Source organism: Nocardioides marmoribigeumensis (assembly GCF_031458325.1).
Classification (GTDB): domain Bacteria; phylum Actinomycetota; class Actinomycetes; order Propionibacteriales; family Nocardioidaceae; genus Marmoricola_A; species Marmoricola_A marmoribigeumensis.
On sequence record NZ_JAVDYG010000001.1, the window covers coordinates 4,286,441 to 4,398,078 of the forward strand.

Annotated in this window: 109 protein-coding genes (2 of these 109 running past the window's edge); 52 read left to right on the plus strand and 57 right to left on the minus strand. The window is 72.2% G+C overall.

Going from position 1 to position 111,638, the window contains the following annotated elements; translation table 11 throughout:
* The 4 genes from J2S63_RS20510 to J2S63_RS20525 all read left to right on the plus strand — a co-directional run.
* A protein-coding gene (locus tag J2S63_RS20510; RefSeq protein WP_310306248.1) for an acyl-CoA dehydrogenase family protein crosses the window boundary here: on the plus strand, positions 1-183 show its 3' portion. 924 nt of this gene lie to the left of the window's left edge; 183 of the gene's 1,107 nt are visible here — the last part of the coding sequence; its start codon lies off the left edge, out of view; the stop codon is at positions 181-183.
* Between the two features lie 3 nt (positions 184-186).
* Positions 187-1,755 carry a long-chain-fatty-acid--CoA ligase gene (locus J2S63_RS20515; RefSeq protein ID WP_310306250.1) on the plus strand — a complete coding sequence of 523 codons (1,569 nt, stop codon included), beginning with the start codon at positions 187-189 and terminating at the stop codon, positions 1,753-1,755.
* A 103-nt stretch (positions 1,756-1,858) separates the two neighbouring features.
* Positions 1,859-2,041, plus strand: coding sequence for a DUF5999 family protein (locus J2S63_RS20520; RefSeq protein WP_310306252.1), 183 nt, complete (start codon positions 1,859-1,861; stop codon positions 2,039-2,041).
* Positions 2,042-2,381: 340 nt separating this feature from the next.
* Positions 2,382-2,597 (plus strand): hypothetical protein, encoded by a 216-nt coding sequence (locus tag J2S63_RS20525; RefSeq protein ID WP_310306254.1) that lies wholly within the window; start codon positions 2,382-2,384, stop codon positions 2,595-2,597.
* Positions 2,598-2,648: 51 nt separating this feature from the next.
* Here the strand turns inward: J2S63_RS20525 and J2S63_RS20530 are convergent, their stop codons facing one another.
* Positions 2,649-3,797 carry a glutamate--cysteine ligase gene (locus J2S63_RS20530; protein WP_310306256.1) on the minus strand — a complete coding sequence of 383 codons (1,149 nt, stop codon included), beginning with the start codon at positions 3,795-3,797 and terminating at the stop codon, positions 2,649-2,651.
* A gap of 38 nt (positions 3,798-3,835) precedes the next feature.
* Here J2S63_RS20530 and J2S63_RS20535 point away from each other — a divergent pair, with 38 nt between their 5' ends.
* Positions 3,836-4,489, plus strand: coding sequence for a hypothetical protein (locus J2S63_RS20535; RefSeq protein ID WP_310306258.1), 654 nt, complete (start codon positions 3,836-3,838; stop codon positions 4,487-4,489).
* 4 nt (positions 4,490-4,493) lie between these two features.
* Here J2S63_RS20535 and J2S63_RS20540 read toward each other — a convergent pair whose 3' ends face one another.
* Positions 4,494-5,267, minus strand: coding sequence for a GNAT family N-acetyltransferase (locus J2S63_RS20540; RefSeq protein WP_310306260.1), 774 nt, complete (start codon positions 5,265-5,267; stop codon positions 4,494-4,496).
* Positions 5,268-5,393: 126 nt separating this feature from the next.
* Here J2S63_RS20540 and J2S63_RS20545 point away from each other — a divergent pair, with 126 nt between their 5' ends.
* A complete protein-coding gene (locus J2S63_RS20545; RefSeq protein WP_310306261.1) occupies positions 5,394-5,711 on the plus strand; it encodes a hypothetical protein in 318 nt (105 codons plus the stop codon).
* A gap of 45 nt (positions 5,712-5,756) precedes the next feature.
* Positions 5,757-6,281 carry a gamma carbonic anhydrase family protein gene (locus J2S63_RS20550; RefSeq protein WP_310306263.1) on the plus strand — a complete coding sequence of 175 codons (525 nt, stop codon included), beginning with the start codon at positions 5,757-5,759 and terminating at the stop codon, positions 6,279-6,281.
* A 12-nt stretch (positions 6,282-6,293) separates the two neighbouring features.
* On the opposite strand, the gene J2S63_RS20555 is transcribed toward J2S63_RS20550, so the two are convergent.
* From J2S63_RS20555 to J2S63_RS20565, 3 genes are read right to left on the minus strand one after another with little or no spacing between them, the layout of a single operon-like run.
* Complete coding sequence (locus J2S63_RS20555) at positions 6,294-6,707, minus strand: response regulator (protein ID WP_310306264.1); 414 nt, start codon at positions 6,705-6,707, stop codon at positions 6,294-6,296.
* Between the two features lie 20 nt (positions 6,708-6,727).
* Positions 6,728-7,831 (minus strand): NAD(P)H-dependent flavin oxidoreductase, encoded by a 1,104-nt coding sequence (locus J2S63_RS20560; protein ID WP_310306267.1) that lies wholly within the window; start codon positions 7,829-7,831, stop codon positions 6,728-6,730.
* A 2-nt stretch (positions 7,832-7,833) separates the two neighbouring features.
* Positions 7,834-9,486, minus strand: coding sequence for an acyl-CoA synthetase (locus J2S63_RS20565; protein WP_310306269.1), 1,653 nt, complete (start codon positions 9,484-9,486; stop codon positions 7,834-7,836).
* Between the two features lie 47 nt (positions 9,487-9,533).
* On the opposite strand from J2S63_RS20565, the gene J2S63_RS20570 reads away from it, so the two are divergent.
* Entirely contained in the window at positions 9,534-10,331 is a 798-nt protein-coding gene (locus tag J2S63_RS20570; protein ID WP_310306271.1) for a crotonase/enoyl-CoA hydratase family protein, read from the plus strand.
* A 1-nt stretch (position 10,332) separates the two neighbouring features.
* Here J2S63_RS20570 and J2S63_RS20575 read toward each other — a convergent pair whose 3' ends face one another.
* From J2S63_RS20575 to serA, 4 genes are all read right to left on the minus strand, one after another.
* Complete coding sequence (locus J2S63_RS20575) at positions 10,333-10,707, minus strand: YccF domain-containing protein (protein WP_310306273.1); 375 nt, start codon at positions 10,705-10,707, stop codon at positions 10,333-10,335.
* Between the two features lie 70 nt (positions 10,708-10,777).
* Entirely contained in the window at positions 10,778-10,978 is a 201-nt protein-coding gene (locus J2S63_RS20580) for a 2TM domain-containing protein (RefSeq protein ID WP_310306275.1), read from the minus strand.
* Positions 10,979-11,275: 297 nt separating this feature from the next.
* Positions 11,276-11,554 carry an HU family DNA-binding protein gene (locus J2S63_RS20585; protein ID WP_310306277.1) on the minus strand — a complete coding sequence of 93 codons (279 nt, stop codon included), beginning with the start codon at positions 11,552-11,554 and terminating at the stop codon, positions 11,276-11,278.
* A gap of 114 nt (positions 11,555-11,668) precedes the next feature.
* Complete coding sequence (gene serA, locus J2S63_RS20590) at positions 11,669-12,868, minus strand: phosphoglycerate dehydrogenase (RefSeq protein ID WP_310306762.1); 1,200 nt, start codon at positions 12,866-12,868, stop codon at positions 11,669-11,671.
* Positions 12,869-12,964: 96 nt separating this feature from the next.
* Between serA and J2S63_RS20595 the strand changes: the two genes are divergently transcribed.
* Positions 12,965-14,803 carry a CocE/NonD family hydrolase gene (locus J2S63_RS20595; protein ID WP_310306278.1) on the plus strand — a complete coding sequence of 613 codons (1,839 nt, stop codon included), beginning with the start codon at positions 12,965-12,967 and terminating at the stop codon, positions 14,801-14,803.
* A gap of 67 nt (positions 14,804-14,870) precedes the next feature.
* Here J2S63_RS20595 and J2S63_RS20600 read toward each other — a convergent pair whose 3' ends face one another.
* Positions 14,871-15,224 (minus strand): MGMT family protein, encoded by a 354-nt coding sequence (locus tag J2S63_RS20600; protein WP_310306280.1) that lies wholly within the window; start codon positions 15,222-15,224, stop codon positions 14,871-14,873.
* A gap of 75 nt (positions 15,225-15,299) precedes the next feature.
* A complete protein-coding gene (locus tag J2S63_RS20605) occupies positions 15,300-16,241 on the minus strand; it encodes a L,D-transpeptidase family protein (RefSeq protein ID WP_310306282.1) in 942 nt (313 codons plus the stop codon).
* Positions 16,242-16,371: 130 nt separating this feature from the next.
* On the opposite strand from J2S63_RS20605, the gene J2S63_RS20610 reads away from it, so the two are divergent.
* A complete protein-coding gene (locus J2S63_RS20610; RefSeq protein ID WP_310306284.1) occupies positions 16,372-16,614 on the plus strand; it encodes a hypothetical protein in 243 nt (80 codons plus the stop codon).
* 43 nt (positions 16,615-16,657) lie between these two features.
* Here J2S63_RS20610 and fadD8 read toward each other — a convergent pair whose 3' ends face one another.
* Entirely contained in the window at positions 16,658-18,259 is a 1,602-nt protein-coding gene (gene fadD8 / locus J2S63_RS20615; RefSeq protein WP_310306286.1) for a fatty-acid--CoA ligase FadD8, read from the minus strand.
* Positions 18,260-18,280: 21 nt separating this feature from the next.
* Positions 18,281-18,940, minus strand: a complete 660-nt coding sequence (locus J2S63_RS20620) for a TetR/AcrR family transcriptional regulator (protein ID WP_310306289.1) — start codon at positions 18,938-18,940, stop codon at positions 18,281-18,283.
* A gap of 58 nt (positions 18,941-18,998) precedes the next feature.
* On the opposite strand from J2S63_RS20620, the gene J2S63_RS20625 reads away from it, so the two are divergent.
* Positions 18,999-19,490 carry a cupin domain-containing protein gene (locus J2S63_RS20625; protein ID WP_310306292.1) on the plus strand — a complete coding sequence of 164 codons (492 nt, stop codon included), beginning with the start codon at positions 18,999-19,001 and terminating at the stop codon, positions 19,488-19,490.
* 15 nt (positions 19,491-19,505) lie between these two features.
* Here the strand turns inward: J2S63_RS20625 and J2S63_RS20630 are convergent, their stop codons facing one another.
* The 3 genes from J2S63_RS20630 to J2S63_RS20640 are packed head-to-tail and all read right to left on the minus strand — an operon-like array spanning position 19,506 to position 22,402.
* Positions 19,506-20,543 (minus strand): LLM class F420-dependent oxidoreductase, encoded by a 1,038-nt coding sequence (locus J2S63_RS20630; RefSeq protein WP_310306295.1) that lies wholly within the window; start codon positions 20,541-20,543, stop codon positions 19,506-19,508.
* A gap of 30 nt (positions 20,544-20,573) precedes the next feature.
* The gene (locus J2S63_RS20635; protein WP_310306297.1) at positions 20,574-21,242 is read right to left on the minus strand and encodes a response regulator; all 669 of its coding nucleotides are present in this window, start codon (positions 21,240-21,242) and stop codon (positions 20,574-20,576) included.
* Complete coding sequence (locus J2S63_RS20640; RefSeq protein ID WP_310306299.1) at positions 21,239-22,402, minus strand: sensor histidine kinase; 1,164 nt, start codon at positions 22,400-22,402, stop codon at positions 21,239-21,241. Before J2S63_RS20640 ends, J2S63_RS20635 begins: the two co-directional genes overlap by 4 nt.
* Positions 22,403-22,578: 176 nt before the next feature.
* On the opposite strand from J2S63_RS20640, the gene J2S63_RS20645 reads away from it, so the two are divergent.
* The 6 genes from J2S63_RS20645 to map all read left to right on the plus strand — a co-directional run bounded on the left by J2S63_RS20645 (position 22,579) and on the right by map (position 28,130).
* Positions 22,579-23,208: a hypothetical protein gene (locus tag J2S63_RS20645; protein ID WP_310306301.1), complete on the plus strand. Its 630-nt coding sequence runs from the start codon at positions 22,579-22,581 to the stop codon at positions 23,206-23,208.
* A gap of 89 nt (positions 23,209-23,297) precedes the next feature.
* On the plus strand, positions 23,298-24,260 hold the full coding sequence (locus J2S63_RS20650; RefSeq protein WP_310306303.1) for a Zn-ribbon domain-containing OB-fold protein: 963 nt from the start codon (positions 23,298-23,300) through the stop codon (positions 24,258-24,260).
* Positions 24,261-24,288: 28 nt separating this feature from the next.
* Entirely contained in the window at positions 24,289-25,356 is a 1,068-nt protein-coding gene (locus J2S63_RS20655; protein ID WP_310306305.1) for a thiolase family protein, read from the plus strand.
* A 1-nt stretch (position 25,357) separates the two neighbouring features.
* Positions 25,358-26,521, plus strand: coding sequence for a thiolase family protein (locus J2S63_RS20660; RefSeq protein ID WP_310306307.1), 1,164 nt, complete (start codon positions 25,358-25,360; stop codon positions 26,519-26,521).
* Positions 26,518-27,339, plus strand: a complete 822-nt coding sequence (locus J2S63_RS20665) for an enoyl-CoA hydratase (protein WP_310306309.1) — start codon at positions 26,518-26,520, stop codon at positions 27,337-27,339. Before J2S63_RS20660 ends, J2S63_RS20665 begins: the two co-directional genes overlap by 4 nt.
* Positions 27,340-27,362: 23 nt before the next feature.
* Entirely contained in the window at positions 27,363-28,130 is a 768-nt protein-coding gene (map, locus tag J2S63_RS20670) for a type I methionyl aminopeptidase (protein ID WP_310306311.1), read from the plus strand.
* A gap of 140 nt (positions 28,131-28,270) precedes the next feature.
* On the opposite strand, the gene J2S63_RS20675 is transcribed toward map, so the two are convergent.
* On the minus strand, positions 28,271-29,530 hold the full coding sequence (locus J2S63_RS20675; protein WP_310306313.1) for a cytochrome P450: 1,260 nt from the start codon (positions 29,528-29,530) through the stop codon (positions 28,271-28,273).
* Positions 29,531-29,733: 203 nt separating this feature from the next.
* Between J2S63_RS20675 and J2S63_RS20680 the strand changes: the two genes are divergently transcribed.
* A complete protein-coding gene (locus tag J2S63_RS20680) occupies positions 29,734-30,906 on the plus strand; it encodes a steroid 3-ketoacyl-CoA thiolase (RefSeq protein ID WP_310306315.1) in 1,173 nt (390 codons plus the stop codon).
* Positions 30,907-30,915: 9 nt separating this feature from the next.
* Here the strand turns inward: J2S63_RS20680 and J2S63_RS20685 are convergent, their stop codons facing one another.
* Positions 30,916-32,397 carry a hypothetical protein gene (locus J2S63_RS20685; RefSeq protein ID WP_310306317.1) on the minus strand — a complete coding sequence of 494 codons (1,482 nt, stop codon included), beginning with the start codon at positions 32,395-32,397 and terminating at the stop codon, positions 30,916-30,918.
* Positions 32,394-32,870, minus strand: coding sequence for an RNA polymerase sigma factor (locus J2S63_RS20690; protein ID WP_310306318.1), 477 nt, complete (start codon positions 32,868-32,870; stop codon positions 32,394-32,396). The genes J2S63_RS20685 and J2S63_RS20690 overlap by 4 nt, the downstream gene beginning before the upstream one ends.
* Positions 32,871-33,040: 170 nt before the next feature.
* On the opposite strand from J2S63_RS20690, the gene J2S63_RS20695 reads away from it, so the two are divergent.
* Both J2S63_RS20695 and J2S63_RS20700 read left to right on the plus strand, forming a co-directional pair.
* Complete coding sequence (locus J2S63_RS20695) at positions 33,041-34,315, plus strand: DUF2157 domain-containing protein (protein WP_310306319.1); 1,275 nt, start codon at positions 33,041-33,043, stop codon at positions 34,313-34,315.
* On the plus strand, positions 34,312-34,851 hold the full coding sequence (locus J2S63_RS20700) for a GDYXXLXY domain-containing protein (protein ID WP_310306321.1): 540 nt from the start codon (positions 34,312-34,314) through the stop codon (positions 34,849-34,851). The genes J2S63_RS20695 and J2S63_RS20700 overlap by 4 nt, the downstream gene beginning before the upstream one ends.
* Before the next feature lie 10 nt (positions 34,852-34,861).
* On the opposite strand, the gene J2S63_RS20705 is transcribed toward J2S63_RS20700, so the two are convergent.
* The gene (locus tag J2S63_RS20705) at positions 34,862-37,045 is read right to left on the minus strand and encodes a molybdopterin-containing oxidoreductase family protein (protein WP_310306323.1); all 2,184 of its coding nucleotides are present in this window, start codon (positions 37,043-37,045) and stop codon (positions 34,862-34,864) included.
* Positions 37,046-37,100: 55 nt separating this feature from the next.
* Between J2S63_RS20705 and J2S63_RS20710 the strand changes: the two genes are divergently transcribed.
* Genes J2S63_RS20710 through J2S63_RS20720 form a run of 3 tightly spaced genes read left to right on the plus strand, consistent with a single transcriptional unit; the run spans position 37,101 to position 39,351 of the window.
* The gene (locus J2S63_RS20710; protein WP_310306325.1) at positions 37,101-37,727 is read left to right on the plus strand and encodes a dihydrofolate reductase family protein; all 627 of its coding nucleotides are present in this window, start codon (positions 37,101-37,103) and stop codon (positions 37,725-37,727) included.
* Between the two features lie 32 nt (positions 37,728-37,759).
* Positions 37,760-38,788: a sigma-70 family RNA polymerase sigma factor gene (locus J2S63_RS20715; RefSeq protein ID WP_310306327.1), complete on the plus strand. Its 1,029-nt coding sequence runs from the start codon at positions 37,760-37,762 to the stop codon at positions 38,786-38,788.
* Entirely contained in the window at positions 38,785-39,351 is a 567-nt protein-coding gene (locus J2S63_RS20720) for a maleylpyruvate isomerase family mycothiol-dependent enzyme (RefSeq protein WP_310306329.1), read from the plus strand. Before J2S63_RS20715 ends, J2S63_RS20720 begins: the two co-directional genes overlap by 4 nt.
* Positions 39,352-39,504: 153 nt before the next feature.
* Here the strand turns inward: J2S63_RS20720 and J2S63_RS20725 are convergent, their stop codons facing one another.
* Together J2S63_RS20725 and J2S63_RS20730 are read right to left on the minus strand one after the other, a co-directional pair.
* Complete coding sequence (locus tag J2S63_RS20725; RefSeq protein WP_310306331.1) at positions 39,505-40,410, minus strand: SDR family oxidoreductase; 906 nt, start codon at positions 40,408-40,410, stop codon at positions 39,505-39,507.
* A gap of 9 nt (positions 40,411-40,419) precedes the next feature.
* Positions 40,420-41,193: an SDR family oxidoreductase gene (locus J2S63_RS20730; RefSeq protein ID WP_310306333.1), complete on the minus strand. Its 774-nt coding sequence runs from the start codon at positions 41,191-41,193 to the stop codon at positions 40,420-40,422.
* Between the two features lie 83 nt (positions 41,194-41,276).
* Between J2S63_RS20730 and J2S63_RS20735 the strand changes: the two genes are divergently transcribed.
* The 4 genes from J2S63_RS20735 to J2S63_RS20750 are packed head-to-tail and all read left to right on the plus strand — an operon-like array spanning position 41,277 to position 44,756.
* On the plus strand, positions 41,277-42,035 hold the full coding sequence (locus tag J2S63_RS20735) for an enoyl-CoA hydratase family protein (protein WP_310306335.1): 759 nt from the start codon (positions 41,277-41,279) through the stop codon (positions 42,033-42,035).
* Positions 42,032-42,928, plus strand: a complete 897-nt coding sequence (locus J2S63_RS20740; protein WP_310306337.1) for a CoA transferase subunit A — start codon at positions 42,032-42,034, stop codon at positions 42,926-42,928. The genes J2S63_RS20735 and J2S63_RS20740 overlap by 4 nt, the downstream gene beginning before the upstream one ends.
* A complete protein-coding gene (locus tag J2S63_RS20745; RefSeq protein ID WP_310306339.1) occupies positions 42,925-43,692 on the plus strand; it encodes a CoA-transferase subunit beta in 768 nt (255 codons plus the stop codon). Before J2S63_RS20740 ends, J2S63_RS20745 begins: the two co-directional genes overlap by 4 nt.
* Positions 43,689-44,756 (plus strand): NAD(P)H-dependent flavin oxidoreductase, encoded by a 1,068-nt coding sequence (locus J2S63_RS20750; RefSeq protein ID WP_310306341.1) that lies wholly within the window; start codon positions 43,689-43,691, stop codon positions 44,754-44,756. Before J2S63_RS20745 ends, J2S63_RS20750 begins: the two co-directional genes overlap by 4 nt.
* A 1,096-nt stretch (positions 44,757-45,852) precedes the next feature.
* Here the strand turns inward: J2S63_RS20750 and J2S63_RS20755 are convergent.
* On the minus strand, positions 45,853-46,710 hold the full coding sequence (locus tag J2S63_RS20755) for an alpha/beta fold hydrolase (protein WP_310306343.1): 858 nt from the start codon (positions 46,708-46,710) through the stop codon (positions 45,853-45,855).
* A 44-nt stretch (positions 46,711-46,754) separates the two neighbouring features.
* Here J2S63_RS20755 and J2S63_RS20760 point away from each other — a divergent pair, with 44 nt between their 5' ends.
* The 3 genes from J2S63_RS20760 to J2S63_RS20770 are packed head-to-tail and all read left to right on the plus strand — an operon-like array spanning position 46,755 to position 49,559.
* Positions 46,755-48,836: a prolyl oligopeptidase family serine peptidase gene (locus J2S63_RS20760; protein WP_310306345.1), complete on the plus strand. Its 2,082-nt coding sequence runs from the start codon at positions 46,755-46,757 to the stop codon at positions 48,834-48,836.
* Between the two features lies 1 nt (position 48,837).
* Complete coding sequence (locus J2S63_RS20765; RefSeq protein ID WP_310306347.1) at positions 48,838-49,212, plus strand: hypothetical protein; 375 nt, start codon at positions 48,838-48,840, stop codon at positions 49,210-49,212.
* A complete protein-coding gene (locus J2S63_RS20770; protein WP_310306349.1) occupies positions 49,209-49,559 on the plus strand; it encodes an MmcQ/YjbR family DNA-binding protein in 351 nt (116 codons plus the stop codon). Before J2S63_RS20765 ends, J2S63_RS20770 begins: the two co-directional genes overlap by 4 nt.
* A 15-nt stretch (positions 49,560-49,574) precedes the next feature.
* On the opposite strand, the gene J2S63_RS20775 is transcribed toward J2S63_RS20770, so the two are convergent.
* From J2S63_RS20775 to J2S63_RS20820, 10 genes are all read right to left on the minus strand, one after another.
* Positions 49,575-51,593, minus strand: a complete 2,019-nt coding sequence (locus J2S63_RS20775; RefSeq protein ID WP_310306351.1) for a hypothetical protein — start codon at positions 51,591-51,593, stop codon at positions 49,575-49,577.
* On the minus strand, positions 51,593-52,402 hold the full coding sequence (locus J2S63_RS20780; protein WP_310306353.1) for a glycosyltransferase family 2 protein: 810 nt from the start codon (positions 52,400-52,402) through the stop codon (positions 51,593-51,595). Before J2S63_RS20780 ends, J2S63_RS20775 begins: the two co-directional genes overlap by 1 nt.
* A complete protein-coding gene (locus J2S63_RS20785; protein WP_310306356.1) occupies positions 52,399-53,340 on the minus strand; it encodes an NAD-dependent epimerase/dehydratase family protein in 942 nt (313 codons plus the stop codon). The genes J2S63_RS20780 and J2S63_RS20785 overlap by 4 nt, the downstream gene beginning before the upstream one ends.
* Complete coding sequence (locus tag J2S63_RS20790) at positions 53,337-54,485, minus strand: NAD-dependent epimerase/dehydratase family protein (protein ID WP_310306357.1); 1,149 nt, start codon at positions 54,483-54,485, stop codon at positions 53,337-53,339. The genes J2S63_RS20785 and J2S63_RS20790 overlap by 4 nt, the downstream gene beginning before the upstream one ends.
* A 171-nt stretch (positions 54,486-54,656) precedes the next feature.
* The gene (locus J2S63_RS20795) at positions 54,657-55,781 is read right to left on the minus strand and encodes a YihY/virulence factor BrkB family protein (RefSeq protein WP_310306359.1); all 1,125 of its coding nucleotides are present in this window, start codon (positions 55,779-55,781) and stop codon (positions 54,657-54,659) included.
* Positions 55,782-55,790: 9 nt separating this feature from the next.
* Positions 55,791-56,807: a GNAT family N-acetyltransferase gene (locus J2S63_RS20800; RefSeq protein ID WP_310306361.1), complete on the minus strand. Its 1,017-nt coding sequence runs from the start codon at positions 56,805-56,807 to the stop codon at positions 55,791-55,793.
* A gap of 39 nt (positions 56,808-56,846) precedes the next feature.
* Positions 56,847-58,001 (minus strand): acetyl-CoA C-acetyltransferase, encoded by a 1,155-nt coding sequence (locus J2S63_RS20805; RefSeq protein ID WP_310306363.1) that lies wholly within the window; start codon positions 57,999-58,001, stop codon positions 56,847-56,849.
* Positions 57,994-58,596, minus strand: coding sequence for a TetR/AcrR family transcriptional regulator (locus J2S63_RS20810; RefSeq protein WP_310306365.1), 603 nt, complete (start codon positions 58,594-58,596; stop codon positions 57,994-57,996). The genes J2S63_RS20805 and J2S63_RS20810 overlap by 8 nt, the downstream gene beginning before the upstream one ends.
* An 8-nt stretch (positions 58,597-58,604) precedes the next feature.
* Positions 58,605-59,408, minus strand: coding sequence for an SDR family oxidoreductase (locus J2S63_RS20815; protein ID WP_310306368.1), 804 nt, complete (start codon positions 59,406-59,408; stop codon positions 58,605-58,607).
* Entirely contained in the window at positions 59,405-60,601 is a 1,197-nt protein-coding gene (locus J2S63_RS20820) for an acyl-CoA dehydrogenase family protein (RefSeq protein ID WP_310306371.1), read from the minus strand. Before J2S63_RS20820 ends, J2S63_RS20815 begins: the two co-directional genes overlap by 4 nt.
* Before the next feature lie 57 nt (positions 60,602-60,658).
* On the opposite strand from J2S63_RS20820, the gene J2S63_RS20825 reads away from it, so the two are divergent.
* The 5 genes from J2S63_RS20825 to J2S63_RS20845 all read left to right on the plus strand — a co-directional run bounded on the left by J2S63_RS20825 (position 60,659) and on the right by J2S63_RS20845 (position 66,833).
* Complete coding sequence (locus J2S63_RS20825; RefSeq protein WP_310306373.1) at positions 60,659-62,206, plus strand: FadD3 family acyl-CoA ligase; 1,548 nt, start codon at positions 60,659-60,661, stop codon at positions 62,204-62,206.
* Positions 62,206-63,360, plus strand: a complete 1,155-nt coding sequence (locus J2S63_RS20830; RefSeq protein WP_310306375.1) for an acyl-CoA dehydrogenase family protein — start codon at positions 62,206-62,208, stop codon at positions 63,358-63,360. The genes J2S63_RS20825 and J2S63_RS20830 overlap by 1 nt, the downstream gene beginning before the upstream one ends.
* Entirely contained in the window at positions 63,357-64,322 is a 966-nt protein-coding gene (locus J2S63_RS20835; protein ID WP_310306377.1) for an acyl-CoA dehydrogenase family protein, read from the plus strand. The genes J2S63_RS20830 and J2S63_RS20835 overlap by 4 nt, the downstream gene beginning before the upstream one ends.
* Positions 64,315-65,421: an acyl-CoA dehydrogenase family protein gene (locus J2S63_RS20840; RefSeq protein ID WP_310306379.1), complete on the plus strand. Its 1,107-nt coding sequence runs from the start codon at positions 64,315-64,317 to the stop codon at positions 65,419-65,421. The genes J2S63_RS20835 and J2S63_RS20840 overlap by 8 nt, the downstream gene beginning before the upstream one ends.
* A gap of 83 nt (positions 65,422-65,504) precedes the next feature.
* Positions 65,505-66,833, plus strand: coding sequence for an HNH endonuclease (locus tag J2S63_RS20845; protein WP_310306381.1), 1,329 nt, complete (start codon positions 65,505-65,507; stop codon positions 66,831-66,833).
* Between the two features lie 76 nt (positions 66,834-66,909).
* On the opposite strand, the gene J2S63_RS20850 is transcribed toward J2S63_RS20845, so the two are convergent.
* The 7 genes from J2S63_RS20850 to J2S63_RS20880 all read right to left on the minus strand — a co-directional run bounded on the left by J2S63_RS20850 (position 66,910) and on the right by J2S63_RS20880 (position 75,918).
* Entirely contained in the window at positions 66,910-67,215 is a 306-nt protein-coding gene (locus J2S63_RS20850; RefSeq protein WP_310306383.1) for a hypothetical protein, read from the minus strand.
* Complete coding sequence (locus J2S63_RS20855) at positions 67,212-68,621, minus strand: MFS transporter (RefSeq protein WP_310306385.1); 1,410 nt, start codon at positions 68,619-68,621, stop codon at positions 67,212-67,214. Before J2S63_RS20855 ends, J2S63_RS20850 begins: the two co-directional genes overlap by 4 nt.
* On the minus strand, positions 68,614-69,432 hold the full coding sequence (locus J2S63_RS20860) for a PEP/pyruvate-binding domain-containing protein (RefSeq protein ID WP_310306387.1): 819 nt from the start codon (positions 69,430-69,432) through the stop codon (positions 68,614-68,616). The genes J2S63_RS20855 and J2S63_RS20860 overlap by 8 nt, the downstream gene beginning before the upstream one ends.
* Positions 69,429-70,826 carry a PEP-utilizing enzyme gene (locus tag J2S63_RS20865; protein ID WP_310306389.1) on the minus strand — a complete coding sequence of 466 codons (1,398 nt, stop codon included), beginning with the start codon at positions 70,824-70,826 and terminating at the stop codon, positions 69,429-69,431. Before J2S63_RS20865 ends, J2S63_RS20860 begins: the two co-directional genes overlap by 4 nt.
* A gap of 141 nt (positions 70,827-70,967) precedes the next feature.
* On the minus strand, positions 70,968-71,129 hold the full coding sequence (locus J2S63_RS20870) for a hypothetical protein (protein WP_310306391.1): 162 nt from the start codon (positions 71,127-71,129) through the stop codon (positions 70,968-70,970).
* A gap of 119 nt (positions 71,130-71,248) precedes the next feature.
* The gene (locus J2S63_RS20875) at positions 71,249-73,255 is read right to left on the minus strand and encodes a YhgE/Pip domain-containing protein (protein ID WP_310306393.1); all 2,007 of its coding nucleotides are present in this window, start codon (positions 73,253-73,255) and stop codon (positions 71,249-71,251) included.
* Positions 73,252-75,918 (minus strand): MMPL family transporter, encoded by a 2,667-nt coding sequence (locus J2S63_RS20880; RefSeq protein ID WP_310306395.1) that lies wholly within the window; start codon positions 75,916-75,918, stop codon positions 73,252-73,254. The genes J2S63_RS20875 and J2S63_RS20880 overlap by 4 nt, the downstream gene beginning before the upstream one ends.
* A 93-nt stretch (positions 75,919-76,011) precedes the next feature.
* Here J2S63_RS20880 and J2S63_RS20885 point away from each other — a divergent pair, with 93 nt between their 5' ends.
* Positions 76,012-76,644 (plus strand): TetR/AcrR family transcriptional regulator, encoded by a 633-nt coding sequence (locus J2S63_RS20885; protein ID WP_310306397.1) that lies wholly within the window; start codon positions 76,012-76,014, stop codon positions 76,642-76,644.
* Between the two features lie 58 nt (positions 76,645-76,702).
* On the opposite strand, the gene J2S63_RS20890 is transcribed toward J2S63_RS20885, so the two are convergent.
* Positions 76,703-78,448 carry a BCCT family transporter gene (locus J2S63_RS20890; protein WP_310306399.1) on the minus strand — a complete coding sequence of 582 codons (1,746 nt, stop codon included), beginning with the start codon at positions 78,446-78,448 and terminating at the stop codon, positions 76,703-76,705.
* A 204-nt stretch (positions 78,449-78,652) separates the two neighbouring features.
* Here J2S63_RS20890 and J2S63_RS20895 point away from each other — a divergent pair, with 204 nt between their 5' ends.
* Positions 78,653-79,714, plus strand: a complete 1,062-nt coding sequence (locus J2S63_RS20895) for an HpcH/HpaI aldolase/citrate lyase family protein (RefSeq protein WP_310306401.1) — start codon at positions 78,653-78,655, stop codon at positions 79,712-79,714.
* Between the two features lie 11 nt (positions 79,715-79,725).
* The gene (locus J2S63_RS20900; RefSeq protein WP_310306403.1) at positions 79,726-80,610 is read left to right on the plus strand and encodes an HpcH/HpaI aldolase/citrate lyase family protein; all 885 of its coding nucleotides are present in this window, start codon (positions 79,726-79,728) and stop codon (positions 80,608-80,610) included.
* Positions 80,611-80,625: 15 nt separating this feature from the next.
* Here the strand turns inward: J2S63_RS20900 and J2S63_RS20905 are convergent, their stop codons facing one another.
* Positions 80,626-81,768: an ROK family protein gene (locus J2S63_RS20905; RefSeq protein ID WP_310306405.1), complete on the minus strand. Its 1,143-nt coding sequence runs from the start codon at positions 81,766-81,768 to the stop codon at positions 80,626-80,628.
* A 73-nt stretch (positions 81,769-81,841) separates the two neighbouring features.
* Here J2S63_RS20905 and J2S63_RS20910 point away from each other — a divergent pair, with 73 nt between their 5' ends.
* Positions 81,842-83,101 (plus strand): multidrug effflux MFS transporter, encoded by a 1,260-nt coding sequence (locus tag J2S63_RS20910; RefSeq protein ID WP_310306407.1) that lies wholly within the window; start codon positions 81,842-81,844, stop codon positions 83,099-83,101.
* Positions 83,102-83,282: 181 nt separating this feature from the next.
* Here the strand turns inward: J2S63_RS20910 and J2S63_RS20915 are convergent, their stop codons facing one another.
* The gene (locus tag J2S63_RS20915; RefSeq protein ID WP_310306409.1) at positions 83,283-83,447 is read right to left on the minus strand and encodes a hypothetical protein; all 165 of its coding nucleotides are present in this window, start codon (positions 83,445-83,447) and stop codon (positions 83,283-83,285) included.
* A gap of 16 nt (positions 83,448-83,463) precedes the next feature.
* On the opposite strand from J2S63_RS20915, the gene J2S63_RS20920 reads away from it, so the two are divergent.
* Entirely contained in the window at positions 83,464-84,096 is a 633-nt protein-coding gene (locus tag J2S63_RS20920; RefSeq protein WP_310306411.1) for a hypothetical protein, read from the plus strand.
* On the opposite strand, the gene J2S63_RS20925 is transcribed toward J2S63_RS20920, so the two are convergent.
* The 4 genes from J2S63_RS20925 to hsaA are packed head-to-tail and all read right to left on the minus strand — an operon-like array spanning position 84,093 to position 87,696.
* Positions 84,093-84,749, minus strand: coding sequence for a flavin reductase family protein (locus J2S63_RS20925; protein ID WP_310306413.1), 657 nt, complete (start codon positions 84,747-84,749; stop codon positions 84,093-84,095). The genes J2S63_RS20920 and J2S63_RS20925 overlap by 4 nt on opposite strands.
* 1 nt (position 84,750) lies before the next feature.
* Positions 84,751-85,647 (minus strand): iron-dependent extradiol dioxygenase HsaC, encoded by an 897-nt coding sequence (hsaC, locus tag J2S63_RS20930; RefSeq protein WP_310306415.1) that lies wholly within the window; start codon positions 85,645-85,647, stop codon positions 84,751-84,753.
* Positions 85,644-86,528 carry a 4,5:9,10-diseco-3-hydroxy-5,9,17-trioxoandrosta-1(10),2-diene-4-oate hydrolase gene (gene hsaD / locus J2S63_RS20935; protein ID WP_310306417.1) on the minus strand — a complete coding sequence of 295 codons (885 nt, stop codon included), beginning with the start codon at positions 86,526-86,528 and terminating at the stop codon, positions 85,644-85,646. Before hsaD ends, hsaC begins: the two co-directional genes overlap by 4 nt.
* Before the next feature lies 1 nt (position 86,529).
* Entirely contained in the window at positions 86,530-87,696 is a 1,167-nt protein-coding gene (gene hsaA, locus J2S63_RS20940) for a 3-hydroxy-9,10-secoandrosta-1,3,5(10)-triene-9,17-dione monooxygenase oxygenase subunit (RefSeq protein ID WP_310306418.1), read from the minus strand.
* Positions 87,697-87,804: 108 nt separating this feature from the next.
* On the opposite strand from hsaA, the gene kstD reads away from it, so the two are divergent.
* The 6 genes from kstD to J2S63_RS20970 all read left to right on the plus strand — a co-directional run bounded on the left by kstD (position 87,805) and on the right by J2S63_RS20970 (position 93,196).
* The gene (gene kstD, locus J2S63_RS20945; RefSeq protein ID WP_310306420.1) at positions 87,805-89,463 is read left to right on the plus strand and encodes a 3-oxosteroid 1-dehydrogenase; all 1,659 of its coding nucleotides are present in this window, start codon (positions 87,805-87,807) and stop codon (positions 89,461-89,463) included.
* A 43-nt stretch (positions 89,464-89,506) separates the two neighbouring features.
* Positions 89,507-90,391: an enoyl-CoA hydratase ChsH3 gene (gene chsH3 / locus J2S63_RS20950; RefSeq protein WP_310306422.1), complete on the plus strand. Its 885-nt coding sequence runs from the start codon at positions 89,507-89,509 to the stop codon at positions 90,389-90,391.
* 57 nt (positions 90,392-90,448) lie between these two features.
* Positions 90,449-90,847: a low affinity iron permease family protein gene (locus J2S63_RS20955; RefSeq protein WP_310306424.1), complete on the plus strand. Its 399-nt coding sequence runs from the start codon at positions 90,449-90,451 to the stop codon at positions 90,845-90,847.
* A gap of 63 nt (positions 90,848-90,910) precedes the next feature.
* The gene (locus J2S63_RS20960) at positions 90,911-91,750 is read left to right on the plus strand and encodes an amino acid ABC transporter substrate-binding protein (RefSeq protein ID WP_310306426.1); all 840 of its coding nucleotides are present in this window, start codon (positions 90,911-90,913) and stop codon (positions 91,748-91,750) included.
* Positions 91,751-91,773: 23 nt separating this feature from the next.
* Positions 91,774-92,439 carry an amino acid ABC transporter permease gene (locus J2S63_RS20965; RefSeq protein ID WP_310306429.1) on the plus strand — a complete coding sequence of 222 codons (666 nt, stop codon included), beginning with the start codon at positions 91,774-91,776 and terminating at the stop codon, positions 92,437-92,439.
* Positions 92,426-93,196, plus strand: a complete 771-nt coding sequence (locus J2S63_RS20970) for an amino acid ABC transporter ATP-binding protein (protein ID WP_310306431.1) — start codon at positions 92,426-92,428, stop codon at positions 93,194-93,196. The genes J2S63_RS20965 and J2S63_RS20970 overlap by 14 nt, the downstream gene beginning before the upstream one ends.
* Positions 93,197-93,202: 6 nt before the next feature.
* On the opposite strand, the gene J2S63_RS20975 is transcribed toward J2S63_RS20970, so the two are convergent.
* The 5 genes from J2S63_RS20975 to J2S63_RS20995 all read right to left on the minus strand — a co-directional run bounded on the left by J2S63_RS20975 (position 93,203) and on the right by J2S63_RS20995 (position 100,289).
* Positions 93,203-93,823: an L-threonylcarbamoyladenylate synthase gene (locus J2S63_RS20975; protein ID WP_310306433.1), complete on the minus strand. Its 621-nt coding sequence runs from the start codon at positions 93,821-93,823 to the stop codon at positions 93,203-93,205.
* Positions 93,824-93,832: 9 nt separating this feature from the next.
* The gene (locus J2S63_RS20980) at positions 93,833-95,014 is read right to left on the minus strand and encodes a lipid-transfer protein (RefSeq protein WP_310306435.1); all 1,182 of its coding nucleotides are present in this window, start codon (positions 95,012-95,014) and stop codon (positions 93,833-93,835) included.
* Entirely contained in the window at positions 95,011-96,555 is a 1,545-nt protein-coding gene (locus J2S63_RS20985) for an OB-fold domain-containing protein (protein WP_310306437.1), read from the minus strand. The genes J2S63_RS20980 and J2S63_RS20985 overlap by 4 nt, the downstream gene beginning before the upstream one ends.
* Positions 96,552-98,819: an acyl-CoA dehydrogenase family protein gene (locus J2S63_RS20990; RefSeq protein ID WP_310306439.1), complete on the minus strand. Its 2,268-nt coding sequence runs from the start codon at positions 98,817-98,819 to the stop codon at positions 96,552-96,554. Before J2S63_RS20990 ends, J2S63_RS20985 begins: the two co-directional genes overlap by 4 nt.
* A gap of 90 nt (positions 98,820-98,909) precedes the next feature.
* Positions 98,910-100,289, minus strand: a complete 1,380-nt coding sequence (locus J2S63_RS20995; RefSeq protein ID WP_310306440.1) for a WS/DGAT/MGAT family O-acyltransferase — start codon at positions 100,287-100,289, stop codon at positions 98,910-98,912.
* Positions 100,290-100,358: 69 nt separating this feature from the next.
* On the opposite strand from J2S63_RS20995, the gene J2S63_RS21000 reads away from it, so the two are divergent.
* Positions 100,359-101,636 (plus strand): alpha/beta hydrolase, encoded by a 1,278-nt coding sequence (locus J2S63_RS21000; protein ID WP_310306442.1) that lies wholly within the window; start codon positions 100,359-100,361, stop codon positions 101,634-101,636.
* A gap of 451 nt (positions 101,637-102,087) precedes the next feature.
* On the opposite strand, the gene J2S63_RS21005 is transcribed toward J2S63_RS21000, so the two are convergent.
* The gene (locus J2S63_RS21005) at positions 102,088-104,160 is read right to left on the minus strand and encodes an acyl-CoA dehydrogenase family protein (RefSeq protein ID WP_310306444.1); all 2,073 of its coding nucleotides are present in this window, start codon (positions 104,158-104,160) and stop codon (positions 102,088-102,090) included.
* 88 nt (positions 104,161-104,248) lie between these two features.
* On the opposite strand from J2S63_RS21005, the gene J2S63_RS21010 reads away from it, so the two are divergent.
* Positions 104,249-104,896: a class I SAM-dependent methyltransferase gene (locus tag J2S63_RS21010; protein ID WP_310306446.1), complete on the plus strand. Its 648-nt coding sequence runs from the start codon at positions 104,249-104,251 to the stop codon at positions 104,894-104,896.
* Here the strand turns inward: J2S63_RS21010 and J2S63_RS21015 are convergent.
* Genes J2S63_RS21015 through J2S63_RS21025 form a run of 3 tightly spaced genes read right to left on the minus strand, consistent with a single transcriptional unit; the run spans position 104,883 to position 107,933 of the window.
* Positions 104,883-105,971 (minus strand): prenyltransferase, encoded by a 1,089-nt coding sequence (locus J2S63_RS21015; RefSeq protein ID WP_310306448.1) that lies wholly within the window; start codon positions 105,969-105,971, stop codon positions 104,883-104,885. The genes J2S63_RS21010 and J2S63_RS21015 overlap by 14 nt on opposite strands.
* Positions 105,972-105,973: 2 nt before the next feature.
* Complete coding sequence (locus tag J2S63_RS21020; RefSeq protein WP_310306450.1) at positions 105,974-106,702, minus strand: class I SAM-dependent methyltransferase; 729 nt, start codon at positions 106,700-106,702, stop codon at positions 105,974-105,976.
* Positions 106,695-107,933 carry a glycosyltransferase family 4 protein gene (locus tag J2S63_RS21025; protein ID WP_310306452.1) on the minus strand — a complete coding sequence of 413 codons (1,239 nt, stop codon included), beginning with the start codon at positions 107,931-107,933 and terminating at the stop codon, positions 106,695-106,697. The genes J2S63_RS21020 and J2S63_RS21025 overlap by 8 nt, the downstream gene beginning before the upstream one ends.
* A 151-nt stretch (positions 107,934-108,084) precedes the next feature.
* Here J2S63_RS21025 and kstR point away from each other — a divergent pair, with 151 nt between their 5' ends.
* The 4 genes from kstR to J2S63_RS21045 all read left to right on the plus strand — a co-directional run bounded on the left by kstR (position 108,085) and on the right by J2S63_RS21045 (position 111,120).
* Positions 108,085-108,690, plus strand: coding sequence for a cholesterol catabolism transcriptional regulator KstR (gene kstR / locus J2S63_RS21030; RefSeq protein WP_310306454.1), 606 nt, complete (start codon positions 108,085-108,087; stop codon positions 108,688-108,690).
* Between the two features lie 28 nt (positions 108,691-108,718).
* The gene (locus J2S63_RS21035; RefSeq protein WP_310306456.1) at positions 108,719-109,825 is read left to right on the plus strand and encodes an ATP-dependent DNA ligase; all 1,107 of its coding nucleotides are present in this window, start codon (positions 108,719-108,721) and stop codon (positions 109,823-109,825) included.
* Between the two features lie 16 nt (positions 109,826-109,841).
* On the plus strand, positions 109,842-110,387 hold the full coding sequence (locus tag J2S63_RS21040; protein WP_310306458.1) for a putative universal stress family protein: 546 nt from the start codon (positions 109,842-109,844) through the stop codon (positions 110,385-110,387).
* Positions 110,388-110,496: 109 nt separating this feature from the next.
* On the plus strand, positions 110,497-111,120 hold the full coding sequence (locus J2S63_RS21045; RefSeq protein WP_310306460.1) for a hypothetical protein: 624 nt from the start codon (positions 110,497-110,499) through the stop codon (positions 111,118-111,120).
* A gap of 166 nt (positions 111,121-111,286) precedes the next feature.
* Here J2S63_RS21045 and J2S63_RS21050 read toward each other — a convergent pair whose 3' ends face one another.
* A protein-coding gene (locus J2S63_RS21050) for a DNA polymerase domain-containing protein (RefSeq protein ID WP_310306462.1) crosses the window boundary here: on the minus strand, positions 111,287-111,638 show its end. The gene runs 740 nt beyond the window's last position; only the last 352 of its 1,092 coding nucleotides appear in the window; its start codon lies off the right edge, out of view; it ends in the stop codon at positions 111,287-111,289.

Consider the following 111,638-nt stretch of genomic DNA (forward strand, 5'->3'; position numbering starts at 1 on the left):
GCGGCCGACGCCGGGCACAAGCTGGCACACACGACGGTCCACGTCCATGGCGGCGTCGGCATCGACCTCGACGGCGAGGCGCACCGCTTCTTCACCGCGGCCAAGCGCGCCGAGCTCGCCTACGGCGGCACCACGCTCCAGGCGCGCACCGTCGGGCGCGCGCTGGCCGCCGAGCCGGTCTGACGGGTGACGGTCCGGGACCTGCTGCTGGCCCGCGCCGAGGACGACCGGCCGGGACTGCTGTTCGAGGACCGGTCGTGGTCCTGGCGCGACCACGTCGCGGTGTGCGCGGGGCTCGCCGCGGGACTGACCGCCAGGCTCGACCCGGCCCGCCCACCCCACGTCGGTGCGCTGCTGGACAACACCCCCGAGATGGCGGCCCTCGTCGGCGCAGCCGGTCTGGGCGGTCCGGTGCTCGTCGGGCTCAACACCACGCGTCGTGGGGACGCTCTCGCTGCTGACGTCGACCGCACGGACGTGCAGATCGTGGTCACCGAGCCCCGGCACGCGCCTGCGCTCGAGGGCCTCGACCTCGATGTGCCGGTCCTGGTGGTCGGCTCGCCGGAGTGGGACGCGATGGCGGCCGAGGCGGACCCGGCCGCCATCGGCCCGGGCACCGCGGCGGACGATCTGATGATGCTGATCCTCACCTCGGGCACGAGCGGCGACCCCAAGGCCGTGCGCGTCACCCAGGAGAAGGTCGCCCACCCGGGGCGGCTGCTCGCGGAGCGGTTCGGGCTCTGCCCTGACGACGTCTGCTACCTCTCGATGCCGTTGTTCCACTCCAACGCGCTCATGGCCGGCTGGGCTCCGGGGCTCGCGGGGGGATCCACCCTCGCGCTCGCCCGCCGGTTCACCGCGAGCGGGTTCCTCGACGACGTGCGGAGGTTCGGGGCGACCTACGCCAACTACGTCGGCAAGCCGCTGACCTACGTCCTCGGCACCCCCGAGCGCGAGGACGACGCGGACAACCCGCTGCGGCTGGTGTTCGGCAACGAGGCGGCCGAGCGTGACATCGAGGCGTTCGGCCGGCGCTTCGGCTGCGTGGTGGTCGACTCCTACTCCTCGACCGAGAACGCCGTGATCGTCCAGCGGGTGCCCGAGATGCCGGCCGGGTCGCTCGGCCGCCCGCTCCCGGGGGTCGCCGTGCTCGACCCGGTGACGCAGCAGGAGGTGCCGGTCGCCCGGTTCGACGGGCACGGCCGGCTGCTCAACGGCGACGAGGCGATCGGCGAGCTGGTCAACACCCAGGGTGCGGGCTTCTTCGCCGGCTACTACAACGACCCGCAGGCCGACGCCGACCGCATGCGCGGCGGGATGTACTGGTCCGGCGACCTCGCCTACCGCGACGCCGACGGCTTCGTCTACTTCGCGGGCCGTACGGCGGACTGGTTGCGCGTCGACGGCGAGAACCTCGCCGCCGCCCCCATCGAGCGGGTGCTCCTGCGCCACCCCGCGGTCCAGCAGGCCGCGGTGTACGCCGCCCCCGACCCGTCGGGCGTCGGCGACCAGGTGATGGCCGCCCTCGTGCTCCGCGACGATGCGGTGCTGGACCCGGCGGGCCTCGAGGTCTTCCTCGCCGGCCAGGCCGACCTGGGGTCGAAGGCGTGGCCGAGGTGGGTGCGGCTCGCCAGGTCGCTGCCCCAGACGCCGACCAACAAGGTGCTCAAACGACGGCTCGCGGAGGAGCGCCTGGAGACCGCCGACCCGGTCTGGGAGAGGGCCGATCGCGGCACGACGTATCACCCTCGATGATTTCTCCTCGTTTTCCGTGTCATGAAGCGGTGTGAGCCCCGTCTCATCCGTGACGAACCCGTCAGACCCCGTCAGACCAGACAGAGGACAGGAGGACACGACGATGTGTACTCACTTCCCCCGGTGCCCCGAGGCCACGAGCCCCGACTGCTGCCACGCGCACATCACCGCCGACCACTCCGAGCAGGGCTGGCTGCGCCTGTGCAACGGCGTGATCCTGTTCGACGACGGGCAGTACCTCACCCCTGACGGGCACCCCGCGCTCGTCCCCCTCGCCGCCGCCTGAGCCTCACGGCTCGTCGGGAACGAGCCCGTCCCAGGACCAGCGCCGGGTCGTCGGGCAGCCGGGCGTCGTCCTTCGCGCCCACGAAGCAGGTCGTGAACCGCTCACCCCAGCCCGGCAGGTCGCCTCCGCAGGCATGGAGCCGCAGGGAGAACGGGTGGTTGAGCTCAGGGTCGGCCAGGCAGCGCGCGTGGTGCGCGGCCCGGTGACGGCTGTCACGTGGGGGGCGTCACGGTCGGAAGTGCTTGTGATCCACATGCTTCGGGGGACGCTGGGAACCAGGAGGCACCACCTCACCCCGCCCGGTCATGGGGACCGGGCACCGCACCGAGGGAGGCACCACGTGTCCACGACCATCACCCCGAGCACCATCAGCAGTCCCACGTTCGCCGAGCGCCTGCGCGCGGCGAGGGAGCGCGAGGAGATCTCTGCCCGCCGCTCCCCGATGCGATGGTTCCGCGGTCCCCGCGCGAACTTCGCCCCCGACGTCGCCGTCGAGCCCACCGACCGTCCGCGCCGGCGCGACGAGTTCGTGGACTCGCTGCGCGACGCCGTCTGAGTCACCCCCAGCGACGCCCTCCGGCTCCGGCCGGGGGGCGTCGTGCTGTGACTAGGAGGCGGCGGCGTCGCCGGTCGACCGGAGCTCACGCACGACCATGTCGACCACCGCGACGAGGTCGCCGCCGGAGTCGGCGGCCAGCGCGCGCTGGCGTTCGTACGACGCCCCGTGGCGCGCGATCTGCTCGACTCCGGCCAGCTCGGCGCTGCAGCCGAGCCGCTCTGCCACGGGGACGAGCCGCTGGACCAGGTCGGCCAGGTCGTCGCGCAGGAGCCGCTCGTTGGACTCGCTGTCGGTGATGATCCAGGCGTCCATGCCGTAGCGGGCGGCCCGCCACTTGTTCTCCTGCACGTGCCAGGGCGGCAGCTCGGGGAGCTTCTCCCCCGCCGCGGCCCGCTCCTCCAGGTCGACGACCAGGCAGTGGTTGAGCGCGACGATGGCCGCCAGGTCGCGCCGCGAGGCGACCGAGTCGCAGAAGCGGGTCTCCAGGGTGCCGTGGTGCGGGCTCGGCCGGATGTCCCACCGGATCTCGTCGACCTGGTCGATCACCCCGGTCTTGACCTGCGAGGCGACGAAGTCCTCGAACTCCGCCCAGGTGGAGAACTGGAAGGGCAGCCCCGCGGTCGGCAGCTGCTGGAACATCATCGCCCGGTTGCTGGCGTAGCCGGTGTCGTCGCCGGCCCACATCGGCGAGCTGGCCGACAGCGCCTGCAGGTGCGGGTGGTAGGTCAGCATCGCCGAGAGCACCGGCATCACGGTCTCGCGGCGCGGCATCCCCACGTGCACGTGCACGCCCCAGATGAGCATCTGCCGGCCCCACCACTGCGTGCGGGCGATCAGCTCGGCGTACCTCTCGCCCTCGCTGAGCTCCTGGTTGAGCCAGGTCGCGAAGGGGTGGGTGCCGGCGGCGAGCAGGTCGACGCCGAGCTCGTCGGTGACCGGAAGGACGCGGGCCAGGGTGGTCTCGAGGTCGGCCATCGCCTCGGGCACCGTCTCGCAGACCCCGGTCACGATCTCGAGGGTGTTGCGCAGCATCTCGCGGTGCAGGGCAGGCCCCCCGCTGCCCCGCCCGGCCTCCTCGTTGAGCCGGTCGAAGATCTCGTCGGCGACGTTGACCAGGTCGCGCGTCTGCTTGTCGACCAGGCAGAACTCCCACTCGACGCCCAGCGTCGGCCGCGACTCGGCGAAGGGGATGTCCACAGACCGAAGCGTGGCACAGCGGCTGCTAGGTTGCCCGCGTGTCCGACCCCCTGCCGGCCCGACGGGCGCTCCTGACCGCCGGCCTCGTCGCGGTCTCGGTCCTCGCGGCCGGCTGCTCGGCCGACGACGCCAGACCGGTGGGGCAGGCCCCCTCGGTCGCGGGCAGCCCGTCGTCCGACGGGACGTCCACCGACGCGTGGGTCCGTGGCCTCGACCGCCCGACCGGCATCGGGTTCGCCCTGCCCGAGGCCGCGCGGCCCGCGCGCTCCACCCGGCCGGCCCAGGGCGGCGCCGAGGTGGTCAGCCGGGAGTACGCCGCGGCCGTCGGCGACGTCCGGCTCTCGGTCAGCGTCCTGACCACGCCGACGCAGCCGGCCGCAGTACGCCGGACGGTGCGCGCGCAGTACCTTCCGTTCCTGGTGGTCGACACCGTGCAGGCCCAGGGCGCGAGCGAGGCGGGCGTGGTGTCCAACAGCCGGCTGAGGGGCGTGGGTCTCCGCGGCTACGACTCCCAGCTGACCTTCGTGCAGAAGGACCGGCGCGCGGTGTGGTTCACCCGCGCGGTGGAGCTGCCGCGCACGGTGGTCGTGGCGCAGGCGGTCGCCTACGTCCGGCCCGACGAGGACGCCGTCGACCGGGTCCGCGCGCAGTTCCGACGGCTGACCGACGGGCTGGACATCCCCACCTCCTGAGGGCTCACGCGGGCAGGTCGTAGGTGACCTCGCGCCCGTGGGGCCGGAACCCGAACCGGCGCAGGATCGGGGCCGAGGTCTCGATGCGTCCCTTGACCAGCGCAAGGGTGGCGCCCCAGCCGAGCGCCACGCGCAGGCGCTCGGCCAGCACGGCGGAGTAGACGCCCCGGCGTCGCGCGTGCGGGAGCGTGGCGCCGCCCCACAGACGCGCCACCTCCCCGGCCATGCTGAGGCCGCCCGTGCCGACGCCCTCGCCGTCGGTCCAGGCGACGAAGCGCGCGCCGACCCGGTCGGAGAGCTCGGCGACGCACTCCTCGACGAGCCCGGGGATCCGGCCCTCCTCCAGCGGCGGGTCCCCGAAGGCCACCTCGTCGACGCGGCCGAGGGCGCGCGCGCCCACCTCGTCGCGCACGGGCAGCACCAGGACGTCGGGCCTCGGGGCTGGGAGCTCCCGCGGCTCCCAGGCGAGACGGTCGAGGGTCTCGAAGACCGTCGCGCCCCGGCGCTCGAGCGCGGCGGCGAACTCGGCGTTCTCCGGACGCTCGCCCACGGCCCACCGCACCGACGGCAGGCCATGCTCCCGCACAAGGGCGAGCGCGGCGTCGACGGCCCGCTCCTCCTGGCCCCGCGGCGGCGTGCCCGTGGTGAACGTGCGGTGGTGGAGGTACGCCGGCCGCACCAGCAGGTGCCCGCCCGGGACCTCGTGCACCTGGGTGCCCTCGGGGATCCACACCCACTCGGCAAAAGCGGCGTCCACCGCCGCGTCGTCCCAGTCCACGAGTGGAAGTCAAGCACGGGAAGGCTTTGCACAATCCTTCTACATACCTTGCGCAACGTTCAGGCCCGTCTCAGGTCCGGATCGGAGGCTCACAGGCACCACAGCCCCTCTGCACAGGAGAAGCCCATGCTCCCCAGCCGCCGTACCGCCCTCGCCGTCGCCGGGCTCGCCGCCCTCGGCGCGACCACGCTCGCCGCCCCCGCCCAGGCCGCCACCAAGCCCGACACCGCCTGCATGCGCAACGGCATCGCGACCCTGAAGTCGGTCGGGCTCTTCTCCGCCGTCGCCAAGGGCGGGCTGCCGATCGCCACGGCCGTCGAGTACGGCGTGGCGCCGCGCGAGGGCACCGACGTGACGTCCCTGCCCGACCCGCTGCCGCTGTCGGTCGTGCTCGCCGACCACCGCGCGGGCGAGAACAGCCTGTTCGACTACCCCTGGTGCTGAGCGCGCTGCCCTGACATCGGCACGGCCCGGCACTAGCGTCGGGCCATGCCGATGTTCTCGTTCGAGGGCAAGTCCCCTCAGGTCCACCCGTCCGCCTTCATCGCCCCGACGGCCACGCTCGTCGGCGACGTCGTGGTGGAGGAGGACGCCTCGGTCTGGTACGGCGCGGTCCTGCGCGGCGACTACAGCCGCATCACCGTGCGTGCGGGCGCCAACGTGCAGGACGGGGCCGTGCTCCACGCGCCGCCGGACCTGCCGTGCGAGGTCGGGCCCGGGGCGACGATCGCCCACCAGTGCGTGGTGCACGGGGCGGTGATCGGCGAGGAGGCTCTGATCGGCAACGGAGCAACGGTGCTCGACGGGGCGAAGGTCGGCGCGCGCTCCATGGTCGCCGCCGGCGCGATGGTGACCCCGGGGACCGAGATCCCCGCGGGCGTCCTCGCCCTCGGCTCACCGGCCAAGGTCAAGGGCCCGATCGCCGGCACCGCCGCGGAGTTCTGGGTGCAGATGAACCCGCCCGCCTACAAGGAGCTCGGCCAGCGCCACCGCGACGGGATCGAGCCCGTCTGAGAGCGACCCCGCTCAGGCGTCGTACGGACGGCCCTGGAGGGCCGCGACGAGCTCGTGCGGCCCGCACGGCTTGATGACGTAGGTCTCCGCGCCCGCAGCCACCAGCTCCTCGACCTCGTGCGCACGCGCGCGGTCGACGAGCAGGATGACGCGCAGGTCGACCAGGGCGGGGTCCTCACGAACCGCGCGAACCACGTCCGCGGCGGGCATGACGAGCGGCGCGATGTCCAGGAGCAGGACGTCGGTGCGGTGCTCCCGGCACAGCTCCAGGGCGTGCTCACCGTCGGCGGACTCGTGGAACGTCACCTCATCCAGGCCGTCGAGCACGATCCTGAGCAGGTCGACCCCGTCGTCGGGTGGGCCGACGTGGACCACCCTGCGGACGACGTGTCCGTGGTCGTCGGTCGCGACAGCCGTTCTGGTCATGGCGAGGAGTGGGCCCGGGCTCAGCCGCGCAGCTTGTCCAGCCGGGCGACCGTCTCCTCGAACTCGGCGACCAGGTCAGCCACGACGTCGGCGACCGGCCGGACCTCGTTCATCGTGCCGACGATCTGGCCGACGGGCATCGAGATGACGTCGGGGTCGCCGTGGGCGTTCATCCGGGAGTGGGCGTCGGCCACGAGCAGGTTCTGCAGCGGCATCGGCAGCGGCTGGGGCGCGCCCTCCTCGGCCCAGGCCTCGGTCCACTTGGTCTTGAGCAGCCGCGCCGGCTTGCCGGTGTAGACGCGGGTCCGGACGGTGTCGGCGCTGGTCGCGCGCGTGAACGCGGTCTCCCAGGCGGCGTTGGAGGAGAGGTTGCGGTACTCCTCGGTGCCGAGCCAGACCGAGCCCATCCACACGCCCTGGGCACCGAGCGCGAGCGAGGCGGCGATCTGGCGTCCGCGACCGATGCCACCCGCGCCGAGCACGGGGACGTCCGGGCCGACCGCGTCGACGATCTCGGGGGTCAGCACCATCGAGGCGATCTCACCGGTGTGGCCGCCGGCCTCGTAGCCCTGCGCGACGATGATGTCGACGCCGTTGGCCACGTGGGACATCGCGTGCTTGGCGGCTCCGGCGAGCGCGGCGACCTTCACCCCGGCCGCGTGGGCCTGCTCGATCACGTCGACCGGCGGCGAGCCGAGCGCGTTGGCGATCAGCACGGGCCGGTGCGACAGCGAGATCTCCACGTGGCTGCGCGCGATCGAGTGCAGCCACCCGAGCACGCCGGCTCGCCCCTCGCCCTCGGGCAGTGGCGGCACGCCGAGCTTGCGCAGGGTGTCGTCGACGAACGCCTTGTGGGCCTCGGGGACCATCGCGCCCAGGTCGACGCTCGTGCCCTCGGTGGGGATCTTCATCGGCATGACCACGTCGACGCCGTAGGGCTTGCCGTCGGTGTTGTCGTCGAGCCAGGTCAGCGTGCGCTCGAGCTCCTCGGCCTCGTTGAACCGCACGCAGCCGAGGACGCCGAGGCCGCCCGCGCGGCTCACCGCGGCGGCAACGTGCTCGCTGGGGGTGAAGGCGAAGATCGGGTACTCGATGCCGAACTGCTCGCAGAGACCGGTGTGCATGCTCAGACTCCTGCGGTCGCGTTGTCGGTGATCGAGCCTGTCGAGACCACGGCGGCGACCGCGATTTCCTTGGCCTTGGGGTAATTGGCCTTGCCGGTCGCGCTGCGCGGGATCTCGGGGACGTAGGTCACCGCGCGCGGCAGCTTGTAGCCCGAGAGCATCGGCCGCAGGAAGTCGCGCAGCTCCGCGACCGAGGGGTGGTCCTCGCCCCGGGGCTGGATCACGGCGGTGACGGCCTGGCCGTACTTGTCGTCGACCACGCCGACCACGAGGGCGTCGTACACGTCGGGGTGGGCCTTGAGCGCCATCTCGACCTCCTCGGGGTAGACCTTCTCCCCGCCGGTGTTGATGCAGTTGGACCCGCGGCCGAGCAGCGTGACCTTGCCGCCCTCCTCGATGCGCGCGAAGTCGCCGGGGACGGAGTAGCGCCGCCCGTCGACCTCGAGGAACGTCCGCGCGGACTTCTCCGGGTCCTTGTAGTAGCCGAGCGGCACGCTCCCCGACCGGGCGACGCGCCCGACCTTGCCGACGTCGGTGGGGTCGATCACCTGGTTGAGCTCGTCGAGGACGACCGTCTCGGCCCCGAGCGTGACCACCGGACCTTCGCCGCGGATGTTGTCGCTGTCCTGCATGCCGGTGCCGGAGAAGCCGGTCTCCGAGGCGCCGATCGAGTCGGTGAACACCGCGTTGGGGAACGCCTTCATCCAGCGCTCCTTGACCGGCCGGCTGAAGATCGCGGCGCTGCTGGCGACCACGAAGAGCGACGAGGCGTCGTAGTCCCCCGCCTCGTACTCCTCGATCAGCGGGCGGGCCATCGCGTCGCCGGTCATGAAGATGCCCTGCACCCCGGCCCGCTCGATGGCGCGCCAGGTGCCGGCCGCGTCGAACTTGGGCTCGAGGACCGTGCGCTGCCCGGCGAACAGGTGCATCAGCAGCGCGGCCTGCGCGCCGCCGTGCATCAGCGGGCTCAGCGGGAACATCACCATCGGGTCGCTGGCCTTGGCCTTCTCGGCCTGGTCGAACTCCTCCAGCCGCTCGCCGGTCATGAAGTCGATGCCGCCGCCCAGCACGCGCCAGAAGTCCTCGTGGCGCCACATCACGCCCTTGGGGAAGCCGGTCGTGCCGCCGGTGTAGACGATGTAGAGGTCGTCGGCGCTGCGCTCACCGAAGTCGCGCTCGGCGCTCTGGTCCTCGAGCGCCTGCTCCCACGTGAGGCCGGCGTACGACGAGAGGTCGGCCTGGTTGTCGGGCTCGGTCGGGTCGGGCATCGCCACGATCGTGGTGAGCCTGGTGTGCTTCGGGGCCGTCGCGGCCACGAGCGGCGCGTAGGGGCGCTCGTGCAGCAGCGCGACGATGTCGGAGTTGTCGAAGAGGTAGTCGAGCTCGCCCTCGACGTAGCGGTAGTTCACGTTGATCGCGACCGCGCGGACCTTGAAGACCGCCAGCAGCGCCACGACGTGCTCGATGGAGTTCTTGGCGTAGATGCCCACGTGGTCGCCGGTGCCGATGCCGCGGGAGGCCAGGAAGTGGGCCAACCGGTTGGCCTCGGCCTCGAGCTCGGCGTAGGTGACGACGCGGTCGCCCATCTGGATCACGCCGCGATCAGGGACCACGTCGACGGCGTGCTCGAACAGGTCTGCGATGTTGAGAGCCACGGCGGCAAGACTAGAACACGTTCTCGTTTCTGACTACCATCGGCCCCATGAGCGAGCCGTCGCAGCCCCACGCCCTCGTCGAGCAGGAGGGCCACACCCTCGTCGTCACGATGAACCGTCCCGAGAAGAAGAACGCCCTCTCCGGCGAGATGCTCGCGATCATGGAGGAGGCCTGGGACCGGGTCAACGCCGACGACGACATCCGGGTCTGCATCCTCACCGGCGCGGGCGGCGCGTTCTGCGCCGGCGCCGACCTCTCGGCGATGAGCCGCAAGAGCCCCAGCGAGAGCTTCGAGGACGGCTCCTACGACCCGTCGCGGATCAAGTCGCTGCTCAAGGGGTTCCGGCTGACCAAGCCGCTGGTCGCGGCCGTCGAGGGCCCGGCCATCGCCGGCGGCACCGAGATCCTCCAGGGCACCGACATCCGCGTCGCCGGGGAGAGCGCCCGCTTCGGCGTCTCGGAGGTGAGGTGGGGGCTCTACCCGCTCGGCGGGTCCGCGGTCCGGCTCGTGCGGCAGATCCCCTACACCGTCGCGGCCGACCTCCTGCTGACCGGACGCCACCTCAAGGCGCCGGAGGCCAAGGAGCTCGGCCTCATCGGCCACGTCGTCCCCGACGGCACCGCGCTCGACAAGGCGCGCGAGATCGCCGATCTGATCAGCGCCAACGGACCGCTGGCCGTCCAGGCCGTCCTCCGCACGATCCGCGACTCGGAGGGCAAGCACGAGGATGACTGCTGGGCCGACGACGCCGAGGTCGGCGCCGCGGTCTTCGCCTCCGAGGACGCCAAGGAGGGCCCGCGGGCCTTCATGGAGAAGCGCGCCCCCCAGTTCGAGGGCCGCTGACTCAGCGGACGGGGACGATCTCCTTGCCCAGCGGGAGGAGCGAGACGGGGACCAGCTTGAAGCTGGCGATGCCCAGGGGGATGCCGATGACGGTGAGGCACAGGGCGATGCCGGAGAGCAGGTGTCCCAGGGCGAGCCACCACCCGGCGAGCACGAGCCACAGCACGTTGCCGATCCCGGAGCCCAGGCCCGCGGTCGGCCGGGCGACCACCCGGCGGCCGAACGGCCACAGCGCATAGGTCCCGATCCGGAAGGCTGCGATGCCGAAGGGGATCCCGACGACCGTCAGGCACATGAGCACCCCGGCGAGCAGGTAGCCCAGGAACATGCCGAACCCGGCCAGCACCAGCCAGATGACGTTGAGGATCAACCGCATGAGCGCATCGTCCCGCACGTCGTCGTACGCACGGTCTGGTGTGCCGTCGGACGGGGCGGTGCGGGGCGACTCAGTGAGAGCGTGCCAGTCGCTCCATCTCGTGACGGATCTGCTCCTCGGTGAAGTCGTCGCCGTGATAGGCGTCCCACCAGTGGGCGATCACGCCGATGCCCCAGCCAGCGATCGGGAAGACCGGCCAGAAGAAGGCGTCCGCCCCAGTGGTCCCTGCCCACAGCACCACCAGGAATGCGTTCACTGCGAGGTAGATCACGACGTCCTCTCCCACTTCCGACGCTACGCCGGTCCGACCGCCCTGGCGGGGTGACATCGGCGACATCGCCCGAGAGCGCCGGCGCCCAGGCCTGTGGAGAGCACTGGCGCAGGTCACCGCCGCGCCCGGAGCGCGGGCCTCGTGGTGGCGTATCTCGACGGGGAGCGGGTCCCTTACGCCGCCTTGGCCGTCGTCGTCAGGCTTGTCGCCGGCTGGGGCGCGCTGACGCTCACCGACTCGCACGTGGTCGACGAGCACGCCTGGGCCGCGCCCGGGACAGGCGCGGCCCAGCCCGCGTCAGCTGCCGGCGACGGCGTTCTTGAACGCCGTGGCGGCCTTGAAGCCCGGCGTCGTCGTCGCCGCGATCTGGATGGTCTCCCCCGTCTGCGGGTTGCGACCCTCGCGCGCGTTGCGCTCCCGGGGCTCGAAGGTCCCGAGACCCGGGACCTGCAGGCGCTCACCCGAGGCGACGGTGCTCGTGATCACCTCGACGACCGCGTCGAGCGCACGGTTGGCATCGGCCTTCTCCAGCCCTGCGGAGTCGGCGATCGCCTGGACCAGCTCGTCCTTCTTCATGTTCTCTCCCTCTTTCCCCGACCCGGTCGGGGGTGTCGTGTCGTGCTCTTGCTCAGTGAGTGGGTGCCCGTTCGGCGCCCACTCACTCCTCGACGCCCCTGACGGGCGCCCGGCTCAGTCCCAGGTGCGCAGCCAGAGGCAGTGCTCGCTGGCGCGCAGCCGGCCCACCGCCTCCTCGCACAGCGGCCCGCTGGCGTCGGTGACGACGTACCCCAGGGAGCCGCGGGTCGCGAGGTGCTGGCCGATCACGTTGCACTCCTCCTCGGCGAACAGCGCGTTGACCTCGGCGAGGATCCCGGGGACGTTGTGGTGCAGGAACCCCAGACGGCTGGTGCCGGGCTCGCGCGGGGGCACCGCGACGTCGGGGAGGTTGACCGACAGCGAGGTGTTGCCCTCGGTGACGAAGCCGTCGAGCTTGCCGGAGACGAACCAGCCGATCTCCTCCTGGGCCTCCTGCGTCGAGCCGCCGACGTGCGGGGTGAGGATCACGTTGTCGAGCCCGCGCAGGACGGACTCGAACTCGTCACCCTGCGCCTTGGGCTCGACCGGGAAGACGTCGAGCGCGGCGCCGGAGAGGTGGCCCGAGACGAGGTGGTCGCGCAGGGCCTGGTCGTCGACGACCATGCCGCGCGAGGCGTTGATGAACATCGCGCGGGGCTTCATGGCGGCGAACTCCTTCTCGCCGAAGAAGCCCGCGTTGCCCGGGCGTCCGTCGACGTGCAGGCTCACCACGTCGGCGACGGCGAGGAGCTCCTCGAGCGAGCCGAGTCGGCGGGCGTTGCCGTGCGCGAGGCGGTCGGCGGTGTCGTAGAAGACCACCCGCATGCCGATCGCCTCGGCCATGTTGGACAGCTGGGTGCCGATGTTGCCGTAGCCCACGATGCCGAGCGTGCGGCCGCGGATCTCGTGACTGCCCTTGGCGGACTTGTCCCAGATGCCGTCGTGCATCCGCAGCGTCTTCTCCGGCAGCCGGCGAGCGAGCGCGATGATCTCGCCGATCACCAGCTCGACCACGCTCCGCGTGTTGGAGTACGGCGCGTTGAAGACCGCGATGCCCCGTGCGGCAGCGGCGGTCAGGTCGATCTGGTTGGTGCCGATGCAGAAGCAGCCCGCCGCGACCAGGTCGGTCGCGGCGTCGATCACCCGCTCGGTGACGTGGGTGTTGGACCGGATGCCGAGGAGGTGCACGCCCGGCAGCGTGTGGACCAGCTCGTCCTCGCTGAGCGAGCCCGTGCGCAGGTCGACGTCGTAGCCCGCAGCCTCGAGGTGCTGCATGGCGACGGGATGGATGCTCTCGGTCAGCAGTGCCTTCATCGGGGCCTTCATGGGGTCAACGTTATGGGCTGGGCGTGACTCCCCCGGACCCCGCCTCGTTGACAAGACGCTGTCCGCTTCCTGGGAGGGAACCCCGTGCCCCCACGCCGTCTCGCCGCCGCCGTCGTGTCCGCGTCCGCCGTCACCGCTCTCGCGGGCCTGCCCGCGCTGGCGCCCGCCGCACAGGCGGCCTCCTCGACCGCTCCCGCGAGCGGCTGGAAGGCCCGCCCCGCGACGTACGGCGTGGCGTCGACCAAGGACGTCCCGGTGCGGATGAGCGACGGGACCGTGCTGCGGGCCGACGTGCTGCGACCTGCCAAGGCCGACGGCACCCCTGCCCCGGGCCGGTTCCCGGTGATCGTGACGCAGACGCCGTACAACAAGAGCGCGCCGGGCCTGAGCTTCGAGAACGACTACCTCGTGCAGCGTGGCTACGTGCAGGTGATCGCCGACGTGCGTGGCACCGGCTCGTCACTCGGCACCTGGGACTCGTTCGGCCCGCGCGAGCAGCTCGACGGCAAGGAGATCGTCGAGTGGGCGCACTCCTCCGCCCGCCCCTGGAGCAACGGCCGGGTCGGGCTCTACGGCATCTCCTACGGCGCGATCAACCAGTTCTTCACTGCCGCGCAGCACCCGGCCGGCCTGCGCGCGATGTTCCCGATCGTCCCGGCGGGCGACGTCTACCGCGACGTCGTGGCCTCCGGCGGCCAGATCGACGCGGGCTTCATCCCGCTGTGGCTGGGACTGGTCACGACCGCGGGACTCGTCCCGCCGGCGTACACCGCGACGGACCCGGCCGGCGGCACCGCGGCCCTGCTCGACCACGTGGTCGGCGCCACCGAGTTCCAGGGGCCGACCATCGGCTCGGCGGTCACCGGCGACGCGCAGGCCTACGACGGCCCGTTCTACCGGACCCGCTCGCCGCTGCGCGTGGTCGACCGGGTCACGGTGCCGACGTTCGTGGTCGGCGGTGAGTACGACCTGTTCCAGCGCGGCGAGCCGATGCTCTACGAGCGGCTGCGCGCCAACGGCGTGCCGACCCGCTTCCTGCTCGGGCCCTGGACCCACCTCCAGGCGAGCTCAGCCGACCTGTCCGGCGCCCACGTGGGGACGATGGACGAGCTCGTCCTGCGCTGGATGGACCGCCACGTGCGTGGGGTCTCCGACCGGGCGCTGGGCAGCGACGTCAAGCAGGTCACCTACCACGAGATCGGCGGCGGCTGGCGCACGGCGCCCGGCTGGATGCCCTCCTCGGTCTCGGCCCGGACGTTCCAGCTCTCCGGGACGGCGACGCCCGGCACGCCCGGCTCGCTGGTGGCCGCCACGCCGACCTCCGGCGCCGACGACGTCCACCCCGTCCCCGTGGCCGGGCTGTGCACCCGCTCCGCGTCGCAGTGGACCGCCGGCGCGCTGGCCGTCCCGCCGTGCGAGGACAACGCCCTCAACGACAGCGTCGGCACCTCGTGGCAGACCGCTCCCCTGGCCTCCGACCTGCACCTCATGGGTCCGATCAACGCCCAGCTGTTCACCTCGTCGTCGCGGCCGGACGCGATGCTCTCGGTGCACATCGAGGACGTCGCCCCCGACGGGCACGTCGAGCGGCTCACCGGCGGCTGGCAGGTGCTCAGCCACCGGGCGCTCGACCTGAGCCGGTCGCGCACCCTCGACGGTCGCCTGATCCAGCCCTACCACCCGTTCACCGAGGCCACCCAGGTGCCGATGGAGACCGGCAAGGTGGCTCGCATCGACGTCGAGGTCTTCCCGACCGGAGCCGTGCTGCGCAAGGGCCACCGGCTGCGGGTCACGGTCCAGCAGTACGACGTCCCGCACCTGCTCGCCCCGCTGCCGCAGGTGGTCGACTCGCTCGGGTCCGTGGTGACGATCCACCACTCGAGGACCTACCCGAGCCGCCTGGTGCTGCCGGTCCGCGGGTGACAGTTTCACTAGGTACCTAGTGACACTGTCACTTCCCGAGCGAAGTTTCGCTCGGGGAGTGCCAGCTTCACCGCGGATCCTCGGGGGACTCGGGCAACGGGGGCAGCGTTTCGAAGGCGTCGGCCAGCTCGGTCAGGTCGGTCCGATAGACGCTGATCCGGCAGCCCAGCCGGTTGGGCTTCCACGTGATGCCCTCCTCGGCCCAGTGGACCGCGGCCTCCTCGCGCAGGTGCGGCGGGAAGTCGCCGGAGTGGTTGGTCACCCGCCACCACGCGACCCCTGAGCCGTGGACCGCCATGATCCGGCCCACGTGGCGGGGCGAGGTGCCGACCAGCTCCGCGAGGTCGCCGTACGACGCGACGCTGCCGGGCGGGATGAGCTCGGCAGCGCGCAGCACCAGCTCGGCCATCCGTTCGTCCACGCGGACATCGTGCCGCACGCCAACGGGGTCGGTCGCGGGCACCCCAGTGCCTGCAAACCGACCCCGCAGGGACCCTCAGCTCCAGTAGACGACCACCTTGTCGCCGAGGCTCACCTGGTCGAACAGCCACGCGACCTTGTCGTGGTCGCGGGTGTTGACGCAGCCGTGCGAGGCGCCGTCGTAGCCGTGGGCGGCGAAGTCGGGCGAGTAGTGCACGGCCTGCCCGCGGCTGAAGAACATCGCGAACGGCATCGAGGTGTCATAGAGCGAGGAGACGTGGTCACGGCTCTTGCGCTCGACGTGGAACAGGCCCTCGCGGGTGCGGTGGCCCTCGCCGCCGAAGCGGGCGTCCATCGTGAGCCTCACCTTGCCGTCGACGACCCAGCGCAGGCTCGAGCTGGACTTGTCGACGCAGATCGCGTGCCCGGTCAGGCAGCGCGGGTCGAGGGCGGCACCGTCGGCCGGGTCCGGCTTCGCGTTGGTCAGCTCGGCCGTGGTCGGCTCGTGCGACATCTCGACCAGGCGGTCCAGGGTGCGCCGGTCGACCGCACCGGTGACGGGGAACCCGCGCTTGGCCTGGAAGCCCCGCACGGCCGCCTCCGTCCGCTCGCCGTAGTGGTCGGTCACGTCGCCGTCGAACCACGCGATCTGGCGCAGCCGTGCCTGCACCTCGCGCACCTGGGGTCCGTCGTCACCGGGTCCGATGATCGTCGGTCCGGGCTCCATGACGGGCTTCGGTGCCGGTCGCGGCGCGGGCCGAGGGGTCGGGGCCGGGGTCAGGGTCGGCGCCACGGTCGGCGTCGGCGCCACGGTCGGCGTCGGCGTCGGCGTCGGCGTCGGCGTCGCGCTCGCCACACGTGGGGTCCGCGGCGGCGCGGGGTCGGGCGACGCGGCGTACGTCGGGGTGGCGACGCGCACGGGGTCGGAGGCCGCTCCGGGGAGGAGCTGCCAGGCGCCGGCACCGGTGACACCGGTCACGACGGTCAGGACGGCGAAGGCACGCAGGCTGGTGTTCATGGTCGTTTCCTCGTCTCAGGAGTTCTTGTCACGAAGACGCCTGGGACGGGGCGGAGGTTGCATCGGACGTGCGACGAGTCCTGCGCCGTTCTCCAGCCCGGCCGCCGTACGCCGGGCGTAGGCTCGTCGCATGGCGACTGCCCGTCGTGCGGTGAGCGAGACCCTGCGTGCCCTGCCCGTGCCGCTCGCCTACGCCCTCGTCGCGGCGACCGTCTCCGGCACCGTCGGCGGCGGGGTCGGGCTGGTCCTCGGGCTGAGGGCCTACGTCCCGACGGCGTGGTTCGCCGTGCTGGAGGTGGGCCTCCCCGCTGCCGTGCTCGGCGCGGTCCTCGGGTTGGTCGCCGGATCGTTGGCGGCGCGGGGCTCGTCCTGACCCCGGACGCGTCGTGCGGCTCGGCCCCGCTGCAGAACGACGACTAGACCGAGCGGGACTGCCCCTCCCAGAACTGCGCGCGCAGCGCCTTCTTGTCGGGCTTGCCCAGAGCCGTGAGCGGCAGCTGCTCGGCCACGACGACCTGCTTGGGCGCCTGCACCGAACCCTTGCGCTCCTTGACCAGGTCCTGGATCTCGCGGGTCAGCGTCTCGTGGTCGACGGAGGCGTCGGAGCGGAGCACGACCACGGCGGTGACGGCCTCACCCCAGCGCTCGTCCGGCGTGCCGATGACGCCCACCTGCGCGACCGCCGGGTGCGTGGCGACGACGTCCTCGACCTCGCGCGGGAACACGTTGAAGCCGCCGGTGACGATCATGTCCTTGGTGCGGTCGATGATGTACCAGAAGCCGTCCTCGTCCTCCCGCGCGACGTCGCCGGTGTGCAGCCACCCCTCGCGGAAGGTCTCGGCGGTCTCGTCGGGCAGGTTCCAGTAGCCGCCCGCGAGCAGGGGCCCCGCGACACAGATCTCGCCGGGTTCGCCTTGTGGCACAGGGTTTCCGTCCTCACCGAGCAGCGCGGCGCGCAGGAAGGCCGACGGGCGGCCGCATGACGACAGCCGCTCGGGGTGCTGGGCGGGGTCGTGGTCGCCGCGCGCGAGATAGCTGATCACCATCGGCGACTCGGACTGGCCGTAGTACTGCGCGAAGATCAGGCCGAACCGCTCGACCGCCTCGGCCAGCCGGACCGGGTTGATCGCGGCGGCGCCGTAGTAGACCGTCTCCAGCGACGACAGGTCGCGGGTGTGGCTGTCGGGGTGGTCCATCAGCGCGTAGAGCATCGACGGCACCAGCATCGTCGCGGTGATCCGCTGCTCCTCGATCGTGCGCAGCACCTCGGCGGGGTCGAACCGCGGGAGCACGTAGAGCGAGCCCCCCTTGAGCACGGTCGGCACGAAGAACGCGGCGCCGGCGTGCGAGAGCGGCGTGCACATGAGGAAGCGCGGCGACTCCGGCCACTCCCACTCGCTCATCTGGATCTGCGTCATCGTCGCCATCGTGCGCGCGGTGCCGATGACGCCCTTGGGCTTGCCGGTCGTGCCGCCGGTGTAGGCGATCGACACGATGTGGTCCGGCGGGAGCACGGCCGCCTCGAGCGGCTGCGGCGCGAAGCCGGCAGCGGTCTCGGCGAGGTCGGTGCCGACGTGGGCCAGCTCGTCCGGGACGGGCCCGATCGTGAGCACCTGCTTGAGGCCGGGGACCTTGTCGAGCAGCCCGAGCGCGCGCTCCACGAACATCGGGACCGGGTCGATGATCAGCGTCGTGATCTCGGCGTCCTGCAGGACGTAGGCGTGGTCGTCGAGCGAGCCGAGCGGGTGCAGCGAGGTGCGCCGGTAGCCCTGGGTCTGGCCGGCGCCGAGGATGAACAGCACCTCGGGCCGGTTGAGCGCGAGCAGCGCGGCGGGCGCGCCCTGGCCGGCGCCGAGGGACTCGAAGGCCTGGACGTACTGGCTGATCCGCTCCGCGGTCTCGCGCCCGGTCAGCGTGGTGTCGCCGAGGAACATCACGGGCTTGTCCGCGTGCCGCTTGAGCGCGGCGACCATCAGGTGGCCGTTGTGGGTCCCCGTCAGCAGGTTCTCGTTGCCCATCGGGCCAGACTAGAACGTGTTCTATTCCTGGGCAACGGGCTGCGCCAGCAGGGTGCGCGTCCACAGGTCGGTCAGTGCCCGGGAGTACGCCGCCGCATCGCGCCCGCGGCTGGTGTAGGCGTCGAACCACTCGGGGCTGTTGGTCGACCACACGAGGTCGGCCACGTCCTGGTCGGTCAGGTCCTCCCGAAGCTCGCCGGTCGCCCGCAGGTCCGCGGCGAACAGCAGCATGTTGGCGGCCCGTCGCTCGTTCACGTGGTCCCACGTGGCGCGGCAGTCCGGGTCCGTCAGCCCGGCGTCGCGCAGCGCGAGGAGCAGGGGTGCGACGGTGGGCATCAGCCGCCCGAGCGCGTCCGCATAGGTCCGGATCTTGTCGCCACCGTCCCGCGCGGCCCGGACGCTCCTCACGTAGTCGCGCTCCTCGGCCGGCTCGGGCCGCGACGAGCTCGCGAGGACCATGTCGACCACGGTCAGGAGCAGCCGCGGCTTGCGTCCCGCGCTCGCGTAGACGGTGTCGACCGAGACCCCGGCCCGCTCCGCGACCTCGGCGACCGACGTGCCGGCGTACCCCTGCGAGACGAAGAGGTTCTTCGCCGCCGCGAGCACGCGGTCGCGGGTCTGCTCGGCGGCCGCCCGACGCGCGGAGGCGTCGTACCTCCGGGTCTTGCTCGGCACGGGCATGAGGCCTACCGTAGCCATATTCATCCGAAGCCGCTTCGGATCAAAGCAGGAGGCCGCCATGGGCGAGCAGCGTGTCGTGATGCACGAGCCGGGCACCGGGCGTGGGACCTGGGCGATGGGGTCGCTCTTCGAGCACCTCCTGGAGGCCGACGACAGCGGTGGGCGCCTCGGGATCGCGGTCGTCACGCAGCCCGGTGGCATCGCCACTCCCCTGCACCGGCACACCCACGAGGCGGAGGCGTTCTACCTCCTCGACGGGTCGCTGACCTACCGCGCGGGTGACGAGACCTACGAGCTCTACGCCGGGTGTTTCATCTACCTGCCGCAGGGGCTCCCCCACGCGTTCCGCACGCGCGGGGACGGCGCGCGCTATCTCGCGCTCACCGAGCCCGGTCGCCTGCTCCACCTGTACGACGAGGTGGGCATCCCCGCGGCCGAGATGCGCCTGCCGGGCGAGGACGGGCAACCGATCGAGGTCGAGATCCCGAGGTGGAACGAGGTGGGCCCGCGCTACGGCCTCGAGGTGGTCGGCCCACCGATCCCGGAGTGATCCAGCAGCGAGGCGTCAGCCGAGGACGACGCGGGAGACGTGGGCGATCTCCTCGGCGCTGCGGCACGAGAGCACGAGCGTGGTGACGCCCGAGGCCTCCCACTCCTTGATCTTGGCCCTCACGTGCTCCTCGTCGCCGATGATGTGGAGCGCGTGCACGAGCTCGTCGGGGATGAGCGCGGCCGCCTCGTCCTTCTGGCCGGACAGGAACAGCCGCTGCACCTCGCCGGTGAGGTCGGCGTAGCCCATCCGGTCGAAGACGTTCTTGTGGAAGTTCTGCTCCTTGGCGCCCATGCCGCCCATGTAGAGCGCGGTGACCGGCTTGAGGAAGTCGACGACCGGCTGCGGGTCGTCGGTGATCTCGAGGTGGCAGGTCGCGGCGATCTCGAAGGTCTCACGGGTGTGGCGAGCGCCGGGGCGGGCGAACCCCTCGTCCAGCCAAGGCTGGTACATCTCCGCGCTGGCCGGCGTGTAGAAGATCGGGATCCAGCCGTCGGCGATCTCGGCGGTCTGCGCGACGTTCTTGGGCCCCTCGGCGCCGAGCCAGATCGGCACGTCGGCGCGCAGCGGGTGGACGATCGGCTTGAGCGGCTTGCCGAGCCCGACCGAACCCTCCCCGTGGAAGGGCAGCGGGTAGTGCGGGCCGTCGTTGGTCACCGGCGCCTCGCGGGCCAGCACCTTGCGGATGATCTCGACGACCTCGCGGGTGCGGGCGAGCGGCTTGCCGAAGGGCTGGCCGTACCACCCCTCCACGACCTGGGGGCCGCTCACGCCCATGCCGAGGATCATGCGGCCCTTCGACAGGTGGTCGAGCGTCATCACGTGCATCGCGATCGAGGTCGGCGTGCGCCCGGACATCTGCACGATCGAGGTCCCGAGCTTCACGCGCGACGTCTCGCGGCCGAACCACGCCAGCGGCGTGAACGCGTCGGAGCCCCACGCCTCGGCGGTGAAGATCGCGTCGAAGCCGTGGGCCTCGGCCGCCTGCACGAGCTCGTCGTGGTTGGTGGGGGGCTGAGCGCCCCAGTAGCCCAGCTGCAGACCAAGTTTCATGCCCGCCACCCTCCCACAACCGGCGCTGGGTCAGCCCGGGGGCGACTGCCGGACGAGGCCACTCTCGTAGGCGAAGATCACGGCCTGCACCCGGTCACGCACCTCCAGCTTCATCAGGACCCTGCCGACGTGCGTCTTCACCGTCGTCTCGGAGACCACGAGCTCCCGAGCGATCTCGGCGTTGGTCAGACCTCGCGCCAGCAGGCTCAACGTCTCCCGCTCGCGCGCCGTCAGGCTGTCGAGCTGCCGCTCCACCTGAGGGCCAGGTGCCTGCGGCCGCCGCACGAACGACTCGATCATGCGTCGGGTGATCGTCGGAGCCAGCAGGGCCTCTCCGGCGTGCACCGCGCGCACGCCGGCGACCATGCGCTCCGGCTCCGCGTCCTTGAGCAGGAACCCGCTGGCACCTGCCTGCAAGGCCTCGTAGACGTACTCGTCCATGTCGAAGGTGGTCAGCATGATCACCTTGGTGTGGTCGCCGGCCTCCTCGGTGATCTGCTGGGTGGCCCGGATGCCGTCCATCCCCGGCATCCGCACGTCCATCAGGACGATGTCCGGCTGCAGCTCCCTGGCCCGGGCGACCGCGTCGACGCCGTCGACCGCCTCCCCCACCACCTCCACGCCCTCCTCGATCTCCAGGATCATCCGGAAGCCGCGGCGCACCAGGGCCTGGTCGTCCGCGATGAGGACGCCGATCACGGCTGCTCCGCGGCGACGTCAGGAGGGGCGGTGGCGCGGTCCAGCGGGATCGTCGCCTCCAGGAGGAACCCACCTGAGGCGCCCGGCCCCACCGTGAGCCGACCGCCGTAGACCGAGACGCGCTCGCGCATGCCGAGCAGGCCGCTGCCCGCCTCGGCCCCGGTGCCCGGGATCGCGCCGTCGTCGCGCACGGCGAGCTCGATGGACGTGTCGCCATAGCTGATGGCCACCTCCACCGTCGTCGGCCGCGCCGCGTGACGCAGCGTGTTGGTGAGGCCTTCCTGGATCAGTCGGTACGCCGTGAGGTCGAGTCCCGGGGCCAGCGGGCGGGCCGTCCCGGTGACGTCCAGCCGCACCGGCAGCCCGGCGACCCGGAACTTCCCCACCAGCCGGTCCAGCTGGTCGAGCCCCGGCGGGGGCTCGCGGTCAGGCTCCTCGCCCTGCCGCAGGACGCCGACCATGCGACGCATCTCGGTCAGCGCCTCCCGCCCGACCGCCTCCACCGTCTCCAGCGCCTGCCGCTCGACGTCCTGCTCGGGAGTCAGCCGGCGACGGACCGCCGACGCCTGCACCGTCATCACGCTGACGCTGTGACCGATCACGTCGTGCAGCTCACGTGCGATCCGGTTGCGCTCCTCCGCGACCGCGCGCGAGGCGCGTTGCTCGCGGGCCAGCCGGCGCTGCTCGGCCACCTGGCGAGTCGCCCTGACCAGGGCTCCCACCAGCCAGGCGATCACGTAGGGGAACAGCCACACCACCGCGAGCCACCTCTTGTCCAACGTGGCGTTCATCGGGTCCAGCGCCGCCCACCCGCCCCAGAGCACTCCCACCAGGACCAGGCCCCACCAGGAACGGCGCAGCTCGATGCGGGACGCCACGGTGTAGGCGGCGATCACCCCCGGCAGCATCACCCCCTGCCCTTCGGGCGAGCCGACGACGGCGAACTCCACGACGCTCACGGCGACGATGGTCGCCAGGCAGGCGAGCGGGCGGACGCGTCGGACGACGAGGAGCAGGCCGGTCACGACGTAGAGCGCCGCCTCGGCCCAGTGCGGGCCCTGCCGGTGCGTGGCCCCCACGCCCCAGGAGGACTCGAGCACCCCGAGGCCGGCGACGGCGGTCGCCACCGTGCCGTCGAGGAGCCAGCTGCGGCGCTTCATGCCTCCGACAGTAGGCGCGTCACCGCCCAGCGACGTCCTCCTTGCGGAGGATCCACGACTCCTGCTGCCGGCGGAGGACAAGTTCGTCGGCCGGCACGACGTGCCGGGCGGCACGTCACGCCTAGCGTCGGGACCGGCCTCCAGGGCGGGGGCCGCACGACCCCCGGGAGGACACCATGCACCCCACCAAGAGCGCGGGCCTGGCCCTGATCGGCTACGGCCTGCTCACCTTCGTCGCGTTCGGCTGGAACGCACCGGGTGGCGAGTACGACGAGCAGACGGTCACCCGCTTCATCTCGTCCGGTCACATGTGGGCGGCCTTCGGCTGGGCCTACCTGGGCATCCTGGGAACCCTGTGCCTCCTGGTCTTCGGGCTGCGGATCCGCGACGAGGTGGGGGCCTCGCGGGACCTCGTCACCGGTCTCACCACCATCGGGACCGCGACGAGCCTCGTGGGCTGGTTCGTCACCGGCGGTCTCGCGGTGTCCGCCGCGGAAGGCGGGGGCCCGGTCAGGGACGACCTCGCGCACTCCGTCGTCTACACCCTGAGCGAGATCGGCAACCTGCTCGCCGTCTGCAGCCCGGCGCTCTGCGCCGGGATCGTCGCGATCGTGCTCGCGCGGACCGGCAGGATGCCGAGGGGGCTGGGGCTCGTCTCGGTCGTCGCGGGCGTCTGCGGGATCCTCGCGCCGTTCTACTTCACCTACTTCGTCTTCCTCCTCTGGACGCTGGTCGCCGGCACCAGCCTGGCCGTCTCACGGCGTCCGGCCGCGCTCCAGCGAGTCGATCAGGTGGTCGCCGCGTAGCTCGGGCACGGCCCCGGGCAGGGCGACTCCTCCGTTCGCGGAGCGAGCCGCCCTTGCGATCCGAAACTAGAACGTGTTTCATTTCTTGTATGTCCAGGGTCCTCAGCGCGCCGCTCCAGGTCGCCTTCCCGTACACCCGCTCCCTCGGCCCCGTGCTCGGCGCCTTCATGACCGGCCTCCGTGAGGGACGTGTGCTCGGCGCACGCCTGTCGGACGGCCGGGTCGTCGTCCCTCCTGTCGAGTTCGACCCGGCGACCCACGAGGCGATCGACGCCGCGTCGCTGGTCGAGGTCGGCACCGAGGGCACCGTGCAGACGTGGTCCTGGGTCTCCGAGCCCGTGGCCGGCCAGCCGCTCGACCGGCCCTTCGCGTTCGCGCTGGTGACCCTCGACGGGGCCGACGCCCCCCTGCTGCACGCGGTCGCTGCCGACGGACCCGAGGCGATGTCGACCGGGATGCGGGTCCGGGTCGTGTGGGCGGAGAGCCCCGAGGGGTCGATCACCGACATCGCGCACTTCGTGCCGGCCGACTCGGCGACGCCGACGGACAGTCGAGCGAGCGCCGGCGGTGAGCCGGTCACCGGGATCGTGGTGCCCGTCGAGCTCGACTACACCTACGAGGCCTCCCCCGAGGAGTCGGCGTTCTTCCGCGGCCTGGCCGAGGGCAAGGTGCTCGGACAGCGCTGCCCGAAGTGCGGCAAGGTCTACGTCCCGCCGCGCAGCGCCTGCCCGGTCGACGGGGTGGCGACGACCGACGAGGTCGAGCTCGCCGACACCGGCACGGTCACGACGTTCTGCGTGGTCAACGTGCCGTTCCTCGGCCAGAAGATCCAGCCGCCGTACGTCTCGGCGTACGTCCTCCTCGACGGCGCCGACATCGCCTTCCTCCACCTGATCCAGGGCATCCCGGCCGACCAGGTCCGGATGGGCATGCGGGTCAGGGCCGTGTGGAAGCCGAGGGACGAGTGGGGCACCACGATCGAGAACATCCAGCACTTCGAGCCCACGGGCGAGCCGGACGCGGACTACGAGTCCTACCGGGCCCACCTCTGACGCCGTCGAGCCACTGAAGGGAAATCGCATGAGAGACGTCGCGGTCGTCGGCTTCGCCCAGCGCCAGATGGCGCACTTCGACGGGTCGCCGAGCATGGTGGAGCTGCTCGTCCCCACGTTCGCCGAGCTGTGGGAGCAGACCGGGTGGACCAAGGACGACATCGGGTTCTTCTGCTCGGGATCCTCCGACTACCTGGCCGGGCGGTCGTTCTCGTTCGTCTCGGCGGTGGACGCGATCGGCACGCTCCCGCCGGTCAACGAGTCCCACGTCGAGATGGACGCCGCGTGGGCGCTCTACGAGGCGTGGGTCAAGATCCAGACCGGCGAGGTCGACACCGCGCTGGTCTACGGCTTCGGCAAGTCCTCGGCCGGGGTGCTGCGCCGGGTGCTCTCGCTGCAGCTCGACCCCTACGTGCTCACGCCCCTGTGGCCCGACACCGTCTCGATCGCGGCGATGCAGGCGCGCGTCGGCCTCGAGGCGGGCCGCTTCACCGAGGAGGAGATGGCCGAGGTCGTCGCGCGCAGCCGCAACGCGGCCCTCGACAACCCCTACGCCGTCCTCTCCGGCGCGGTCTCGGCCGACGCGCTCCTCAAGGAGCCGATGTACGCCGACCCGCTGCGCAAGCACGACTGCGCGCCGGTCACCGACGGGGTCGCCGCCATCGTGATCGCCGCCGGTGACCGTGCGTCCGAGCAGGTCGAGCGCCGAGGTGGGGCTGCCTGGATCACCGGGATCCAGCACCGCATCGATGCCCAGAACCTCTCGCTGCGCTCGCTCGACACCGTCGACTCGCTGGCCGCCGCGGGCGCCGCTCTCGACCTCGGGGGCGTCGACCTCGCCGAGCTGCACGCACCGTTCAGCCACCAGGAGCTGATGTCGCTCACGGCACTGGGCCTGGGTGACGACGTCACCGTCAACCCCTCAGGCGGTCCGCTGGCGGGCAACCCGATGTTCACCGGCGGCCTCAACCGCATCGGCGAGGCCGCCCGGCGGCTGTGGGACGGCTCGGCCGGCAAGGCGGTCGCCACCGCGACCAGCGGGCCGGCGATGCAGCAGAACCTCGTGTGCACCCTTTCCAGCAACGGAGGCAACTGAGATGGGCAAGCAGCTCGCCGCGGTCGTCGGCGTCGGCCAGACCCACTACCGCGCCAAGCGCGAGGACGTCTCGATGCCCGGCCTGTGCCGCGAGGCAGCCGACCGGGCGCTCGCCGATGCGGGGCTGAGCTTCGACGACATCGACGCCGTCGTGATCGGCAAGGCGCCGGACCTGTTCGAGGGCGTGATGATGCCCGAGCTGTTCCTGGCCGAGGCGCTCGGCGCGGCCGGCAAGCCGTTGCTGCGCGTGCACACGGCCGGATCGGTCGGCGGCTCGACCGCGATCGTGGCTGCCTCGCTGGTGCAGTCCGGGGTGCACAAGCGCGTGCTCGCGGTCGCCTTCGAGAAGCAGTCCGAGTCCAACGCGATGTGGGCGCTGTCGGTGCCGGTGCCGTTCATCATGCCGGTGCACGCGGGGGCTGGTGGCTACTTCGCGCCGCACGTGAGGTCCTACATCCGTCGCTCCGGTGCGCCCACCGAGGTCGGCGCGATCGTGGCGGCCAAGGACCGGCAGAACGCGCTGAAGAACCCCTACGCCCACCTCCGCAACCCCGACACGACCGTCGAGTCGGTGCTCGCCTCCCAGATGCTGTGGGACCCGATCCGCTACGACGAGACCTGCCCGTCCTCCGACGGCGCGTGCGCGGTCGTGATCGGCGACGCCGACACCGCGGCGGCGTACTCCAACCCCGCCTGGATCCACGGCACCGTGATGCGCACCGAGCCGACGACCGCCGCCGAGCGCGACCAGGTCAACCCGCAGGCCGGCCGCGAGGCCGCGGCGGCGCTGTGGAAGCAGGGCGGGATCACCAACCCCTACGAGGAGATCGACTGCGCGGAGATCTACGTGCCGTTCTCCTGGTTCGAGCCGATGTGGCTGGAGAACCTCGGCTTCGCCGAGGAGGGCACCGGCTGGGAGCTGACCCAGAAGGGCGTCACTGCCCTCGACGGCGAGCTGCCGGTCAACATGTCCGGCGGCGTGCTGTCCTCCAACCCGATCGGCGCGTCGGGGATGATCCGGTTCGCCGAGGCCGCCCTGCAGGTGCGCGGTGCGGCGGGCGAGCACCAGGTCGACGGGGCGCGCAAGGCGCTCGGGCACGCCTACGGCGGTGGGTCGCAGTTCTTCTCGATGTGGCTGGTGGGGTCCGAGAAGCCGACCTCGTGACCACTGCGCCCCGGGTCGTCGTCGCGCGGCCCGTCCCGGAGGTCGCGGTCGTCACGCTCGACCGGCCGGAGCGGATGAACTCGCTTGCCTTCGACCTCGTCGTGCCGCTGCGCGACGAGCTGCGTCGGCTGCACGACGACACCTCGGTCCGCGCGGTGGTGCTCACCGGAGCCGGGCGCGGGTTCTGCTCCGGCGCCGACCAGAGCGGCGAGCGCGGTCAGGTCCCGCACGTCGAGGGCCTGACCCAGCCGAGCGTGGCCCTGCGGGCGATGGAGGTGCTCGACGAGGTCGTGATCACCCTGCGAGGCCTCCACCAGCCCGTCATCGCGGCGGTCAACGGTCCGGCCATCGGGGGCGGGCTGTGCCTGGCGCTCGCGTGCGACATCCGCGTGGCGGCCGAGCCGGCGTACTTCCGGGCGGCGGGGATCAACAACGGCCTCACCGCCAGCGAGCTCGGGCTGTCCTACCTCCTCCCCCGGGCCGTCGGGTCCTCGCGCGCCTTCGAGATCATGCTCACCGGGCGCGACGTCCCGGCCGCCGAGGCGTCGGCGATCGGGCTCGTGTCGGCCGTCGTACCCCCCGCGGAGCTGCTCGACCACTGCGTGGCCCTCGGGTCGCGGGTCGCCGCCTTCAGCCGGCCCGGGGTCGAGCTCACCAAGCGCACGCTGTGGTCGTCGCTGGACGCCTCGAGCCTGACCTCGCACATGCAGCAGGAGGCGCTCGGCCAGCTCTACGTCCGGCTGCTCACCGCCAACTTCGAGGAGGCGGTCGAGGCTCGCCACGAGGGCCGGGCCCCCGTCTTCCGCGACCGGCGGTGACCCGCCGTTAGGGTGGACGCACCATGATCGAGCTTCGTACCCCCGCCGAGATCGAGCAGTTCCGACCCGCCGGACGCTTCGTCGCCGAGGTCCTCCGGGCCACCGCCGCCGCCGCGGACGTGGGGGTCAACCTCCTCGACCTCGACCACCTGGCGCACCAGATGATCAAGGAGCGGGGCGCGGAGTCCTGCTACATCGACTACCACCCGTCCTTCGGCGCCTCGCCGTTCGGCAAGGTCATCTGCACCTCGGTCAACGACGCGGTGCTCCACGGGCTCCCGCACGACTACGCGCTGCGCGACGGCGACCTGCTGTCCCTCGACTTCGCGGTCTCGGTCGACGGGTGGGTCTGCGACTCCGCGGTCAGCGTGGTCGTCGGCACCCCGCGCGAGGAGGACCTGCGCCTGATCGAGACCACGACCAGGTGCCTCGACGCAGCCATCGAGGTCGCCCGGGCCGGCAACAAGGTCGGCGACATCGGGGCGGCGATCGCGTCGGTCGCCAAGCCCGCGGGCTACTCGATCAACACGCAGTTCGGTGGTCACGGCGTCGGCCGCACCATGCACGGCGACCCCCACATCCCCAACGACGGTCGCCCGGGCCGGGGCTACCCCCTGCGCCCCGGGCTGGTCATCGCGATCGAGCCCTGGCTGCTCGCCACCACCGACCGGATCTACACCGACGCCGACGGCTGGACGCTCAAGTCTGCCGACGGGTCCCGGGGCGCCCACATGGAGCACACGGTCGCGATCACCGACGGCGACCCGATCGTCCTCACCGCCCGCGACTGACGCCGGCCACCCGGACCGGCACGACGGTTCTGACCGGCGCTGCTCCACGCTCAGCCAGAGGCCTCGCCGGCCGATGTGCCGGTCCGCAGGGTCGGCCCTCCGACGTACGCGCGGCGGGGGCTCGGGGCGGCGACGAACGGTCAGCGGTAGGTGACCTGGAGGTCCTTGATCCCGTTGATCCAGCCGTGACGCAGGCGGCGGGGCTCGCCGGCCGCCTTGATGTCCGGCAGGTGGTCGGCGATCGCGTTGAAGATCAGCTCGACCTCCATGCGGGCCAGGTTGGCGCCGATGCAGTAGTGGGCGCCGTGGCCGCCGAACGACAGGTGCGGGTTGGGCGAGCGGGTGATGTCGAAGGTGAACGGGTCCTCGAACACCTCCGGGTCGTGGTTGGCCGAGGCGTAGAACAGGCCCACGCGCTCGCCGGCAGCGACGTCCTGCCCACCGACGGAGGTGTCGTGCAGGGCGGTGCGCTGGAAGACCGTCACCGGCGTCGCCCAGCGGATGATCTCGTCGTACGCCGTCTGGGGGCGCTCGCGCTTGAACAGCTCCCACTGGTCGGGGTGGTCGAAGAAGGCCTTCATGCCGTGGGTGATCGCGTTGCGCGTGGTCTCGTTGCCCGCGACGGTCAGCATGATCGTGAAGTAGCCGAACTCGTCGGGGCCGAGCGCACCGTGACCGTCGACGTCGGCGGTGATCAGCTTGGTGACCAGGTCGTCGCGGGGCTCGGCCTTGCGCTCCTCGGCCATGGCCATCATGTAGCCGAGGATCTCGATCGAGGCGGACTCCGGGTCACCGTCCACGTCGGGGTCGTCGTAGCTCATCATCTGGTTGGACCAGTGGAAGAGCTTGTGGCGGTCCTCCTGCGGGACGCCCAACAGGTCGGCGATCGCCTGCAGGGGCAGCTCGGAGGCGATGTCGTCGACGAAATTGCCGGTGCCCTTCTCCACGGCCTCGGAGACGATGCGCTGCGTGCGCGCCTCGAGGTCGGCCCGGAGGGCGCCGATGCCGCGCGGGGTGAAGCCGCGGCTGATGATCTGGCGGAACTTCGTGTGGTCCGGCGGGTCCTGGTTGATGATCATCACGCTCTGCAGCTCGACCTGCTCGCGCGTCATGTCGGGGGCGAAGCGGATGATGGCGCCGTTGGCCTGCGAGCTCCAGTCCTTGCTGTTCTTGGAGACCGCCGAGACGTCGGCGTGGCGGGTCAGCGCCCAGTAGCCCTTGCTGTCCGGGAAGCCGGCGTGCGCCTCCGGCGTCTGCTCCACCCAGAACACCGGTGAGGTCGCGCGCATGGCGGCGAACTGCTCGAGCGGGATGGCCGCCTGGCAGACGTCGGGATCGGTCGGGTCGAAACCCTCGGGGATCGCGGTGGCAGGTGGGGTGCTGGTCACGGGTGCGGTCACTGGTCCTCCGGTCGACGAATGCGCTTCGGGCGGAAATGAAACACGTTCTAGTAGGACTGTGGCACATCCGAGCGGGCCGTGGGAAGGCGTGTGGTCCGATTCGGTCCGGCGTGTCGTCGGTCACCAGCGGCCCGTCTTGTCGCCCAACGAGAACGTGTTCTACTTTGGGAGTCGTCCGTCGCCGCTCGTGGAAGGGGCTCCCCGTGGGCACTCCGGTCATCGTCTCCGCCGTCCGCACGCCGATCGGCAAGCGGCGCGGCCACCTGGCCGGCCTGCACGCGCAGCAGACCCTCGCGGCGGCGTACCTCGCCCTTCTGGAGCGCAGCGGCCTCGGTCGTGACGGGGCGGCCGAGGTGGAGCAGGTGATCGGCGGCTGCGTGACGCAGGCGGGTGAGCAGTCCAGCGCGTTGGTACGACGGGCGTGGCTGCTCGCCGGTCTCCCCCAGGCCACCGCGGGCACGACGATCGACGCGCAGTGCTCGAGCGCCCAGCAGTCGATGCACCTCGTCGCCGGGCTGATCCACGCCGGCGTGATCGACACCGGCATCGCCTGTGGCGTCGAGATGATGTCGCGGGTGCCGCTGGGCGCCAACATCCCCGAGGGCACCGGCACGCCCCGCGCCCCCGGCTGGGACCTCGACATGCCCAACCAGTTCCTCGGGGCCGACCGCATCGCGGGCAACCGGGGGATCACCCGGGAGGACCTCGACGCGTTCGGCCTGGCCTCGCAGCAGAAGGCACGGGTGGCGGTCGACGAGGGCCGGTTCAAGCGTGAGATCGCCCCGGTCGAGGCGCCCGTGCTCGACGCCGACGGGCAGCCGACCGGCGAGACGCGCACCGTCGACGCCGACCAGGGCCTGCGCGAGACCACCGCCGAGGGCCTGGCCGGGCTGAAGCCCGTGCTCGACAAAGGCCTGCACACCGCCGGCACGTCCTCGCAGATCTCCGACGGCGCCTCGGCCGTCCTGGTCATGGACGAGGACAAGGCGCGGGCGCTCGGCCTGACCCCGCGGGCGCGCATCGTGGAGCAGTGCCTCGTCGGGTCGGACCCCTACTACCACCTCGACGGGCCCGTGCAGGCGACCGAGCGGCTGCTCGCGCGCAGCGGCCGGGCGATGGACAGCTTCGACCTGTTCGAGGTCAACGAGGCGTTCGCCTCCGTGGTCCTGTCCTGGGCGCAGGTGCACGGCGCCGACCTGGACAAGGTCAACGTCAACGGCGGCGCGATCGCCCTCGGTCACCCGGTCGGCTCGACCGGCACGCGGCTGGTCACGACCGCCCTGCACGAGCTGGAGCGCCGTGACGCCTCCTCGGCGCTGGTCACCATGTGCGCCGGCGGCGCGATGGCGAGCGGGACGATCCTCGAGCGCGTCTGACCCGGACTCTCAGGCCCAGGCGATCGGGTGGTCCTGGAACATCCAGTCCAGGACGTCCTGCTGGCCCTTCTTCTCGCCGGTCCAGAACAGCGCCGAGGCCCAGCGGTCCCCGCGTGCGGGCACCGTGATCGTCCTCTCCAACCGCGCACCCGTGTCGCTGGTGACCACCACCTGGTGCTCACCTGCCGCCACGGCGAAGTGGAACTGGACGAAGTTGTGCTGGCCCGCGACCTTCAGCTCCTCGTCGAGCAGCTGGGTGCCGTCGATCGACACGGTCAGCCCGACCTCCGGGTCCTCGAACGACTGGTTGGACAGCCACAGGTGCAGGTTGGCGTCCCGCTCGGGCACCTGACGCGTCTCGCCGGTCGGCGCCTCGGGTCCCTTCGTCAGGGGCACGGTCACCGGCCCGTCGGGCGTGGTGAGGCGCCAGGTCAGCGCGGCGTCGGTGCCGCCGTACGCCACCCAGATCGCGAAGCGGACCGGCTCGCCGGCGGGGAGGTACGGCGTGCCGTCGGCGCGCCTGGTCTGCACCCCCGCGCAGTTGAGCCGCCACGACGCCGACTCCTCGGCGCCCTGCCGGACCTCCCAGGAGGGGCAGGTGTCCAGCGGGACGTCACGGCCCTGGGCGGTCAGCTCGACCACCCAGGTCGGGAGGCCGCGGGGACCCTCGACCGTGTCGACCAGACGGGCCTCGACCGGCATCGACGCGACCGGCCGGAAGGTGAAGCCCTCGGGCTCCCAGCCGCGGTAGCGCATCGTGTCGTCGACGGTCAGCGGGCACGACTGCGTGGTCGTCGGGACCGCGATGTCCTGGCGCGAATTGTCCTCGAAGAACAGCTGGAGGGTGTCGAAGGGCGCGTCGCACCAGGCGTACTGCGTCTCGAGGACCGCGCGTCGGTCGCCCGTCACGAGCACCGAGGCGGGCCAGTCGCCGGGCTCGGGGTCGGCGTAGTCCGTCGGCACCTCGACGTTGCGCTCTCCTGCGGCGAACTGCAGGAACGGCATGCGTCCCACCGAGCACCGCACGTCGGGGCGCGCGGCGGTGAGGGTCAGCCGCTCGGCGACGGGCGACGACGGCTCGATGTTGAACCGTACGTCTGCGGCCGTGCACGGGCGAGCGCCCGCCGCCTCGGACGGTGCGGGGTCGTAGCGGCCCGCCGCCTCCGCCCGGGGCGCCTCGACGACCTGGTTGACCGGCGGGACGGCGCCCGGCACCTCGGCGGGCAGCAGGCCCGGTGGCAGGTCGGGGTCCCAGCGCCGCTGGCCCGTGTCGGCGGGAGGCGCGCTCCCGTCGCGGTGACCCCGGGTGGCCTCGACCGCGACGGTCGCGCCGCCTGCCAGCAGGGCGACCGCGGCGGCCGCCGCGAGTGGTGCCACCCAGGCCGGACGGGGCCGGCGGCCGGGAAGCTGCACGTCGGGGAGAGGGTGCGCCGCGCGCCAGGACTCCCCCGCCTCGGTGAGGCGGCGGTCGAGCTCGTCGTCGAGGTTCATGACTGGTCTCCCATCAGTTCGCGCAGCCGCCCCCGGGCCTGGTGCAGCGTGGCGCGGACGGTGCCCTCGGCACAGCCCATCGCCTGCGCGCAGGTGGCCACGTCGGCGCCGACGAAGTAGTAGAGCTCCACCGCGGTGCGCTGCCGCCCGGTCAGCCGGAGGATCGCCCGCTCCAGGTCGAGGTCGGGACGGGTGTCCTCGGCCGGCACGTCGGTGTCGGGCAGGCCCGGCTCTGGCGCCCGGCTGCGGGTGCGGTGCCGACGAGCCCGGTCGGCGACGATCGCCAGCAGCCAGCCGGTCGGCTCGCCCCGCCTGCCGTCGTACGTCGACCAGCGCCGCCAGGCACGCACCAGCGCTTCCTGCACCACGTCGTCGGCCTCGGACCGGTCGACCAGGCGCGCGGCGAACCGCTGCATCGCGGGCACGTGGGGCTGCACCCACGACGAGAAGTCGCCCTCCCCCGCTCGACTCATCCTGCGCTCCTTCGGCGCCAGCACGGCCTCCATGTGAGGTGTACGCCGTGGGGGCAGTCTTCCGCTTAGTGGTCTCGACAGGCTCGACCACCGGCGTGTGTCCGGGAGATCACGCGCGGTTGAGTACCTCGACTCATGCGCGCGAGACCCGCGCGGGACGACGATGAGGTATGAGTACGACACAGCTCACCACCCCCGCGGCCCAGCCGGCGCCGCCCTCCCAGGCCATCCATCCCAAGCGCCTCGAGTGGCTCACCGGAGAGCTCGCCCGGTGGCAGCGCGAGGGTCTCGTCGACGAGGCCTCCGGCGCCGCGATCCTCGGGCGCTACCACCCGACCCGGAGCATCAGCCTCGCGCGGCTGCTCCTGCAGCTGGGGGCGGTCTTCGTCGGCGTCGGCCTGATCTGGCTGGTCGCCTCCAACCTCGACCAGCTCGCCCCGGGGGCCCGGTTCCTCGCCGTGTGCCTCCTCTGGGTCGCTGCCGTGGTGGGTGGCGAGGTGCTCGCCGGTCGCCGGGCCCAGGGCGGCCCGATCCCCTCGCCCGCGGTCCACGGCGTGCGCATCCTCGGTGCGCTGCTGTTCGGCGCGGTGGTCTTCCAGGCCGCGCAGACCCTGCAGGTGCCGGCGTACGAACCGCGGCTGGTCGGCTTCTGGGCGCTCGGCGCCCTGGCGCACGCCTACGTCGTGCGCGGCGTCGGTCCGCTGGTGGTCGGCGTGCTCGGCGGCTACGTCTGGGTGATCTGGCAGTCCGCCTGGACCTTCTCCCACCTGCTCGACGGCCTGCTCGCGGTCGCCGCGGTCGGCGTGGGCGGGCTGGCCGTCGCGGCGCTGCACGACCACCTCGGCGAGGGCTGGCGCTCCTTCGCGGCGGTCTGGCGTGAGGCCGGTGCCGTGGCGAGCCTCGGCGTGCTGTTCACCGCCGCGCTCCCGTTCGTCGAGGCCGACGGCATGGGCTGGCCGGTGGTCCTCGTCGTCCTGCTCGTGCTCGCCGTGCTCACCACCGCCGCGGCCGTCGTGCTCGGTCTGCGGCCCGGCGCCCCGCCGTGGGGCTGGGCGGAGCCGGTCGGCGGCGTGGCCGTCACGCTCGTGGCGCTCGGGCTGGTCGCCTGGGAGGCCGGGGCGGACGCGAGCTCCGTCGGCGCCGAGGACTGGGCTCACGCCATCCTCAGCGTCACCGTCTACCTCGCGGTCGCGACCGGCGTCGCCGCCGTCGGCATCATGCGCGACAGCTGGCGCCTGACGTTCCTGGCGCTCGCCGCACTGACCGTCTTCACCACCGTGCAGGCGTTCGCGGTGTTCGCCCAGATCATCCAGGGAGCGGTGCTGTTCGTGGTGATCGGCCTGATCCTGGCCGGCACCGGCTGGCTGGCCGACCGCGGTCGCCGCCAGCTCGCCCAGACCCTCGACGACGTCCTCGACGAGCCCACCTCCGGAGGTGCCCGATGACCACCACCCTGCCCAGCGCCACGACCGGCACCGACCGCCGCCGCCTCGCGCTCTGGCTGCCCCTGCTGTTCGTCCTCCAGCTGCTCCTGGTCGGCCTGGCCGTCCTGCCCCAGCTGTCGGCGCGCGCCACCGGTGACGAGATCCGCCTCGCGGTGAAGCCGGTCGACCCGATCGACCCGTTCCGCGGGGCCTACGTGACCCTCGGCTACCCCGACCTGCGGCGCAACGACTCGACGTCCGCGGACGGCGGGGCCGGCTCGATGGAGGACGGCGAGAAGGGCGCGGTCTTCGTCAGCCTGGCCCGCAAGGGCGACGTCTGGGCGGCGACGGACTGGTCGCGCTCGCGCCCGTCGTCCGGCCGCTACCTCCGCTGCGACGACCACGCCTGGCAGATCCGCTGCGGGATCGAGAGCTACTTCCTCCCCCAGGACGAGGCGGCCAAGGTCCAGGACCAGGTCTCCGAGGGCACGCTCGTCGCGGTCGTCAAGGTCGACTCCCGGGGCAACGCCGCGATCGTGGGCCTCGAGAAGCCGTAGGCCCGACTCGTCAGGCGGGGCTGACCCGGACCGGGATGCCGTTGAGCACGGCCATCCCGGCCAGCTTCTCCAGGTCGTCCGGGTCGGTGGAGGCCAGCAGGTTGACGTTGGCGCCGCCGGCCCGGTTGGCGGTGGTCCAGCCGCCCTGGTGGCCCCAGCCGTGCGGGATCGCGATCGTGCCCTCGCGCACCTCGTCGGTGAGCATCGCGGGCACCTCGATCTCGCCGTACGCCGACCGCACGCGGCACGGCTGCCCCTCGGCGACCCCGGCGTCGGCCGCGTCCTTGGGGTTGATCCGCATGCCGTGGCGCCGGTTGCGCCCCTTCATCAGGGTCGGCGCGTTGTGCATCCACGAGTTGTGGGAGCGCAGCTCGCGCAGGCCGATCAGCTGCAGCGGGAACTCCTCGTCGGCACCGCGGGCAGCGCCGAGGCGCGAGAGTTCCTCGAGGATCACCGGCGCGTCGAGGCGCACGCGCCCACCCTTGGCGACCTCGCCCAGCCGGCCGCCCGAGAGACCGGTGCCGAGCACGAGCCCGTGCGGGTGCCGGCGCAGCCGGGCGAGCGTCAGCCGTGGGACACCGCGACCGACCGACCCGGCTCGCAGCGCGAGGTCGAGCACCCGCTCGGGGGTGAGGCGCGGCAGCCGGCGACGCACCGCGGTGAGCGCACGACCCGCCGCGCGCCCCACCGTCGCGGGCACCGGTCCCGGTGAGAGGAGTCGCGTGGGCGCGAAGGGCGTGATCCCCATCCGGTCGCAGAGGTCGTCGATGATCCGCCACTCCGGGCGCGCCTCGCCGTACGGCGCGACGGTCGCCTCGGTGAAGTGGATGAACGGCACGGTGTAGAGGCTGAGCGAGGCGACCGGGACGTCCTCGCGCTCGAGCCACGTGGTGGTCGGCAGGACGTAGTCGGCGTGCTTGTTGGTCTCGTTGACGTAGAGGTCGAGCGAGACCAGCAGGTCGAGCTCGCCGAGCGCCGAGGCGAGCTCGGGCCCGTTGGGCACCGAGAGCACCGGGTTGCCCGCACTGACGAACAGCGCGCGCAGCTGACCCGCCCCCGGCTGACGGATCTCCTTGGCCATCACGGCCGCCGGCCACGTGCCGAGGATGTCGGGGAACCCGCCGACCCGGCTGCGGCGCCGGTCGTAGGACAGCACCCCCGCGAGCTCGCCGACCCGCTCGAGCGGGAGCGGGTTGCGACCGAAGAGGTTGCCGCCCTCGCGGTCGAGGTTGCCGGTGACGAGGGCGAGCGCGTCCATCAGGTAGGACACGAGCGTGCCGTGGTTGCCCAGGCACGACCCGGTGCGGCCATAGACGGCGGCGCTGCCGGCCGTCGCGAGGTCGCGCGCGAGCTGCCGCACCTCATCCGGCTCGAGGCCGGTCCGGGACGCCGTCATCTCCGGGGAGTACGACGCCGCGGCGTCACGCAGCGCGTCGACGCCGGTGGACTGCGCGCGGATCGCCGCCTCGTCGGCCAGGCCCTCGGCGAAGATCACGTGCAGCAGGGACAGCAGCAGCCAGGCGTCGCCGTCGGGGCGCACCGGCACGTGCTCGAACAGCGCGGCGGTCTCGGTGCGCCGCGGGTCCACCACGACGACCCGGCCGCCGCGGGCGGTGATGGCGCGCAGGTCCTCCTTCATCCGCGGGGCGGACACCAGCGACCCGTGGGAGACGACCGGGTTGGCGCCGATCATGAGCAGGAGGTCGGTGCGCGCGAGGTCGGGGACCGGCACGCTCGCGGCGTGGCCGTAGAGCAGCGTGCTCGCGACGAACCGGTTGTTCACGTCCTGCGAGCCGGCGCTGTAGACGTGCTCGAGCCCCAGCGCCATGATCAGCCCCTGCAGCCACAGCACGTGGGAGTAGGAGAACGCGGTCGGGTTGCCGAAGTACCACCCGATCGACCGGCCGCCGTGATCGTCGTACACCCGGGCGAGGCGGGTGGCGATGTCGTCGAGCGCCTCGTCCCACGAGACCTGTTCGAAGTCCCCGGAGGCGGTGCGTCGCAGCGGGTGGAGGACCCGGTCGGGGTCGTTCTGCACGTCGGCCATCGCGATCCCCTTGGGGCAGGTGAAGCCTCGTGAGAGCGGGTGCTCGGGGTCCGGGCGGAGCTGGAGCAGCCGGTCGTCCTCCACGGTCGCGACGAGGCCGCAGTGCGCCTCGCAGATCCGACAGAACGTCACCTTCTGGGTCTGCATCGAGGCAGGATGCCACGGACCGATGAGTTCAGTCACCCCATGGAGTCGAACCGACATGACCCGCACCATCGCGACCCAGATGATCTCCCTCGACGGCTTCTCGGCCGGCCCCGACCAGAGCCTCGAGCACCCGCTCGGCAGAGGTGCCGAGGTCTTCCGCGAGTGGATGTTCGGCAGCGACCACCCCGCCGACCGTGCCACCGTGAGGGACCTGCACACCCCGGTCGACGCCTGCCTCATGGGCCGCAACATGTTCGGCCCCGTCCGCGGTCCGTGGGAGTCCTGGGACGGCGAGTGGCGCGGCTGGTGGGGCGAGGACCCGCCCTACCACTCCCCCGTCGTCGTCCTCACCCACCACGAGCGGGAGCCGCTCGAGCTCGAGGGCGGCAACACCTTCCTGTTCGAGACCGGCGGGTTCGAGGCGGGCTACGCGCGAGCGGTCGGGCTCGCGGGCCCCGACGGCACGGTGCGGGTGACCGGCGGGTGCTCGACCGTCCGGCAGGCGATCGAGGCCGGCGTGCTCGACGAGCTCCAGCTGGTCCAGGTGCCGGTCCTGCTCGGCGACGGCGAGAGACTGCTCGAGGGGCTCCCCGGCCTCCGTCTGGAGCCACTGGAGTGCGCCGGCTCGCCGTACGCCGTGCACGTGCGCTACCGCGTCCTGGCACCCCGGAGCGGGTCGTGACCGCCTCGGCCCTCCCGTGGCACGCTGGCCGCATGACCGAGACGAGCGCCCCGACCAGCACCGAGCTCGACGACTTCCGCGAGCTGACCAGGCGCTACGAGCGCGAGCTCCTCGCGCACTGCTACCGCATGAGCGGGTCGGTCCACGACGCCCAGGACCTCGTGCAGGAGACCCTGCTGCGGGCGTGGAAGTCGGGCCAGGGCTTCGAGGGCCGCTCGTCGGTGCGCACGTGGCTGCACCGCATCGCGACCAACGTCTGCCTGACCGACCTGGAGAGCCGCCCCCGCCGGCCGCTGCCGAGCGGCCTCGGCACGTCGGACTCGGTCGCCGGCGACGCGCTCGAGCACGACGCCGAGATCACCTGGCTCGAGCCCGTGCCCGACGCCGCCGTGCAGGTCGCCGAGAAGGACACGATCCGGCTCGCGTTCGTCGCCGCCCTCCAGCACCTGCCCGCCCGTCAGCGTGCCGTCCTCGTGCTCCGCGACGTGCTGCGCTGGTCGGCCAAGGAGACCGCCGAGTCCCTCGACATGACCGTCGCCGCCGTCAACTCCGCGCTGCAGCGCGCGCACGCGACCATGGCGGCCAAGCAGCCCGATGCCGACGCGGTCTCGCTCGACGACCTCGACGCCGACCAGAAGGCCCTGCTCGACCGCTACGTCGACGCGTTCTGGCGCAAGGACGTCGACACCCTGGCGACGCTGCTCGCCGAGGACGCGCTGTGGGAGATGCCGCCGTTCTCCAACTGGTACCTCGGCGCCCGCAACATCGCGAACCTCGTCGACACCCAGTGCCCGGGCGGCGTGCACGACATGCCGATGGTGCCGACGACGGCCAACGGCCAGCCGGCGTTCGGCCTCTACATGCGCTCTCCCGAGGGCGACTTCGTCCCGTTCCACCTGCAGGTGCTCACCCTCGTCGGCGGCAGGGTCCAGCACGTCGGGGCGTTCTTCGACCCGCGGCTGTTCGCCGTCTTCGGCCTGCCCGAGCGGCTCCCCGCCGACGTGCGCCCCGACGCCGGCCCGGTCCGCTCCGGCCCCGGCTCCCACGACGTGCCGAGATGACCGCGCTCGCGGAGCGCACGGCCCTGCTCGGGGACGCCGTGGCCTGGACCGCGACGACCCTGCCGGCCGCCGCGGTGGCCGCACCCGACCTGCCGACCCCGTGCGACGGCTGGACGCTGGTCGACCTGCTGCTCCACATGGACGACGCGCTCGAGGCCTTCCACGAGGCCTCCGGAGGGCACGTCTCGCCCCCCGTGCCGCGTCACCCGGCGACGCCCGCTGCGCTGGTCGAACGCCTGCGCTTCTCGGCCTGTCGGTTGCTCGAGGCGTGGTCCCGGCCCGTCCCGGCCTCGGTCCGGGTGGGCGAGATGCCCCTGCCCACCTCGCTGCTGCTCGACGCCGCGGCCCTCGAGATCGCCGTGCACGGGTGGGACCTCGCCGTCGCCACGGGCGGTCCCCGGCTGCCCGAGTCGCTGGCGGGCCGGCTCCTCCCGGTCCTCGACGCGGTCGTGGACTGCGGCGACGTCGGCCCCGGACGACGGTTCGCCCTGCCGGTGCCCACCCCGCCCGCCGCACCGCTGGACGTCGTACTCCTGGCACGGCTGGGGCGACACGCCCGCTGAGCCGAGGCGCTGACTTCCCGGCACCCGGCACCCGGCACCCGGCATCCCGGCCATGCGGCCCTCCGGACCGGCACAACTCGGCCCCTGACGGATCGTCGAGCCTCGGCGGCGCACCCGACCGGCTGATGTGCCGGTCCGGGTGGCCTCCTCGGGTCAGGTGCCGTAGACCGGCTCCGGCTCGGGGCCCGCGGCGATCAGCTTGCGGACCGCGTCACCGACGTCGGCGGGGTCCCAGCGACGACCGATGTCGATGCTCTCGCCGTGGCGCCAGCCGTGCTCGACGCAGAGCTTGCCGCCCTCGGACTCGATCACGCGCCCGGTGACGTCGCCGGAGTCCTCGCTGGCCAGCCAGGCGACCAGCGGCGCGACGTTGGTCGGGTCCATCGCGTCGAACCCGTCCTCGGGCTTGGCCATCGTCTCGGCGAAGGCCGCCTCGGTCATGCGCGTGCGGGCGGCAGGTGCCAGGGCGTTGACGGTCACGCCGTACCGACCGAGCTCGGCGGCCGCCACCAGCGTCAGCCCGGCGATGCCGGCCTTGGCCGCGGAGTAGGTGCCCTGGGCGATCGAGCCCTGCAGGCCCGCGCCGGAGCTGGTGTTGATGATGCGGGCCTGGCGGGTGCGGCCGGCCTTGGCCTCGTCGCGCCAGTACGCCGCGGCGTGGCGCAGCGGCGCGAAGTGGCCCTTGAGGTGCACCCGGATGACCGCGTCCCACTCGTCCTCGGTGGCGTTGACGAGCATCCGGTCGCGCAGGAACCCGGCGTTGTTGACCAGCACGTCGAGCCCGCCGAAGGTGTCGACCGCCTGCTGCACCATCGCGCGGGCGTCCTCGAAGTCGGCGACGTCGGCGCCGTTGGCCACCGCCTCGCCGCCCATCGCGCGGATCTCCTCGACCACGTCGTGGGCCGGGCCCTCGGAGGCCCCCTCGCCGGCGCCGGAGGTGCCGAGGTCGTTGACCACGACCTTGGCGCCCTGACGGGCCAGCTCGAGCGCGTGCTCGCGCCCCAGCCCGCGGCCGGCGCCGGTCACGATCGCGATGCGTCCCTCACAGATGCCGGTCATGGATCCCCTTCAGTTGTTGGTGGTCGCGGCGTCGAGGAACGCCGGGCGCTCCCCTCCGCCGTGCAGCTCGATGCGGGCGCCGGTGACGTGGGTGGCCAGGTCGCTGGCCAGCCACACCGCGGCGTTGCCGACGTCTCGTGGCTCGGCCAGGCGGCCCATCGGGACGGTCCGGGCGACCGCCGCCACGCCCGCCTCGTCGCCGTAGTGCAGCGCGCTCTGCTCGGTCAGCACCGGGCCCACGTCGAGGGCGTTGACCCGCACGAGCGGCGCCCACTCGACCGCGAGGCTCTGGGTGAGGCTGTCCAGCCCGGCCTTCGCCGCGCCGTACGCCGCGGTGCCGGGGCTCGGGCGCAGCCCGCTGACGCTGGAGACGTTGACGATCACGCCGCCCCGGGCCATCGCGCGGTGGGCGGCCTGCATGAGCAGCAGCGGGGCGAGCAGGTTGAGCTCGACGATGCGCGAGTGGAAGCGCGGGCTCGCGTCGGCGGCCAGGGCGTAGGGCGAGCCGCCGGCGTTGTTGACCAGCACGTCGAGCCGGCCCTGGTGGGCGACGATCGCGTCGACCAGCGCGGTGACGGCCTCGGGATCACGGACGTCGCAGGCGTGGTGGTCCGTGACCCGGCCGGCGTCAGTGGCCGGGAGGTCCCCGTCGGCGACGTCGCTGCGGGAGCAGGTGACGACCGTGGCGCCGGCGTCGAGGAAGGCCTCGCTCACGCCGCGGCCGACGCCGCGGGTGCCGCCGGTGACGAGGACGACGCGGCCGGCCAGGTCGATCGGGAGCACGTCGCGCCACCTCCGCTGGGAACCAAGCAAGTGTTAGGTTACGCTACCAAGCAAGCGTTAGGTTTGGAAGCGAAGGGGACCGCATGCCTGTCGACTCGGTGCTCCGCGAGGACCACGTCCGCGTGGTCACGATGGACTTCCCGCCGGTCAACGCCCTGCCCGTCCAGGGCTGGTTCGACCTGGCCGCCGCCCTCGACGAGGCCTCGCGGGACCTCACCACGCACGCGGTCGTCCTGCGCGCCGAGGGACGCGGCTTCAACGCCGGCGTCGACATCAAGGAGATGCAGCACACCTCCGGGTTCGACGCCCTGATCGGCGCCAACAAGGGCTGCTTCGCCGCCTTCAAGGCCGTCTACGAGTGCGCGGTCCCGGTGGTCGCCGCGGTGCACGGCTTCTGCCTGGGCGGCGGGGTCGGGCTGGTCGGCAACGCCGACACCGTGGTCGCCAGCGACGACGCCTACTTCGGCGTGCCCGAGGTCAAGCAGGGCGCGCTCGGCGCCGCGACGCACATGGCCCGGCTGGTGCCGCAGCACCTGATGCGCACGCTGTACTACACCGCGCGCACGGTCCCTGCGACCCAGCTGCTGCAGTTCGGCAGCGTCCTCGAGGTCGTCCCACGCGCCTCCCTCGACGACGCGGCGCTGGCGGTGGCCGGTGAGATCGCGGCCAACGACTCCCGGGTGATCCGCGCGGCCAAGGAGGCGCTCAACGGCATCGACCCCGTCGACGTCAACAAGAGCTATCGCTTCGAGCAGGGGTTCACGATGGAGCTCAACCTGGCCGGGGTCTCCGACGAGCTGCGAGATGGTTTCGCAGGGACCGACAAGGCAGGCAGGCGATGACGCGGGAGCCGCGCGACAAGCGCATGACCATCGACGAGGTCGTCGGCCAGCTGCGCGACGGCATGACGATCGGCATCGGCGGCTGGGGTCCGCGGCGCAAGCCGATGGCCCTGGTGCGCGCGATCCTGCGCTCCGACCTGCGCGACCTGACGGTCGTGTCGTACGGCGGCGCCGACGTCGGCCTGCTCGCCCAGGCGGGCAAGATCAAGCGGCTGGTCTACGCCTTCGTCTCCCTCGACACCGTGCCGCTCGAGCCGCTCTTCCAGCAGGCCCGTCAGGCGGACACGATCCCCGAGGTGGTCGAGCTCGACGAGGGCATGTTCCAGACCGGCCTGCGCGCGGCGGCGCAGCGGCTGCCCTTCCTGCCGATGCGCGCGGGGCTCGGGTCCGACGTGCTCGTCCACCAGGACTGGATCAGGACCGTCCGTTCGCCGTACGACGACGGTGAGGAGCTGGTCGCCGTGCCGGCACTTCCCCTCGACGTCGCGCTGGTGCACCTGAACCGGGCCGACAAGCACGGCAACGCGACCTACCTCGGTCCGGACCCCTACTTCGACGACCTGTTCTGCATGGCCGCCGACCGGGCCTACGTCAGTGTCGAGCAGGTGGTCGACACCGCAGGCCTGACCGTCGACACCCCGGTGCAGCGGCTGTTGCTGAGCCGCATGATGGTCAGCGGGGTCGTCGAGGCGCCCAACGGCGCGCACTTCACCACGTGCACGCCCGACTACGAGCGCGACGAGGCGTTCATGCGCCACTACGCCTGGTCCGCGGGTGATCCCGAGACCTGGCAGGCGTTCGCCGACCGCTTCCTCGGTGGCGACGAGGCCGCCTACCAGCAGGCGGTCCAGGACTGGCACGCCGAGCGCGCCGCCGCGAAGGAGGGCAAGTGAGCGACTCCCTGGACACTGTCACCCGGTCCGAGGTCTGCGCCGTCGCAGTGGCCGATGCCTTCGCCGACGACGGCGAGATCTTCGGCAGCCCGATGGGCCTGATGCCGATGCTGGGCGTGCGCCTGGCCAAGCTGACCTCCAACCCCGACCTGCTGATCTCCGACAGCGAGTCGCTGTTCCTCAGCGGCGTCCCTCCCCTGGGTCAGTCCCGCGAGGTGGTCGAGGGGTGGATCCCCTTCCCCAAGGTCTTCGACGTCGTCGCCTACGGCAAGCGCCACGTGATGATGGGCGCCACCCAGGTCGACAAGCACGGCAACCAGAACATTTCTTGTATCGGTGACTGGAACCACCCCAAGCGCCAGCTCCTCGGCGTGCGTGGCGCGCCCGGCAACACGGTCAACAACCGCACGTCCTACTGGATCCCCAAGCACTCCCCCCGGGTCGTGGTGGAGCAGGTCGACATGGTCTCGGGGGTGGGGCCCGCACGCGCCGCGGCCGCCGGGCCCGCCGCCTCGCGGTTCAACGACATCCACCGCATCGTCACCAACCTCGCCGTGCTCGACCTCGAGGGGCCCGACCGCACGTTGCGCATCCGGTCGGTCCACCCGGGCGTCACCGTCGACGAGGTGCAGGAGGCCAGCGGCTGCGAGCTCGCGGTCACCGGCGACGTGCCCGAGAGCAGGCTGCCCACGACCGAGGAGCTCGTCCTCATCCGGGAGATGCTCGACCCGCGGCGCCTCCGCGAGAAGGAGGTGCCCTCGTGACGCCCCAGCTGCTGCGGACCCCGCTCACCGAGCTGACCGGCGTCCGCCACCCGGTCGTGCAGACCGGCATGGGCTGGGTCGCCGGACCGCGTCTGGTCGCCGGCACCGCCAACGCCGGCGGCCTCGGCATCCTGGCCAGCGCCACGATGACCTTCGAGGAGCTCGAGCACGCGATCGTCGAGGTCAAGGGACGCACCGACCAGCCGTTCGGGGTCAACCTGCGCGCCGACGCCGGTGACGCCGGCGAGCGCGTCGACCTGCTGATCAAGCACGGCGTCAAGGTCGCGTCGTTCGCCCTGGCACCCAAGGCCGAGCTGATCGCCAAGCTCAAGGACCACGGCATCGTCGTGATGCCGAGCGTCGGGGCCGCGCGCCACGCCGAGAAGGTCGCCGGCTGGGGGGCCGACCTGGTGATGGTGCAGGGCGGCGAGGGCGGCGGCCACACCGGCCCGGTCCCCACCACGCTCCTGCTGCCGTCGGTCATCGACGCGGTCGACATCCCGGTCGTCGCGGCCGGCGGGTTCTTCGACGGGCGCGGCCTCGCCGCTGCCCTGTCGTACGGCGCCGCGGGCGTCGGCATGGGCACCCGCTTCCTGCTGACGCAGGACTCGTCGGTGCCGGAGGCCGTGAAGCGGCTCTACCTCTCCTACGGCCTCGACGGCACCGTCGTGACCGCCAAGGTCGACGGGATGCCGCACCGCATGCTCAGGACCGAGCTGGTGCAGGAGATCGAGGAGACCGGCCGGCTCCGCACGCTCGTCCCGACTGCTCGCCGCACCCTCGACTTCAAGCGCCAGTCCGGCATGACCTGGCGCCAGGTCGCCACGGACGGTCGGGCGATGAAGAAGGGCAGCGAGCGCTCCTGGTCGCAGATGATGCTCGCCGCCAACACCCCGATGATGCTCAAGGCCGGCCTCGTCGAGGGCGACACCTCGGCGGGCGTCCTCGCCGCCGGACAGGTGGTCGGCCTGCTCGACGACCTGCCGACCTGCCAGGAGCTGGTCGACCGGGTGGTCACCGAGGCGGCCGAGCGGCTGCGGGCGATGCAGGGCTTGCTCGTCTGAGTGGGCGCTCACGCGCGGCGACCCGCCCTGTCACATCACCGAGTACGTCCCGATCGACGAGGGCGGGTCACCCGGCCAGACCTCCAACCGCAACCTCGGCAAGCTCTGCAGGTACCACCACCGAGCGAAGACGCACACGGCCTGGACCTACCAGCGGGTCGAGTCCGTCTTCGACCTCGACCTCAGCTGGCCCGACCCCTGGACCGCCGCCGACATCATCGACCCGGGCCGAGATCCCGACACCGGCGGCCCGCCGGCTGGCTACCTCTGGTCCTCACCCATGGGCCTGCACTACCTCGTCACCGGCACCGGCACCTACCCACTCGACTGACCCATCGCCGCGACCTGTCCAGCGGCATGTGCGGGCACGGTCGGCTCCGAAAAAGGCCCTGACCGTTCGGCGGATGCGTGCGCAGTTCGGCGGATCCGGACACGTTCCACCGGCGAATCGATGTCGGCATCCGCCGAACTGCGACCCGATCCGCCAAGCTCCGACCCGATCCGCCGACTGTTGAAGGCGAGCGCTGCTCGGCATGGTCGAGGTCGTAACGGCCGCGGTTGGTGCAGAACGGGAACACGCATGTGCCGTCGCGCTCGTCGACCAGGGCGCGGACGAAGTCCGGTGCTTCGTACTGGTCCACGACGTGGTGGCCGTTGAATGTCGCTGTCCGAGGAGGCAGCGGCCGCGGACAACCGGGGGATCTGGTTCGACCTCGAGCGCGGCGGCGACGCGCTGGTCGGCGAGGACTCGCGGCCCAACGGCACGGGCCGGATGGAGACCGTCGCCGACGTGCCCGACCTGCTTGCCCTCAAGGACGCCCTGGAGCAGAAGGTCCGCGAGCAGCTGATCCTCGGCGCCACCGAGCCGGAGAACGTCCTGATGACCAAAGGCCTGGGGATCCTGGCCGACCCGCAGTACGCCCTGGACATCTCCGCGACCGCCGAGCTCATCATCGAAGAACAGACCGACCAGGCCTACGCGCCCGAGAGCTCGCCCCGGCGTGCGGGTCAAGGTCACCCCGGTGGTGAACCAGCTGCTGTCATGACGACATTCCACCAGGTCCACCGACATTTCCAGTCGGCCCGACCAGCCACCTCAGGTCCGGGCAGCGATCTCCGCGGCGACCCGCTCCGGGGCCTCGATGGAGGGCCAGTGGCCGACGCCGGCGAGCAGCACCACGTCGGTGCCGGGCCGCAGCGCGGCCAGCCTCTGCGGCATCGCCGTGACCGCGATCGGGTCGAGCACGCCCCACACGGCGCTGAGGCGACCGGGGAACTCGACGAGGGCCGCGGTCCACGTCGCCTGGTGGGCCCGGCGCTCCCGGACGTAGTTGATCTGCCGCGTCAGCAACCGGTCCCCGCCGTCGAGCCGGATGAGGTCGACCAGGTCCTCGAGCTGCTCGTCACCGAGGTTCGTCCCGGGCGCCACGCTCTCGCGGATGTTGCGACGCAGGAAGGACACGGGGAAGGCGAACGGCAGACGCCGTCCGTGGGCGAGGAGGCCCAGTCGCTGACCCCGGGTCAGCTGCGCCAGGTCGATGAAGATCGACCCGTTGAGCAGCACGACGCTCGTGACCGCGAAGCCGAGGGCGCCGCGGTTCGCCCGGGACAGCAGCTCGGCGACGACCGTCGTGCCCATGTCGTGCCCGACCAGCGCGCACGCGCCGATCCCGAGGTGCCGCAGCAGGGCCTCGACCAGGTCGGCCTGCTCGAACAGCGAGTACGACGCGTCGGCCGGCTTGGCCGAGAAGCCGTAGCCCAGCAGGTCGAAGACCACCACCGGCCGGTCCAGACGGTCGACCACCTGCGCGAAGTCGTGGGACGAGCCCGGGTAGCCGTGCACGACCACGACCGGCGTCCCCGCACCGTCGCGCTCGACGACGAAGATCGAGTGGCCCTCCACCTCGACGTACCGTCCACGGTCCCGCCAGGCCTCCACGCGTGCGCTCACCATGAGGACATTGTGAGCGACACCCACCTGTTTGGCAGGGTGTGGTCATGGAGACGCCCGCGACGAGACGAGAGCCGACCACGACGTCGCACTTCGGCGTGGACGTGACCGAGGACTACCGCTGGCTCGAGGAGCAGACCGACGAGACGCGGGAGTGGACGCGCGAGCAGAGCTCACGCACCCGCGCCTACCTCGACGCGATCCCGGAGTGGCCGGCGATCGCCGAGCGGGTCGCGGCGGTGATGAGGGCCGAGTCCGTGGGCTACAGCCGGCTGAGCAACGGCGGCGGCGGCTCGACCTACGTCGCGCTCAAGCACCAGCCGCCCCGTCAGCAGCCGTTCCTGGTCGCGTTCAGCGACCTGGAGGGCCTCAGCGACGAGCGGGTGCTGGTCGACCCCGACCGGATCGACGCCGGCGGCACGACCGCGATCGACTTCTTCCGCGTCTCCCCCGACGGCTCCCGCGTCGCGGTCAGCCTGTCGGAGAACGGCACCGAGGCCGGCACGGTCCACGTCCTCGACGTCGCCACCGGCGAGCGCCTCGGCGAGCCGCTCCCCTACGTCAACAGCGGGGTCGCCGGCGGGTCCCTGGCCTGGAAGGCGGACGGCTCCGGGTTCTGGTGCACCCGCCACGCGGGCCCCGAGGAGGCCGCCGAGGGGGAGCTCGGGTTCTTCCAGGAGGTCGCCTTCCACGACCTCGGGACGGGCACCACCGAGGTCGAGCTGAGCGGCGTCTTCGCCGACGACCGGATCGCGGAGAACTTCCTGTCCACCTCGCCCGACGGTCGCTGGGTGCTCGACCTGGTGCAGCGGGGCGACGGCAACGAGTGGCAGGTCTTCGTGCGCCCGCAGGACGGCGGCCCGGGCCAGGCGCAGTGGACGCGCGTGGCCGACCTCGACGAGGGGTACGTCGACGCGCGGGTCGGTCCCGACGACCAGCTCTACCTGCTGGCCACCAAGGACACGCCCCGCGGGCAGGTCGTGCGCCGCACGCTGCCGGACGGGCCGCTCGAGACGGTGGTCGAGCACAGCGACCTGACCATCGAGGGCTTCACCCTGTCCGAGCACCACCTCTGGGTGGTCGACCTCGACGGCGGTCCGTCCGGACTGCGCCGCTTCACCCTGGACGGGACACCGCTGCCCGGGCTCGACCTGCCGCCGGTGTGCGCGATCGAGGGCCTGACCCGCTACGGACCCGGCATGTTCTCCGACCTGCTCCCGCTCGGTGACGGTCGCGTGGCGTTCAGCCTCACCACCTACACGACCCCGCGCACGTGGTGGGTCGTCGACGAGGACGGCCGGCGCCACCCGACAGGGCTCGACACGCGCCCGCCGATCGACCTGTCCGGCTACGAGGTGCGCCGCGTGTTCGCCACGTCCGCGGACGGCACCCAGGTGCCGATCAACCTGATCTCCGCGCCCGGCACCGGCCCGAGCGCGCCCACCCTCCTCACGGCGTACGGCGGCTACGGCCTCTCGCTCAAGCCGTGGTTCTCCGCCGACGACGTGGTCTGGCTGGAGCGGGGTGGCGTCCTCGCCGTCGCCAACATCCGCGGCGGCGGGGAGTACGGCGTCGAGTGGCACCACGGCGGACGTCTCACCACCAAGCAGAACTGCTTCGACGACTTCATCGCGTGCGCGGACCACCTCGTCGAGACGGGCGTGACGACCCGGGGTCGGCTGGCGGTCATCGGCGGATCCAACGGCGGCCTGCTCATGGGTGCCGTGCTGACCCAGCGGCCCGACCTCGCGGCCACCGTCGTCGCGATGGTGCCGGTGATGGACGCGCTGCGGTCCGAGACCACGCCCAACGGCGCCTTCAACACCGCCGAGTTCGGCACCGTCGAGAATGAGGACGAGTTCCGCGCGCTCCTGGCCTACTCCCCCTACCACCACGTCGTCGACGGCACCGCCTACCCACCCGTGCTCCTCACCGCCGGCGAGTTCGACCCGCGGGTGGAGGCCTGGCACGCCAAGAAGATGGCCGCCCGGCTGCAGGCCGCGACCACGGGCGGTCCGGTGCTGCTCCGCACCGAGGCCGGGGGTCACGGCATGGGCGCCTCGCTCGACGAACAGGTCGGCAAGGCGACCGACATCTACGCGTTCGTGCTGCACCACCTGGAGGACTGAGATGGACGAGAACCGCGCCCGCCGCGTCGTGGACGCCCTGCGTGACCGCGGCACCGACGCCGACATCGCCCGGGTCGGCGTCTACCAGTTCGGGGTCGACATCCGGCTGCCCGACGGTCGGGTGGCGAGCTGGGACACCGACGGCACCGCCGGGCTCGAGGCGCAGGTGATGCGCAACGGGATGCTGGTCGGGTTCGTGCCGTTGATCGAGGGATCCGAGGAGTTCACCGAGGAGCAGGTGATCGAGGCGATCCTGCGCACCGACTACGACCAGCCGATCGCCACGCGGCGTACGACGACCCCACCACCCACCGAGCCGCTCCCTCGCCGCGGCGGGGTGTTCCGGCGGTTCAGGGACGGCTTCCGCTACAAGTGAGCTGCTCGCTCGACGACTTCCGCTCGCTGGTCGCCCAGCTGCCGGGCGTCGCCGCGCACGACCGCGACCGCTACTGGCGCTACGACGTCTGCGGGGCGACCTTCGCCTACCTCTGGGAGCCGACCCGCACAGTCGGGCTCAAGCAGACGATCCTGGAGCAGCTGAGCCTGGTCGCCGAGCGGCCGGAGGTCTTCGAGGTGCAGCTCACCTCCCGCGGCTTCGGGTGGGTGGTGGTGCGGGTCGAAGGTGTGGAGCGCGACGAGCTGGCCGAGCTCACCTTCGAGGCCTGGCGCCTGAGCGCACCCGACGACCTGCTCGCCGAGCGCGGCGAGGTGCTGCCCGGCTGAGGCAGCGGGTCCGGATCAGCCCTCCGAGCCCGCCAGGGCGCCGGCCGCGCCGTTGGGGCCGGACGCCCCCACGGCTCCGGTGGCGCCCTCGGCTCCCTCGGCTCCGTCCGCGCCGAGGTAGCGGAACACCGCCAGGCGTGGGGTGTCGAGCACCTGCTCGAACGCCGAGCCCTTGCTCAGGCGGCGGTCGGCGTTGCGGGTGTCGAACCGGTAGGCGCTGGCCAGCACCTTGGGCTCGCGCTGCACGATCACGTAGTCCACGCCGTTCTCGTCGAGGAACGCGCGGTTGGCGCGCGGGTGGGCGTAGAACTCACGCGCCTCGCGGAGCAGGAGGTTGGCCCGGTACAGCACGTGCGGGAAGGTGTACGGCGCCCGCCCCTCGAGCAGGCCGTGCGCCCCGGTCACGGCGTGGATGATGCCCTCGCTGTAGCCGTCGGTCAGCACGGTCGAGTCGGGCGGGATGTCGAGGTCGCTCAGCGCCTGGAGGTCCTCGGGATGCGTCCGGTTGGCCTTGCGCCCGGCGGCCTGGTGCGCGGTGGCGGTGACGCCGACGGCCAGCGCCAGCACCAGCACGGCGACCTGGAAGGCGGGGACGACCCAGGAACGACGGAACCTCGACCGCAGCAGGAGCGCCGCCGCGGTCGCGCCCCCTGCCAGCAGCACCGGCCGGATCAGGCTGGCCTCGCTCAGCATCCGGAGGGTGCCGGTGCGACGGGGCACGTAGCTGTCCCAGCCGAACAGCAGGACGGCGACCGGGATGGTCAGGCACACCAGCGCGACCGGCATGAAGACGGCCAGCGGCCCGAGCCGCTTGCGGGTGGCACGAGTCACCAGCAGGAGCGCGTAGCAGACCAGGGCCACCACGAGGTACCACAGGGCGTCGCCGCGCACGCTGCCGTGGAGCTTGGCCTGCACGAGCTCCAGACGCGTCGGCGGCTCGCTCGGTGGCTTGTCACGCGCTGCCCGGAGGAACTCCCACGTCGGGTCCCCGCGTCCCGCGAGGTCGCTGATGCCGCCGTGGTGCATCTGCCCGGCCACCGAGCCGGTGACCACCAGGGTGACCAGGGTGGCCGCCACGACCAGGCCCGCGGCCAGCGCGACCACGCGCACGAACGCCCAGGACCTCTCCTTGGCCCACAGCGCCACGGACACCGCGACGAGGTAGGCCGCGGCGGTGACGACGGCGATGCCGTGCACCTGGGAGAGCACCGCGGTGACGGCGCCGCCCACGGCCAGGACCCCGGGGTCGCGAGCACGCAGCCCCAGGGCGACGAGGGCGACGGCGAGCACGGCGACGCCGAGGGCGAAGCCCTCGGGCCGGTAGGCGGTCAGCTTGAGGATCGCGATGCCGCTGCCGATGGCGATCGGTACGGCGGCCAGCGACGCCAGACGCGAGGCTCCCAGGGCCCGCGCGAGGGCGGCGGTGCCGACCGCGAGGTAGAGCACCGGGACGGTCGTGAGCAGCTGGCGCACGACGTGGACCTGGTCGGCGGGCACCTGGACGTTGAGGAACGCCGTGCCGAGGGTGAACAGCGGGTAGTCGCTGAGGAACGGCACCGTCGTCCCGAACTCGACCGACGTCGCCGGCAGATGGCCTGCCGCGGCGGTCTGCTGGGCCAGGGCGGAGTAGTACCACGAGGTGCCGCCCAGCGGGCCCCAGGTCGTCTGCCACACCAGGAGGCCCATCGGGAGCCAGGCGAGGGCCCCCAGCCCGAGCACCGACCACCCCCAGGCGACCTCGCGGCGGGGGAACGGACGCGCGCCCAGCACGCGTCGCGAGGACGGGAGCGCCAGCAGCACGAGGCTGACCGCCCCGACCACGCCGGTCGCGGTCCAGGTGGAGGCGGCGGTGAGCCCGACGGTGCGCCCCAGGATCCCTGCGACCAGGGTCCAGCACGTGAGCCCCGCCCCCGCCACGACGGCGAGGAAGGCCGGGCCCGAGGGGTGGGGCGAGCCACGCAGGCCGCGCAGCACGACCGCGCAGGCCAGACCGGGGAGAACCGCGACGAGGAGGAACGACGCGACAGCGGGCATCAGGTCGCCCGGGGGCGCTCCCGGACCGAGCGACGCGCGCGCAGCCACGAGCGACCCACGACGCGGAGGTAGCCCAGGGGGTAGGCGAGACCGCGCGGCTTGCGGCTCTCGCCGACCTCGCGGGCGCGGATGTGCACGGGCACCTCACGGACCCGCAGGCCGTGCACGGCTGCCTGGATGAGGATCTCCGAGGCCGAGAAGCGGTCCTCGACCAGCGTCAGGCGGTGCAGCTCGCTGGCGCGGACGGCGCGGAAGCCGTTGGTGCAGTCGGTGATGCGCAGCCGGGCCACCACGTTGAGCAGCCAGGTGAAGATCTTGATGCCCACGTGGCGCGCGCTGTGCGCGTCGTCGTACTCCCCCAGGAAGCGGGAGCCCTGGACGTAGTCGGCCTCGCCACGGACGACGGGACCCACCAGGGCGGGCAGGTCGTCCGGGTCGTGCTGGCCGTCGGCGTCCATCGTGACGATGACGTCCGCGCCGACGCCCTTGGCGACGGCGAAGCCGGTGCGCAGGCCCTCGCCCTGGCCGAGGTTGCGGGGGTGGCGCACGACGACGGCGCCGGCCTGGGCGGCCACGGCGCTGGTCGCGTCGCTGCTGCCGTCGTCGACCACGACGGGCATGACCGCGAGGCCCTCGAGCTGGGCCGGCAGCGAGGTGAGCACGCCGTCGATCGACTCGGCCTCGTCGAGGGCGGCGATCACGACGGCCACCGTCGGCGTGGTGAGGGCCGGGGCGGCGGCGACGGCGGCGGCGACGGCGGAGCCGACCTCCTCCTGGAGGCCCTCCCGCTCGAGAACGGACTCGCTCATCCTGCTGCTCCTGAGAGGTCGGCCTCGCGGAACCACGCAACGGTCGCGTCGAGCCCGTCCTGGAGGCTGGTGGTGGGGTTGTAGCCGAGCTCGCGCCGGGCCAGCGAGATGTCGGCGTAGGTGCGCGGGATGTCGCCCACGCGCTCCTCGACGTGCTGGGTGGGCACGTCGCCGGGGAAACGGACCGCGATCTCATTGGCGACCTCGGCGATCGAGGTCTCCGTGCCGGAGCCGAGATGGGCGACCATGCCGGCCGCCCCGCTGGTGAGGGCCTGGACCATGCCGCGGCACAGGTCCTCGACGAAGACGAAGTCACGCGTCTGCGAGCCGTCGCCGTGGATGACCATCGGCTCGTCGGAGGCGGCCGCCTTGCAGAAGGCCGCCACGACCGAGCCCTTGTGGTAGCTGTAGGGCCCGTAGACGTTGGTGAAGCGCAGGGCCACCGTGGGCAGCCCGTAGGAGCCGGCGAACGCCGAGCAGTAGGCCTCACCGGCGAGCTTGGAGGCGCCGTACGGCGAGATCGGCCGCGGCACGGTCCGCTCGTCCACCGGCGGCGTGGTCGGCCCCAGGGGCGCGCTCGAGCTCGCCATCACGAACCCCTGCACGCCCGCGTCGCGCGAGGCGATGAGGGCGTTGAGGGTGCCGCGGACGTTGAGCTCGCAGTCGTGGACCGGGTCGGCGACCGAGGTCGGCACCCCGCTCTGAGCGGCGAGGTGCACGACCAGGTCGACGTCGGAGACCGCCTCCGCGAGCTGCTCGAGGTGGCGGATGTCGCCCTCGACGATCTCGTCGTAGCCGGCCGCCTCGGCGTCGGCTCGCGAGCCCGTCGTGAAGTTGTCGAAGCAGCGCGTGCGGAAGCCCTCGTCACGGAGCAGGCGGCCGAGGTTGACCCCGACGAAGCCGGCCCCTCCGGTGACGAGGACCGTCCGCGCGCTCACGACCACGTGGTGCGCGGTGCGATCGCCTCGACGACGGCGCGGTCCTTGTGCTGCATGAGGACCTGCAGCGTGTTCTTCACCAGGTCGTCCGACATCAGCGTCGGCTTGAGACCCAGGTCGATCAGCTTGGTGTGCGTCGGGTTGTAGTAGTGCTCCTGCGCCTCGGTGCGCGGGTTCTCCACCGAGGCGATCTCGACCTCGAGGCCGAGCTCACGGGCCGACTTCTGCACCGTCTCGGCGAGGCCGCGGATCGAGAAGGACTCGGTGAACTGGTTGAACACCCGGAACTCACCGCGGTCGGCGGGGTTCTCGACCGCCAGCTCGACGCACCGGAGGGTGTCGCGGATGTTGAGGAACCCGCGGGTCTGGCCGCCCGTGCCGTAGACGGTGAGCGGGTGGCCGATGACGGCCTGCAGGCAGAACCGGTTGAGCGCGGTGCCGAACTGCTCGTCGTAGTCGAAGCGCGTCATCAGCGCCGGGTCGATGTCGGTCTCCTCGGTGGAGACGCCGTAGACCACGCCCTGGTTGAGGTCCGTCGCGCGCAGGCCGTAGACGCGGCTGGCGAAGTGGATATTGGTGGAGTCCGCGACCTTGGAGGCGTGGTACCAGCTGTGGGGGAGCTTCGGGAACGGCAGGGTGTCCTTGCGGCCCTTGTGCTCGATCTCGATGTAGCCCTCTTCGATGTCGATGTTGGGGCAGCCGTACTCCCCCATCGTCCCGAGCTTGACCAGGTGGACCTCGGGGTTGTTGTTGAGGATCGCGAAGATCGTGTTGAGGTTGTTCACGATGTTGTTCTGCTGCGTGAACGTGGCGTGGATGCGGTCGACCATGGAGTAGGGCGCCGAGGGGATCTGCCCGTAGTGGACGACGGCGTCGGGCTGGAACGACTTCATCAGCGCGTCGAGCGGCTCGTAGTCGCACAGGTCGAACAGGTGCGCCTCGATCGTGCGGCCGGTGATCTTGCGCCAGGCCTCCACGCGCTGGTGGAGGTTGAGGACGGGCGTGAGGCTGTCTGAACCGGCCTCCAGGACGGTCCGGCGCCTCAGGTAGTTGTCGACGACGGCCACGTCGTGGCCCCTCGCCGAGAAGTACATCGCGGTCGGCCACCCGAGGTAGCCGTCCCCGCCCAAGACCAGGATTCGCACGGTTTCTCCTTCTTCGTCAGACTTTGAACAGTCTGGTAACGGCAGAACGTTAACCGACAGGGGGTGGTGATTGGCGAATCGGCCCGGGCGAGTCTGCCGAGCGCACCCTCCCCCGGGAGGTGCCTCCCTGACGACCGAATGCGGCACACATCACACTCGGCCCCGCGGGGGTCAGCCGCTGCGCCGACCCCCGCGACCGTCCCGTTCCTGCCGGCCGATCCGCCGCCCAGGGGGCTCCTCCGGCTGCGGCGAGCCCTCCCGGACGACCGGGATGCTGACCGTCGTCTCGTCGTGCCGGACCAGCTGGTCGGGCCGGTCCCGGTCGTGGAAGGTCACCTCGATCTGCTGGAAGCCCTTGTGCCGCAGCGCCTTGGCGTAGTTCACGTAGGCCCGCCGATCAGCCTCGGTGAGCTCCACCGCGTCGGTGAAGGGGGTGAGCAGCGCACGGGGGTAGAGGCGCTCCCGGGTGACCACGCTGACCTCGACACCGATCACGGCGAAGGAGCACGCCAGGAACAGCAGGCCCAGCAACCCGAGGACCAGGGCGAACACGCCGTTCATGTCGCTGGCGCGGTTGATCACGTGCTTGACGTAGGCCCCGCCACCGATCTGCAGGCCGTGCCACAGCAGCGCGATCGTGATGCCGCCGGGCAGGCACGTGCGGAAGCTCGGGCGGCGGGCGGTGGTGTAGCGCATCATCAGGCTCAGGACGACAGCGGTCAGGGCGATGCCCAGCAGCGTGCCGATGCGCGAGATCCAGGCGTCGACGTTGGTGCCCAGCATCCCGTCGAGGTTGTTGAGGAAGACCGCTGCCAGCGAGGTGCCGAGCACCGCGATGCCGGCGCCGAGCAGCGTGATGAAGGCCCGGAACCGGCCCACGAACGGGTTGAACCGGCTGTTGCGCGGGACCGCCCAGGCCGTGTTGAGCGCGTGCTGAGCAGCCGTGGCGAGCCCCAGGGCGCCGTACAGGGCCGCGAGCGACCCGATGATGATCGCGCTGCGGCTGCCGGTCAGGCCCTCCGGCTCCCCCAGCTGCGTGCCCACGATCGGGAAGCGTCCGAGCGCACTGTTGAGCACCGCCTTGTAGAGCTCCTCGTTGCCCTGGAGGAAGAAGCCGAGGACCGACGAGGCGATCAGCAGGATGGGGAAGATCGCAACGAACGCGTAGTAGGTGAGGATCGCGGCGAGGTAGGGGCCCTGGTCGTCGAAGAACTTGTAGACCACCGCCAGCGGGAAGCCCACGACGACGTGGCGTCGCTGGAAGTCGTCGACGCGGTCGACGAGGTCGGAGGGCACACTCGCACGCTAGTGGACGGTTGGTCGGCTCCCCGGGAGGCGCCGCTGGAACTGCAGCTCGCGGGCCACGACCTCGTAGCCGAGCTGCTCGTTGACCTCGATCATGAAGCCGTTGGACTCGGCGTTCCAGGTGTCGACCGTGCGGACCTCCGGGTTGCGCTCACGCAGCCAGAGGACCATCGCCGACTTGAGCAGCAGCCCGAGCCGGTGCCCGCGGTGGGCCGGCGCCACCGCGGTGTCGAACTGGTAGGCCACGGCGGGGTCCCACCGCTCCACGACGACCTCGGTGTGCCCGCCGAGCTCGCCCGTCCCACGGTGGCGGGCGGCGACGCGCAGGTGGTCGCGGTTGCGGCCCTGCTGGGCCTCCTCGACCAGGCGCGTGCGTCGCGGGTCGTAGACGTCGTCCTCGAGCTCCAGGTCGTCGAGCGGGGCGTCGTTGATCGAGGCGGCCATCCGGCAGTAGTCCTCGAGGATCTCCTCCGGCAGTGCGCCGTCGAGGAAGAGCAGCTCGTAGTCGCCGGCGCGCTGCAGCGCGTGGTCGCGCAGGGCCTCGACCCGGCCCTGCGGGAGGGACGCGAGGCGCTGGCGCCGCAGGATCGCCTGCGACTTCTTGTCGTAGCCACGGTTCTCGAGGAAGGCGGTCCCGGGCGTGCCTTCCCAGGCGTCGGCACCGATGCTCGGGCGCCCGAGCTCGAGGCAGCGGGCGTGGAGGTGCTCCTGGAGCGCGGAGCCGATCCCGCGCCCTCGGTGGCTCGGGTGCACGCCGCCCTGCAGCCAGGCGACGTCGAGGTTGTCCCAGCTGCCGGCGTAGAGCGCGCCGAAGCCGGCGACCTCCCCGCCGACGCGGGCCAGGTAGTGCTCCGACGGCTCCTGGTCGTGGTTGTAGCGCAGGTCGGCGGCGACCATCTCGACGCTCTGGCGGTGCTGGAACGGGGCGTCGGCGACCCGGATCGCCTCGTGCAGGTCCGTGAGCCCGGCGACCGCCTTCGCGTCGTCGTGGTCCAGCCGCTCGATCTCCACACCCATGGGGCCACTGTGGCGCGTCGTGCGCCCGGCCTCAACGGGTTATTCGAGGCGCTCGATGATCGTCACGTTGGCCTGTCCGCCGCCCTCGCACATGGTCTGCAGCCCGAAGCGACCACCGGTGCGCTCGAGCTCGTGCAGCATCGTGGTCATCAGCCGCGTGCCGGTCGCACCGATCGGGTGGCCCAGGGCGATCGCGCCGCCGTTGACGTTGACCTTCTCCAGCGGGGCGCCGGTCTCCTTGGCCCACGCCAGGACGACGGAGGCGAAGGCCTCGTTGCACTCGAAGAGGTCGATGTCGTCGATGCTCATGCCCGTCCTGGCGAGCGCGTGCTCGGTCGCCCGGATCGGGCCGGTGAGCATCCAGACCGGGTCGTCACCGCGGACGGACAGGTGGTGGATGCGGGCGCGCGGCGTGAGGCCGTGCTCGTCGACGGCCTTCTGCGACGCCAGCAGCATCGCGCTCGCCGCGTCGCTGATCTGGGAGGAGACGCCGGCGTGGACGCGCCCGTCGGGGAGCAACGGGTTGAGCCCGGCCATCCGCTCGAGGCTGGTGTCGCGTCGCGGCCCCTCGTCGACGGCGAACTCCCCGACCGGGGCGATCTCGCGCTCGAAGCGGCCCTCGTCGATCGCGCGGATCGCCCGCTGGTGGGACTCGTAGGCGAAGCGCTCCATGTCCTCGCGGCTGATCTCCCACTTCTCGGCGATCATCTCGGCCGAGCGGAACTGGCTGACCTCCTGGTCGCCGTACCTCTGGACCCAGCCGGGCGACTCCGCGAACGGCGTGGAGAAGCCGAGGTCCTGGGCGACGAGCATCGCGCTCGAGATCGGGATCGCCGACATGTTCTGCAGGCCACCGGCCACGACGAGGTCCTGGGTGCCCGACATGACGCCCTGCGCGGCGAAGTGGACCGCCTGCTGCGAGGAGCCGCACTGCCGGTCGATCGTGACGCCCGGGACGTGGTCGGGCAGCCCGGCGACCAGCCAGGCGGTGCGCGCGACGTCACCGGCCTGGGAGCCGATCGTGTCGCAGCAGCCCATGATCACGTCGTCGACCGCCCCCGGGTCGACGCCGGTGCGCTCCATCAGGGCCGACAGCGCGTGCGCGCCGAGGTCCGCGGAGTGCATCGACGCCAGGGCGCCCCTGCGGCGTCCGACGGGCGTGCGGACGGCGCCGACGATGTAGGCCTCAGGCATGGTCTTCCTTCCGTGAGATCCCGTTGAGCAGGATCGTGAGGTACTGGTCGGCGACGGTCCGGGCGGGGACGTCGCCGCCGGGGCGGTACCACCGCACGGCGACCCAGACGGTGTCGCGGATGAAGCGGTAGGTCAGCTCGGGGTCGAGGTCGGTGCGTAGGGCGCCCGACCGCATGCCCTCGTCGAGCAGCCCGACCCACATCGTGCGGAAGCGCCGGTTGTGCTCGCGCAGGTAGGCGAAGCGCTCGAAGCCCATCAGGAAGCCGGCGTCGTTCTGGAAGATCGCGACCTCGTTGTGATGCTGGTCGATCGCGTCGAACGACGCCCGGATGATCGCGTCGATGCGCGCGGCGGTGTCGGGCGTCGACTCCAGGATCCGGTCGTACGTCGCGAAGAGGTCGCGCTGGAAGGTCGAGAGCAGCTCGTCGACGATCGACTCCTTGGAGTCGAAGTGGTGGTAGAGGCTGCCCGACAGGATCCCGGCGGCGTCGGCGATGTCGCGCACGGTCGTGTTCTTGAACCCACGCTCGGCGAACAGGCCGCCGGCGATCGCCAGCAGCTGCTCGCGCCTGCTCCGGGTCTCGGTCTCCGTCACGGTGACTCCTAGGCGTGCTGGGAGCTGACCGAGATGACTTCCCCGGTCAGGTAGGAGGAGTAGTCGCTGGCGAGGAAGACCATCACGTTGGCGACCTCCCACGGCTCGGCCGCGCGACCGAAGGCCTCGCGCTGCTTGAGCTCGGCGAGGAGCTCGTCGGAGGTGACCTTGGCGAGGAACGGGTGCATCGCCAGGCTCGGGGACACCGCGTTGACGCGGATGCCGTGCGGGGCGAGGTCCAGCGCCGAGCAGCGGGTCAGCGCCATGACCCCCGCCTTGGCCGCGGCGTAGTGGGCCTGTCCCTCCTGGGCCCGCCAGCCGATCACCGAGGCGTTGTTGACGATCACGCCCCGCTTGCCCGCGTCCTTCATGCGCGCCCCCGCGGCCCGGATGCAGCGCATCGTGCCGGTGAGGGTGATGTCGATGACCCGCGACCACTCCTCGTCGGTCATGTCGAGGATGTCCGCCGTGCCACCGAGCCCGGCGTTGTTGACCATCACGTCGACGCCGCCGAAGCGGTCGGCCTCGGCCAGCAGCGCCTGCACCTGCGCCTCGTCGGTGACGTCACACGTCAACGACGCCACGCGATCGGCGCCGAACTCCTGTGCCAGAGATTCTTGTGCCTCCGACAACCGTCGCTCGTGCGTGTCGCCCAGGACGACGCCCTCGGCGCCCTCCTCCAGCACCCGGCGTATGACGGCCGCGCCGATGCCCGCGCCCGCTGCGGCCGTCACGACGACGACCTTGCCGGTGAGGAGACCGTGGGCCGGGACGTAGTCGGGGGCCGGCTGCTCGGGGCGGTGCGTGGTCATGTGGAGGTGCCTCTCGGCTCGCGGGGAAGGCCGAGCACCCGCTCGGCGATGATGGTGCGCTGCACCTCGTCGGAGCCGCCGTAGATCGTGTCGGCGCGGGTGAAGAGGAACAGTCGCTGGGACTCGGTGAGCCCGTCCTCCTCGGCGACCAGGCCGGCGGAGCCCTGGACCTCCATGGCGAGCTCGCCGAGGTGCTTGTGCCAGTCGGCCCAGACGAGCTTGGCGACGTTGTCCTGGCCCCTGGCGGCGCCCTCGCCGCGGAGGTTCTCGCTCAGGATGCGCAGCGCGTTGGACCGCATCACCTCGAGGCCGACCGCCGCCTGGGCGAGGCGGTCGCGGACGACCGGGTCGTCGTACGTGCCGGTGCGCCTGGCGGTGGCCACGACCTGCCCGAGCTCGCGGCGGAACCCGAGCTGCTGGCCGAGCGTGGACACCCCGCGCTCGAAGCCGAGCAGCGCCATCGCGACCCGCCAGCCGTCACCGGGCTCGCCGACGACCAGGTCCTTCGCGGTGCGGGCCCCGGTGAAGAAGACCTCGTTGAACTCGGACGTGCCGGTGATCTGGCGGATCGGACGGACCTCGACGCCGGGCTGGTCCATCGGGACGAGCAGGAACGACAGGCCCTGGTGGAGCCGGGAGCCGGGCTCGGTGCGGGCGATGACGAAGATCCAGTCGGCGTCGTGCGCCATGGAGGTCCAGACCTTCTGCCCGTCGACCACCCACTCCGGTTCGGTGGTCGAGCTTGTCGAGACCAGACGTGCCTTGGTCGAGACCGCGGCGAGGTCGGAGCCGGCTCCGGGCTCGGAGTAGCCCTGGCACCACAGCTCGTCGACCGCACGGATGCGCGGGAGGAAGCGCTCCTGCTGCTCGGAGGTGCCGAACGCGATCAGCGTCGGGCCGAGCAGCTCCTCGCCGAGGTGGTTGACCCGGGCGGGGGCCTCGGCGCGGGCGTACTCCTCGTGCCAGATCACCTGCTGCGCGAGGCTCAGCCCGCGGCCGCCGTGCTCCTCGGGCCAGCCGACGCAGGTCCAGCCGTGCTCGGCCAGGTGGCGGTCCCAGCCGCGGCGCTCGGCGTGGGCGACGTGCTCGCTGCCGGGCCCGCCGAGCCCCTTGAGGGCGGCGAACTCCCCGGACAGGTGCTCCTCGAGCCAGGCGCGGGCCTCGGCCCGGAACTCCTCGTCGGTCTGGGTCACGGCACCTCCTCCGGCGACTCTGGCTGAACCAAGCAAGTGCTTGGTAGGGTAGCGCACATGCCACCAGACGTCGCCCCCAAGGCCGCGCCGCGCACGGTGCCGGGCGCCCTCCAGGACGCGGCCACCCGCTTCGGTGACACGCTCGCGGTCGTCGAGGGCGGGGTGCGCCTGTCGTTCGCCGACCTGCTCGAGCGGGTGCGGGAGAAGGCCGCGGGCTACGCCGCCCTCGGGGTCTCCCCCGGCGACCGGGTCGCGGTCTGGGCGCCCAACTCCTGGCGCTGGGAGGTCGCGGGCCTCGCGGTGTCCTACGCCGGCGGGGTGCTGGTGCCGCTCAACACCCGCTACACCGGCCACGAGGTGGTCGACGTGCTCTCCCGGGTCGACGCTCGCCTGGTGGTCGTGGCCGACGGCTTCCTCGACCGCCACCAGACCCAGGAGCTGGCCGACGCGGCCACCGAGGCCGGCGTCCGGCTCCCGACCGTCGTGAGGATCGAGGACCTGCCGACCGACGGGGACCTCGACGCGATCGACCACGTCGCCGCCCAGGTCGGCGCCGACGACGTCGCCGACATCCTCTTCACCTCGGGCACGACCGGCCGCAGCAAGGGCGCGATGACCGCGCACCGGCAGACCTACGAGGCAGCGCGGGTCTGGGGGGCGCTCGGCGAGCTGGTGCAGGGCGACCAGTACCTCGTGGTCAACCCGTTCTTCCACTCGTTCGGCTACAAGGTCGGCATCGTCACCAGTCTGCTCACCGGCGCGACGATCCACCCGATGGCGGTCTTCGACACCACCGAGATGCTCAGGACGATCGAGCGTGAGCAGATCACGGTCCTGCCCGGCGCCCCCGCGATCTTCCAGGCGCTGCTCGACGCACCGGACCGGTCGTCGTACGACCTGAGCAGCCTGCGCTTCTCGGTCACCGGCGCGGCCGTGGTGCCTGTCGTGCTCGTCGAGCGGATGCAGGGCGAGCTGAGCTTCGACCTCGTGCTGACCGCGTTCGGCATGACCGAGTGCGTGGTCGGCACGATGTGCCGTCGCGGCGACCCGCCCTCGCTGGTCGCCGGCACGTGCGGGCGGGTGATCCCCGGGCTCGAGCTGGCGGTCGTCGACCCCGAGACCGGCGCCCCGTGCGGTCCGGGTGAGGAGGGCGAGGTGCGGTTCCGCGGCGACCTGGTGATGCTCGGCTACCTCGACGACGAGGCTGCGACCGCCGAGGCGATCGACGCGGACGGCTGGCTCCACACCGGCGACGTCGGGCGCGTGGACGACGAGGGCTACCTCACGATCACCGACCGGCTCAAGGACATGTACATCTGCGGCGGCTTCAACGTCTATCCCGCCGAGGTCGAGCAGGTCCTCATGCGCATGGACGGCGTCGCCGACGTCGCGATGGTCGGTGTGCCCGACCAGCGGCTCGGCGAGGTCGGGGGCGCCTTCGTCGTACGACGGCCCGACGCGACCGTGACCGCCGACGACGTGAAGGCCTACGCCAAGGAGCGGCTGGCCAACTTCAAGGTGCCTCGCGAGGTGAGGTTCGTGGACTCGCTCCCCCGCAACCTGGCGGGCAAGGTGCTCAAGACCGAGCTGAGGAAGGCCGACTGATGGACCTGGACCTGTCGGAGTCGGAGCTGGCCTTCCGGGCCGAGGCGCGCGCCTGGCTGGCGGCCAACGTGCCGGCCGAGCCGCTGCCGTCGATGGACACGGCCGAGGGCTGGCGCGCCCACCAGGAGTGGGAGGCCCGCCTGTCGGAGGCGCGCTGGTCGGTCGTGTCGTGGCCACAGGCCTACCACGGTCGCGAGGCGTCGCTGGTGGAGTGGGTGGTCTTCGAGGAGGAGTACTACCGCGCGGGGGCGCCAGGGCGGGTCTCGCAGAACGGCATCTTCCTGCTCGCGCCGATCCTGTTCGAGCACGGGACCCAGGAGCAGCAGGACCGCTTCCTGCCGACCATGGCGACCGGGGAGCGGATCTGGGCGCAGTGCTGGTCCGAGCCCGAGGCCGGCAGCGACCTGGCGTCGCTGCGCTCGACCGCGACGCGGGACGAGTCCCGTGGCGGGTGGGTGCTCAACGGCCAGAAGACCTGGTGCTCGCGGGCGGCGCACGCCGACTGGGGGTTCGGACTGTTCCGCTCCGACCCCGACGCGGCGCGGCACGCCGGGCTGACCTACTTCCTCTTCCCGCTCGACGCCGAGGGCGTGACGGTGCGGCCGATCGCACAGCTGGACGGCGAGCCGGGCTTCGCCGAGGTGTTCTTCGACTCGGTGTTCGTGCCGGACTCCGACGTGCTCGGCGCGCCGGGCGACGGCTGGCGGGTCGCGATGTCGACGGCGGGCAACGAGCGTGGCCTGTCGCTGCGCTCCCCCGGTCGCTTCTGCGCGGCGGCGGACCGGTTGGTGTCGCTGTGGTCCGCTGTCGGCGACCATCACGCCTCCCTGGGCGATCGGGTCGTCGACGCGTGGATCGGGGCCCAGGCCTACCGCCTCTACACCTGGGGCACGGTCACGCGCCTGGCCAAGGGCGGTGACATGGGAGCCGCCGGATCGGTCAACAAGGTGTTCTGGTCCGAGCTCGACGTGGCGCTGCACGAGACCGCGCTCGACCTGCTCGATGCCGACGGCGAGCTGTCGTCGACGTGGTCCGACGGCTACCTCTTCTCGCTGTCCGGGCCGATCTACGCCGGCACCAACGAGATCCAGCGCAACATCGTGGCCGAGCGGGTGCTCGGGCTGCCGCGCGAGCCCAAGGGGGCGGGGCGATGAGGTTCGAGCTCACCGAGGAGCAGCGCGGGTTCGGCGCGTCACTGGCCGACCTGCTCAAGGGTGCCGACGTCGTCGGCGCCGCGCGGGCGTGGGGATCCGGTTCCCCCGAGGCCGGTCTGACGCTGTGGCGGCGCTTGGCCGACCAGGGGCTGTGCGCACTGGTCGTGCCCGAGTCGGCGGGTGGTCTGGGCGGGTCGCCGGTCGACCTGTGCGTCGCGTTCGAGCAGCTCGGCCGGCACGCCGTGCCGGGGCCGTGGGTCGAGTCCGCGGCCTACCTCCCGGTCGCCCTCGCCCCCTCCTCGACCGTGCTCGGCGCTCTCGCCGAGGGTGAGATCGGCACCGTGGCCGCGCTGCCCGTCGTACCTCGTGCCCTGGACGCACACGTCGCCGACCACGTCTTCTTGTCGTCGGGACAATCGCTGTCGACGGCGAGCGCCGGATCGTCGTACGACTCGATCGACCCGGCCCGCACGCTGTTCGACGTCCTCCCCGGCGACGAGGTCGAGGCCGGCGACCTGCACCGCGCCTTCGACCTGGCCGTGCTGGCCACGTCGGCGCAGCTCCTCGGTCTCGGGGAGCACCTGCTCTCGACGACCGTCGACTACGTCAAGCAGCGCAAGCAGTTCGGGCGCGAGATCGGGTCCTACCAGGCGCTCAAGCACCGGCTCGCCGACGTGCGGATCGCGCTCGACTTCGTGCGCCCGCTCGTCTTCGGCGCCGCTGTGCAGTGGGAGGGACCCGACCGCTCCCGTGACGTCGCAGCCGCCAAGGTCGCCGCCTCCGACGGCGCACACCTCGCCGCCCGCACGGCACTGCAGCTGCACGGAGCGATCGGCTACACCCAGGAGTACGACGCTTCGGTCTGGATCCTCAGGACCCGCGCGCTGGTCTCGGCCTGGGGCACCCCTCAGCAGGCCCGCCGTCGGGTGCTCGCCTCGCTCGAGGACGGCGCACGTGCCTGACCTGCGGTTCAGCGAGGAGCAGGACGAGCTCCGCTCGATCGTGCGGAGCATGCTCGACAAGCGCAGCGACAGTGCCGCCGTCCGCACGGCGATCGACTCCGAGGCCGGCTACGACGAGTCGCTGTGGCAGGCGCTCTGCGAGCAGGTCGGCGTCGCGGCGTTGCCCGTCCCCGAGGAGCACGACGGCGCGGGTGCCGGCTTCGGTGAGACGTCTGTCGTGCTCGAGGAGATCGGCCACGCCCTCGCCCCCTCGCCGCTGCTGGCGTCGACGGTGGCCGCCCAGGCCCTCCTGGGTGGCTCGTCCGACGCCGCGGCACGGCTGCTCCCCCGCGTCGCGGCCGGTGAGGTCGCGACGCTCGCCTGGGCCGGCGCGACAGGCGGCCCGGACGTCGAGGAGCCGGTCGTCGCCTCCCCCGCCAGTGGAACCGGTCGGGACCACGAGCTCAACGGCACCGTCGACCACGTGCTCGACGGGACGGCCGCGTCGGTGCTGCTGGTGGCGGCCCGCACCCCGGACGGCCCAGCGCTGTTCGAGGTCGACCCCTCGCAGGTGACTCGCGAGGCCCAGCCCGCCATGGACCTCACGCTCCGCCTGGCCCGCATCACCCTCGACGGGACCCCGGCCACCCGCATCGGCGGACCCGACGCGCTGGCCCGCGCCCACACCGTCGGGTCGGCGGCGGTCGCCGCGGTCGCGGTCGGGGTGGCCCAGCGAGGGCTCGACATGACCGTCGACTACGTCAAGCAGCGCGAGCAGTTCGGTCGCCCGATCGGCTCGTTCCAGGCGGTCAAGCACCGCCTCGCCGACCTGCACGTCCTGGTCGAGACCTCGCGCTCCGCCGCGCTCGCCGCAGCCGTCGCGGTGGACGACGCTGTGGCCGGTGGTGCCTGGGACCAGGCGCGCCGCTCGGCCTCGGTCGCCCAGGCGTGGTGCAGCGATGCCGTCGCGCGCGTGGCGGCCGAGACGGTCCAGCTCCACGGCGGCATCGCGATCACCTGGGAGCACGACGCCCACCTCGTCCTCAAGCAGGCGCAGACGCTCGGGATCCTCCTCGGGCCGGCTCGGGCGCACCGCTCGGCCGTGCTCGCGTCGCTGTAGTCCGCGAGAATCTCTCGAGGGTTTCTCTCAACAGAGCGGAGTTCTCGATCGACAATGTCGGTGGTCCCGTCGAGACTCGGGTCATGCCGTTGAGGACCGAGAGCGAGTGGACCGCGCAGATGCGCGGTCACGCGGACGCCTTGGTCTTGCTCGACCCCGACGCCTCGGACCAGGACCTCGTCGACCAGCTGCGGGTGCTGGAGGAGACCAAGGCGAAGGTCGCAGCAGCGCAGGTGGCGATCACGACCCGGCTCGCCGCGTCCCAGGAGCGGGCCCAACGTGACGCGGGCGTCCGTCCGGACAAGGTCGGCCTCGGGATCGGCTCGCAGGTCGCGCTGGCCAAGCGCGAGTCCACCTTCCGCGGTGGGGCGTTCGTGCAGTTCTCGAAGGTCCTCCTCCGCGAGCTGCCCCACACCTACGCCGTCCTCGCGGCCGGGCGCACGACCGAGTGGCGGGCTCGCATCGTGGTCAAGGAGACGGTCTGGCTCTCCCCCGAGCATCGGGCACAGCTCGACGCCGAGATCGCCCCGCTGCTGGAGGGGTGGGGCGACCGACGGGTCGAGCAGGAGGTCAGGACCCGCGCGTACCGCCTCGACCCCCGCGGTTTCGTCGAGCGTGGTGCGACCGCGGCGAAGGATCGCAGGGTCACCGTGCGACCGGCTCCCGACGTCATGTCGAACCTCAGCGCTCACCTCCCCGTCGCCCAGGGCGTCGCGGCCTACGCCGCACTCCGGAAGCACGCTGACAGCCTCCGTGCCGGAGGTGACGAGCGGTCGGTCGGCCAGATCATGGCCGACACCCTCGTCGAGCGCATCACCGGCCAGGCGACCGCCGAGGCCGTGCCGATCACGGTCGGGCTGGTGATGAGCGACCAGACCATGTTCAACGCCGGCGACCACTCCGACGAGCCGGCGCAGGTGGAGGGCTACGGCCCCATCCCTGCCGACCTGGCCCGTCGTCTGCTCCTGGCGGCCGACGCCGACGCCGACCTGTGGGTGCAGCGCCTGTTCACGCGCCCCACGACCGGTGAGCTCGCGGCGATCGACTCCAAGGCGCGCTTCTTCCGAGGCGCGCTGCGCAAGCTCGTCGTCGCCCGTGACCGGTGGTGCCGCACCCCGTGGTGCGAAGCGCCGATCCGTCACGGCGACCACGTCGTCGACCGCGCTGACGGCGGACCGACCAGCAGCCGCAACGGCGAAGGGCTCTGCGAAGCCTGCAACTACGTCTACAACGCACCCGGATGGTCAGCCGCCGCTGCGGCGACGGGCGCGCATCTCGTGGTCACGACGACGCCAACCGGGCACCGCTATCGCAGCCTGCCGCCCGACCCGCCGCGCACCAGTGACCCTCCCGAACGTGTGCGCCGCCCGATCGACTACCGATTCGAAGGTTGTGTCGTCGACGTCGCCTGACCCCGCTCAGTGCACGCTTGACCGTCCGCATGACAAGCAGGACCGCGCACTCAGCGGCATAGAGCGGGCACTTTCTTCACCCAGCGAAGTAGCCATGCGGCGGGTCGAGCAAGAGGTCGCGCTCAAGAATGAGGTCCGGTTCGTCGCCGACCTCCTCCCGAGGGATGCCGAAGGCGTCCGCTTGGGTCACCACCAGGGCGTAGGCCTCCCGCCCCGGAGGTAGGGCTAGGACATCTGGCGTCGCGTCGGTCGGGAGCCGTCGGGCAACCCGTTCAACTCGTTCCTGCAGCTTCCCCGACCGCGGCGTCGTCTGCGTCTGGAGCCCGACCCTCGGTACGACGGGGAGCTCGGCGGCCGGGTTGGCCGCGTTCGACGCGTTCACGACGTACTCCGACTGGTCGGTCTTCTGACCCGCCGGCTGGTCTGACGGGGCCCGGCCGCACCCGGGAGCCGCGTGGCACACAGCAGCCCCAGGACCAGCACGCCGAGGAACACCTCCACCACGTGGTGGTGCTCGCCGAGCACGTCGGCCCTGGTGCCGTCAAGGTCGAGAGCCCTGCCCAGGAACGCGATGCCGACCACGCCACCGAGGTAGCGCATGGTCGAGCTGACCCCGGCGGCCATGCCGCTGCGGCTCGAGGCGATGGCGGACAGTGACGCGGTCTGGGCCGCTGGTCCACACAGGCCCAGCCCCACACCGAGGAGGGCGAGCGGCAGGCGCACCTGACCGGCCGAGCTGAGGTCGACCACGCGCAGCACCACCAGGGCCACCAGGCAGATCAACGATCCCGTCACCGCGAGGGCGCGTGCGCCGACCTGCTCGGTCAGCCGGCCCGCGACGAGCGAGGTGACGACCATCGCCACCATCAACCAGATCAAGATCAGTCCGGTCGCCCGGGCCCCGAGGTCGAAGCGTGCGTCGAGCACCAGGGGGATCTCGACGAGCAACGCGTACATCACGAGGTTCTGCAGGCAGATCAGCAGAGTGCCGGCGGCGAAGGACCGCGAGGCGAAGAGGTCGAACGCGACGACCGGGTCCTCGGCCCGCCGTTCCAGGGTGGCGAAGACGATGCCCGCACCCACCCCGGCGAGCAGCAGCACGACGGAGGTGACGCCACGTTGCTGGGCGGCCAGGACCAGGAGAAGCAGGGTCACGGTCAGGGAGATCGATCCGCGGGTGTCGAACCTGCCCGTGCGCCGCACCTCAGGGGCTCTGGTCGCCGATGCGACGAGGAACGCGGCCACCGCGAGCACCGGCACGTTGACGACGAAGACCGCCTCCCACCCGAAGGCGTCCACCAGGATGCCGCCGACGACGGGTCCGAGCGCAGCCGCCAGCGCCATCACGGCACCGAACGTCCCGAAGGCCCGACCACGCCGATCGGGCGGCAGCGACACCCGCAGCAGGGCGAGGGTCGCCGGGACGGCGAGGGCGCCCCCCGTGGCCATCAGCACCCGGGCTCCGGCCAGCACCGGCAGGCTCGTGGCGAGGAACCCCAGCACCGCACCGCCGCCGACGACCGCCTGCCCGATCGTCAGCACTCGCCAGTGGCCCAACCGGTCACCCAGCTTGCCGCCCGGGCTCTGCAGCGCGATCGCAGCGATCAGGTACGTCGAGACGACCGCCTGCGTGACCGCCGCCGCCCCGTGCCCCACGGTCTGCGCGATCGACGGCACCGCGACCGCCACCATGGTCGAGTTGAGCGGCATGAGGCTCGCCGTCATCAGGGCGCCGACGATCCCGACGACGACCGTGCGGGGGCGCAGACCAGCGGTCTGGTCAGCCATGGGTGATCGGTCGGCGCTGGAGCAGGTGCAGCCGGTCACCGGCGAAGGCGAACTCGATGTCGTGCTCGAGGGTGCCGAAGACGCGGTCGCAGTGCTCCGCGAGCCCGTGCAGCTGGAGGAGCTGGTGCTCGTCGAGGCACCAGGCGTCGACCTGGTCCGCCGACACGGGCAGCTCGGCCACGCTCCCGTCCGGCTGGAGCACCATCGCGACGTCCTTCTCGCCCGCCCACCGGCCGAGCACCCGGCCGTCGTCGGTGGCGAGGCGGTACTGGTCCGGGCTCACCAACCCGCTCACCACGGTCTCGCCCAGGCCCCAGCTGGCCTCGACCACGCGCTCGTCCGCGCCCGTCACGGGGTTCCTGGTGAAGAGGACGCCCGCCACCTCGGAGGCGATCATCGGCTGGAGCACCACCGCCATCCGTGGCGCCGGGTCGAGGCCGTGCTGCCGACGATAGGTCGCGGCTGCCTCGTCGTGCGCAGAGTCGTGGACCTGTCTGACCGCGTCCAGGACGCGCTCGAGCCCGACGACGCCCAGGACGGTCAGGTGGGTGCCGGCGAAGGAGGCCTCGGCCGAGTCCTCACCGATCGCGCTCGACCGGACGGCCCAGGGACGCGCGTCGGTGACCGCCTCGAGCCAGGACAGTGCGCGGGGGTCGCCGCCGACGACCTCGCGGACCGTCGCCCAGTCGAGCGCGAAGCCGGTGGGCACGGGCAGTCCTGCGTCCAGCGCGGACGCCAGCTGGGCGGCCTTGCCGCCGTAGGCCCCGGCGTCGGTCGCCTGTGCCAGGGGCGTGAGCATGGTCGTCGTCACGCCAGGACGTGCACCTCGCCCGTCGACCCGTCGACCCGCACCCGGTCTCCGTCGCGGATCGTGCGGGTCGCGTCGCGGGTGCCGACGATGCCGGGGATGCCGTACTCGCGGGCCACGATCGCGGCGTGGCAGAGCTGCCCCCCGCGATCGGTGACGATCGCGCCGAGCATCGGCAGCACCACGTTGAAGTAGGGCGAGGTCATCCTCGTCACGAGCACGTCACCTTGACGGATGCGAGCGAAGTCGTCGGACCCGTCGACCAGCCGCGCCGTGCCTTCGTAGACCCCGGTGTTGACCGCGAGGCCGGTCAGGACGGTGTCGGAGTTCGGCGTCTCGGGCACACCGAAGAGCGAGTCGAGGAAGACGTTCATCGCCTCGGCCGTACGTCGGGCGGGTGCCGGGAACCACTCGGCCGGTGGGGGCGGCGGAGGGGCCGCCCGGAGGAACGGTGGCGCGTCCGACGTGGTCATCGTCGTCCGCCAGGCGAACCTCTCCGCCACCGCCTCTGCCGACGGGCCGGTGCCGGTGCCCAGCAGCAGCGCGCGGACCTCCTCAGCGGTGAGGTCGACCGCGTGCTCGGGATCGTCCACCGAGCCCTTCGCCGCCAGTCGGCGGCCCGCCTCGAGCAGCGCACGGCGTGCCAGACCCGCGGCCCAGCCGTCGCTGAACACGCCGCGTTCGTCGCGCAACCGGTACATCAGGCGCACCTCTGCCAGCCGGTCGTCGAAGTCCTCCCGGTGCTGGGCCGGGACGCGATCACGCATCACCTGCAGGGCCGCGTCGTCGTCCTGCCCGGCGGCGCCGGTGCCGGCCAGGCTGGTGCGGAGAGCCTCCACGAGCGTGCCGGGCAGCTCGCCGGCCGCCTTGTCACCCAGGTCGTAGCCGACACAGCGCCAGCGGACGGCCTCGACGTAGGCCGAGACCGCGGGGCCTGCCTCGGGGTGGGCGGTGAGCTCGGCGAGGACGCTCTCCGGGTCACCGGCGGAGCCGAGGACCGCTCGGGCCGAGTCGGACCTCGTGATCGCCTTGGCCGCGGTGTCGAGCTCGTCGGCCGCGAACCCGCGCGAGATGGCGGAGCGGCCCCGGAGCAGCGTCATCAGCTCGCCGACGGACGCTCCGGTCCAGCCGATCGCGCCGGCGAGGAAGTCGCCGGCGGGCAGGCACGCGGGGATCGTGTACTTGTGGTGGAGGTAGGCGGCATCGACGACGTGCTGCGCGCACCGGTCGACGTGGTCCGCCAGCTCGGCGTCCGACAGGGTGGCGACGTCGACGGACTGGATCGCGCGATGGCCCTCGATCGCAGCCGGCTTGTCGACCTTGTCCCAGTGCGCCAGGTCCTCGCGCCACAGCTTGTCGCGGATGGCTCGGGCCGCGGCCCGGTGCCGACGCCTCATCTCGGGATGAAGCCGGCTGACCAGCTGCAGCACCGGCTTGGGTGGTGTCCCCATCGCGCCCTTCGGCGCACCCACCGCGACGGGCTGGTTGTAGCAGAAGCCCTCGCTGAAGCCGGGCTCGAGGTGGGACAGGAGGACGCCCTAGCGGGCGGTGCCCTCCGCGAAGCCCTTCGGGAACCCGTTCATGAACGCGGCCTGGGCGAACGGCGTCATCGGCCGCGCCGCGTTGGTCGTCTCCAAGTCCCACGGGCCCTTGCCCGGCGGCACGAACGTGCGTCCGGCGACCACGGGATGCTGCTCCACCATCTGACCCCCAGGGTCTCGTCCGGCTACCGAGTGTTCACCTCGTGTTCACCCGGAGCAATGGACCAAGGGCCTCAATCGCCCACCGACGCAGGCCCGAGACCCGCCCGCCAGACGTCTCAGGCGAGCTCGAGCTCCCGCTCGCGCTCCTCGACCACCAGCTCGTGCACGTCGAGCTGCTGCGCCTTGCGGGCGGCGAGGACGGTGGCGCCGAAGGCGACCAGCGCCCACAGCACCACCACGGCCGCGGAGCCGAGGACCGAGCCCGGACCGTCCAGGACGGAGACGGCGAGCGCGTCGGCGGCCTGCGTCATCGGCAGGACGTCGTTGAGCAGCTGGAGCGGCTCGGGCGCGGTGTCGACCGGGATGACCCCACCCAGCGCCGCGAGCTGGAGGCCGGCGAAGGCGATGGAGGCGATCCAGCCGCGGCGCCGGCCGAAGACGGCGACGAGGCCCTGGTTGACCGCGGCGAAGCCGGCGGCCGCGACGAGCATGAGCACGAGGGTGAGCCCCGGGGAGCCGAAGTCGGCGCCCAGCGCGAGCAGGGCGACGTACAGCAGGACCGCCTGGACCGCGCCGACGAGCACCCCGGGGCGGAGGCCCCCGAGCGAGACCCGGGAGGCGGAGGTCGCGCGGCCCAGGAGCCAGGTCGGGAGCGCTGGTCGCACGAGGTAGGTGACGAACGCACCGAGCCAGAGCACGAAGGCGATCGCGCCCGGGGCGAGCTGGGTCGCGCCGTCCGGGGTCTCCCCCACCGTCGCGGCGCGGGCAGCCACGGGAGCGGCGATCACCCGGGCGAGGTCACGGCCCTCCTGGGCGTCGTACGCCGGCACCTGGCTGGCGCCCTTCTGCAGGCCGGAGGCGAGCTGGGTGGAGCCGTGGCCGAGCTTCTCCCCGCCGGAGGCCAGCTGGGAGGCGCCGGACGACGCCTTGCGGGCGCCGGAGGCGAGCTGGGAGGCGCCGGAGGCGAGCTCGTCCGCTCCCCCGGCGAGCTTGGTCGTGCCGCCCTCGAGTCTCACCAACCCACTGGCGAGCTGGCGGGCCCCCGAGGCGGCGGCGTCGATGCCGGACTCCAGCGCAGGCATGGCGTCGGCGAGGCGGCGGGTGCCGGCGGCCAGCCGGCGCGAGCCGGAGGCGAGCTGCTCGGCGTTGCGGTCGCCCGGGCCGGCGGCGCGCTCCGTCGCCACGCACAGCTGCGGCGCGCGAGCCAGGATGATCGGGTCGGCGCAGGCCCTGGCCCACCCGCTGACGATCCTGGTGTAGGGCACCACGCCGTCGGAGAGCTGCTTCGCGCCGTCCGCGAGACGGTCCGTGTCACGCGGCAGAGAGTTCGTGCCGGCGTCGAGACGCGCCAGGCCGTCGGCGAGCCGGTCGCCGCCGGACGCGGCCGTGCCGGTGCCCTTCGCGAGCCGGGACGCACCGGAGGCGAGCTCGTCGTTGCCGGACGAGAGCCGGTCGGCGCCCGAGGCCAGCGTGCCCAGGCCGTCGGCGAGGGACTGCGTGCCGGAGGAGAGCTTGCGCGAGCCGTCGGCGAGCTTGTCCGCACCGTCGGCCGCCTGACCGAGCTTGGGCCCGATCTCGCCGGTCTGCTTGAAGACCTGGCCGAGGTAGGAGGTGGTCACCCGCTGCCCGAGCTCGTCGGCCGAGACGCGGGCGACCTGGTCGCTGATCCGTCCGATCAGCGCCGACGACGCCGTGTTGGACCGCACCTGGATGCGGGCCTTGGCCGGCGCCGTGCCGTGCAGCGACCGGTAGATCTGCCGGGAGAACCCCTCGGGGATCGTGATGACGGCGTAGTAGTCGCCGTCCGCGAGGCCCTTCGACGCGTCCTCCGCGTCGGTGAGCGTCCACCCCAGCGTGGGGTCCTGCTTGCCGGTCGGCTTGGTCAGGCCGGCAGCGAGTGCTCGACCCGCGGCGACGGGCTGCTCGCCCTTCTCCAGCACCGGCTTGTCGAGGTTGACCACGGCAGCCGGGATGCGCTCGGTCTCCTCGGCGCGGTCGCCGAGCGACCACACCACGAGGGCGCCCAGGAAGGTGGGGAGCAGCAGCACACCCACCAGCACGCGGTGCGTGGCGAGCCCGCGGAGCACGTCGGCCGCGGACACGGGCAGGGTCGGGATCCTCACGCCAGGACCTCCTCACGGTCGGAGCCGGACAGGGGTACGACGGCCGGGGCGCCCAAGCGCTCGAGCACCGGGTCGTCGAGGGACTCGGCCGGGCAGGCGACGAGCACCGCGACGCCGGACTCGGCCAGCCGGCGTACGTCGTCCGCGGAGCGGCCGATCCCGCCGTTGGCGAGGTCGAGCAGCACCAGGGGCTCGCGCGGGTCCCGGCTCGGGACGGTCGTGTCGACGGCCACGCGCGACCGCACCCACGCCGACTCCTCGGGCACCATGCGGTCGAGCACGACCACGCGGCCGCTCGAGGGGCGCAGGCGGCCCGAGACGACGGACAGGGCGGCCCGCCGCTGGGCGACCGAGCCGGTCAGGACGACGACCTGGCCGGGGGCCAGGGTGAGCGACAGGCCCGGGACCAGCGACGCGCCGGTGGTCGGGTCGACCACACGCAGGCCCTCAGCCCGGACTGTGGCGGGACCGTGGGAGGCCGTCCACTCCTCGTGCTCCAGGTGGGCGGTGAGCCCCTCGCCCTCGATGTCGAGACGGGGCAGGCGCTGCTCCAACCAGGTCGGCAGCCACCAGGCCCGCTCACCGAGGAGGGCGAGCACGGCGGGGACAAGAGTCATCCTGACGACAAAGGCGTCGACGAGGACGCCGACGGCGAGGCCGAACGCCATCGGCTTGACCGAGGCGTCGCCCTCGGGCACGAACGAGGCGAACACCGCGACCATGATCACCGCGGCCGCGGTGACCACCCGCGCGCTCGAGGTGAAGCCGCGACGGATCGCCCCCGCCGCGTCGCGGTGGTGCACCCAGTCCTCGCGCATCCGCGAGACCAGGAAGACCTCGTAGTCCATCGCCAGACCGAACAGGACGCCCATCAGGATGATCGGCAGGAACGAGAGGACCGGCCCCTCCTTCTCCACGTTGAGCAGCTCGGCGAGGTGCCCCTCCTGGAACACCAGGACGACCGCGCCGAACGACGCCGCGACGGAGAACAGGTAGCCCAGCGTCGCCTTCACCGGCACCCACACCGACCGGAACACCAGCATCAGCAGGAGGAGCGAGAAGCCGACGACCACGAGCCCGAACGGCAGCAGGGCTCCCGCGAGGCGGTCGGAGACGTCGATCGTCACCGCGGTCTGCCCGGTGACCATGAGGTCGGAGACGTCGTACTTCTTCTCGATGCCGGGGCCCGCCGCGCGCAGGTCGCGGACCAGCTGGGAGGTGCGGGGGTCGGTCTGACCGTGCTCCGGGATCACCTGGACGATGCCGAGGTCGGCCTTGCGGTTGGGCGTGGTGAGCGCGACCGCGTCGACCCCCGGCACCTTCTCGACGTCGTCGCCGATCTTCCTCATCACCCCGACCGGGTCGGTGGTGCGGATGATGTCGACGACCACGAGCAGCGGACCGTTGAAGCCGGCGCCGTACTCCCGCGAGATCAGGTCGTACGTCGTCCGCTCGGTCGAGCCCTTCTCGTGCGACCCGACGTCGGGGAGACCGAGGGCCAAGTCCTTGGCGGGCAGCGCGAGGAGGACCAAGCCGGCGAGCGCGACGCCGACGGTCAGCGCCGGCCTGGCGGTGACCAGCCCGACCCAGCGGTCGCCGAGGGTACGGCGGCGGCGTGGTCCCGCGGCCGCGGTCGGCTTCCTGGGCCGCAGGCGCTCGCCGCCCAGGGCCAGCGCGGCGGGGACGAGGGTGACGGCGATGAGCACCGCCACCGCCACGGCCGTGGCGCCCGCGAAGCCCATGACGGTGAGGAACGGGATCCGGGCGACGACGAGGCCGCACAGCGCGACGATCACCGTCGCGCCGGCAAAGATCACCGCGCTGCCGGCGGTCGCGACCGAGCGGGCGACCGACTCCTCGACCTCCATGCCCTCGGCGAGCTGGGCGCGGTGACGGGCGGCGATGAACAGCGCGTAGTCGATGCCGACCGCGAGGCCGATCATGATCGCCAGCGACGGGGTGGAGGAGTTGATCGCGAAGAACCTGGCGAGCACCAGGACGCCGGACATCGTGATCCCGACACCGAGCACCGCGGTCAGCAGCGGGATCCCGGCCGCCACGAAGGACCCGAGCGTCATCAGCAGCACGACGAGCGCGACGACCAGTCCCACGGCCTCGGTCACGGAGACCGGGGTCGAGGTGGTGGTGAACATCTGGCCGCCGAGGTGGACGGTGGGGGCCGCGGAGGAGGCGGAGGACGCGGAGCCCCGCGCGGCCTCGCCGATGTCGTCGCGGACCTGTGGCGTCACCTTCTCCAGCGGGAGGTCGAGCTGGACCTGCACGAGGGCGTAGCGGCCGTCCTCCGAGATCGAGAGTGCCCGCTGGCCCTTCTCGAACGGGTGCGAGGCGAAACGGACGTGGTCGACGTCCTCGATCGCCTTGATCCGACGATCGACGACCGCGCGGTAGTCGGAGATCCGTCCACCCCGGGGCGCGCCGAAGACGACCTGGCCCAGCGTGCCGGTGAGCTCGGGGAAGCGGGTGTCGAGCACGTCGAGCCCCGCCTGGGACTCAGTGCCGGGGATCGAGAGGTCGTCGCGCAGCTGGCCGCCGAGCAGCCCGGCGACCGCTCCCACGCCCACCAGCACCAGCAGCCAGAGGGCGACGACCCGCCGGGCGCGGCGCGAGACCGCGCGGCCGAGGCGGAAGAGGAACGACGACATGCTCAATACGGTACTGTATTGAATACAGGAACGTATCCAGTTGACCTGTCACCTGCGTCACGCCGGGCTCGGCCGGCCCCTGGAGGAGGAACCATGTCCGCGAGCACGACGGAGGCCGCGCCCGCCCGCCGCAGCCGCGTGAACACCCGCGCCCGGCTCGTCGAGGCCGCGGCCGACGTCTTCGCCGACAAGCCGTTCGGTGCGGTGACGGTCGACGACCTCGTGGGGGCGGCCGGCTTCACGCGGGGCGCGTTCTACTCCAACTTCTCCTCGGTGCGGGAGGTCTTCGTCCTCGCCTACGCCCAGCAGTCGGTGCTCATGCTCGACGAGGTCAACCGGGTCGTGGACGACACCCCCGAGGGCGAGTTCCACCTCAGCTCGATCGACCAGCTCTTCGCCGCCCTCGAGCCCCTCGGGCCGCGCTGGTTCCGCCTCCACCAGGAGTTCACGCTGCTCGCCGTGCGCGACGAGGAGGCGCGGTCGTTGTTCCTCGCCCACGTCGAGGAGTTCGAGGGACGCATGCAACGGCTCTTCGAGCGCATCCTCGGCCTGCTGGGGCGCGAGCCGATCAGCGACATCGCGTCGCTGTCGGAGGCGCTGATGGCGCTCTACCAGCACAGCCTCGGCACCCAGCAGCTCGGCGCCGGCCACCTCACCCCCGAGGTGCTCGTCGGCGACCTGCTCCCCCAGCTGCTCATCGCGCTGTCCCGCCCGCGGAGCGCCTGAACGCACGAGGCGCCCGCCCCGCAGGGGCGAGCGCCTCGCAACCGGCCGGCGTACGACGTCAGGCCGGGGTCGGCGAGTCCGACGACTCGGCGTCGGGCAGCAGCTCCTCGTGGTCCGCACCCAGCACGGTCAGCGCGATCGCGTGCTCGGCCTCGAGGTCGTGCTCCTGGACGTGGAGGACGGCCTTGCGGACCCGGGTCGGCAGCGTCGACTCGTAGGGCTCCTGGCGCAGCGACCTCATCAGGGAGACGCACATCGCGAGGATCACGAGCATGAACGCGCCGCCCACGATGATGACCAGGTTCTGCAGCGCGGTCAGCCCGGCTCGCAGGTCCTTGCCGCCGGACCACAGCAGCACCGAGGCCACCGCGCCCTGGGCGACGCCCCAGAAGATCACCAGCCAGCGCCTGGGCTCCTCCTCGCCGTTCTGGCTGAGCATCCCCATCACGATCGAGGCGGAGTCCGCCCCGGTGATGAAGAAGATCGCGATGAGGAAGATCGCGAGGACGACGGTGACCGACGCCAGCGGGTACTGCTGCAGCACCGTGAACAGGATGCTCTCGCTGCCGTTGTCGGCCAGCTCCTTGCCCAGGTCCATGCCCTGGTTGAGCTGGAGATCGAACGCCGCGCCGCCCATGATCGAGAACCAGACGAAGGAGACCAGGCTCGGCACGACGATGACGTAGCCGACGAACTCGCGGATCGTGCGGCCCTTGGAGATGCGCGCGACGAACATGCCGACGAACGGCGTCCACGAGACCCACCAGGCCCAGTAGAAGATCGTCCAGGTGTTGAGCCAGTCACGCTGGTCGCCGTCGAAGGCGCCGGTGCGACCGCTCATCGTCGGCAGCTGCGTGAGGTAGGAGCCGAGGCCCTCGGTGAACGTGCTCAGGATGAAGACGGTCGGGCCGACGACGAACAGGAAGAAGACCAGCGCCACGGCGGCGAACGCGTTGGCGTTGGACAGGAGCTGCACGCCCTTCTCGATCCCGGTCACGGCCGAGAGCACGAAGCACGCGGTGAGGACCCAGATCACCGTGATCGCGAGCGCGACGCTCTTGCCGGACCCGGAGAAGACGTTGTCGAGCCCACCGGTGATCTGCAGGGCACCGAGGCCCAGCGAGGTCGCCGAGCCGACGAGCGTGGCGAAGATCGCGACGGTGTCGATCGCCTTGCCCGGCGCACCGGAGGCGTGCCGGCCCATGATCGGGCGGAACGTGCCGGAGATCAGGTTGCCGTTGCCCTTGCGGTAGGCGAAGTAGGCGATGGTCAGGCCGATCACGGCGTAGATCGCCCACGGGTGCAGGCCCCAGTGGAAGAACGTGTACTCCATCGCCAGGCGCGCAGCCTCGGGCGTGCCCGGGTCGGCCATGCCCATCGGCGGGGTGTTGAGGTGCGTGAGCGGCTCCGCCATCCCCCAGAAGATCAGGCCGATCCCCATGCCGGTGGCGAACATCATCGACACCCACGAGAACGTCCTGAACTCGGGCTCGGAGTCGTCCGGACCCAGGCGGATGTTGCCGTAGCGGCTCAGCGCCAGGTAGCCGGAGAAGATCACGAAGATCGCGGTGGTGAAGACGAACAGCCAGCCGAAGCTCTTCTCCAGCCAGGTCAGCGCGCCCGAGGTCGCGTCGCCCATGCCGGCCGGCGCCAGCGCCCCCCAGAGCACGAAGCCGACGACGATCGCCGCGGCCGAGCCGAAGACCCACCTGTCGACCGGTGGGCGGCGCTCCGGGGTCTCCCCGGCGTCGGACCCAGGGGTCGGCGAGCCGTTCTCGAGTGGTCGGTCGACGGTGTCTGTCATGCAGTCCTCTCGTGGTCGGGGCGTGCTCCGTCGTCTGGACGCGACGGAGCGCACGACCGTAGTTGCCACGTGGTGCTTACCCCCAGCCCAGAAGGGTGAACGCGACGCGAGTCACCTACGACGCGGCCCGCCTCCCCTCTGATGTGGGGAACTTCATCCGTCGCACCGTGTCCGCGCCCGGAACCGCTGCGCTACGGTCCGAGGATGCGTAGCGCCAAGGACTTCTTCGCCCCCCTCGCCGTCGGTGCCCCGGCCCCGCTGCGCGAGATCCCCGCCCGGCCCAGCCGCGCCATCCACTTCTTCGACCCGGGCAACCCGAAGATGGCCGCCAAGGTGCCGGACATGGTCGGCAAGGTCGACGTGCTGCTCGGCAACCTCGAGGACGCGGTCAAGGCCGAGAACAAGGAGACCGCGCGCGAGGGCCTGGTCACGATCGGTCAGGAGACCGACTTCGGCCCCACCCAGCTGTGGACGCGGATCAACGCGCTCGACTCCCCCTGGGTGCTCGACGACCTCACCACGCTGGTCCGGGCGATCGGCGACAAGCTCGACGTGATCATGGTGCCCAAGGTGCAGGGCGCCGAGGACATCCACTACGTCGACCGCATCCTCGCCCAGCTGGAGGCCAAGGCGGGCCTGGACCGCCCGATCCTGGTGCACGCGATCCTCGAGACCGCGCGAGGCGTCGCCAACGTGGAGGAGATCTGCGGCGCGAGCCCGCGCATGCAGGGCCTGTCCCTCGGACCGGCCGACCTCGCCGCCGACCGCCGCATGAAGACCACCCGCGTCGGCGGCGGTCACCCCGGCTACCTCGTCCGCGAGGACCCGACCGACGGCGACATCGAGGGCGCCCGGTCGACCCACCAGCAGGACCTGTGGCACTACACGATCTCGCGCATGGTCGACGCCTGCGCGATGCACGGCATCTACCCCTACTACGGCCCGTTCGGCGACATCGCCGACGTGGTCGCGTGCGAGGACCAGTTCCGCAACGCCTTCCTGCTCGGCTGTGTCGGCGCGTGGTCGCTGCACCCCAAGCAGATCGCCGTGGCCAACAAGGTCTTCTCGCCCAGCGTCGAGGACGTCAAGCACGCCCGTCGGGTCATCGACGCGATGGGCGACGGCACCGGTGCGGTCATGCTCGACGGCAAGATGGAGGACGACGCCTCGGTCAAGCAGTGCAAGGTGATGGTCGCGCTCGCCGAGGAGCTGGCCGCGATCGACCCCGAGCTCAAGTCGCAGTACGACGCCATCGAGATCGGCTGAGGGTTTCTCGTATGACTGACAAGAACGCCTTCCGTCCCCGCCGCTCCGTCCTCTACATGCCCTCGTCGAACGAGCGCGCGCTGGAGAAGGCCAAGTCGCTGGCTGTCGACGGGCTCATCCTCGACCTCGAGGACGCCGTCGCCCCCGACGCCAAGCCGTCGGCTCGCGACAACGCGTGCGCGGCCGCCCGCTCCGGCGAGTACGGCCGGCGCGAGGTCACCATCCGCGTCAACGGCATGGACACCGAGTGGCACGCCGACGACCTCGCCGCGGCCAGCGAGGCCGGGCCGGACGCGATCGTCGTGCCCAAGGTCTCGTCGGCGGACGCCGTCCGCGAGCTGGTCGCCGCGCTCGAGAAGCACGGGGCGCCCGAGCACACCAAGCTCTGGGCGATGATCGAGACCCCGCACGCGATGCTGCACGCGCAGGAGATCGCCGGCGCGTCCGACCGGCTCACCGTGCTGGTGATGGGCACCAACGACCTCGCGAAGGAGCTCTACGCCGAGCACGTCCCCGGCCGCCAGCCGCTGCTCACCGGTCTCGGGCTCGCGCTGCTCGCCGCGCGCGCGGAGGGCAAGGCGATCATCGACGGCGTCTACAACGACGTGAAGGACACCGAGGGCTTCCTCGCCGAGTGCCAGCAGGGCCGCGAGATGGGCTTCGACGGCAAGACGCTGATCCACCCCGGCCAGGTCGAGGGCGCCAACCGCGCGTTCGCCCCGTCGGACAAGGCGGTCGAGGACGCGCGCGGCATCCTGCAGGCGTGGGAGGACGGTCGCGGGAGCGGCGTCGTCACCTACAACGGTCGGATGATCGAGAACCTGCACGTCGAGTCCGCCCAGCGGGTCCTCACCATGCACGAGGCGATCCAGGAGCTCGAGGCCGACGCCTCCTGACCCTGGGCCCGACGCTCAGGCGTGCCGGGCGTGCTCGCACGGCAGCTCGCACGCCCCGAGCACGTCGGCGGCGCGCAGCGGGCTGACCACGACCTCGATGTTGTCGGCGACCGCCGGCGGGGCGTCGACGGAGAAGCTCTCCCTGATCCCCCGCACGAGGTGGTCCATCGCGGGGCCGAGGGCCCCGTCGAGGACGAGTCGGTGGGGGTCGAGCATCGTGCAGAGCTGGGCCAGCGGCCGGCCGATGGTGCGGCCGACGTCGCGCAGGAGACGGGCCGCGCCGGCGTCCCCCGCCACGGCGCGGTCGGGCAGGTCGGCGAAGTCGAGCGTCGTGGCCGGCGCCCCCTCCTGCATCGCGGTGAGGTGGCGCAGCTGCATCCAGAGGCACCCCCGGCCCCCGCACGTGCACAGCGGGCCGTCATGGTCCATCTGCAGGTGGGCCAGCTCACCGGTGTAGCCCCGGGCGCCGCGCACCAGCCGCCCGTTGACGACCACGCCGCTGCCGAACCCGTGCCGGCCGATGGTCAGGTGGACGAAGTCGACCCCGGCCCCCGCCCCGTGCACCAGCTCGCCGAGCGCGCCCAGGTTGGCGTCGTTCTCCAGCAGGACGGGGATCCCGTGCTCCTCGCTCAGGGCGCGCTCCGCCCCGGCCGACGAGCGGACCGGGAACCGGCGGGGGCAGTCCTCCGCACCGAGGTGCTCGACCGGGGTGCCGGTCCCCCGGAGGAAGGGCGCAGGCACGCTGACCACGACCGCGGCGAGGCGTCGGTCAGCCACCTGCCCGGCTGCCGCCACCAGCTCGGCGACCGCGGGTGACAGCCCGTGGGCACCCGCGTCCGGCACCGGTTGCTCGCGTCCGAGCTCTCGGACCAGCTCGCCGGAGGGGTCCAGCAGCCGGAGTCGCAGGCGGTCGTGGCTCCACGACACGAGGCCGGTCATCGGGGCGGGCCCGGCGACGCGCAGCCGCTGGCGGGGCCGTCCGGCCCGCCCGCTCCCGGTGTCGGTGTCCCCTGCGACCAGCGAACCGGCCGCGAGCAGCTTGCGCACCGCGGTCGTGACGGTCGGGGCCGGCAGGTCCAGCGCAGCAGCCAGCTCCACGCGGTCCACCCACCCGGAGAAGGACGCGTATTCGACGATCCGCTGCTCCGCCGGTCGCATGAGGCCCAGGTTAACCGTGATCTCACGAAAAACCCGTGGGAAGCCGTCCCCGAGTGGCCCGACCCTGGAGGACGTGAGCACGACCGACCGCACGTACGCCCCGACGTACTCCCCCGCGCCCCCGCGCGGCCGCCGCCCCTCGACCGTCGCCCTCGTCCTCGTGACGGGCACCGGCGCGCTGTCGACCGACACCTACATCGCCGCCCTGCCGGCCCTCGCCGCCTCGCTGGCGACGTCCGACGCGGCAGCCCAGCTGACCATGACCGCCTGCATCGCCGGCATGGCGATCGGCCAGCTGGTCATCGGCCCGATCAGCGACGCGCACGGACGACGCCGCCTCGTGCTCGCCTCGACCGTCGCGTTCACGGTGCTCTCGGTCGTCTGCGCGCTCGCCGACTCCGCGACCGTGATGATCGCAGCGCGCCTCCTCCAGGGATTCGCGTGCGGGGCCGGCGTCGCGGTCGGACGCGCGGTCGTCAACGACACCTACGTCGGCCGCCGAGCGGCGGCGATGTTCGGCACCCTCACCGCGGTCAGCCTCATCGCCCCGGTCGTCGGCCCGGCGATCGGCGGCGTGCTCCTCGCCGTCGGCGACTGGCGCCTGGTCTTCTGGTTCCTCGCCGCGATCGGTGTCGCGATGACCGTCGCCGCGCTCGTCGGCCTGCCCGAGACGTTGCCGCCCTCCGAGCGCCACCCGGGTGGCCTGCGCGCACTGCGGCTGCGGTCCGCGGACCTGCTGCGCGACCGGGCGTTCCGCACGCCTGTGATCGTGCAGAGCCTGACCAGTGCGGGCTTCTTCATCTACATCGGCGGGTCCTCGCTGGTCCTCCAGGAGGACCTCGGGCTGACCCCCGGCGACTACGCCCGGCTCTTCACCGTCAACGCGGTCGCCATGGTCGCCGCGAGCATCGCCTACCGCCTGCTGGTGATGCGGCTCGGACCGGTCGTCCTCCGGCGCGTCGCCGTCGTCGTCCAGACGACCGCGGTCCTCACCCTCGTCGCGGTCTCGACCACCTCGCTCCCGGGCCGGCCCCCGCTGGTCGTGGTGTGGGTCTGCCTGGCCGCGATGACCGCCGGTCTCGGCGCCTTCCTGCCCTCGAACTCCGCGATCGCCCAGGAGGCAGGACGCCGGTACGCCGGCACCGCGGCCGCGCTGGGCGGCGGGCTGCCCTTCCTCGCCGGCGCCCTGACCACGCCCCTGACCGGCGTCGTCGGCGTGCAGACGGTGCCGGTGATGGCGAGCGGCATGGCGTTCTTCTTCGCCGCCGCAGCGGTGACGGCCGTGGCGGCCGCGCGGTCGTCTCGCCGGCGCGTGCTCCACTTGGAGGCGTGACCACGGATCCCGTCCACGTGCTCCTCGAGGGCACGAGCGACGTCGCGGCCGTCCGGGTCGCCGCATCGGTGGCCGGTCGCGACCCCGCGCAGGTCCGCCTCGTGCCGATGGGCGGGGCGACCAACGCCCGCCGGGCGCTCGAGGTGCTCGAGGCGACCCGGCTGTCGACGTCGTTCGTACGCTACCCGGCGCTCGGGGACTCAGCCTCCGACAGGCGCTGCTGCAGGCGCTCGCGCACCTGGTCGGGGGTGACCTGGGCACGCTTGCGCTGGTCCCGCGCGATGACCACCCCGGTGGCCGTGACCCCGGCCAGCCCGGCGAGTCCGAGTGCCTTCCAGAGCTTCATCGCGCAGAGTCCTCCCATGGGTGAGCGTCCGAGACACCGTGCCGGGGACAGTGTGGTCGCTCTCGACCGTGCCGTCGACGTGACCCGCACCGGCGACGTGTGGCTGTTCCGCGGCAGGTCCGCCGCCGACCAGGCGATCCGCACGCTGACCAACGCGCCGGTCAACCACGTCGGCATGGCCGTCGTGATCGACGACCTGCCGCCGCTGATGTGGCATGCCGAGCTCGGTCGCAGCCTGCTCGACGTGTGGAGCGGCACCCACCACCGCGGGGTCCAGCTGCACGACCTGCGGGAGGCGGTCGACCGGTGGGTCACCCACTACGAGCAGGACGCGTGGTTCCGCCAGCTCGAGCCCGAGACGACCGAGCAGCAGGAGGACGCCGTCCTCAGGACGATCGCGCGACTGGACGGCACGCCCTTCCCCAGCACGGCGGCGCTGGCCGGGCGCTGGGCGCGAGGACGCGTGCGACGGCAGGCGCCGGTCGAGTCGACGTACTGCGCCGAGGTGGTGGCCGCGACCTACCAGGCGATGGGGCTGCTCGGCGACGAACGCCCGACCAACTACTACGACCCTGGCCGCTTCTGGAGCGGCGACGACCTCGAGCTGCGCGGGGCGAGGCTCGGCGAGGAGATCGCGGTCGACCTCTAGTCCTCCGTGTGGGTGCCGTAGCGCCCGCGGTAGAACGTCAAGGGCGGCGGTGCGCCGTCGGGGCCGGACTCACCGAAGCCGAGGTCCTGGACGCGACCGATGACGACGTAGTGGTCGCCGGCCTCGTGGACCCGCTCGACGGTGCAGTCGACCCAGCCGACGACCCCGTCGAGCAGGGGGGCGCCGGTCTTGGCGGGCGACCAGCCGACCCCGTCGTACTTGTCCTCACCACGGGTCGCGAAGCCGTTGGACAGGTCGGACTGCGAGGCGGCGAGCAGGTTGACGCAGAAGAACCCCGCCTGACGCATCAGCGGCCACGCACGCGAGGTCTTGGCCGGGCAGAACAGCACCAGCGGCGGCGAGAGCGACACCGAGCAGAACGACTGGCAGGTCATGCCGACCGGGGTGTCACCGCTCATCGAGGTGACGACCGTGACCCCGCTGGCGAAGCGGCCCAGCACGTCGCGGAACCGCCGGGCCTCGGCGAGCGCGTCGGGGTCGTCGGTCGGGAGGTGGACGTCCTCGCCGAGCCGGAACTCGAAGTCCATGTCGCCCAGGAACTGGTCGATCAGCTCGGGGGGCGGCCACACCGCGGCCGCGTCGGCACGCATGCCCTCAGGTGGGTCCAGGTCGTTGCCGCTCAGCGCGACCACCTCAGCTGCCGCCGAAGCTGTGACCCCAGTAGGAGACCGCCGTCGACTCGCGTGCCACCCACCGGGCGTCGTCCACCTGCAAGCCTTCGCATCCGTACTCCACGTCGAAACCACCGGGGGACCTCACGTAGAACGACACCATCTGGTCGTTCATGTGACGTCCCAGTGTGGCACTGAGGGGCACCTTGTGCTTGCGCACCCGCTCGAGCGCGCGGCCGACGTCGTCGAGCTTCTCGACCTCGAACATGATGTGCACGCACTTGCTGGGGTTGGGCATCGGCAGGAACGCCAGCGAGTGGTGGCGCGGGTTGCAGCCCAGGAACCGCAGCCACACCGTCGAGCCGGCCTCCTTGCCGACGAACTCCCCCGGCATCCGCATCGAGTCGCGCAGCCGGAAGCCCAGCACGTCGGTGTAGAAGCGCAGCGCCTCCACGTCGTCGGTGACGGGTACGACGATGTGCCCCATCCCCTGCTCGCCCGTCACGAAGGTCTGGGCGTAGGGCGTGACCACGGGCCGCGACTCGTAGGTCGCCCCGTGGTAGAGCTCGAACACGTTGTCCCACGGGTCGGTGAAGCGGACCATGCCCTCCACCCGACGCTCCGCGAGCTCCTCGCTCGTGCCGGACTCCACGGAGACCCCGTGGTGCTTGAGGTGGTCGACCGCGTCGGAGAGCGCGCGGTGGTCGGCGAGCTCCCAGCCCATGCAGGACAGGAGGTCGCGGTCGGAGGGCACCACGACGAGGCGCGCCGACAGCTCGTCGATGCGGTAGTAGAGGTTGTCCGCGGACGGCCCCCGCCCCTCGGCGAGGCCGAGCACCTTGCCGGCGAAGTGCCGCCACTGGTCGAGGTCGGTGCTCTCCACCCGGACGTAGCCGAGCGACCGGATGTCCACGTTCATCTGCGCTCCTCGTGCCTGGCCAGGAAGGCCGTCGCGATCTCACGGAACTCGTCGGCGGCCTCGATCTGCGCCCAGTGCCCGCAGCGGGGGAAGACGTGCAGCTGCGCCTTGGGGATCAGCTTGAGGGCGGCGATCGCACCGTCGAGGGGGTTGACCCGGTCCTCGCGGCCCCAGGTGAGCAGGGTGTGCTTGCGCAGGCGGTGGGCCTCGCGCCAGAGCATGCCGTCCTCGGCGGTCTCGGGGTTCCAGAAGCTCATGCCCATGCTGGCCATGGCCTCGCGGGCACCCGGCGCGGTGGCGTCGGCGTACCTCTCCTCGACGAGCTCGTCGGTGACCAGCGCCTGGTTGACCACCATGGTGGAGATGAAGGCGCGCAGCGCCTCGCGGGAGGGGTCGGCGGCGAAGTCCATCAGCCGCTGCACGCCCTCGGTCGGGTCGGCGTGGAAGAGGTTGAGCGACAGCCCTCCCGGGCCCATCAGCACGAGCCGCCCGACGCGGTCGGGCTCCATCAGCGCCAGCCGCATCGCGGTGCCGCCGCCGAGGCTGTTGCCGAGCAGGTGGCAGCGCTCGATGCCGAGCTCGTCGAGCAGGCCCAGCACGTGCTCGGCGGCGAAGCGGTAGTAGTTGCCCTCGACCGCCGGCTTGTCCGACCAGCCGAAGCCCGGCTGGTCGACCAGGATCGTGCGGAAGTCCTCGGCGAAGCCGGGCAGCGCGCTGCCGAAGTTGGACCACGCCGACGCGCCCGGTCCGCCGCCGTGCAGCATCACGAGCGGCAGGCCACCACCGGTGGTCGAGCCTGTCGAGACCCCCGCCTCGTGGTAGCTGATCGTGATCCCGCGGACCTCGGCCTTCTGGCGGGTGGACTCCCGTGTCAGCGTCACCTCAGTACATCCCCGGGTCGATCTTGTGGCCGAACTCCAGCGAGCCGAACATCGCCAGCGCGCGCTCGGGGTCGTTGGCCGCGTGCACACGACCGGCGTGGGCGTCGCGCCACTGCCGCTGGAGGTAGGTGCCCTCGGCCAGGGCACGTCCGCCGGAGGCCTCGAACATCATGTCGATCGCGCGGATCGCGCGCTCGCTGGCGATCACCTGGTCACGGCGGACCTTGAGCCGCAGCTGCAGCGGGATCCGCTCGCCCTTCGCCACGCTCGCCTGCAGCTCGCGCAGGTTGTGCATCTGCAGCACCCAGGCGGAGTCGATCTCGTTGGCGGCACGCGCGATCCGGACGGTGGCGTAGGGGTCCTGCGAGGTCTTCTCCGCGAGGTAGGCCGCGCGCACGCGCTTCTGCTGCATCTCGACGTGCTCGGCGTAGGCGCCGTAGGCCATGCCGATGATCGGGGTCGAGATGGTCATGGTGAAGACCGAGTGGAACGGCAGCTTGTAGAGGTCGGAGGTGTTCTGCTCCTGGCCCGGGCCGAAGCAGCGACCGGTGTCGGACATCGAGAGCGTGAACGCCTCGGGGATGAACACGTCGTCGACGACGATGTCGTTGGAGCCGGTGCCGCGCAGGCCGACGACGTTCCAGACGTCCTCGATCGTGTAGTCCTTGCGCGGGACCATGAAGGTGCGGAAGTCGACCACCTGGCCCTCGGCGTTGAACACCAGCCCGCCGAGCAGCACCCACTGGCAGTGGTCGCAGCCGGAGGAGAACGACCAGCGACCGCTCAGCTGGAAGCCGCCCTCGACCTGCTGGGCCTTGCCCGTGGGGGCGTACGACGACGAGAGGCGCGTGTCGGTGTCGGAGCCCCAGACCGCCTGCTGCGCCTCGTCGGGGAACAGCGCGACCTGCCACGGGTGGACGCCCACCACCGAGGAGACCCACGCGGTCGAGCCGCACGCGCCGGCGATCTCCTTCACCGCGGTGTAGAAGGTCTCGGGGTCGGACTCGTGCCCGTCGAACCGCCGTGGCTGCAGCAGCTTGAAGAAGCCGGTCTCGCTCAGCTCCTTGATGCTGGCGTCGGGGACGACCCGCAGCCGCTCCGCCTCGTCCGCTCGCGAGCGGAAGGTGGGAAGCAGGTCACGGACCCCGTCGAGGACTGCCTGGCTCATGGCTCTCTCCTGTCTGAACAACCGACCACCAGCAATACTAGAACACGTTCTCGTTTTGCGCGAGACACGCGGGGCTTCCGCCAAGTAGAACCTGTTACAGTTTTTCGCATGAAGGACGAGTACGACGTCGTCGTGGTCGGCGCCGGCGGTGCCGGCATGTCCGCGGCGCTCGCGAGCGCGGCGCAGCACGGCCTCGACACGCTGCTGGTCGAGAAGAGCAGCTTCTTCGGTGGCTCCACCGCGCGGTCGGGCGGAGGCGTCTGGATCCCGGGCAACTACGCCCTGCGCGAGGCCGGGCAGGTGGACCCCGACGATCTCGAGCGGTCCAAGCAGTACCTCGACAGCATCGTCGGCGACGTCGTGCCCAAGACCCGCCGCGACACCTACCTCGAGCGCGGCCCCGAGGTCCTCGACTTCCTGCGCGACAGGACGCCCGTGCGCTTCACCTGGGTGCCGGAGTACGCCGACTACCTCCCCGAGCAGCCCGGTGGCCGGCCCCGGGGCCGGTCGGTCGAGCCGGTCCCGATGGACTGCCGCTTCCTCGGCGAGGAGCTCGACCGCCTCCACCCGCCGTACACCAAGGCCCCGGCCAACCTGATCGTCACCCAGGCCGACTTCCGCAAGATCAGCCTCGGCCTGCGCACGTGGAAGGGCCCCGTGACCATGATGCTGGTCATGCTGCGCCGGATCCTGTCGCTGCTGCGCGGCAAGCGGATGTACGCCATGGGCAACGCGATCGCGATCGGCCTCCGCCAGGGCCTGGTCGACGCCGGCGTGCCGGTGGAGTACGACACGTCGCTCGAGGAGCTGCTCGTCGAGGACGGACGCGTCGCCGGCGTCGTGGTGGACCACCAGGGGCAGCGGCGCACCATCCGCGCGCGCCGCGGGGTGATCCTCGGCAGCGGCGGGTTCGAGGCCAACCTCGAGCTGCGCGAGAAGTACCTGCCCTCCCCCACCGACGCCGGCTGGACCACCGGGTCGAGCTCCAACACCGGGGCCGGCCACCTGGCCGGCATCGCGGTCGGGGCCGACACCGACCTGATGGACGACGCCTGGTGGGGCCCGACGATCCCGCTGCCGGGTCGCCCGTGGTTCGCGCTCGCCGAGCGCAACCTGCCGGGCTCGATCATCGTCAACGGGGCCGGTCGCCGCTACATGAACGAGGCCCTCCCCTACGTCGAGGCTACGCACGAGATGTACGCCGGCCAGGCGACCGGGGTGTCCCACGTGCCGTCGTGGCTGGTGCTCGACCAGCGCTACCGCAACCGCTACCTCTTCGCCGGTCTCGGGCCGCGCCAGCCGTTCCCCGGCCGCTGGTTCAAGGAGGGCGTGGTCGTCAAGGCCGCCACGATCGAGGGCCTCGCGGAGAAGATCGAGGTGCCGGCCGACGCGCTCACCGAGACCGTCGAGCGGTTCAACGGCTTCGCCCGGGCGGGCGTCGACGAGGACTTCCACCGCGGCGAGAGCGCCTACGACAAGTACTACTCGGACCCGACGGTCAAGCCCAACCCCTCGCTCCACACGATCGACCAGGCGCCGTTCTACGCGGTCAAGATCGTCCCGGGCGACCTCGGCACCAAGGGCGGCCTCGTGACCGACGAGCACGCGCGCGTGCTGCGGCCCGACGGCTCGGTGATCGAGGGGCTCTACGCCGCGGGCAACGTCTCCGCGGCCGTCATGGGCAACACCTACGCCGGGCCCGGCGCCACCATCGGTCCGGCCATCGTCTTCGGCTACCTTGCCGCAGAGGACCTGGCGACCACCTGACGGTGGTCGAGCTTGTCGAGACCACACCGACGGAAGGCACCACATGCCCATCGACCCCGACGTCGCCATCGGCGCCGAGCTGCCCGACCGGTCGTTCAGCTGGACCGAGTCCGACGTGCTGCTCTACCACCTGGGCATCGGCTTCGGGTCGCGCCCGGGCGACCACCTCGACCCGGCCACGCTGAGCTACACCAACGACACCGCGGACCTCCAGGTGCTGCCGTCGTTCGGGGTCGTCGTCCCGACCTTCCACGAGACCGCCCCTCCGCAGGTCTCCTTCCCCGGCATCGACATCGACCTCGCCCAGGTCGTCCACGGCAGCCAGGAGATCACCCTCCACCGCCCGTTGCCGACGTCGGGATCGGGCACCGTCCACACGCGCATCGCCGAGGTGTGGGACAAGGGCAAGGCGAGCGTGATCGTGCAGGAGGGCTCCGCGGTCGACGAGGCGGGCGAGCCCCTGTTCACCACACGGTCCTCGATCTTCGTCCGCGGCGAGGGCGGCTGGGGCGGCGAGCGGGGCCCGTCCACCTCCGTCGAGCTGCCCGACCGCGCGCCGGACCTCGACTCGACGTACGCCGTGACCCCGCAGCAGGCGCTGCTCTACCGCCTGTGCGGCGACCGCAACCCGCTGCACGCCGACCCGGCGTTCGCCGAGCGCGCCGGCTTCCCGGCGCCGATCCTCCACGGCCTCTGCTCCTTCGGCATCGCGCTGCGCGAGGTCGTGCAGGGCCTGCTCGGCTCGGACTCCTCGAGCGTGCGGTCCTTCGGCGCGCGCTTCGCCGGCATCGTCTTCCCCGGTGAGGGCATCCGCGTGCTGGCCTGGGACGAGGGCGACCGGATCCTGCTCCGCGCCGAGGTCGCCGGCAGCGTCGCGGACCGCAACGGCGCCCCGGTGCTCGCCGACGGCGTCCTGGTCAGGGCCTGACCTCCGGCGAGGGCGCGTCACGCCGCTGTCGGCCGGACGCGGCCCTACGCTCCCCCTGTGGAGCGCAACGAAGCAGCTGAGACCCGGCAGCAGGCCGGTGCCGGACGTGGACCGTTCGAGAGGTTCGTCGAGGCGGTCCAGCAGCGCGTGAGCCGCGCGCCGTTCTTCCTGCTCTGCCTCACCGTCGTCGTCCTCTGGGCGGCGAGCTATCCCCTGTTCCCCTCCGCCAAGGAGTGGCAGGTCGTGATCCACACCGTCGGCAGCGTGCTGTCGATCCTGCTGCTCGTGCTGCTCGAGAACGCCGGCCGTCGCAGCGAGGAGGCCGCGCAGGAGAAGCTCAACGTGCTCGCCGAGGCCCTGGCCGCGCTGATGGAGTCCCGCGCCGGGGACGACCCGCGGCTGAAGGAGGCGCTCGGCGACCTCCGCGAGGCCGTCGGCCTGGAGGAGAAGCACTGAGGTGTGACGAACCTGTCACGGACCCTCCGGAATCCTCCGGACCGGGGCGTCGCTGAGGACGGCATGACCTCACACACCCGCCTCCTGACCCGCCGCGTGCTCGCGGCCACCCTCGCTGCTGCCACGCTCTCGCTGGCCGCCTGCGGCGGTGGCCCCGACAAGGCCGGCAGCACCGGTGTCGAGGACCAGAAGAGCGGCACCTCCTTGGCGAGCATCGAGAAGGACGGCGTGATCACCGTCGGCACCGAGGGCACCTACCGCCCCTTCACCTTCCACGAGGGCGGCTCCGGTCCCCTGACCGGCTACGACGTCGAGGTGATGAGGGCCGTCGCCGACGAGCTCGGCGTCGAGGTGAAGTTCGAGGAGACGCAGTGGGACGCGATCTTCGCCGGGCTCAACGCCGGGCGGTTCGACGCGATCGCCAACCAGGTCTCGATCACCCCGGAGCGCACGAAGGACTACGCGTTCTCCACGCCTTACACCGTCAGCCCCGGCGTCGTGGTGGTGCGTAAGGGCGACACCTCCATCTCCTCGTTCGAGGACCTCCGCGGGAAGACGACCGCCCAGTCGCTGACCTCCAACTGGTACGACCTGGCCAAGCAGAACGGCGCCGAGATCCAGAACGTCGAGGGCTGGGCCCAGGCCGTCGCGCTCCTCGAGCAGGGCCGCGTGGATGCCACGGTCAACGACTCCCTCACCTTCCTCGACTGGCAGAAGACCGAGGGCAAGGACACCCTCCAGATCGCGGCGAGGACCCAGGACGAGGCCCGCAACGCCATCGCCTTCCGCCAGGGCAGCGACGACCTCGTCACGGCGGTCGACCGTGCGCTGGAGAAGCTCCGCAAGGACGGCACGCTGACCCGGATCTCCGAGAAGTACTTCGGCGAGGACGTCTCCGGCTGACCGCCGGAGCGCCCTGATCCGCTGTGGACATCGACTGGGACCTCGTCCGGAGCTCGCTCGGGCCGATCGCGACGTACGCCGCGCTCGGCACCGTGCCGCTCGCGCTGGCGTCGTTCGCGATCGGGCTGATGATCGCGCTCGCGGTCGCGCTGATGCGGCTCAGCCGGGTCAGGTCCGTCGCGGCGGTCGGCCGGGCCTACGTCTCGGTGGTCCGCGGGACGCCGCTGCTGGTGCAGCTCTACATCGTGTTCTACGGCCTGGGCTCGGTGGGCATCCGCATCGACCCCTGGCCCAGCGCGATCCTGGCGTTCTCCCTCAACGTCGGGGGGTACGCCGCCGAGGTCGTCCGGGCGGCGATCCTCTCGGTCCCCAAGGGCCAGTGGGAGGCCGCCCACATGATCGGCATGTCCCGCCGCCAGACGCTGCAGCGGATCATCCTCCCGCAGGCCGCTCGGGTGTCGGTGCCGCCGCTGTCCAACACGTTCATCAGCCTGGTCAAGGACACCTCGCTGGCGTCCACGATCCTCGTGACCGAGCTGTTCCGCCGGGCGCAGGAGATCGCGGCGTTCAGCTCGGAGTTCATGCTGATCTACACCGAGGCCGCTGTCGTCTACTGGGTGCTGTGCCTGGCGCTGTCCGCCGGCCAGTCCCGCCTCGAGAGGAGGCTCGACCGCCATGTCGCCGTCTGAGCCCGCCGCGCCGCTGCTCGAAGTCACCGGGCTGCGCAAGTCCTTCGGTGACCACGAGGTCCTCCACTCGATCGGCCTGCAGGTCCCGCGCGGCAAGGTCGTCGCGCTGATCGGCCCGTCGGGCTCCGGCAAGACCACGGTCCTGCGGTCCCTCAACGGTCTCGAGCGACCCGACGCGGGCGTGGTGCGCGTCGGGGACCTGTCGGTGGACTTCTCGTCGCCGGTGGGCGACCGGTCGATCGGCGCCCTGCGCGACCGCAGCGCCATGGTCTTCCAGCACTACAACCTGTTCCCGCACCTGACCGTCCTCCAGAACGTCATCGAGGGCCCGGTCCAGGTGCGCCGCCGTCCGCGCGACGAGGCGGTCGCCGAGGCCGAGCGGCTCCTGGCTCGCGTGGGGCTGTCCGACAAGCGTGACCGCCATCCCCACGAGCTGTCCGGTGGGCAGCAGCAGCGCGTCGGCATCGTCCGGGCACTGATGATGCGGCCCGAGGTGCTGCTCTTCGACGAGCCGACCTCCGCCCTCGACCCCGAGCTGGTCGGTGACGTGCTCGACGTGATCAAGGAGCTCGCCGAGGAGGGCTGGACGATGGTCATCGTGACCCACGAGCTGGCCTTCGCCCGCGAGGTGGCCGACGAGATCGTCTTCATGGACCAGGGCGTCGTGGCCGAGCGCGGTGCCCCCGCGGCGGTGCTCGACGACCCGCAGGTCGCGCGCACCCGGCAGTTCGTCAGCCGCGTCCAGCGCGGTCGCTGACCGGGATCACTCGAACGGCGCCGGGTCCCCGACGCCGACCCGCACGACCTCGGGGTAGCCCTCGGACCAGTCGACGACCGTGGAGGGCACCGCCCCGCACTCGCCGGCGTCGATGACCGCGTCGACCTGGTGGTCGAGCTCCTCCTTGATCGTCCAGCCGTCGGTCATCGGGTCCTCCTCGCCGCGCAGGATCAGCGTGCTCGACAGGATCGGCTTCCCCAGCTCGGTGAGCAGCGCCTTGACCACGGGGTTGTCGGGGATCCGGATGCCGACCGTGCGCTTCTTGGGGTGGTAGAGCCGCCGGGGCACCTCCTTGGTCGCCGGGAGGATGAACGTGTACGGCCCGGGGGTCGCGGCCTTGACCGCACGGAACTCCGCGTTGTCGAGGTGCACGAGCTGGCCGAGCTGGGCGAAGTCGGCGCACACCAGCGTCATGTGGTGCCGCTCGTCGAACCCGCGGATGCGCCGGATGCGCTCCAGCCCGGACTGGTTGTCCATCCGACAACCCAACGCGTAGCAGGTGTCGGTGGGATAGGCGATCACCCCGTCCTCCCGCAGGATCTGGACCACCTGCGCGATGCTGCGGGGTTGCGGGTTCTGCGGGTGCACGTCGAAGTAGCGGGCCACCCCGTCAGCCTAGTTGTCGCTGCCGGCCGCTCCGAGGACGAGCCCGCTGGTGGGGACTCCCGTGCCCGCGGTGACCACGACGTGCTGCGCGCCGTCGACCTGGTTGACCGACGTGCCGCGCATCTGCCGCACCGCCTCGGCGATGCCGTTCATGCCGTGGATGTAGGCCTCGCCCAGCTGGCCGCCGTGCGTGTTGAGGGGCAGCCGTCCGCCGAGCTCGATCGCGCCGTCGGCGATGAACCCCGGCGCCTCTCCCCGTCCGCAGAACCCCAGCTCCTCGAGCTGCATCAGCACGTAGGGGGTGAAGTGGTCGTAGAGCACGGCGGTGTCCATGTCGCCGGGCCCGAGGCCCGACTGGCGCCACAGCTCGCGCCCCACGACGCCCATCTCGGGGATGCCGAGGTCTCCGCGGTAGTAGGAGGTCATGACGTACTGCTCGTCGGCACTCCCCTGCGCCGCAGCCAGGACCGGCACCCCGCCCTGCGCGAGGTCGCGCGCTCTTTCTGTCGTCGTGACAACAAGAGCCACCGCGCCGTCGCTCTCCTGGCAGCAGTCGAGCAGGCGTAACGGGTCGGCGATCATCCGTGAGGCCTGGTGGTCCTCGATCGTGATCGGCCGCCCGTGGAAGAACGCCGCCGGGTTGGTCGAGGCGTGCTTGCGGTCGGCCACGGCGACGAGCCCGAAGTCACGGCTGGTGGCGGCGTACTCGTGCAGGTAGCGCCGGGCCTGCATCGCCACCGTCGCGGCCGGGGTGCTCAGCCCGTGGGGGTAGCTGAAGGAGTTGTCCAGGCCGTTGGTGTTGACCTGCGCGGCCGCCCAGGTCTGCACCTGGCCGAAGCGCTGGCCCGACCGCTCGTTGAAGCCTCGGTAGGCCACGACGGTGTCGGCCACCCCGGTGGCGACCGCCATCGCGGCCTGCTGCACGGTCGCGCAGGCCGCCCCGCCGCCGTACGAGATGCGGGAGAAGAACCGCAGCTCGCCCATGCCCAGCTCGCGCGCCAGCGCGATCTCCGCCGAGTTGTCCATGGTGAACGTCACCAGGCCGTCGACGTCGCCCGGCTCGAGGCCGGCGTCGGCCAGCGCCGCGAGGGTCGCCTCGCAGGAGAGCTGGAGCTCGGACCGGCCGGACTCCTTGGAGAACTCGGTCGCACCGATGCCGGCGATCGAGGCCGCGCCGCGGAACCCGCTCATGCCGAGACCCCGGTGGTCGAGCCTGTCGAGACCGTCACCCGCGAGGTGGCGTGCGCGCCCAGCGAGACCCTGCCCACGACGTCGATGACGAGCTCCTTGCCCTGGTCGGTCTCACGCTCCTCGGCGACGTGCCCCTCGAGGACGAGCGTGTCGTCGGGGTAGGCCGGTGCCCCCAGCCGCAGGTCGCAGGCGGTCACCCGCGCGGCCGGGCCGTACGCCGGGAGCGCCCAGTCGGTGACGTAGCGCTGCACGAGGCCCGTGGTCGTGAGGATGTTGAGGAAGATGTCCTTGGTGCCCTTCTGCACCGACAGCACCGGGTCGTGGTGGACGTCCTGGAAGTCGCGGGTGGCGAGCGCCGTCGAGACCACGAGCGTGCGCGTGATCGGCAGCTCCCAGGCCGGGAGGGCGACCCGGTCGTCGGGCTCGTCGAGACCGGCTGCCTCCCGGTGGTCGAGCTTGTCGAGACCACCCGCCTCCCGGTGGTCGAGCTTGTCGAGACCAGCCGCCTCCCGGTGGTCGAGCTTGTCGAGACCAGCCGCCTCCCGGTGGTCGAGCTTGTCGAGACCAGCCGCCTCCCGGTGGTCGAGCTTGTCGAGACCAGCCCCCACCGGCTCCCAGTAGGCCAGCGTCAGCTCGTCGTCGATCCGGTCGAAGCCGACCTGCACCGGCATCCCGATCTCGACGTCGGCGCGGTCGGTCCCGCGCAGCTCGCCGATCATGCGGACGCCCTCGTCGAGCTCGACGACGGCCAGCAGGAGCGGCAGCTTCTTGCCGGGGATCTGCGGAGCGTGGTGCTCGATGAAGGAGTAGACGGTGCCCCTGCCTGCAGCCACGACGAACCCGCGGTCCATCGCCAGGCACTCCGGGCAGACGGGACCGGGCGGGTGCCGCAGGGCGCCGCACGCCTTGCACTGCTGGATCCTGAGCTCGCCGGCGGAGGTGCCCTGGAAGAAGTACTCGTTGTCGCGGTTGACCGACGGCCGGACCGTGCGGGCCGGGTCCGTGAGGTCGGGGCCCTTCCTCGCCGCGGGCTTGAACTTCAGGACCCGGAAGAGCATCGTGCCGACCTGCTCGTCGCCCACGCGCCAGATCGACCTGGTCGTCACGAACCAGCCCTCGCCGACGCCGGTCTGCTTGGGCCCCACCACCGACTCGAGCCGGATGCTCACGGTCGGCTGCTCCCCGGGGCGCAGCGGCCGGTCGTAGGTCTGGTCGGAGTTGGTGCCGAGCACGGAGGTGTAGCCGGCCTCGTCGAGGACGCCCATCATCTGGTGCAGCGGGTCCCCGGCCCGTCCGGCGACCGGGTCCTCGCCGGGGAGACCGAGGCCGTACATCGTCCACACCTGGTGCATCGCGACGGGCGCCACCGGGCCGCCGTACACCTGCACCGCCTCGGGGGTGTCGCGGTAGACGGGGTGCGCGTCGCCCATCGCCTCCAGCCACGTGTGGACCTGCGGCTGGTTGACCGGGTCGCGGGCCAGCCTCGGCTCGGTCTCCCCCAGCGCCTTCAGCTCCTCGGCAGCGGCCTCCACCGTGGTCATCGCGGCACCTTGGGCAGGCCGAGACCGAACATGCAGACCAGCTCACGCTGCACCTCGTTGACCCCGCCGCCGAAGGTCACCACGAGGAAGCGCTTGGCGCTGCTGTCCAGGAAGTGCAGGAGCTCGGCGGTCGCGGGGTCGGCCGGGTCGGCGTAGGCCCCGACGACCTCCTCGGCCATCCGCCCGACCTCCTGCAGCTCCTCGGAGGCGAACACCTTGCTGGCCGAGGCGTCCGCGACCGACGGCTCGCCCTCGGCCGCCGCCTCGCAGACCTGCCAGTTGAGCAGCTCGTTGACCCGGAAGGCCGCGGTCATCCGCCCCAGCAGACGGCGTACGGCGGGCAGGTCCGCCACGCTGGTGCCGTCGGGTAGCGACTGGGTGCGCGCCCAGGCGAGCACGTCGTCGCGCAGCCCCTCGAGCCGGCCGGCGGGCGCGAGCATGACGCGCTCGTGGTTGAGCTGCGAGGTGATCAGGCGCCAGCCGGCGTTCTCCTCGCCCACGCGCATCGACACGGGCACGCGCACGTCGGAGTAGTAGGTCGCGTTGACGTGGTGGCTGTTGTCGGCGGTGATGATCGGGGTCCAGGAGTAGCCCGGGTCGGTGGTGTCGACGATGAGCACCGAGATGCCCTTGTGCTTGGGGGCCTCGGGGTCGGTGCGCACGGCCAGCCAGACGTAGTCGGCGGCGTGGCCCCCGGTGGTCCACATCTTCTGGCCGTTGACGATGTAGTCGCCGGCCCCTCCTGAGCTTGTCGAAGGGTCGCGGCGGGCGCTGCAGCGCAGCGACGCCAGGTCGGTGCCGGCGTCGGGCTCGCTGTAGCCGATGGCGAAGTGCACGTCGCCCTTGAGGATCGGGCCGAGGAACCTCTCCTTCTGCTCCTCGGTGCCGTGCGCCATCAGCGTCGGACCCACGGTCTGCAGCGTCACGGCGGGCAGGTGCACGTCGGCACGCGCCGCCTCGTTGACGAACACCTGCTGCTCGACCTCGCCGAGCCCCTTGCCGCCGTACTCCGTGGGCCAGCCGACGCCCATCCAGCCGTCGGCGCCCATCTGCTTGACGATGCGCTCGTAGGTCTCGCCGTGGCGCTCGGTGAGCAGGGTGCGGCGGTCCTCCGGGGAGACGAGGGTGGAGAAGTAGGCGCGCACCTCGGCCTTGAACGCCCGCTGGTCCTCGGTCAGCTCGAGGTTCTTGCCCTCCGTCTCCTCCGGGGGTACGGCGGCCAGGGTCGCCTCCTCGCCGCCGAGCAGCCGCACGACGTCCTTGAGGTACGACGAGAAGCGGGGCAGCGGGTAGGTGATGTCCACGCCCATCCCGCCGTGCACGTGGTGGCAGGTGCCGAGCGCCGCCGGGCCGCGCGAGGCCAGCCAGTAGGCCGCGACCGCGAGGTCGTCCGCGGCCGGGAGCCCCTCGGAGACCCGCCACGCCGCCGACGTGGCGGCCAGGCCGACGGTGCGGGCCGCGACGTAGACGTCGGCCACCTGCATCGCGACGGCCTGGAACTCGGCCAGCGAGCGGCCGAACTGGCGGCGCTCCTTGACGTAGCCGGCGGTCAGGTCGCGGGCGCCGGCGAGCAGGCCGTCGCCGAGCAGGCAGAGCCCGGCGACCGCGTGCTCGCGCAGCGACTGCGCGGCGGCGGCCGCTTCGGCGGTGCCCGGGGCTCCACCGAGCACGTCGTCGGCGCGGACGCGCACGGCGTCGAGGTGGAGGGTGTGCTCGGCGACCTCGCGGGAGGAGCGTGACTCCACCAGGGTCACGCCGGAGGCGGAGGGCTCGAGGACGACCACGACCGACCCCTCGTCGGACGAGGCGCTCACGAGCAGGGCCGCGGCGTCCGACGCGCCGGACACGTGGACCTTGAGGCCGTCGAGCCGCCAGTCCTCACCGTCCCGGGTCAGGCGGGTGCCGGGCTGCAGCGGCGTCGCGGCGCCGGGCTCGTTGAGCGCGGCGGCCAGGCGGGTCTCCCCGGCGGCGACCCCCGGGAGCAGTCGCTTGCGCTGCGCGTCGGTGCCGTGGGCCACGACCGGCAGCACCCCGCAGACCAGCGTCTCCCAGACCGGGAGGTCGACCGCCGCGTGCGACCCCACCGCGCGCAGCAGCACGCCGATCTCGGGCAGCCCGAGCCCCTCCCCGTCGTACTCCCCCGGGAGCGGGAGGGCGAGCAGCCCCGCCTCGGCCAGGTCCTGCCACGAGCAGGCCGCGCGGCCGAGCGCCTGAGCGGCGACGCCGGCGACGGCCTCCTGGGTCTCGGTGAGCGCGAATCGCACGCGGCGCCTCCTGCGGGCTGAGCACACGGACTAGAACGTGTTCTAGTCTAGCCGCGTCGCGCCCCCTGGCAACCCGCTGCGCGACGCGGGTCAGCCCACGGCGTTGGTGAGGGCGAGCATCTCCTGCCTGAAGAAGCCGGCGAGGTCCCACGGCTCCGGGACCTGGTCGGCGCAGGCCATGATCCCGACGTGCAGGCGGCCGTTGCTCGAGATGACCGTGATGTTGAGCCCGGCACCGTGGAAGACCGGGCCGAGGGGGTAGAGCCCGAGGACCTCGCCGCCCATGAAGTAGATCGGCACCGGCGGGCCGGGCACGTTGGAGACCACGAGGTTGTGCACCACCGGGTGGCGCTCGGCGAGCCGGAGGCTGGAGTAGACCCGCACGGCCATGCCGAACGTCCGGGGCGCGGCCATCTCCGCCCACTCCTGCAGCGCCGAGGCGGGGATCGCCTTCTGGTGCTCCTTGGCCGTGCGGTTGCCCTGCGAGACCAGCGCCAGCCGCTCGAGCGCGTCGGGGACGTCGGTGCCCAGCTTGGTGAACATGGCGCTGACCTGGTTGGCGCCCGGGGCGTCGGACTCCCCGCGCACCGAGACCGGCACGGTCGCGATGAGCGAGGTGCTCGGCAGCTCGCCGCGGGACTCGAGGTAGCGGCGCAGCGCTCCGCCACACAGGGTGATCACGACGTCGTTGACCGTGCTGCCGGTGGCGCGCTTGACCGCCTTGACCTCGTCGAGCGAGAGGTCGGCGAAGGCGACCGAGCGGCGACCGCTGATCGTGCCGTTGAACGAGGTGCGCGGAGCCGTGAAGGGAGCCGCCATCGCCGTGCCCCGCGCGGCGCGGTTGGCGGTGCCGGCCAGGGCGCCGACCGACGGCGCGAGCAGGCGTCCCACCCGCATCGGCCGCGACGCCGTACGCAGGGCGGCGCGGGCCAGCAGGCCGACCTGCCCGGGCGCGGTCAGCGGCTCCGACTCGTCCTTCGGGGCCGGCGCCTCCGGCTCCAGGCTGGTCAGGTGCGCCAGCATGCTCATCCCCGACAGCCCGTCGACGGTGGCGTGGTGCAGCTTGGCGAAGACCGCGATCCGGCCGCCGGTCAGGCCCTCGATGATCCACATCTCCCACAGGGGGCGGGAGCGGTCGAGCGGGATGCCGGCGAGGTGCCCGCACAGGTCGGCGAGCTCGCGCTCGTCACCGGGAGCGGGCAGCGCGGCGCGGTGGACGTGACGCTCGATGTCGAAGTGGTCGTCGTCGACCCACACCGGGTGGTCGAGGTCGAGCAGGACGTGCCGCAGCTTCTGACGGAACTCCGGGACGACCCTGACCCGCGCCTCCATCGCGGCCTTCATCGTCGGGAAGGAGTAGCCGCCGGGCATCGTCTCCGGGTCGATCAGCACCAGGCCGCAGACGTGGAGCAGCTGTTCGGGCGTCTCGAAGTAGAGGAACGAGGCGTCGAGCCCGCTGAGCCGCTTCATGGTCCGGACCCTACCCGCGGACGAGAACACGTTCTCGTTTCTGTGACAGGTCGCACTACCCTGGCGGCCATGTCCTACCTGCGCCGCCAGCTGGTCACCTCCGCCCTCGTCGCCAACGCGATCCGCCCGGTCCCCGGGACGGCCTTCAGCGTGCCCGCGATGTTCGGCGGGTGGCTGGTCAGCGAGCTCGCGCCGCACTTCATCGCCGGCACCGCGGTCGACACCGCGCTCGAGGTGACCCGCCGCGGCAAGGACCCGCGCCACGCCGTGCTCGGCCTGGCCAACATGGCGGTGCTCGGCTACCTGATGCGCCAGGGCGGCCTCTCCGGGCAGCAGTTCAACTCGACGCTCCGGGACGCGCTGGGCGAGGGCTACCGCGCCGACCTGCTGGCCGACGTCGACGACCTGGACTGGAAGACCCCGCTCACCCAGCTGGTGTGGCCGTTCCGGCCGGCCAAGCAGAGCCTCGCCGCGATCGAGGTCCACAAGAACGTCCCCTACGCCGCCGAGCACGGTCGCCGCGGGCTGCTCGACGTCTACAAGCCCAAGGGCGACGTGTCCGGCGCCCCCGTGCTGCTGCAGGTCCACGGCGGCGGCTGGACGATCGGCAACAAGGACCAGCAGGGGCTCCCGCTGATGCGTCACCTGGCCGCTCACGGGTGGGTGTGCGTGGCGATCAACTACCGCCTCTCGCCCCGCGACCGCTTCCCCGCCCACCTCGTCGACGTGAAGCGGGCCATCGCCTGGATCCGCCAGCACGTCGAAGAGTACGGCGGCGACCCCGGCTTCGTCGCGATCACCGGCGGCTCGGCGGGCGGGCACCTCACGGCGCTGGCCGCCCTCACGCCCAACGACCCGGAGTACCAGCCCGGCTTCGAGGACGCCGACACCACGCTCCAGGCGGCGGTGCCGTTCTACGGCGTCTACGACATGGCCGGCGAGACCGGCCTCCGGAGCGTCGAGGTGATGCGCGACCGGTTCCTCGCGCCATGGGTCTTCCGCACCTCCCCCGACGACGACGCCCTGCGCCGCGCCTCCCCCATCACCCGGGTCAACGAGGACGCCCCGCCGTTCTACGTCATCCACGGCACCAACGACGTCCTCGCCGACGTGCGCGTCACCCGCGAGTTCGTCGAGCGGCTGCGCGAGGTGTCCAAGCAGCCGGTGGCCTACACCGAGCTGAGCCTCACCCAGCACGCGTTCGACGTCTTCCCGTCCCTGCGCAGCCAGCACTCGGTCCGGGGCGTCGACCGCTTCCTCCGCGCCGCCCACGCCCGCCACCGGGACGCCACTGCCCCCGCCCGCCGCACTCCCACCCCCACGGTCGACGCCGACTCCCCGCTGTAGATCGGGGTTACCGTCACTCATCCGGTGCTGTGACACGTGCCATGCGATCACAGCCCCGCACACGAGCTGCGCACACTGACCAGACCCGGCGGCGAGTGGCACGTGGTGCGCCGCGTGCTGGACGGCATGGAGCACTGGCCCCACGTCACGCGAGCCCGCGCACGGCGTACGCCGACTTCCGGATCAGCTGGCACACCTTCGAGCTCGACGGCAAGGCCAAGGACGACGTCGACGCCCCCTGTGCACGTGGTCGCACCGCTCAGCAGATCCTGTGGGACGAGAAGCAGCGCGAGGACTTCGTGCGCGGCCGGGAGTACGGCGTCACGCGGTTCGGCTGGGCGGACCTGCGGGGACGGCGGCGCAGGGAGTTCCAGGACCGGTCCCGTCGGGACGTGGCGGCAACGCGTCGGCGAGCAGGCCCGGGCGCTCGGCCTCGAGGAGACCCGGGCCGTCAGCCCCGCGGGAGGCGGAGGATCCGCTCGGCGGTGAGGTTGCGGAGCACCTGTGTGGTGCCCCCGGCGATCGAGAGGCAGCGGGTGAGCAGCGCCTCGTGCATCGCCGCGTCGCCCTCGCCGGTCTCGTCGGCCAGCAGGGCCCGGTCGCCGAGCAGGTCGAGGACCAGCTCGGAGGAGTCCTGCCGCTCCTGCACGCCGAGCAGCTTGACCACGCTCGACTCGGGACCCGGTCCGTGGCCGGCGAGCGAGCGGAGCGCGCCTCGCAGGGACAGCGCCTTGACGGTGGAGGAGGCCGCCACCGCCGCCCCGACCCGCAGCTGCTCGACCGGTCCGGTGTCCGGTGAGAGCAGGGCCAGAGCCCGCTCGACGCTGACCCCGAAGCTGCGCCCGCCGATCGCGACCCGCTCGTTGGCCAGGGTCGTGCGGGCCAGCGGCCAGCCGCCGTCGACCTCGCCGACCACGCAGTCGTCGGGCACGAAGACGCCGTCGAGGAAGACCTCGTTGAACAGCGCCTCGCCGGTGAGCTCCCGCAACGGACGGATGTCGATGCCGTCGCTTGTCATGTCGACAAGAAAGTAGGTGATCCCCTTGTGCTGCGGGGCGTCCGGATTGGTCCGCGCCAGGCAGATCGCCCAGTCGGACTCCTTGGCCACCGACGTCCAGACCTTCTGCCCGGAGAGGAGCCAGCCGCCCTCGGTGCGCTCCGCCCGCGTGCGCAGCGACGCGAGGTCGCTGCCCGCGCCCGGCTCGCTGAAGAGCTGGCACCAGGTGATCTCGCCGGTCAGCGTCGGGCGCAGGAAGCGCTTGCGCTGCTCGTCGCTGCCCGCCTGGACGATCGTCGGCGCGGCCCACGCCCCGATCGCCAACGAGGGCTTGGCGATCCCCGCGGCGTCCAGCTCCTCGTCGATGACCAGCTGCTCGACCGGGCCGGCGTCACGGCCGTAGGGCGCGGGCCAGTGCGGCATCAGCAGGCCGGTGTCGGCCAGCACCTCGCGCCTCCGCTCCCCCGGTGCGGCCGCGACCTCCGCCACCGCCCCGCGGACCGAGGCTCGCACCGCCTCGGCCTCGTCCCCGAGGTCGACGTGCGCCGCCCGTCGTACGCCGGCAGCGGCGAGCTCGGCCAGCCGCAGGCGCCAGCGGTCCGAGCCACCGAGCCAGAGCCGGTTGGCGATCGCCCGCCGCAGGTAGAGGTGGGCGTCGTGCTCCCAGGTGAACCCGATCCCCCCGAGCACCTGGATGCAGTCCTGCGCCACGGTGACCGCGTGGTCGAGCGCCGCGGCCCCGGCGGCGGCCGCGGCGATCTCGTGCTGCTCGGGCCCGTCCTCGAAGGCGCGCGCGGCGTCCCACGCGAGCGCGGTCGCCGCCTCGGCCCGCTCGAGCATCGAGGCGCAGAGGTGCTTGAGCGCCTGGAACGACCCGATCGGCCGTCCGAACTGCTCGCGCACCTGCGCGTAGGCCACGGCGGTGTCGAGGCACCAGCGCGCGATGCCCGAGGCCTCCGCGGCGGCAAGGGTGAGCGCGACCGCCCCCACCCCCTTCCCGGGTACGACGGCCAGCGGTGACGACGGTGCCGCGCACGACCCCACCCGGGTCGACAGGTCGTGCAGCGGGCCGGCCGTGACCTCGACCCCGGTCGACTCGTGCAGCCCGAGGCCGCCGGAGGAGTCGGGGAGCAGCAGGTGGGTGGCGATCCCGGCGCCCAGCACCGGGCCACCGGGGCGCAGGCCGAGGCCGATCGTGACCGACCCGTCGGCGATGCCGTCGACGAACGGCGAGGGCAGCACGAGCCCGGCCACGACGGTCGGCAGCAGCACGCCGGGCACGATCGCGGCGGCGGCGGCCTCGACCGCGACGGCGGCGTCGAGCAGGGTGCCGCCGCCTCCCCCGACGGACTCGGGCAGCGCGATGCCGGCCAGCCCCAGGGACGTCAGCCCCGAGGCCACTGGGGCGAACACGGCGGGCCCGTCGGTCTCGGAGGCCTTGACCAGGGCCGCGGCCCCGAGGTCCCGGGCGAGCTCGGCCACCGCGGCCGCCAACGCCGCGTGTTCGTCACCCAGCCCGATGCCCATGCGACCTCCACGTCAGGAACTAGAACGTGTTCCAGATTCTCGCACACCCGGGGTCCGCCGACCCAGACCCGGCTGGGAGGATCGCGGCATGGACGCGCACCTCCTCGACGCCGCCCGCGCCGCGACCGGTTTCATGCCCGACGACGAGGGGCTGTTCCTCCACGAGCGCGCGCGGGAGGCAGCCCCGCACGGCCCGCTGCTCGAGGTCGGGTCCTACTGCGGCAAGTCCGCGATCTACCTCGGCGCCGCCGCCCAGGAGCACGGCTCCACCGTCTTCGCCCTCGACCACCACCGCGGCTCGGAGGAGAACCAGGCCGGCTGGGAGCACCACGACACCAGCCTGGTCGACCCGCGCACCGGCCGGATGGACACGCTCCCGGTCTTCCGTCGCACGGTCGAGGACGCCGGGCTCGAGCCGGTCGTCGTCGCCCTGGTCGGCGACTCCCCCACGGTCGGCCGCCACTGGCGCACCCCCCTCGCGCTGCTGTTCATCGACGGCGGCCACGGCGAGGACCCGGCCCACACCGACTACGAGACCTGGGCGGGCTGGGTGCAGCACGACGGGCTGCTGCTCATCCACGACGTCTTCCCCGACCCCGCCGACGGCGGGCGGCCGCCGTACGAGATCTACCTGCGCGCGCTCGAGGACGGCTTCACCGAGGTCGGGGCCCAGGGCTCGATGCGCGCGCTGCGCCGCACGAGCGGCGACGCCGGCGACCCGGTCAGCTCGCGCTGACCGAGGAGCGGGCGCAGCCGCAGTCCATCGCGATCGGCGCGGGCTCGGCGCCCAGGGTGTCGCCCCGGAAGATGCCGGACCCGGGGGTGGTGCGCGAGAGCGCGTCGGCGGCGAGGATCACCGCGGCCGAGGTGTAGGTGGTCTGCTCGTGCGGCCAGAACACGTCGTCGGTGAAGACGTAGCCGGTCCAGTAGAGCCCGCTCAGGTGACGCGTGTGCAGCATGTCGCCGAAGACCCCGAGCGCCCGCTCGTCGCCGAGGTTGTCCAGCGCCATCACCAGCTCGCAGGTCTCCGCGCCGGTCACCCACGGGTTGGTCGACACGCATCGGCACCCGAGCCCGTCGACCACGAAGGAGTCCCACCGCGAGGCCAGCAGGTCAGCAGCCGCAGGACCGCGCACGGGCCCGGTCAGGATCGGGTAGTACCAGTCCATCGAGAACTCGGACTTGTCCAGGAACAGGTCGCGGTGCTCCTCCAGCGCGTGGCGCAGGCGCCCGGCCGCGAGCTCCCACAGCGGCTGCTCGTCACCCACGAGCGCGGCGAGCGCGAGGCCCGCGCGCAGCGAGTGGTAGATGCTCGAGCTGCCCGCCAGCAGCGCGTCGGCGTTGACCAGGCCGTCGGCCTGCTGGGACCAGGCGATGCCGCCGTACGGCAGCTGCATGCCGACCACGAAGTCGAGGCCGCCGCGCACCGCCGGCCAGAACCGCGAGACGACGTCGTAGTCGCGCCGCAGCAGCCAGTGGTGCCACATGCCGACCGCGAGGTAGGCGCTCATGTTGGTGTCGCCGCTGGCGTCCTCGACCCGGTCGCCGATGATCTTCATCGGCCAGGAGCCGTCGGCGCGCTGGGTGGTCAGGCACCAGTCGTACGCCGCCTCCGCGGCCCCGGTCTCGCCGCCGACGAGCAGCGCCATCGCGGCCTCGACGTGGTTCCAGACGTCGATGTGCTCGCCGACCGCCCACGGGATGCCGCCGTCGTCCTGCTGCACCTCGACGATCGCCGCGGCCGTCTCGCGCACCTGGGCAGCACGCAGCAGCCCCGGCACCTCGGGGGTGGCGTGCGGAGCGCGGGACACGGTCAGAGCTCGGGCTTGACCAGGTAGAGCACCATGCTCTTGCCCACCAGCGGGTCGAGCACGGCGCCGGCCACGCGGGTCGCCAGCGGCTGCTTGACGATCTCCCACACCAGCACCTGGTGGAACGCGCGCACCAGCGGGTTCTTGTCGTTGGTCACGCCGACCGCGCACTTGAGCCACCAGTAGGGCGAGTGCAGGCCGTGCACGTGGTCGCGACCGAGGAAGCGCAGGCCGGCGTCCTCGAGCTTGGCGACCAGCTCGTCGCCGCGGTAGATGCGGACGTGGCCGCCCTCGACCTCGTGGTAGTCGTCGGACAGCGCCCAGCAGACCTTCTCGGGCAGCCAGCGCGGGACGGTGACCGCGATGGTGCCGCCAGGACGCAGGACGCGGACGAGCTCGCTGATCGCCCGCTCGTCGTCGGGGATGTGCTCGAGCACCTCGGAGGCCACGACCCGGTCGAACTCGCCGTCGGCGAAGGGCAGGTCGAGCGCGTCGCCCTGCTTGACGTCGGCCTCGGCGCCCTCGGGCAGGCCGCCCTCCTCGCGCATCGCGGCGAACCACTCCGAGACCGTCGACAGCTCGTCGGCGTCCTGGTCGAGCGCGATCACGTCGGCCCCGCGCTTGTACATCTCGAAGGCGTGGCGCCCCGCGCCGCAGCCCATGTCGAGCACCCGCTCGCCGGCCTGGAGTCCCAGCCGGTCGAAGTCGACGGTCAGCACGTGGTCACGCACCCTTCTTCTGGTTGAAGTCCTCGATCGCCCGCTCGTACGCCGCGGCCGTCGCCTCGGCGACCGCTCGCCAGCTGAAGCGCTCCAGCACGCGCCGGCGGCCGGCGGCGCCCATCCTCGCCCGCCGGTCGGGGTCGTCGAGCAGCGTCCGGATGGCGGAGGTCAGCTCCTCGACGTCACCCGGCTCGACCAGCAGCGCGCACTCGCCGTCGTCGCCGACCACCTCGGGGATCGCGCCGGCGCGGCTGACCACCAGCGGGGTCTCGCAGGCCATGAGCTCGGCGGTCGGGAGGCTGAAGCCCTCGTAGAGCGAGGGCACGCAGGCGACCTCGGCCGAGCCCATCAGCGCGACGAGCTCGGCGTCGGAGATGCCGGAGACGAACTCGACGGCGTCCTCCAGCCCGAGCTTCTCGATCAGCTTCTCGGTGCGCCCGCCCTTGACCGGCCTGGTGACGAGCACCAGCGTGACGTCGCGCTCGGTGCGCAGCTTGGCCACCGCCTCGAGCAGCGTGCCGACGCCCTTCATCGGGGTGTCGGCGCTGGCCATGGCGACCAGCCGGCCGGGCACGCGGGGCTGGGTCGGCGGCACGAAGACCTCGTCGACGCCCAGCGTGATCACCTCGAGGACCGACGGGTCGACGCCGAAGTCGCGGGCGATGTCGCGCTTGGAGCTCTCGGAGACCGTGAGGATCACCGGCAGCTGCCGGGCGACCTTGCCCTGCATGCGCAGGAAGGAGTACCACCGGCGCAGCGGGAGCTGCTTCTTCAGCGGCGCGTGGGCGAGGTCGACCTTGCGGTCGAAGGTGATCGGGTGGTGGATCGTCTCCACGAAGGGCAGCCGCTTCGCGACGTCGAGCATGCCGTAGCCGACGGTCTGGTTGTCGTGCACGACGTCGAAGTCCGCCGTACGACGGGCCAGCAGCTTGGCCACGCGCGTGCTGAAGGTGCGCGGCTCGGGGAAGGCCGCGGTGAGCATCGAGAGGAACTCGTAGACGTCGGTGAGGTCGCGGAACTCGCGCAGCCGCGGCACCCGGAAGGGGTCGGGCTCGCGGTAGAGGTCCAGGCTCGGCACCTCGGTCAGCCGCACGCCCTCGTCGAGCTCGGGGTAGGGCTGGCCGGAGAACACCTCGACCTCGTGGCCCAGGGCGACGAGCTCCCGGCTGAGGTGGCGGAGGTAGACGCCCTGTCCTCCGCAGTGTGGCTTGGAGCGGTAGGACAGCATCGCGATGCGCAAGGGGGTGGCCTCCGGGTCGAGCGGGGCCGACGGGCCCGAGCGAAAAGTGGAACGTGTTCTGATTCTAGACGCGTCCGCTGCTAGCCTACGAGACACCTGCGGGTGTGCCTCGTGGGGATGAGACCCACACGAGGAGGGCACCGTGTCCGGCGTGAGCTCCGTGACCAACGAGGAGGTCGGCTCGACCGCGCAGCGGGAGCGCCGCAAGCGCATCCTCGACGCCACCATCGCCCTGGCCTCCAAGGGCGGCTTCGACGCCGTCCAGATGCGCGCCGTCGCCGAGCGCGCCGACGTCGCGCTGGGCACGCTCTACCGCTACTTCCCCTCCAAGATCCACCTGCTCGTCTCCGCGCTCGGCCGCGAGTTCGAGCGCGCCAACGCCGGCATCGAGGGCCGCGCGATCCCCGGCGACACCCCGCACGAGCGCGTGATGTGGGTCCTCGACCAGTCCAGCCAGGGCATGCAGCGCAACCCCAAGCTGACCGAGGCCCTCACGCGCGCGTTCATGTTCGCCGACGGCTCCGTCGCCCAGGAGATCCACGTGGTCGGGCTCCAGATGACCCGCGCCCTGACCCGGGCGATGGCCGACCCCGACACGCCCTACTCCGACCACGAGCCCACCGAGGACGAGCTGGCCATCGCCAAGGTGATCGGCGACGTGTGGCTGGCCTCCCTGGTCCAGTGGGTCACCGGCCGCGCCGACGCCGCGGACGTCAACAAGTCGATCGACATGGCGGTCAAGCTCCTCCTCCGCTGAGGCTCGCGGGGCGTCGTACGCTCCCCTCGTGGACACCCCGGCACCCATGCTCGCCAAGTCCGTCAAGGACATCCCCGACCCGTCGGACTTCGACGACGCCGAGCACCCGGGCCTGCTCTTCGAGCCCAAGTGGGACGGCTTCCGCTGCGTCGTCGGGCGCGACGGTGACGACCTGGTGCTGGCCAGCCGCAACGGCAAGCCGCTCAACCGCTACTTCCCCGAGCTGGTCGAGGCCTTCCTGGCCCAGCTGCCCGAGCGGTGCGTCCTCGACGGCGAGGTCATCGTGGTCCGCGGGGACCGGCTCGACTTCGAGGCCCTCCAGGAGCGCATCCACCCGGCCAGGTCGCGGGTCGACCTGCTCGCGCGGGAGACGCCCGCCTCCTACGTCGCCTTCGACCTGACGAGCCTCGCCGGCGAGGACCTGACCCGCACTCCCCTGGCCCTGCGCCGCGCGCAGCTCGAGGCCGCCCTGGAGCACGCGACCGCTCCCCTGCACGTGACGCCGACGACGACGGACGCGGCGGTCGCCCTGCGGTGGTTCGAGCAGTTCGAGGGCGCGGGGCTCGACGGCGTGATGGCCAAGCCGCTGTCCGGGACCTACCAGCCCAACGCCCGCTCGATGTTCAAGGTCAAGCACGCCCGCACCGCCGACGTCGTCGTCGCCGGCTATCGCGAGCACAAGGGCTCCACCCCCGAGCGCCCGCTGCTCGGCTCGCTCCTCCTCGGGCTGTACGACGCCGAGGGACGTCTGCGCCACATCGGCGTCGCCGCGTCGTTCACCCAGAAGAAGCGCGCCGAGCTGTTCGAGCTCATGCAGGAGCGCGTGGCGATCGGCGACGAGACGCACCCGTGGGCAGGCTGGTCGGAGATCACCGCCAGCGGCGGTCGCACGCAGCAGGCCGGCAGCCGGTGGAACGCCGGCAAGGACCTCTCGTTCGTGCCGGTGACCCCCGACCTGGTGTGCGAGGTCGGCTACGACCACATGGAGGGCGAGCGGTTCCGCCACACCGGACAGTTCAAGCGGTGGCGCACCGACCGCGACCCGGAGACCTGCGGCTACGACCAGCTCGAGGAGGTCGTCGCCTACGACCTGGCCGACATCCTCGGTGGGGAGCCGCTGCGCGCCGACGGCTGAGCAATAGGCTGGCCGCATGAGCGAGTCGACGACGTACGACGTGGTCCTGCTGGTCGAGCAGCCCCTGAGCGCCCAGGACGCGCAGCAGGTGCGCGGCCTGCACACCGAGCTCGAGGAGGACGTGCGCTACCACGTGCTCCTGCCGGTCGAGGACGCCGCAGGCCGCATCGAGTCGGCGATGGGCGCCCTGTCGGCCGGTGACGCGCTGGTCGGGCCGCCGATGGCGATGGACCCCGAGGGCGTCGAGGACCTCCAGCACGAGCTGCTCGAGACCGCGCGCCGCGACCTGGCCACCTCGGTCGAGGCGCTCACCGCCGCGGGCGGCAGGGCGACGGGGGTCCTCGTCACCGACGAGCCGGTCCACGCGCTGGTCGACAAGTCCAAGGAGCTGGCCGCGGCCGAGGTGATCGTGCTGACCCGCCCCCACGTGGTCGCCGAGTTCTTCCACGTCGACTGGACCTCCCGCGCCCGCCGCAAGCTCGGCGTGCCGGTCCTCCACCTGCTCGAGCACGAGAGCTTCGACGAGCAGGCCGGCGGCGGCGAGGGCGTCAGCGGCTTCTGACCCGTCCGCCCAGCGCTGTGGCGCGAACCGCACCCAGACGTTCGCCACCCAAGGAGGACGCCACCGTTCATCGGAGGCACCAATGCGCTCATCCCGTCAGAAGCTCCTCATGGGAGCGCTCACCGCGACGATCGTCGCGATCCCGTTCAGCGCCATGGCCGCCAGCGGCGGCAAGCTCACCGCCGAGCTGGCTCCCGTCCCCCACAGCGCAGCCGCCGACGGTGGCTCCGACGTCACCGGGCACGCCGACATCAAGCTCACGGGCCGCACGATCTCGGTCCACCTCACCGCCTCCGGCCTGACCCCGGGCGAGCCGCACGCCATGCACATCCACGGCGTCTTCGACCACGTGAACGAGTGCCCGACCGCCGACGCCGACGTCAACACCGGTGACCCGATCGACGACTCGACCCCGCAGCAGGAGGGCACCCCGGACGGCCTGATCTCGCTCAACGAGGGCGCCCCGTCCTACGGCCCGATCGACGTCTCGCTCACCCGGACCGGCGCGACCGACCCCGGCAGCGGCCTGGCCCTGGAGCGCTTCGTCTCCGCCGACGCCAACGGCGACCTGAGCTACCAGCGCACGATCACCGTCTCCAAGCAGGTGGCGAAGAACCTCTCGGACCTGCACATCGTCATCCACGGCACCGACCTGCCGTGGGACGCCGACAGCAGCTCGCTGAGCAGCCTCTTCGAGGCCACGCTCCCCGTCGCCTGCGGCTCGATCAACTGACGCTCGTCCGGTTGCGGACGCGGGGCGAGACGGAGACCGCGTCCGACAACCCGAGCAGCACCGGCGACTCCCCCGACCGGCGCGGCCCACATCAGCCACCAGCGCCACGGCGCGAGGCCCGCGACCGTCGGCACGCACAGCACCGCGAGCACGAGCGCGAGGACGGTCATGCGTCGGGGACCCGGTTGCCGTCCTCGTCCCAGTGGGCGGCGACCTTCTTGCTCGGCTGCACGCGCGGCGGCTCGCCGGGCATCTTGGGGTAGTCCGGCGGGTAGTTGAGCTCGCCCAGGCCGGCCTCGACGTCGGCCTCCCACATCGCGAGCAGCGGCGTCAGGTCGCCGGCGTGGTCGTCGATCGTCGCCATCGCGTCGCCCTGCTCGCGCAGGCGGTCCGGGACCGTCCAGAGGTTGAGCGACCTGGGGTCCAGCCCGTCGAGTTCGTCCCACTCGACCGGGGTGGAGACCGGGGCTCCGGGGATCGGGCGCAGGGAGTAGGCCGAGGCGATCGTGCGGTCGCGG

Excerpts from the sequence above, each read along its gene's own strand:
- J2S63_RS20520 (WP_310306252.1), top strand. The coding sequence starts at position 1,859 with ATGTGTACTCACTTCCCCCGGTGCCCCGAGGCCACGAGCCCCGACTGC.
- J2S63_RS20545 (WP_310306261.1), top strand. The coding sequence starts at position 5,394 with ATGCTCCCCAGCCGCCGTACCGCCCTCGCCGTCGCCGGGCTCGCCGCC.
- J2S63_RS20550 (WP_310306263.1), top strand. The coding sequence starts at position 5,757 with ATGCCGATGTTCTCGTTCGAGGGCAAGTCCCCTCAGGTCCACCCGTCC.
- J2S63_RS20555 (WP_310306264.1), bottom strand. The coding sequence starts at position 6,707 with ATGACCAGAACGGCTGTCGCGACCGACGACCACGGACACGTCGTCCGC.
- J2S63_RS20560 (WP_310306267.1), bottom strand. The coding sequence starts at position 7,831 with ATGCACACCGGTCTCTGCGAGCAGTTCGGCATCGAGTACCCGATCTTC.
- J2S63_RS20570 (WP_310306271.1), top strand. The coding sequence starts at position 9,534 with ATGAGCGAGCCGTCGCAGCCCCACGCCCTCGTCGAGCAGGAGGGCCAC.
- J2S63_RS20575 (WP_310306273.1), bottom strand. The coding sequence starts at position 10,707 with ATGCGGTTGATCCTCAACGTCATCTGGCTGGTGCTGGCCGGGTTCGGC.
- J2S63_RS20585 (WP_310306277.1), bottom strand. The coding sequence starts at position 11,554 with ATGAAGAAGGACGAGCTGGTCCAGGCGATCGCCGACTCCGCAGGGCTG.
- serA (WP_310306762.1), bottom strand. The coding sequence starts at position 12,868 with ATGAAGGCACTGCTGACCGAGAGCATCCATCCCGTCGCCATGCAGCAC.
- J2S63_RS20605 (WP_310306282.1), bottom strand. The coding sequence starts at position 16,241 with ATGAACACCAGCCTGCGTGCCTTCGCCGTCCTGACCGTCGTGACCGGT.
- J2S63_RS20610 (WP_310306284.1), top strand. The coding sequence starts at position 16,372 with ATGGCGACTGCCCGTCGTGCGGTGAGCGAGACCCTGCGTGCCCTGCCC.
- fadD8 (WP_310306286.1), bottom strand. The coding sequence starts at position 18,259 with ATGGGCAACGAGAACCTGCTGACGGGGACCCACAACGGCCACCTGATG.
- J2S63_RS20620 (WP_310306289.1), bottom strand. The coding sequence starts at position 18,940 with ATGCCCGTGCCGAGCAAGACCCGGAGGTACGACGCCTCCGCGCGTCGG.
- J2S63_RS20625 (WP_310306292.1), top strand. The coding sequence starts at position 18,999 with ATGGGCGAGCAGCGTGTCGTGATGCACGAGCCGGGCACCGGGCGTGGG.
- J2S63_RS20630 (WP_310306295.1), bottom strand. The coding sequence starts at position 20,543 with ATGAAACTTGGTCTGCAGCTGGGCTACTGGGGCGCTCAGCCCCCCACC.
- J2S63_RS20640 (WP_310306299.1), bottom strand. The coding sequence starts at position 22,402 with ATGAAGCGCCGCAGCTGGCTCCTCGACGGCACGGTGGCGACCGCCGTC.
- J2S63_RS20645 (WP_310306301.1), top strand. The coding sequence starts at position 22,579 with ATGCACCCCACCAAGAGCGCGGGCCTGGCCCTGATCGGCTACGGCCTG.
- J2S63_RS20650 (WP_310306303.1), top strand. The coding sequence starts at position 23,298 with ATGTCCAGGGTCCTCAGCGCGCCGCTCCAGGTCGCCTTCCCGTACACC.
- J2S63_RS20655 (WP_310306305.1), top strand. The coding sequence starts at position 24,289 with ATGAGAGACGTCGCGGTCGTCGGCTTCGCCCAGCGCCAGATGGCGCAC.
- J2S63_RS20660 (WP_310306307.1), top strand. The coding sequence starts at position 25,358 with ATGGGCAAGCAGCTCGCCGCGGTCGTCGGCGTCGGCCAGACCCACTAC.
- map (WP_310306311.1), top strand. The coding sequence starts at position 27,363 with ATGATCGAGCTTCGTACCCCCGCCGAGATCGAGCAGTTCCGACCCGCC.
- J2S63_RS20685 (WP_310306317.1), bottom strand. The coding sequence starts at position 32,397 with ATGAACCTCGACGACGAGCTCGACCGCCGCCTCACCGAGGCGGGGGAG.
- J2S63_RS20690 (WP_310306318.1), bottom strand. The coding sequence starts at position 32,870 with ATGAGTCGAGCGGGGGAGGGCGACTTCTCGTCGTGGGTGCAGCCCCAC.
- J2S63_RS20695 (WP_310306319.1), top strand. The coding sequence starts at position 33,041 with ATGAGTACGACACAGCTCACCACCCCCGCGGCCCAGCCGGCGCCGCCC.
- J2S63_RS20700 (WP_310306321.1), top strand. The coding sequence starts at position 34,312 with ATGACCACCACCCTGCCCAGCGCCACGACCGGCACCGACCGCCGCCGC.
- J2S63_RS20705 (WP_310306323.1), bottom strand. The coding sequence starts at position 37,045 with ATGCAGACCCAGAAGGTGACGTTCTGTCGGATCTGCGAGGCGCACTGC.
- J2S63_RS20710 (WP_310306325.1), top strand. The coding sequence starts at position 37,101 with ATGACCCGCACCATCGCGACCCAGATGATCTCCCTCGACGGCTTCTCG.
- J2S63_RS20715 (WP_310306327.1), top strand. The coding sequence starts at position 37,760 with ATGACCGAGACGAGCGCCCCGACCAGCACCGAGCTCGACGACTTCCGC.
- J2S63_RS20720 (WP_310306329.1), top strand. The coding sequence starts at position 38,785 with ATGACCGCGCTCGCGGAGCGCACGGCCCTGCTCGGGGACGCCGTGGCC.
- J2S63_RS20725 (WP_310306331.1), bottom strand. The coding sequence starts at position 40,410 with ATGACCGGCATCTGTGAGGGACGCATCGCGATCGTGACCGGCGCCGGC.
- J2S63_RS20735 (WP_310306335.1), top strand. The coding sequence starts at position 41,277 with ATGCCTGTCGACTCGGTGCTCCGCGAGGACCACGTCCGCGTGGTCACG.
- J2S63_RS20740 (WP_310306337.1), top strand. The coding sequence starts at position 42,032 with ATGACGCGGGAGCCGCGCGACAAGCGCATGACCATCGACGAGGTCGTC.
- J2S63_RS20755 (WP_310306343.1), bottom strand. The coding sequence starts at position 46,710 with ATGGTGAGCGCACGCGTGGAGGCCTGGCGGGACCGTGGACGGTACGTC.
- J2S63_RS20760 (WP_310306345.1), top strand. The coding sequence starts at position 46,755 with ATGGAGACGCCCGCGACGAGACGAGAGCCGACCACGACGTCGCACTTC.
- J2S63_RS20765 (WP_310306347.1), top strand. The coding sequence starts at position 48,838 with ATGGACGAGAACCGCGCCCGCCGCGTCGTGGACGCCCTGCGTGACCGC.
- J2S63_RS20775 (WP_310306351.1), bottom strand. The coding sequence starts at position 51,593 with ATGCCCGCTGTCGCGTCGTTCCTCCTCGTCGCGGTTCTCCCCGGTCTG.
- J2S63_RS20780 (WP_310306353.1), bottom strand. The coding sequence starts at position 52,402 with ATGAGCGAGTCCGTTCTCGAGCGGGAGGGCCTCCAGGAGGAGGTCGGC.
- J2S63_RS20800 (WP_310306361.1), bottom strand. The coding sequence starts at position 56,807 with ATGGGTGTGGAGATCGAGCGGCTGGACCACGACGACGCGAAGGCGGTC.
- J2S63_RS20805 (WP_310306363.1), bottom strand. The coding sequence starts at position 58,001 with ATGCCTGAGGCCTACATCGTCGGCGCCGTCCGCACGCCCGTCGGACGC.
- J2S63_RS20815 (WP_310306368.1), bottom strand. The coding sequence starts at position 59,408 with ATGACCACGCACCGCCCCGAGCAGCCGGCCCCCGACTACGTCCCGGCC.
- J2S63_RS20825 (WP_310306373.1), top strand. The coding sequence starts at position 60,659 with ATGCCACCAGACGTCGCCCCCAAGGCCGCGCCGCGCACGGTGCCGGGC.
- J2S63_RS20830 (WP_310306375.1), top strand. The coding sequence starts at position 62,206 with ATGGACCTGGACCTGTCGGAGTCGGAGCTGGCCTTCCGGGCCGAGGCG.
- J2S63_RS20835 (WP_310306377.1), top strand. The coding sequence starts at position 63,357 with ATGAGGTTCGAGCTCACCGAGGAGCAGCGCGGGTTCGGCGCGTCACTG.
- J2S63_RS20845 (WP_310306381.1), top strand. The coding sequence starts at position 65,505 with ATGCCGTTGAGGACCGAGAGCGAGTGGACCGCGCAGATGCGCGGTCAC.
- J2S63_RS20855 (WP_310306385.1), bottom strand. The coding sequence starts at position 68,621 with ATGGCTGACCAGACCGCTGGTCTGCGCCCCCGCACGGTCGTCGTCGGG.
- J2S63_RS20865 (WP_310306389.1), bottom strand. The coding sequence starts at position 70,826 with ATGAGGCGTCGGCACCGGGCCGCGGCCCGAGCCATCCGCGACAAGCTG.
- J2S63_RS20880 (WP_310306395.1), bottom strand. The coding sequence starts at position 75,918 with ATGTCGTCGTTCCTCTTCCGCCTCGGCCGCGCGGTCTCGCGCCGCGCC.
- J2S63_RS20885 (WP_310306397.1), top strand. The coding sequence starts at position 76,012 with ATGTCCGCGAGCACGACGGAGGCCGCGCCCGCCCGCCGCAGCCGCGTG.
- J2S63_RS20890 (WP_310306399.1), bottom strand. The coding sequence starts at position 78,448 with ATGACAGACACCGTCGACCGACCACTCGAGAACGGCTCGCCGACCCCT.
- J2S63_RS20895 (WP_310306401.1), top strand. The coding sequence starts at position 78,653 with ATGCGTAGCGCCAAGGACTTCTTCGCCCCCCTCGCCGTCGGTGCCCCG.
- J2S63_RS20900 (WP_310306403.1), top strand. The coding sequence starts at position 79,726 with ATGACTGACAAGAACGCCTTCCGTCCCCGCCGCTCCGTCCTCTACATG.
- J2S63_RS20905 (WP_310306405.1), bottom strand. The coding sequence starts at position 81,768 with ATGCGACCGGCGGAGCAGCGGATCGTCGAATACGCGTCCTTCTCCGGG.
- J2S63_RS20915 (WP_310306409.1), bottom strand. The coding sequence starts at position 83,447 with ATGAAGCTCTGGAAGGCACTCGGACTCGCCGGGCTGGCCGGGGTCACG.
- J2S63_RS20920 (WP_310306411.1), top strand. The coding sequence starts at position 83,464 with ATGGGTGAGCGTCCGAGACACCGTGCCGGGGACAGTGTGGTCGCTCTC.
- hsaC (WP_310306415.1), bottom strand. The coding sequence starts at position 85,647 with ATGAACGTGGACATCCGGTCGCTCGGCTACGTCCGGGTGGAGAGCACC.
- hsaA (WP_310306418.1), bottom strand. The coding sequence starts at position 87,696 with ATGAGCCAGGCAGTCCTCGACGGGGTCCGTGACCTGCTTCCCACCTTC.
- kstD (WP_310306420.1), top strand. The coding sequence starts at position 87,805 with ATGAAGGACGAGTACGACGTCGTCGTGGTCGGCGCCGGCGGTGCCGGC.
- chsH3 (WP_310306422.1), top strand. The coding sequence starts at position 89,507 with ATGCCCATCGACCCCGACGTCGCCATCGGCGCCGAGCTGCCCGACCGG.
- J2S63_RS20960 (WP_310306426.1), top strand. The coding sequence starts at position 90,911 with ATGACCTCACACACCCGCCTCCTGACCCGCCGCGTGCTCGCGGCCACC.
- J2S63_RS20970 (WP_310306431.1), top strand. The coding sequence starts at position 92,426 with ATGTCGCCGTCTGAGCCCGCCGCGCCGCTGCTCGAAGTCACCGGGCTG.
- J2S63_RS20980 (WP_310306435.1), bottom strand. The coding sequence starts at position 95,014 with ATGAGCGGGTTCCGCGGCGCGGCCTCGATCGCCGGCATCGGTGCGACC.
- J2S63_RS20985 (WP_310306437.1), bottom strand. The coding sequence starts at position 96,555 with ATGACCACGGTGGAGGCCGCTGCCGAGGAGCTGAAGGCGCTGGGGGAG.
- J2S63_RS20995 (WP_310306440.1), bottom strand. The coding sequence starts at position 100,289 with ATGAAGCGGCTCAGCGGGCTCGACGCCTCGTTCCTCTACTTCGAGACG.
- J2S63_RS21000 (WP_310306442.1), top strand. The coding sequence starts at position 100,359 with ATGTCCTACCTGCGCCGCCAGCTGGTCACCTCCGCCCTCGTCGCCAAC.
- J2S63_RS21005 (WP_310306444.1), bottom strand. The coding sequence starts at position 104,160 with ATGGGCATCGGGCTGGGTGACGAACACGCGGCGTTGGCGGCCGCGGTG.
- J2S63_RS21010 (WP_310306446.1), top strand. The coding sequence starts at position 104,249 with ATGGACGCGCACCTCCTCGACGCCGCCCGCGCCGCGACCGGTTTCATG.
- J2S63_RS21040 (WP_310306458.1), top strand. The coding sequence starts at position 109,842 with ATGAGCGAGTCGACGACGTACGACGTGGTCCTGCTGGTCGAGCAGCCC.
- J2S63_RS21045 (WP_310306460.1), top strand. The coding sequence starts at position 110,497 with ATGGGAGCGCTCACCGCGACGATCGTCGCGATCCCGTTCAGCGCCATG.